At 70.2% G+C, this 114,329-nt stretch carries 104 protein-coding genes, 1 tRNA gene and 1 pseudogene (2 of these 106 running past the window's edge); 44 read left to right on the top strand and 62 right to left on the bottom strand.

Translation table 11 applies throughout. The annotated features are described in order from the left end of the window. Together ACA514_RS27810 and ACA514_RS27805 are read right to left on the bottom strand one after the other, a co-directional pair. Window positions 1-1,755, bottom strand: the 5' portion of a protein-coding gene (locus tag ACA514_RS27810; RefSeq protein ID WP_375044180.1) for a sodium-translocating pyrophosphatase. The gene continues 756 nt to the left of window position 1, outside the view; 1,755 of the gene's 2,511 nt are visible here — the first part of the coding sequence; the start codon lies at window positions 1,753-1,755; its stop codon lies off the left edge, out of view. Between the two features lie 429 nt (window positions 1,756-2,184). Beyond that, the gene (locus ACA514_RS27805) at window positions 2,185-3,099 is read right to left on the bottom strand and encodes an AraC family transcriptional regulator (RefSeq protein WP_375044179.1); all 915 of its coding nucleotides are present in this window, start codon (window positions 3,097-3,099) and stop codon (window positions 2,185-2,187) included. Window positions 3,100-3,222: 123 nt separating this feature from the next. On the opposite strand from ACA514_RS27805, the gene ACA514_RS27800 reads away from it, so the two are divergent. Then, a complete protein-coding gene (locus ACA514_RS27800; protein ID WP_375044178.1) occupies window positions 3,223-4,155 on the top strand; it encodes an NADP-dependent oxidoreductase in 933 nt (310 codons plus the stop codon). A gap of 129 nt (window positions 4,156-4,284) precedes the next feature. On the opposite strand, the gene ACA514_RS27795 is transcribed toward ACA514_RS27800, so the two are convergent. Both ACA514_RS27795 and ACA514_RS27790 read right to left on the bottom strand, forming a co-directional pair. Next, a complete protein-coding gene (locus tag ACA514_RS27795) occupies window positions 4,285-4,725 on the bottom strand; it encodes an ATP-binding protein (protein ID WP_344272916.1) in 441 nt (146 codons plus the stop codon). 16 nt (window positions 4,726-4,741) lie between these two features. Continuing rightward, window positions 4,742-5,095 carry an STAS domain-containing protein gene (locus tag ACA514_RS27790; RefSeq protein ID WP_021597910.1) on the bottom strand — a complete coding sequence of 118 codons (354 nt, stop codon included), beginning with the start codon at window positions 5,093-5,095 and terminating at the stop codon, window positions 4,742-4,744. Between the two features lie 247 nt (window positions 5,096-5,342). Between ACA514_RS27790 and ACA514_RS27785 the strand changes: the two genes are divergently transcribed. Beyond that, complete coding sequence (locus ACA514_RS27785; RefSeq protein ID WP_375044177.1) at window positions 5,343-7,649, top strand: DEAD/DEAH box helicase; 2,307 nt, start codon at window positions 5,343-5,345, stop codon at window positions 7,647-7,649. Here the strand turns inward: ACA514_RS27785 and ACA514_RS27780 are convergent. From ACA514_RS27780 to ACA514_RS27725, 12 genes and pseudogenes are all read right to left on the bottom strand, one after another. Beyond that, window positions 7,646-8,017, bottom strand: coding sequence for a hypothetical protein (locus ACA514_RS27780; RefSeq protein WP_375044176.1), 372 nt, complete (start codon window positions 8,015-8,017; stop codon window positions 7,646-7,648). The genes ACA514_RS27785 and ACA514_RS27780 overlap by 4 nt on opposite strands. A 702-nt stretch (window positions 8,018-8,719) precedes the next feature. Continuing rightward, window positions 8,720-8,842: pseudogene (locus ACA514_RS27775) on the bottom strand (6-phosphogluconate dehydrogenase); the annotation flags it as partial. 76 nt (window positions 8,843-8,918) lie between these two features. Beyond that, window positions 8,919-10,166 (bottom strand): hypothetical protein, encoded by a 1,248-nt coding sequence (locus ACA514_RS27770; protein ID WP_375044175.1) that lies wholly within the window; start codon window positions 10,164-10,166, stop codon window positions 8,919-8,921. A 260-nt stretch (window positions 10,167-10,426) separates the two neighbouring features. Then, complete coding sequence (locus ACA514_RS27765) at window positions 10,427-10,825, bottom strand: Rv3654c family TadE-like protein (RefSeq protein WP_375044223.1); 399 nt, start codon at window positions 10,823-10,825, stop codon at window positions 10,427-10,429. 305 nt (window positions 10,826-11,130) lie between these two features. Continuing rightward, window positions 11,131-11,472 (bottom strand): TadE family type IV pilus minor pilin, encoded by a 342-nt coding sequence (locus ACA514_RS27760; protein WP_375044174.1) that lies wholly within the window; start codon window positions 11,470-11,472, stop codon window positions 11,131-11,133. 14 nt (window positions 11,473-11,486) lie between these two features. Then, window positions 11,487-11,681: a DUF4244 domain-containing protein gene (locus tag ACA514_RS27755; RefSeq protein WP_375044173.1), complete on the bottom strand. Its 195-nt coding sequence runs from the start codon at window positions 11,679-11,681 to the stop codon at window positions 11,487-11,489. Window positions 11,682-12,401: 720 nt separating this feature from the next. After that, window positions 12,402-12,995: a type II secretion system F family protein gene (locus tag ACA514_RS27750; protein WP_375044172.1), complete on the bottom strand. Its 594-nt coding sequence runs from the start codon at window positions 12,993-12,995 to the stop codon at window positions 12,402-12,404. A 1,257-nt stretch (window positions 12,996-14,252) separates the two neighbouring features. Then, the gene (locus ACA514_RS27745; protein ID WP_375044171.1) at window positions 14,253-14,969 is read right to left on the bottom strand and encodes a type II secretion system F family protein; all 717 of its coding nucleotides are present in this window, start codon (window positions 14,967-14,969) and stop codon (window positions 14,253-14,255) included. Continuing rightward, on the bottom strand, window positions 14,966-16,123 hold the full coding sequence (locus tag ACA514_RS27740; RefSeq protein WP_375044170.1) for a TadA family conjugal transfer-associated ATPase: 1,158 nt from the start codon (window positions 16,121-16,123) through the stop codon (window positions 14,966-14,968). The genes ACA514_RS27745 and ACA514_RS27740 overlap by 4 nt, the downstream gene beginning before the upstream one ends. Continuing rightward, window positions 16,120-17,196, bottom strand: a complete 1,077-nt coding sequence (gene ssd, locus ACA514_RS27735) for a septum site-determining protein Ssd (protein WP_375044169.1) — start codon at window positions 17,194-17,196, stop codon at window positions 16,120-16,122. The genes ACA514_RS27740 and ssd overlap by 4 nt, the downstream gene beginning before the upstream one ends. 961 nt (window positions 17,197-18,157) lie before the next feature. Next, window positions 18,158-18,778 carry a pentapeptide repeat-containing protein gene (locus ACA514_RS27730; protein WP_375044168.1) on the bottom strand — a complete coding sequence of 207 codons (621 nt, stop codon included), beginning with the start codon at window positions 18,776-18,778 and terminating at the stop codon, window positions 18,158-18,160. A gap of 46 nt (window positions 18,779-18,824) precedes the next feature. Next, on the bottom strand, window positions 18,825-19,616 hold the full coding sequence (locus ACA514_RS27725) for a Fic family protein (protein WP_375044167.1): 792 nt from the start codon (window positions 19,614-19,616) through the stop codon (window positions 18,825-18,827). Between the two features lie 246 nt (window positions 19,617-19,862). Between ACA514_RS27725 and acs the strand changes: the two genes are divergently transcribed. From acs to ACA514_RS27700, 5 genes are all read left to right on the top strand, one after another. Then, on the top strand, window positions 19,863-21,830 hold the full coding sequence (gene acs, locus ACA514_RS27720) for an acetate--CoA ligase (RefSeq protein WP_375044166.1): 1,968 nt from the start codon (window positions 19,863-19,865) through the stop codon (window positions 21,828-21,830). Window positions 21,831-22,091: 261 nt separating this feature from the next. Next, entirely contained in the window at window positions 22,092-23,336 is a 1,245-nt protein-coding gene (nhaA, locus tag ACA514_RS27715) for a Na+/H+ antiporter NhaA (RefSeq protein ID WP_375044165.1), read from the top strand. Between the two features lie 28 nt (window positions 23,337-23,364). Further along, on the top strand, window positions 23,365-23,796 hold the full coding sequence (locus tag ACA514_RS27710; protein ID WP_375044164.1) for a phage holin family protein: 432 nt from the start codon (window positions 23,365-23,367) through the stop codon (window positions 23,794-23,796). An 8-nt stretch (window positions 23,797-23,804) separates the two neighbouring features. After that, complete coding sequence (locus ACA514_RS27705) at window positions 23,805-24,728, top strand: alpha/beta fold hydrolase (protein WP_375044163.1); 924 nt, start codon at window positions 23,805-23,807, stop codon at window positions 24,726-24,728. Window positions 24,729-24,886: 158 nt separating this feature from the next. Next, window positions 24,887-25,243: a DUF309 domain-containing protein gene (locus ACA514_RS27700; protein ID WP_375044162.1), complete on the top strand. Its 357-nt coding sequence runs from the start codon at window positions 24,887-24,889 to the stop codon at window positions 25,241-25,243. A gap of 29 nt (window positions 25,244-25,272) precedes the next feature. Here ACA514_RS27700 and ACA514_RS27695 read toward each other — a convergent pair whose 3' ends face one another. The 3 genes from ACA514_RS27695 to nth form a co-directional block, all read right to left on the bottom strand. Continuing rightward, window positions 25,273-26,469 carry a MarP family serine protease gene (locus ACA514_RS27695; RefSeq protein WP_375044161.1) on the bottom strand — a complete coding sequence of 399 codons (1,197 nt, stop codon included), beginning with the start codon at window positions 26,467-26,469 and terminating at the stop codon, window positions 25,273-25,275. A gap of 182 nt (window positions 26,470-26,651) precedes the next feature. Next, complete coding sequence (locus ACA514_RS27690) at window positions 26,652-27,311, bottom strand: NUDIX hydrolase (RefSeq protein ID WP_375044160.1); 660 nt, start codon at window positions 27,309-27,311, stop codon at window positions 26,652-26,654. An 82-nt stretch (window positions 27,312-27,393) separates the two neighbouring features. Further along, window positions 27,394-28,050: an endonuclease III gene (gene nth / locus ACA514_RS27685; protein WP_375044222.1), complete on the bottom strand. Its 657-nt coding sequence runs from the start codon at window positions 28,048-28,050 to the stop codon at window positions 27,394-27,396. Between the two features lie 262 nt (window positions 28,051-28,312). On the opposite strand from nth, the gene ACA514_RS27680 reads away from it, so the two are divergent. Further along, window positions 28,313-29,584, top strand: a complete 1,272-nt coding sequence (locus ACA514_RS27680) for a PucR family transcriptional regulator (RefSeq protein ID WP_375044159.1) — start codon at window positions 28,313-28,315, stop codon at window positions 29,582-29,584. Window positions 29,585-29,602: 18 nt separating this feature from the next. On the opposite strand, the gene ACA514_RS27675 is transcribed toward ACA514_RS27680, so the two are convergent. After that, window positions 29,603-31,051 (bottom strand): sigma-70 family RNA polymerase sigma factor, encoded by a 1,449-nt coding sequence (locus tag ACA514_RS27675; protein ID WP_375044158.1) that lies wholly within the window; start codon window positions 31,049-31,051, stop codon window positions 29,603-29,605. 182 nt (window positions 31,052-31,233) lie between these two features. On the opposite strand from ACA514_RS27675, the gene ACA514_RS27670 reads away from it, so the two are divergent. The 3 genes from ACA514_RS27670 to ACA514_RS27660 are packed head-to-tail and all read left to right on the top strand — an operon-like array spanning window position 31,234 to window position 34,065. Next, complete coding sequence (locus ACA514_RS27670; protein ID WP_375044157.1) at window positions 31,234-32,112, top strand: SDR family NAD(P)-dependent oxidoreductase; 879 nt, start codon at window positions 31,234-31,236, stop codon at window positions 32,110-32,112. Then, on the top strand, window positions 32,109-32,669 hold the full coding sequence (locus ACA514_RS27665; RefSeq protein ID WP_375044156.1) for a carboxymuconolactone decarboxylase family protein: 561 nt from the start codon (window positions 32,109-32,111) through the stop codon (window positions 32,667-32,669). Before ACA514_RS27670 ends, ACA514_RS27665 begins: the two co-directional genes overlap by 4 nt. A 25-nt stretch (window positions 32,670-32,694) precedes the next feature. Beyond that, a complete protein-coding gene (locus ACA514_RS27660; RefSeq protein ID WP_375044155.1) occupies window positions 32,695-34,065 on the top strand; it encodes an alpha/beta hydrolase in 1,371 nt (456 codons plus the stop codon). Here ACA514_RS27660 and ACA514_RS27655 read toward each other — a convergent pair. Continuing rightward, the gene (locus tag ACA514_RS27655; protein WP_375044154.1) at window positions 34,062-34,688 is read right to left on the bottom strand and encodes a TetR/AcrR family transcriptional regulator; all 627 of its coding nucleotides are present in this window, start codon (window positions 34,686-34,688) and stop codon (window positions 34,062-34,064) included. The two genes, ACA514_RS27660 and ACA514_RS27655, sit on opposite strands and share 4 nt — an antisense overlap. A gap of 210 nt (window positions 34,689-34,898) precedes the next feature. Here ACA514_RS27655 and ACA514_RS27650 point away from each other — a divergent pair, with 210 nt between their 5' ends. Then, a complete protein-coding gene (locus tag ACA514_RS27650; RefSeq protein ID WP_067483689.1) occupies window positions 34,899-35,585 on the top strand; it encodes a Crp/Fnr family transcriptional regulator in 687 nt (228 codons plus the stop codon). Between the two features lie 57 nt (window positions 35,586-35,642). Here ACA514_RS27650 and ACA514_RS27645 read toward each other — a convergent pair whose 3' ends face one another. The 5 genes from ACA514_RS27645 to ACA514_RS27625 form a co-directional block, all read right to left on the bottom strand. Further along, on the bottom strand, window positions 35,643-36,590 hold the full coding sequence (locus ACA514_RS27645; protein ID WP_375044153.1) for an MBL fold metallo-hydrolase: 948 nt from the start codon (window positions 36,588-36,590) through the stop codon (window positions 35,643-35,645). After that, window positions 36,587-37,408 carry an NUDIX hydrolase gene (locus tag ACA514_RS27640; RefSeq protein ID WP_375044221.1) on the bottom strand — a complete coding sequence of 274 codons (822 nt, stop codon included), beginning with the start codon at window positions 37,406-37,408 and terminating at the stop codon, window positions 36,587-36,589. Before ACA514_RS27640 ends, ACA514_RS27645 begins: the two co-directional genes overlap by 4 nt. A 116-nt stretch (window positions 37,409-37,524) precedes the next feature. Then, window positions 37,525-37,986, bottom strand: a complete 462-nt coding sequence (locus ACA514_RS27635) for a RidA family protein (RefSeq protein ID WP_375044152.1) — start codon at window positions 37,984-37,986, stop codon at window positions 37,525-37,527. Then, entirely contained in the window at window positions 37,986-38,144 is a 159-nt protein-coding gene (locus ACA514_RS27630; protein WP_151540233.1) for a DUF4177 domain-containing protein, read from the bottom strand. Before ACA514_RS27630 ends, ACA514_RS27635 begins: the two co-directional genes overlap by 1 nt. An 81-nt stretch (window positions 38,145-38,225) precedes the next feature. After that, complete coding sequence (locus ACA514_RS27625; protein WP_375044151.1) at window positions 38,226-38,627, bottom strand: winged helix-turn-helix transcriptional regulator; 402 nt, start codon at window positions 38,625-38,627, stop codon at window positions 38,226-38,228. Between the two features lie 151 nt (window positions 38,628-38,778). Here ACA514_RS27625 and ACA514_RS27620 point away from each other — a divergent pair, with 151 nt between their 5' ends. Then, a complete protein-coding gene (locus tag ACA514_RS27620; protein ID WP_375044150.1) occupies window positions 38,779-39,735 on the top strand; it encodes an NADP-dependent oxidoreductase in 957 nt (318 codons plus the stop codon). A 34-nt stretch (window positions 39,736-39,769) separates the two neighbouring features. On the opposite strand, the gene ACA514_RS27615 is transcribed toward ACA514_RS27620, so the two are convergent. Then, window positions 39,770-40,285 (bottom strand): MarR family winged helix-turn-helix transcriptional regulator, encoded by a 516-nt coding sequence (locus ACA514_RS27615; RefSeq protein WP_375044149.1) that lies wholly within the window; start codon window positions 40,283-40,285, stop codon window positions 39,770-39,772. A gap of 81 nt (window positions 40,286-40,366) precedes the next feature. Here ACA514_RS27615 and ACA514_RS27610 point away from each other — a divergent pair, with 81 nt between their 5' ends. Next, on the top strand, window positions 40,367-41,599 hold the full coding sequence (locus ACA514_RS27610) for an MFS transporter (protein ID WP_375044148.1): 1,233 nt from the start codon (window positions 40,367-40,369) through the stop codon (window positions 41,597-41,599). 45 nt (window positions 41,600-41,644) lie between these two features. On the opposite strand, the gene ACA514_RS27605 is transcribed toward ACA514_RS27610, so the two are convergent. Then, window positions 41,645-42,721 (bottom strand): SPFH domain-containing protein, encoded by a 1,077-nt coding sequence (locus tag ACA514_RS27605; RefSeq protein WP_375044147.1) that lies wholly within the window; start codon window positions 42,719-42,721, stop codon window positions 41,645-41,647. A 220-nt stretch (window positions 42,722-42,941) separates the two neighbouring features. On the opposite strand from ACA514_RS27605, the gene ACA514_RS27600 reads away from it, so the two are divergent. Further along, complete coding sequence (locus ACA514_RS27600; RefSeq protein ID WP_375044146.1) at window positions 42,942-43,937, top strand: ArsA-related P-loop ATPase; 996 nt, start codon at window positions 42,942-42,944, stop codon at window positions 43,935-43,937. A 20-nt stretch (window positions 43,938-43,957) separates the two neighbouring features. Beyond that, window positions 43,958-45,118 carry an ArsA family ATPase gene (locus ACA514_RS27595; RefSeq protein WP_375044145.1) on the top strand — a complete coding sequence of 387 codons (1,161 nt, stop codon included), beginning with the start codon at window positions 43,958-43,960 and terminating at the stop codon, window positions 45,116-45,118. A 34-nt stretch (window positions 45,119-45,152) separates the two neighbouring features. On the opposite strand, the gene ACA514_RS27590 is transcribed toward ACA514_RS27595, so the two are convergent. Continuing rightward, on the bottom strand, window positions 45,153-45,983 hold the full coding sequence (locus ACA514_RS27590; RefSeq protein WP_375044144.1) for a MerR family transcriptional regulator: 831 nt from the start codon (window positions 45,981-45,983) through the stop codon (window positions 45,153-45,155). A 126-nt stretch (window positions 45,984-46,109) separates the two neighbouring features. Between ACA514_RS27590 and ACA514_RS27585 the strand changes: the two genes are divergently transcribed. Further along, a complete protein-coding gene (locus tag ACA514_RS27585) occupies window positions 46,110-46,514 on the top strand; it encodes a nuclear transport factor 2 family protein (RefSeq protein WP_375044143.1) in 405 nt (134 codons plus the stop codon). A gap of 254 nt (window positions 46,515-46,768) precedes the next feature. Here ACA514_RS27585 and ACA514_RS27580 read toward each other — a convergent pair whose 3' ends face one another. Continuing rightward, the gene (locus ACA514_RS27580) at window positions 46,769-47,080 is read right to left on the bottom strand and encodes a WhiB family transcriptional regulator (protein ID WP_285915495.1); all 312 of its coding nucleotides are present in this window, start codon (window positions 47,078-47,080) and stop codon (window positions 46,769-46,771) included. Window positions 47,081-47,406: 326 nt separating this feature from the next. Here ACA514_RS27580 and ACA514_RS27575 point away from each other — a divergent pair, with 326 nt between their 5' ends. Further along, window positions 47,407-49,773, top strand: a complete 2,367-nt coding sequence (locus tag ACA514_RS27575; RefSeq protein ID WP_375044142.1) for a penicillin-binding protein — start codon at window positions 47,407-47,409, stop codon at window positions 49,771-49,773. Here ACA514_RS27575 and ACA514_RS27570 read toward each other — a convergent pair. Next, window positions 49,751-50,206 (bottom strand): GatB/YqeY domain-containing protein, encoded by a 456-nt coding sequence (locus tag ACA514_RS27570; protein ID WP_375044141.1) that lies wholly within the window; start codon window positions 50,204-50,206, stop codon window positions 49,751-49,753. The genes ACA514_RS27575 and ACA514_RS27570 overlap by 23 nt on opposite strands. 93 nt (window positions 50,207-50,299) lie before the next feature. Here ACA514_RS27570 and ACA514_RS27565 point away from each other — a divergent pair, with 93 nt between their 5' ends. The 4 genes from ACA514_RS27565 (at window position 50,300) to ACA514_RS27550 (ending at window position 52,806) form a co-directional block, all read left to right on the top strand. Then, window positions 50,300-51,196 carry a metallophosphoesterase gene (locus tag ACA514_RS27565; protein ID WP_375044140.1) on the top strand — a complete coding sequence of 299 codons (897 nt, stop codon included), beginning with the start codon at window positions 50,300-50,302 and terminating at the stop codon, window positions 51,194-51,196. A 94-nt stretch (window positions 51,197-51,290) separates the two neighbouring features. Then, window positions 51,291-51,364: transfer RNA gene (locus ACA514_RS27560), tRNA-Pro, on the top strand. A gap of 430 nt (window positions 51,365-51,794) precedes the next feature. Further along, on the top strand, window positions 51,795-52,511 hold the full coding sequence (locus ACA514_RS27555) for a class I SAM-dependent methyltransferase (RefSeq protein ID WP_375044139.1): 717 nt from the start codon (window positions 51,795-51,797) through the stop codon (window positions 52,509-52,511). Beyond that, window positions 52,501-52,806, top strand: coding sequence for a hypothetical protein (locus ACA514_RS27550; RefSeq protein WP_375044138.1), 306 nt, complete (start codon window positions 52,501-52,503; stop codon window positions 52,804-52,806). Before ACA514_RS27555 ends, ACA514_RS27550 begins: the two co-directional genes overlap by 11 nt. Here ACA514_RS27550 and ACA514_RS27545 read toward each other — a convergent pair whose 3' ends face one another. Together ACA514_RS27545 and ACA514_RS27540 are read right to left on the bottom strand one after the other, a co-directional pair. After that, window positions 52,807-53,979, bottom strand: coding sequence for a DNA cytosine methyltransferase (locus ACA514_RS27545; protein WP_375044137.1), 1,173 nt, complete (start codon window positions 53,977-53,979; stop codon window positions 52,807-52,809). Between the two features lie 204 nt (window positions 53,980-54,183). Continuing rightward, complete coding sequence (locus ACA514_RS27540; protein WP_375044136.1) at window positions 54,184-55,155, bottom strand: HNH endonuclease; 972 nt, start codon at window positions 55,153-55,155, stop codon at window positions 54,184-54,186. 521 nt (window positions 55,156-55,676) lie between these two features. Between ACA514_RS27540 and ACA514_RS27535 the strand changes: the two genes are divergently transcribed. The 3 genes from ACA514_RS27535 to ACA514_RS27525 all read left to right on the top strand — a co-directional run bounded on the left by ACA514_RS27535 (window position 55,677) and on the right by ACA514_RS27525 (window position 57,881). Next, the gene (locus ACA514_RS27535; protein ID WP_375044135.1) at window positions 55,677-56,102 is read left to right on the top strand and encodes a very short patch repair endonuclease; all 426 of its coding nucleotides are present in this window, start codon (window positions 55,677-55,679) and stop codon (window positions 56,100-56,102) included. A 107-nt stretch (window positions 56,103-56,209) separates the two neighbouring features. Further along, window positions 56,210-57,025, top strand: a complete 816-nt coding sequence (locus tag ACA514_RS27530; protein ID WP_375044134.1) for a hypothetical protein — start codon at window positions 56,210-56,212, stop codon at window positions 57,023-57,025. A 181-nt stretch (window positions 57,026-57,206) separates the two neighbouring features. Beyond that, on the top strand, window positions 57,207-57,881 hold the full coding sequence (locus ACA514_RS27525; protein ID WP_375044133.1) for a hypothetical protein: 675 nt from the start codon (window positions 57,207-57,209) through the stop codon (window positions 57,879-57,881). Between the two features lie 143 nt (window positions 57,882-58,024). Here ACA514_RS27525 and drmB read toward each other — a convergent pair whose 3' ends face one another. From drmB to ACA514_RS27480, 9 genes are all read right to left on the bottom strand, one after another. After that, window positions 58,025-59,812, bottom strand: a complete 1,788-nt coding sequence (gene drmB / locus ACA514_RS27520) for a DrmB family protein (RefSeq protein WP_375044132.1) — start codon at window positions 59,810-59,812, stop codon at window positions 58,025-58,027. A gap of 13 nt (window positions 59,813-59,825) precedes the next feature. Then, window positions 59,826-62,996 (bottom strand): helicase-related protein, encoded by a 3,171-nt coding sequence (locus ACA514_RS27515; protein ID WP_375044131.1) that lies wholly within the window; start codon window positions 62,994-62,996, stop codon window positions 59,826-59,828. After that, window positions 62,993-64,510, bottom strand: a complete 1,518-nt coding sequence (locus tag ACA514_RS27510) for an NERD domain-containing protein (protein ID WP_375044130.1) — start codon at window positions 64,508-64,510, stop codon at window positions 62,993-62,995. The genes ACA514_RS27515 and ACA514_RS27510 overlap by 4 nt, the downstream gene beginning before the upstream one ends. Continuing rightward, window positions 64,507-69,228 carry a sacsin N-terminal ATP-binding-like domain-containing protein gene (locus ACA514_RS27505; RefSeq protein WP_375044129.1) on the bottom strand — a complete coding sequence of 1,574 codons (4,722 nt, stop codon included), beginning with the start codon at window positions 69,226-69,228 and terminating at the stop codon, window positions 64,507-64,509. The genes ACA514_RS27510 and ACA514_RS27505 overlap by 4 nt, the downstream gene beginning before the upstream one ends. 1,949 nt (window positions 69,229-71,177) lie before the next feature. Beyond that, window positions 71,178-71,378: a helix-turn-helix domain-containing protein gene (locus ACA514_RS27500; RefSeq protein ID WP_375044128.1), complete on the bottom strand. Its 201-nt coding sequence runs from the start codon at window positions 71,376-71,378 to the stop codon at window positions 71,178-71,180. 11 nt (window positions 71,379-71,389) lie between these two features. After that, window positions 71,390-71,956, bottom strand: a complete 567-nt coding sequence (locus tag ACA514_RS27495; protein ID WP_375044127.1) for a hypothetical protein — start codon at window positions 71,954-71,956, stop codon at window positions 71,390-71,392. A 224-nt stretch (window positions 71,957-72,180) separates the two neighbouring features. After that, window positions 72,181-73,722, bottom strand: a complete 1,542-nt coding sequence (locus ACA514_RS27490; protein WP_375044126.1) for a hypothetical protein — start codon at window positions 73,720-73,722, stop codon at window positions 72,181-72,183. Continuing rightward, window positions 73,719-74,159, bottom strand: a complete 441-nt coding sequence (locus tag ACA514_RS27485) for a MobC family plasmid mobilization relaxosome protein (RefSeq protein ID WP_375044125.1) — start codon at window positions 74,157-74,159, stop codon at window positions 73,719-73,721. The genes ACA514_RS27490 and ACA514_RS27485 overlap by 4 nt, the downstream gene beginning before the upstream one ends. A gap of 1,097 nt (window positions 74,160-75,256) precedes the next feature. Beyond that, window positions 75,257-75,643: an ATP-binding protein gene (locus ACA514_RS27480; RefSeq protein WP_375044124.1), complete on the bottom strand. Its 387-nt coding sequence runs from the start codon at window positions 75,641-75,643 to the stop codon at window positions 75,257-75,259. A 399-nt stretch (window positions 75,644-76,042) separates the two neighbouring features. On the opposite strand from ACA514_RS27480, the gene ACA514_RS27475 reads away from it, so the two are divergent. Then, window positions 76,043-76,804, top strand: coding sequence for a Scr1 family TA system antitoxin-like transcriptional regulator (locus ACA514_RS27475; protein ID WP_375044123.1), 762 nt, complete (start codon window positions 76,043-76,045; stop codon window positions 76,802-76,804). A gap of 43 nt (window positions 76,805-76,847) precedes the next feature. Beyond that, on the top strand, window positions 76,848-77,054 hold the full coding sequence (locus ACA514_RS27470; protein WP_375044122.1) for a DUF397 domain-containing protein: 207 nt from the start codon (window positions 76,848-76,850) through the stop codon (window positions 77,052-77,054). Between the two features lie 227 nt (window positions 77,055-77,281). On the opposite strand, the gene ACA514_RS27465 is transcribed toward ACA514_RS27470, so the two are convergent. The 9 genes from ACA514_RS27465 to ACA514_RS27425 all read right to left on the bottom strand — a co-directional run bounded on the left by ACA514_RS27465 (window position 77,282) and on the right by ACA514_RS27425 (window position 84,549). Beyond that, window positions 77,282-77,986, bottom strand: a complete 705-nt coding sequence (locus tag ACA514_RS27465; protein ID WP_375044121.1) for a hypothetical protein — start codon at window positions 77,984-77,986, stop codon at window positions 77,282-77,284. Beyond that, window positions 77,983-78,453: a hypothetical protein gene (locus ACA514_RS27460; RefSeq protein ID WP_375044120.1), complete on the bottom strand. Its 471-nt coding sequence runs from the start codon at window positions 78,451-78,453 to the stop codon at window positions 77,983-77,985. The genes ACA514_RS27465 and ACA514_RS27460 overlap by 4 nt, the downstream gene beginning before the upstream one ends. Window positions 78,454-79,237: 784 nt before the next feature. Next, the gene (locus ACA514_RS27455) at window positions 79,238-79,471 is read right to left on the bottom strand and encodes a DUF397 domain-containing protein (protein ID WP_375044119.1); all 234 of its coding nucleotides are present in this window, start codon (window positions 79,469-79,471) and stop codon (window positions 79,238-79,240) included. A gap of 192 nt (window positions 79,472-79,663) precedes the next feature. Beyond that, complete coding sequence (locus tag ACA514_RS27450; protein ID WP_375044118.1) at window positions 79,664-80,230, bottom strand: hypothetical protein; 567 nt, start codon at window positions 80,228-80,230, stop codon at window positions 79,664-79,666. 386 nt (window positions 80,231-80,616) lie between these two features. Next, window positions 80,617-81,192, bottom strand: coding sequence for an RNA polymerase sigma factor (locus ACA514_RS27445; protein ID WP_375044117.1), 576 nt, complete (start codon window positions 81,190-81,192; stop codon window positions 80,617-80,619). Window positions 81,193-81,868: 676 nt separating this feature from the next. Next, complete coding sequence (locus ACA514_RS27440; RefSeq protein ID WP_375044116.1) at window positions 81,869-82,912, bottom strand: tyrosine-type recombinase/integrase; 1,044 nt, start codon at window positions 82,910-82,912, stop codon at window positions 81,869-81,871. 514 nt (window positions 82,913-83,426) lie between these two features. Next, window positions 83,427-83,564, bottom strand: coding sequence for a hypothetical protein (locus ACA514_RS27435; protein WP_375044115.1), 138 nt, complete (start codon window positions 83,562-83,564; stop codon window positions 83,427-83,429). 59 nt (window positions 83,565-83,623) lie between these two features. Continuing rightward, window positions 83,624-84,256 (bottom strand): hypothetical protein, encoded by a 633-nt coding sequence (locus tag ACA514_RS27430; RefSeq protein WP_375044114.1) that lies wholly within the window; start codon window positions 84,254-84,256, stop codon window positions 83,624-83,626. Between the two features lie 86 nt (window positions 84,257-84,342). After that, entirely contained in the window at window positions 84,343-84,549 is a 207-nt protein-coding gene (locus tag ACA514_RS27425) for a hypothetical protein (protein ID WP_375044113.1), read from the bottom strand. Between the two features lie 683 nt (window positions 84,550-85,232). Between ACA514_RS27425 and ACA514_RS27420 the strand changes: the two genes are divergently transcribed. The 4 genes from ACA514_RS27420 to galK are packed head-to-tail and all read left to right on the top strand — an operon-like array spanning window position 85,233 to window position 89,224. Next, a complete protein-coding gene (locus ACA514_RS27420; RefSeq protein ID WP_375044112.1) occupies window positions 85,233-86,171 on the top strand; it encodes a carbohydrate ABC transporter permease in 939 nt (312 codons plus the stop codon). A 22-nt stretch (window positions 86,172-86,193) separates the two neighbouring features. Beyond that, window positions 86,194-87,057, top strand: coding sequence for a carbohydrate ABC transporter permease (locus ACA514_RS27415; RefSeq protein ID WP_375044111.1), 864 nt, complete (start codon window positions 86,194-86,196; stop codon window positions 87,055-87,057). A gap of 5 nt (window positions 87,058-87,062) precedes the next feature. Continuing rightward, entirely contained in the window at window positions 87,063-88,124 is a 1,062-nt protein-coding gene (gene galT / locus ACA514_RS27410) for a galactose-1-phosphate uridylyltransferase (RefSeq protein ID WP_375044110.1), read from the top strand. Continuing rightward, window positions 88,121-89,224, top strand: a complete 1,104-nt coding sequence (galK, locus tag ACA514_RS27405; RefSeq protein ID WP_375044109.1) for a galactokinase — start codon at window positions 88,121-88,123, stop codon at window positions 89,222-89,224. The genes galT and galK overlap by 4 nt, the downstream gene beginning before the upstream one ends. Window positions 89,225-89,231: 7 nt before the next feature. On the opposite strand, the gene ACA514_RS27400 is transcribed toward galK, so the two are convergent. From ACA514_RS27400 to ACA514_RS27390, 3 genes are all read right to left on the bottom strand, one after another. Beyond that, the gene (locus ACA514_RS27400) at window positions 89,232-90,395 is read right to left on the bottom strand and encodes an ROK family protein (protein ID WP_375044108.1); all 1,164 of its coding nucleotides are present in this window, start codon (window positions 90,393-90,395) and stop codon (window positions 89,232-89,234) included. A 47-nt stretch (window positions 90,396-90,442) separates the two neighbouring features. Then, on the bottom strand, window positions 90,443-91,936 hold the full coding sequence (locus ACA514_RS27395) for a glycoside hydrolase family 36 protein (RefSeq protein ID WP_375044107.1): 1,494 nt from the start codon (window positions 91,934-91,936) through the stop codon (window positions 90,443-90,445). Between the two features lie 132 nt (window positions 91,937-92,068). Next, entirely contained in the window at window positions 92,069-93,424 is a 1,356-nt protein-coding gene (locus tag ACA514_RS27390; RefSeq protein ID WP_375044106.1) for an ABC transporter substrate-binding protein, read from the bottom strand. A 146-nt stretch (window positions 93,425-93,570) separates the two neighbouring features. Between ACA514_RS27390 and ACA514_RS27385 the strand changes: the two genes are divergently transcribed. The 3 genes from ACA514_RS27385 (at window position 93,571) to ACA514_RS27375 (ending at window position 98,271) form a co-directional block, all read left to right on the top strand. Further along, a complete protein-coding gene (locus ACA514_RS27385; RefSeq protein WP_375044105.1) occupies window positions 93,571-94,995 on the top strand; it encodes a hypothetical protein in 1,425 nt (474 codons plus the stop codon). A 62-nt stretch (window positions 94,996-95,057) separates the two neighbouring features. Continuing rightward, window positions 95,058-97,022: a DUF4832 domain-containing protein gene (locus tag ACA514_RS27380; protein WP_375044104.1), complete on the top strand. Its 1,965-nt coding sequence runs from the start codon at window positions 95,058-95,060 to the stop codon at window positions 97,020-97,022. A 61-nt stretch (window positions 97,023-97,083) separates the two neighbouring features. Next, window positions 97,084-98,271, top strand: coding sequence for a Gfo/Idh/MocA family protein (locus ACA514_RS27375; protein WP_375044103.1), 1,188 nt, complete (start codon window positions 97,084-97,086; stop codon window positions 98,269-98,271). 7 nt (window positions 98,272-98,278) lie between these two features. Here ACA514_RS27375 and ACA514_RS27370 read toward each other — a convergent pair whose 3' ends face one another. Together ACA514_RS27370 and ACA514_RS27365 are read right to left on the bottom strand one after the other, a co-directional pair. Continuing rightward, entirely contained in the window at window positions 98,279-98,950 is a 672-nt protein-coding gene (locus ACA514_RS27370) for a nuclear transport factor 2 family protein (protein WP_375044102.1), read from the bottom strand. Continuing rightward, a complete protein-coding gene (locus tag ACA514_RS27365; protein WP_375044101.1) occupies window positions 98,947-100,326 on the bottom strand; it encodes an MDR family MFS transporter in 1,380 nt (459 codons plus the stop codon). The genes ACA514_RS27370 and ACA514_RS27365 overlap by 4 nt, the downstream gene beginning before the upstream one ends. A gap of 127 nt (window positions 100,327-100,453) precedes the next feature. Here ACA514_RS27365 and ACA514_RS27360 point away from each other — a divergent pair, with 127 nt between their 5' ends. After that, window positions 100,454-101,059 carry a TetR/AcrR family transcriptional regulator gene (locus tag ACA514_RS27360; protein WP_375044100.1) on the top strand — a complete coding sequence of 202 codons (606 nt, stop codon included), beginning with the start codon at window positions 100,454-100,456 and terminating at the stop codon, window positions 101,057-101,059. Then, window positions 101,016-101,393 (top strand): response regulator transcription factor, encoded by a 378-nt coding sequence (locus ACA514_RS27355; RefSeq protein ID WP_375044099.1) that lies wholly within the window; start codon window positions 101,016-101,018, stop codon window positions 101,391-101,393. The genes ACA514_RS27360 and ACA514_RS27355 overlap by 44 nt, the downstream gene beginning before the upstream one ends. 48 nt (window positions 101,394-101,441) lie before the next feature. Here ACA514_RS27355 and ACA514_RS27350 read toward each other — a convergent pair whose 3' ends face one another. Continuing rightward, complete coding sequence (locus ACA514_RS27350) at window positions 101,442-102,167, bottom strand: hypothetical protein (RefSeq protein WP_375044098.1); 726 nt, start codon at window positions 102,165-102,167, stop codon at window positions 101,442-101,444. Beyond that, window positions 102,164-102,463, bottom strand: coding sequence for a PadR family transcriptional regulator (locus tag ACA514_RS27345; RefSeq protein WP_375044097.1), 300 nt, complete (start codon window positions 102,461-102,463; stop codon window positions 102,164-102,166). Before ACA514_RS27345 ends, ACA514_RS27350 begins: the two co-directional genes overlap by 4 nt. A gap of 67 nt (window positions 102,464-102,530) precedes the next feature. Here ACA514_RS27345 and ACA514_RS27340 point away from each other — a divergent pair, with 67 nt between their 5' ends. Next, entirely contained in the window at window positions 102,531-103,469 is a 939-nt protein-coding gene (locus ACA514_RS27340) for an ABC transporter ATP-binding protein (protein ID WP_375044096.1), read from the top strand. After that, on the top strand, window positions 103,456-104,253 hold the full coding sequence (locus ACA514_RS27335; protein ID WP_375044095.1) for an ABC transporter permease subunit: 798 nt from the start codon (window positions 103,456-103,458) through the stop codon (window positions 104,251-104,253). The genes ACA514_RS27340 and ACA514_RS27335 overlap by 14 nt, the downstream gene beginning before the upstream one ends. A gap of 15 nt (window positions 104,254-104,268) precedes the next feature. On the opposite strand, the gene ACA514_RS27330 is transcribed toward ACA514_RS27335, so the two are convergent. Then, the gene (locus ACA514_RS27330; RefSeq protein ID WP_375044094.1) at window positions 104,269-105,030 is read right to left on the bottom strand and encodes an SDR family oxidoreductase; all 762 of its coding nucleotides are present in this window, start codon (window positions 105,028-105,030) and stop codon (window positions 104,269-104,271) included. A gap of 89 nt (window positions 105,031-105,119) precedes the next feature. Next, on the bottom strand, window positions 105,120-105,668 hold the full coding sequence (locus ACA514_RS27325) for a hypothetical protein (protein WP_375044093.1): 549 nt from the start codon (window positions 105,666-105,668) through the stop codon (window positions 105,120-105,122). Window positions 105,669-105,767: 99 nt separating this feature from the next. Between ACA514_RS27325 and ACA514_RS27320 the strand changes: the two genes are divergently transcribed. The 6 genes from ACA514_RS27320 (at window position 105,768) to ACA514_RS27295 (ending at window position 113,057) form a co-directional block, all read left to right on the top strand. Continuing rightward, window positions 105,768-106,451: a response regulator transcription factor gene (locus ACA514_RS27320; RefSeq protein WP_375044092.1), complete on the top strand. Its 684-nt coding sequence runs from the start codon at window positions 105,768-105,770 to the stop codon at window positions 106,449-106,451. After that, the gene (locus ACA514_RS27315; RefSeq protein ID WP_375044091.1) at window positions 106,448-107,734 is read left to right on the top strand and encodes a sensor histidine kinase; all 1,287 of its coding nucleotides are present in this window, start codon (window positions 106,448-106,450) and stop codon (window positions 107,732-107,734) included. Before ACA514_RS27320 ends, ACA514_RS27315 begins: the two co-directional genes overlap by 4 nt. Window positions 107,735-107,807: 73 nt before the next feature. Further along, a complete protein-coding gene (locus ACA514_RS27310) occupies window positions 107,808-108,947 on the top strand; it encodes a hypothetical protein (protein ID WP_375044090.1) in 1,140 nt (379 codons plus the stop codon). Next, window positions 108,944-109,762 carry a hypothetical protein gene (locus ACA514_RS27305; RefSeq protein WP_375044089.1) on the top strand — a complete coding sequence of 273 codons (819 nt, stop codon included), beginning with the start codon at window positions 108,944-108,946 and terminating at the stop codon, window positions 109,760-109,762. Before ACA514_RS27310 ends, ACA514_RS27305 begins: the two co-directional genes overlap by 4 nt. Further along, window positions 109,759-111,237, top strand: a complete 1,479-nt coding sequence (locus tag ACA514_RS27300) for an NADH-ubiquinone oxidoreductase-F iron-sulfur binding region domain-containing protein (protein ID WP_375044088.1) — start codon at window positions 109,759-109,761, stop codon at window positions 111,235-111,237. Before ACA514_RS27305 ends, ACA514_RS27300 begins: the two co-directional genes overlap by 4 nt. A 158-nt stretch (window positions 111,238-111,395) precedes the next feature. Further along, window positions 111,396-113,057: a catalase gene (locus ACA514_RS27295; protein WP_375044087.1), complete on the top strand. Its 1,662-nt coding sequence runs from the start codon at window positions 111,396-111,398 to the stop codon at window positions 113,055-113,057. 48 nt (window positions 113,058-113,105) lie between these two features. Here ACA514_RS27295 and ACA514_RS27290 read toward each other — a convergent pair whose 3' ends face one another. Next, window positions 113,106-113,573, bottom strand: coding sequence for a hypothetical protein (locus tag ACA514_RS27290; protein WP_375044086.1), 468 nt, complete (start codon window positions 113,571-113,573; stop codon window positions 113,106-113,108). Between the two features lie 122 nt (window positions 113,574-113,695). Beyond that, window positions 113,696-114,329: the 3' portion of a GlxA family transcriptional regulator gene (locus ACA514_RS27285; protein WP_375044085.1), read on the bottom strand. Its footprint extends 344 nt past the window's final position; 634 of the gene's 978 nt are visible here — the last part of the coding sequence; its start codon lies off the right edge, out of view — the gene reads right to left on this strand; the stop codon is at window positions 113,696-113,698.

Genomic DNA, 114,329 nt, shown 5'->3' with positions numbered 1-114,329 from the left:
CTCCACCACGACGCGTCCGGCCGCCCGGCCCACCGCCATGATCGCCAGGCCGGAGAACAGGAACACCACGGCCGCGCCGATGATCAGCCCGATCAGCACGTTCGGGTTGTCGATCGACAGGTTGACGCCGTGGTTGAACTGCGAGCCGATCGCGTCCTTGGCGGAATCGGACGCGTCCGCGAGGGCGGAGTTGACCGCCGTCCCGAACGAGCCGAACAGCGCGGTCGCCGCGAGCACCGCCGTCGCGATCGCGATGCCCTTGGTGATGGCCTTGGTCGTGTTGCCGACGCCGTCCAGCCGCTCCAGGACCTTCGCGGCCTCGCCCTGGACGTCGCCGGACATCTCCGCGATGCCCTGGGCGTTGTCGGAGACGGGCCCGAAGGTGTCCATGGACACGATCACGCCGACGGTGGTGAGCAGCCCGGTGCCGGCCATCGCCACCGCGAAGAGCGCGACGGTGGTGTTGCCGAAGCCGAGCAGGAACGCGCCGTAGACGGCGGCGGCGATGACGAGCGCGGTGTAGACGGCCGACTCCAGGCCCAGCGAGATGCCGGACAGGATGACGGTCGCCGGCCCGGTCCGCGAGCTTTCGGTCACTTCCCGCACCGGCTTGCGGTTGGTCTCGGTGAAGTAGCCGGTGAGCAGCTGGATCGCGCTCGCCAGCACGATGCCGATGATCACCGAGCCGAGCGCCACCCAGCGCGGGTCGGCGTCCACGTTGTGGATGCCGCCGTCCAGGTCCGCGAACGACGACGGCAGGTAGGTGAACGCGGCGATCGCGACGAGCACCGCGGAGATGATCGCGGAGATGAAGAAGCCGCGGTTGATCGCCGTCATCCCGGACCGGTCGCCGTCCCGCGGCATCACCGCGAAGATGCCGATCACCGCGGTGATGACGCCGATCATCGGCACCAGCAGCGGGAACACCAGGCCCTGCGTGCCGAACGCCGCGGTGCCCAGGATGAGCGCGGCGACCAGCATCACCGAGTACGACTCGAACAGGTCCGCGGCCATGCCGGCGCAGTCGCCGACGTTGTCGCCCACGTTGTCGGCGATCGTCGCCGCGTTGCGCGGGTCGTCCTCGGGGATGCCCTGCTCGACCTTGCCGACCAGGTCGGCGCCGACGTCGGCGGCCTTGGTGAAGATGCCGCCGCCGACCCGCATGAACATCGCGAGCAGCGCGGCGCCGAAGCCGAAGCCCTCCAGCACCTTCGGCGCGTCGCCCTGGTAGGCCAGCACGACGACCGCCGCGCCGAACAGGCCGAGGCCGACGGTGAACATGCCGGCGACGCCGCCGGTGCGGAAGGCGATCCGCATCGCGGTCTTCTCGCCGCCCTCCTCGCGGGCGGCCGCCGCGACCCGGACGTTGCCGCGGACCGCGAGCCACATGCCGGTGAAGCCGGTGACGGCGGAGAACACCGCCCCGATGACGAAGAACACCGACCGCCCGATGCGTTCGCTCCACGAGTCGGCGGGCAGGAGCAGCAGCACCAGCGGAATGAGCACCACGAAGACGCCGACCGTGCGGAACTGGCGTTTCAGGTAGGCGCTCGCGCCGACCTGGACCGCGAGCGCGATCTCCTGCATCTTCGCGGTGCCCTGACCCGCGGCCAGTACATCGCGTACCAGGCCCGCGGCGACGGCCAGTGCCAGCAACGCGACCACGGCGACGACGACGACCAGTGACAGGTCGCCGCCGCCGAGATCCACGTCCGCTGCTGCAGTGGCCGGGCTTGACAGGGAAAGCCCAGACATCCGTCCTCCTCGACAGGGGTGTTGCGACTCGACCGTCAAAAGACGATCTTTACCGCCTACCCCGCGAGTCCTGATTTCGAACGCCTCGCACGGCAGCGCGGGTGCCGGGAGTCTACGCAGGCGAACGGCGAATGAGAAGGCCGCCAGACCCTTAATGAGGATGTCATGGAAAAGCAATCCGCATTACGCCGTAATTTGACCTTTGCGGCTGGTCGCCAGCTATTTCCGCAGGTCGGTCCCGGTAAGCACGGTCTTACCCCGCGGCCACCTTGACAGGGTCGCGGCGGGCACCGGCGGACGGCACCGGGTACGGCGTCCGGTAATTAAGCTAGGCATTAACACGGAATATGTCCAGACCCAAATCCGGCAATCCAAGATCAATCCGGGAGAGAATCTCACACGCCGGTCAGCCGTTCCGCCCCAGGGGTCTCAGGAACCCCAGGACTTGCGGTAGCCGCCGGGCGGCACGCCGAACTCGCGCTTGAACGCCTTGGCGAACGCGAACTCCGACGCGTACCCGGTCCGCTCCGCCACCACGCTCAGCGGATCGCCGGTCTCCCGCAGCAGGCGGCCCGCCGCCGTCATCCGCCAGCGCGTCAGGTACGCCAGCGGCGGCTCCCCGACCAGCGCCGCGAACCGGCGCGCGAACGCCGCCCGCGACAGCCCCGCGCGGCGGCCGAGCGCCTCCACCGTCCAGCGCCGCCCCGGCTCCTCGTGGATGGCCCGCAGGGCCCGCGAGATCCCCGGGTCCGCCAGCGCCGCGGCCCAGCCGTCCGGCGCGTCCGCCTCGTCCAGCCAGGCCCGCAGGATGTGGAACAGCAGCACGTCGATCATCGGCGGGACGATCCCGTCCGCGCCCTGCCGCCGCCCCGACAGCTCCGCGCCGAGCAGCGCCACCGCCGCGCGCAGCTCCGGATGGCGGCCGTGCCTCGCCGACAGGTGGATCACCGGCGGCAGCCCGCGCAGCAGCGGATGCGGGCGCGCCTGGTCCAGGTCGTACGCCCCGCACAGCATGACCGTCCGCGGCCCGGGACCGTCGATCGTCAGCTCGCCGAAGCCGCCGCCGTCCGCCCCGGTGTGGACCCGGACCGACCGCGTGGACGGGTCGTCCGCGAGGACGTGCTCCCGCCCCGACCGCAGGAACACCACGTCCCCCGCCGCCAGCTCGAAGGGCTCGCCGGCCCCCTCCGGCGGGACGAGCCAGCAGGAGCCCTCCAGGATCACGTGGAACCCGGCGCCCGCGACCGGGCGGAGCCGCAGCGCCCAGGGCGCCCGCGCGTCGGTGCGCGTCGCCGCCGGACGGCCGGTCCGCATCGAGGCGATCACTTCGCTGAGCACGTCCATGCCGAGGATGCTACGCCGGATGAGACGCTCGGACATGAATCGGCGACTGCGTGACATTCAACGTCTCCGGCCCCCTCCGTACGGTGATCGGTACCAGGTCCCCGCGAACACCAGGAGAAGATCATGCGTGCGGTCACTCAGAAGGCCTTCGGCGGCCCGGAGGTCCTCGAGGTCGTCGACACCGAACGTCCCGTGCCCCTGCCGGCCGAGGTCCTCGTCCGCGTCCGCGCGACGGCGGTCAACCCGGTCGACGCCTACATCCGCTCGGGCTCGTTCCCGCTCCTCGGCGACCCGCCGTTCACCCTCGGCTGGGACGTGTCCGGGATCGTGGAGGAGGTCGTGCCGGGCGTCACGCGGTTCGAGCCCGGCGACGAGGTCTACGGGATGCCGCTGTTCCCGCGCGCCGCGAACGCCTACGCCGAGTACGTCGTCGCGCCGTCCCGGCAGATCGCGCGCAAGCCCGCCTCCCTCAGCCACGTGGAGGCCGCCGCGCTGCCGCTCGTCGGCCTCACCGCCTGGCAGGGCCTCGTGGACGCCGCGGGAGTGCGGGAGGGCGACCGGGTCCTCGTGCACGGGGCGGGCGGCGGCCTCGGCCACGTCGCCGTGCAGATCGCCAAGGCGCGCGGCGCGCACGTCGTCGCGACGGCGAGCGCCGGCAAGCACGCCTTCGTCCGGTCGCTCGGCGCCGACGAGGTGATCGACTACCGGGCGGCCGACTTCACCGAGGCGACCGGCGGCCTCGACGTCGTCTACGACGCCGTCGGCGGCGGGTACGGCGAGCGGTCGCTGCGCGTCCTGCGGCCCGGCGGCTTCCTCGTCACCGCCGTCGACCGCGAGGACACCGCCCTCGCGGCGGCCGCCGCCGCGGCCGGGCGCCGCTTCACCGGCATCACGGTCGAGCCCGACCACACGGCCCTCGAAGCGCTGACGGCGCTCGTCGAGGAGGGCCTGCTCCGCCCGCACGTCAGCCAGGTCCTGCCGCTCGACGCCGCCGCGAAGGCGCACGAGCTCGTCGAGTCGGGCCGCACCCAGGGCAAGATCGTCCTCACCCCCTGACCCTGCGGCCGGATCGTGCCGCGGGCCCGGACACGGCGAAGGCCCCGCCGGAGCGGGGCCTTCACCTGCGGTCTGGGGGACGGGCCGGTCAATGCGCCTCGACGGACCTCCGGCCCGGCTCTGCCGGGCTCAGATGGTCGCCTCCGCCTCCGCCGGCCAGCTCATCCGGATCTGGACGCCCTTCGGCGTGGTCGCGATCTCCACGTCGTCGGCGAGGCCGGCGATCACGGCCAGCCCGAGCTCGGCGGTGCCCTCGCCCAGCCCGAACTCCAGATCGTCCTCGTCCGGGGGCGCCGGTGGTCCGCCCGCCGCGTCGTCCCCGGGAACGGTGTCGCTCACGGTGACCTCGAAGCGGCGGCCGGCGCCGGTCAGCTCGAGCCGGACCGGTTCGTCCGGGCAGTGCAGGCGGTGCGCCTCCACGGCCCGCGAGCACGCCTCGCCCACTGCCAGCCGGACCTCGTCGAGCAGCGCCTCGGCGACGCCGCTGCGGCGGGCCACCGCGGTCACGATCAGCCGGGCGGTCCGGACATGGACGGGCAGCGCACTGAAGGACAGTTCAACGGTCGCCATCGTGGTGTCAGGCCGCCTATTTCGCGCCCTTGCGCTTCTCCTCGGCCTCGGCGATCGAGTCGTGGATGCCGAAGACCTTGGTCAGCCCCGTGATCCGGAAGATCTTGAGGATGCGCTCCTGGGTGCAGACCAGCTCCAGCGAGCCGTCGTGCGCGCGGACCCGCTTCAGCCCGCCGACCAGGACGCCGAGGCCGGTCGAGTCCAGGAACTCCACCTTCTCCATGTCCACGAGCAGGTGGAACTTGCCCTTGTTGACCAGGTCGATGAGCTTCTCGCGAAGCTTCGGCGCCGTGTAGACGTCGATCTCGCCCTCCACGTTGATGACGGTGAGGCCATCGTCGGTGGTGTAGTCGTTCACCTTCAGGTCCACAAATCCTCCAGCGCCGTGCAGCACAATCCGATCACGCCTCCGGGCTCCGCGGCGGCGGCCCGGGCGGCGAGACATCGCCGTGATTCAACCACGCTCCGGCGCGGCGCACGCACGTTATCGACCAGTCGGGCGAAAGTTCGCGCCGTCCCGTCTGACCTGCTGATCCACAGATGAGCACAGGGGGAGCGGGCCCACCGGCGCCGGGGCGTTCCCGTAGTTTTGCCCCGGCTGGCAAACTGAAAACCTGATGGCCGTCCAAAGATCTTCAACCCCTCTCGACCGGCTGCTCGCCGACCCGTCCCGGCGGGACCGCATCACCCACGTGGAGCGCGTTCCCGCACGTGAGGGCCGCCGCGCGCCGTGGCCGGCGTGGTCGCCCCCGCTTCTGGTGGACCGGCTGGCCGCCGCCGGCATCGAGGCGCCGTGGGAGCACCAGGCGGCCGCGGCGGAGCACGCCCGCGCCGGCCGGTCTGTGATCATCGCCACAGGCACCGCGTCCGGAAAGTCCCTCGCCTACCTGCTGCCCGCCGTCGAGGCGATCTATGCGGGCGAGGAGGACCACCACCGCGAGGGGACGATCCTCTACCTGTCGCCGACCAAGGCGCTCGCCGCCGACCAGCTCCGCGCGCTGCGGGCCCTGCGCCTCACCCGGGTCCGCGCCGCGACCTACGACGGCGACACCCCCCGGGACGAGCGGTCCTGGGTCCGCCAGCATGCCAACTATGTGCTGACGAATCCCGACATGCTGCACCGGTCGATCCTGCCCGGGCACTCCCGCTGGTCGTCGTTCCTGCGCCGCCTCCGCTACGTCGTCGTGGACGAGGCGCACGGATACCGGGGCGTCTTCGGCTCGCACGTCGCGCATGTCCTGCGCCGCCTCCGCCGCGTCTGCGCCCGCTACCACGCCTCGCCCACCTTCATCCTGGCGTCCGCCACCACGTCCGAACCGGCGTCCACCGCGTCCCGCCTCACCGGCCTCGACGTCGTCGCCGTGGACTCCGACGCCTCGCCCCGCGGACCCGCCACCTTCGCGCTCTGGGAACCGCCCCTCACCGACCTGCGCGGCGAGCAGGGCGCGCCGGTCCGCCGCACCGCCACCGCCGAGGCCGGCGACCTCCTCGCCGACCTCGTCGTCGAAGGCGTCCAGACCCTCGCGTTCGTCCGGTCGCGGCGCGGCGCCGAATCCGTCGCGCTCGGCGCGAAACGCGCCCTGCACGAGGTGGCCCCCGCCCTCGCCGACCAGGTCGCCGCGTACCGCGCCGGCTACCTGCCCGAGGAGCGCCGCGCCCTCGAAGCCGCACTCCGCTCCCGCTCCATCGTGGGCCTGGCCAGCACCAACGCCCTCGAACTCGGGGTGGACGTGTCCGGGCTCGACGCCGTCCTCGTCTGCGGCTGGCCCGGCACCCGCGCGTCCCTCTGGCAGCAGGCCGGACGCGCCGGACGGTCCGGGCAGGCCGCCCTGTCCGTCCTCGTCGCCCGCGACGACCCCCTCGACACCTTCCTCGTCCACCACCCCGAGGCGATCTTCGGGACGCCCGTCGAGGCGACCGTCCTGGACCCCGACAACCCCTACGTCCTCGAACCGCACCTGTGCGCCGCCGCGTCCGAACTCCCCCTCACCGAGGACGACGCCGCGCTGTTCGGGCCGTCCACCGCCGACCTGCTGCCCGACCTCGTCCGCCGCGGGTTCCTGCGCCGCCGCCCCGCCGGCTGGTTCTGGACGCGCCGCGACAAGGCCTGCGACCTCGCCGACATCCGCGGCGCCGGCGGCGCGCCCGTCCAGGTCGTCGAGGCCGCGACCGGACGCCTGCTCGGCACCGTCGACGAGGCGTCCGCGCACACCACCGTCCACGACGGCGCCGTCTACATCCACCAGGGCGACTCGTTCGTCGTCCAGACCCTCGACCTGGACGACTCCGTCGCCCTCGTCGAGGCCGCCGACCCCGACTACTCCACGACCGCCCGCGACGTCACCGACATCACCATCGCCGAACGGCTCCGCTCCACCTCATGGGGCGACGCGACCCTCTGCTACGGCACCGTGGACGTCACCAGCCAGGTCGTCGCCTACCAGATGCGCCGCGTCCAGACCGGCGAGATGCTCGGCGAGAAACCCCTCGACCTCCCACCCCGCACCCTGCGCACCCGCGCCGTGTGGTGGACGCTGTCGGAATCCCAGGTGGAGGGGCTCGGCGACCTCGACCTCGCGGGCGCCGCGCACGCCGCCGAGCACGCCTCCATCGGCCTGCTCCCCCTCTACGCCACCTGCGACCGCTGGGACATCGGCGGCGTCTCCACCGCCGTCCACCCCGACACCGGGCTGCTCACCGTCTTCGTCTACGACGGCCACGAGGGCGGCGCCGGCTTCGCCGAACGCGGCTTTGCCGACGCGTCCGCCTGGCTGCGCGCCACCCGCGACGCGATCGCGTCCTGCGAATGCGAGTCGGGCTGCCCGTCCTGCATCCAGTCCCCGAAATGCGGCAACGGCAACGAACCCCTCGACAAGCAGGGTGCACTCACCCTCCTGGCCGTCCTGCTGGAGGCCGCTTCCTAGTTCGGGGCGACGCGCTGGGCGGGAACGGGCGGCGGGTCGTCCAGGCCGCGCCGGGCCTGCGCCAGCGCCTGCTGCAGCTTGCGGCGCTCCATCTCCAGCGTCTGCAGCGACTCCTCGTGCTCCTCCCGCAGATCCCTCAACTCCCTGCGCATGCCCATCGCGCGCCGGAACCCCAGTGCGGCGACCCCGGCGCCCGCCAGGAAGACGATGGCGACGACGGCGCCGGCCAGGAACAGGTGCCACTCCTGCGTGATGCCGGGCACCTCGTGCCCGAACGCGGTCACGTGCACCTCACCGGTGTTGCCCAGGATGACGGCCACACCCGCGACGATGGCGGCGAGCGTGACGACCAACCCCAAGATGATCATGCGGAGGGTCTCCTCTTCCGTGCCGGGGAAACTGGCAAGGCAGCCTAGACCCCCCGCCAAATCAGTCGCCACCCCCACAACCACCCCAAACCCCAAACACCCCACAAGGCCACGCAGTGCCGGACGCGGCGGTGGGCGCAGCCGCCTGCACCCACAGCCGCGCAGCACAGCGAACACCGACGCCCCGCTACACCACATGGCCAGAGCACCAACCACGTCGCCCACGTCGAGACGCGGTCACCTCTCTGCGCCGCCGCTGAGCCAGCGCGATCACCCTGATGAACACAACACAAAACGAAAAGCCCCGTGGACAGCGCGCGCGACGCTCCTCATCGACCAGGGCACCACGTCACCGCCCGCCCCAAGGCGCGGCCCCCACTGACCGCGGCACCCTCCTTACCGCGGCGCCCCATACCCCGACGTCCACTGACCGCGGCCGCCCTTACCGCGACGTCCCTCACCGCGACGCCCACTTACCGCAGCGCCCTCCTTGCCGTGGCCCCCCTCACCGCGACGTCCGCGGGCGCGGGGACCTTCGACAGAGCGCCCCGGCCGTAGCCGCGCCACTTACCGCGGCGCCCCTTCGCTTACCGCGGCGTCCACCTACCACGATGTCCGGGGGCGAGGACCCTCGACAGAGCGCCCCGACCGTACCCGTTCACTTACCGCGGCGCCCCTTCGCGACGACTGCGGGGAACGACCCTCGCCGAGCGGACGGTTCAGCAGGTCCAGCAGCCAGGATCGGATGACCGTGCCTTCCTGCCAGCTGAGGAACGTCTGCGGCACCTTCGTGACGAGGGGGCTGGCCTCGATCAGCTCGTAGCCGGCAGAGCGCCCGACCGTGCCCGGCCGTTGCGTGCGGCGGCAAGGGCCTGGCCACACCGGGCGCCAGCCCGTTCGCCTACTTGCGGCGGCGGCCTCGGGTGGTGGAGCGGTGCTTGGTTCCGGACTTGGCGGACGCCGGCCTGCCGATCTGGACGTCCACGCCGCCGCGGGGCTTGTTGCCGACGGTCGCCGGACGCCGGCCGGTCCGGCTCTTCGGCTTCGCCTTCTTCGCCGGGCCGATCACCATCGTGTCGCCGGTGCGCGCGCCCTTGCCGGCCGCGCTCTTACCGGCCGGCTTCACCGGACCTGTCTTCGCGATGGCCTCCGCGCGCGCGATCTGGGCGCGCGCGTTCTTGACGCGCCTGCGTCCGGTTCCGCCGCGCGCGATCCGGGCCGCGGTGCCGAGGCTGCTCGCCCCCACCTGGGTGACTCGCAACCGCCGCGTCCACATGCCGAGGTGGCCCGCGACGATCAGCAGGATCAGCGCGATCCCGACGCTCTTGCCCCACTGCAGCCGATCGGTCGACGCGACGTTAACCGCCTTCGGCGCGTCCGTCGCGATCTTCGGTGCGGGGTAGGTGAAGCCCGGCGTTGCGCCGTCGGGTTGGACGGACGGCAGCGTGACCGGCGACTCGTTGTTGAACGGCGTCAGCGGGGTGGACGTGCCCGGCGCGGACGTGCCGGACGGCAGCGACGGCGCGCTGCCGGAGGGCAGGCTTCCCGTGCCGCTCCCCGCCACAGCACTGGCCGTCGACGTGGACGAGTACAGCGAACCGCCCGTGCCGGTGGACCGCCTGGCCCGCACTCCGACCGAGACCGTTCCGCTCGACTTCGTCAGCGACAGGCTGGCGCGGCACTCCGTGCCGGAGCAGAGCGAGGCCAAGGACCCGGACTTGGAAGCGACACCGGAACCCGACAGGGCGTAGCCGAGGAGGTCGTCCTCATAGCCGCGGTTCCACTTCACCACCGCCTTGCCGCCCGACACGCTCGCGGACACACCGGTCGGCGCGGCGGGCGCGATCCGCACGGTGAAGGTGTTGGAGTCGTAGATCTGGCCGGTGAGCGAGCCCTTGAGATACGCCTTGTACTTGCCGTTCCGGCGGAGCTCGAGCGGGGCCGACAGGTCGCCCGCCCAGCTGCTCTCCTTGAGGAACGTGTCGCCGATCCCGGGACCGTCGACCCGCAGCTGCATCTTGAGCGCGAAGTCGTAGTGCGCCTTGATCGTCACACTCGACCCGCTGGTGATGACCGCGCCGTTCGCCGGGCTGATCACGGCCGTCGTGGCGGCGCCCGCGGGCACCGCGCCAAGGACCGGGATGCTCATCGCAAGGGGCGCCGCTAGCGCGACTGCACCGATCCTGCGAATGATGGTCACGGCCTCAATCCCTTCGACAGCGTCCTGCATCTCCACCCGCCGAGAACGACGCTCGCGGGGCGCACTGTGCCGAGTGATGACTATGGGCTCAGGGCAGCGTAACGTACCGGACGGTAGGAAAAGTCACAGGAAGATGACAAAGCGGTAGCAGGAACCGGCCCCACTCAGCCACCTCCCTATTGACATTCAGTGCAACGAGTCGCACCGCGTCAGGTTACGCCGTCCCGCCCCGCGGGGCCAGCCCTGGCCCTGGACTCGATACGGACGGCACCGCCCCCGACCGGCGCCCGCAGCGCGACCGTCACGCAGACATCGACGATCTCGCCGCGCACCACGCACCCCGCCATCCGCGCACCGGACCGGCGTGCGATCTCCCGCGCCTCCCTGCACGCGGCGACGGACCCGTCGGCCACGCGCGCCGCTCCCGCCAGCGCGGCGAGGTCCGCCGCGGCATCGCCCCGATGGCGTGCCGCCCGAATCCCGCCCACTCCCACGGCCACCACACCGCCGACCCAGATGACGGCCATGAAGGCCACCACCCAGACCGTCCCCGACCCCCGATCGCTCCGCCACCGCTGGCCCCATCGCCCCAAACACCCCTCGCGCATCCGCACCTCACCTCCTTCCGCTTTCACCTCAGCCCCCAATGGCCCGTATCCGCAGCGGCCTGCGGCTTTCCATGCCTGCCTCCCACCCACCCCTCGACCATCCCCCGAGGCCCCCCAACACCGCCCCTTTGGCCAATGACTCGCTCCCACTCCCCACGCCCAACCCATCCACCTCCCCCGACGCCAACGTCCCCTCCAATCACTCTTCGCCCCCTCTGCCTGCCCGCTCCCTCCTGCCGCCGTTCCCGTGCGCCTTCCAAAGCGCGCGTCGCGTGACGTCCGGCCGGCACTCGTGGCCTGGCATGTCAGCCGTTGCTTGCGACTCCTGGTTCTGTCGCGGCGGCGACGTGGGCGTGGACGGTCAGGGCCGGGAGCCGGGACGCCGCCGGAGCTTCGACGGGAACGGAGACATCGACCTGCACGGTCGCGGCGTCGCGTTGAACCTTCACGATCGCGCCGGCCGGTACCGCCTTGACCACCAGCTCCCGTACGGCGGTCAGGGACTCTCCTCGTGCCGCCGCCCGCGCACCGGTCCGCGCGGCGTCGGTGCAGTTGAGCTGCGCCGACGCGACCGCCACGCCCCACAGCGCGATGGCGGTGACCAGCACCAGGCTCGGCAGTGCCACCGCGATCTCGGCCGTGACCATGCCCCGGTCTCCGCTCAGCCGGCCTGTTGCAGAGCCTTCTTGATGATCCCTTGCAGCATCGTGTGCACCTCCGGACTCTGGACGATCTTGAAGAGCAGGGCCGCGAACGCCGCTGCGGCGATGGTGCCGACGGCGTATTCGGCGGTCGACATCCCGCGGTCTCCGGAAAGGGCGCGCCATCTCCGCACCACCATCTGTATCGCCCGCATGGGGCCTCCTCGTTCTCCTCGTGGACGCCCGATCGCGTCCGTTCCCAGGCTCGGGCGCACCGCGTCCTGCCACCAGGCGAACCGCGTTCTGTGGATAACTCCGCCGGCGGATCACCGCCCGTGCCCTACAGGGCCGCCCGTCGTCCCAGGCCCAAGGGTCGAGACGGCGACCGATCCCGATCCGGCGGCCTTGCGCGCGACGCTTATTCCATGAGGGCGCGGAGATCGACATGAACCCCTGGATCGACCGCCCCGGCGAGCCTGGTGGCCACGGACGACGAGGGCCTCGTGGGCCTGCTCACGCCGATGCCATCTGCCGGTCGAACCCGTCGGCCGAGCCCACGTCAGCCGTGCTGCCATCGCCGCGTACCGACGGAAGACGCCTCAGACGCGGGAGCACCTCGCCCCTCGGTTCGGCCCGCCCGTCGTGCAGGACGATCGCGCGACGGTCGAGTGGTGGGCGGCCATGCGCGACGACGATTGGTACGCGGCCCGGGGCCCGTCCGAAGGCGTGACCTTGCCGGGCTGCCTGCTCTTGGCCTTCGCGCCCGACGGCCCGTGCTCCGAACTGCGCAAGTACGACAACCCGGACTTCGAGCCGCTTCAGGGCGCACCAGGCGGCTGGGGCGGTCGAAGCCGCCGGGTGCGTCCGGCCCCGGCACGCTCATCTGCACATGGCCAGGCACTTAGTAGTCGTACACGCGCCAACGGGCCGCGGCACTACGGCAGGAGGATCGTCGAGGCGATTCCGGCGATCGCGGGCACTACTCCGAGCAGGACGAACGCGGGCAGGAAGCACAGTCCGAGCGGAGCGAGCACACGGATGCCCGCGACCCGGGCGCGTTCGGCCGCCGCCGTGCGGGCGACCCGCCGCTGGTCGCGGGCGAGGCGCCCGAGGGACGGGGCCAGGGCCGCACCGCTGGAGACGGCGCGAACGGCCGTGCGAGCCAGCGGCGCCAGGCTCGGCTCGGCGGTGAGCGCGAGCCATGCCTCCACGGGATCGGCGCCGAGGCGGATCTGGACGGCCACGCCCCGCAACTCGTCCCCGAGGGGACCGGCCACCGCGTCCGCGACCGCCTCGACCGCGTCATGCCATGGGGCGCCGCCGCGCAGGCACGCGGCCAGAAGGTCCACCGCGACCGGAAGGTCCGCGATGAGGCGGGCCCGGCGCCGCCTTCGGTCGGCGTTGCCGAGCCGACCGAAGGCGTACCAGAGGGCCGCCGCGACCAGGGCACCGAGCACCCCGCCGACGAGGCCGCCGAAGGTGACCCAGCACATCACTCCGGCCAGCAGGGACGCGGCGCGCCGGAGCACCTTCTCCCGACGTCCGCTCTCCGTTTCTCCCTTGCCGCCCTCAGCCGCCCGCCCGGCGGCCCGCTTGTGCAAAGGAGGTGAGCCACCTGAGTGGAACTGCCGATCGAGTGCGCGTCCGGGGCTCGTGTCGTGGAGCGATTGCACGGCTCCGGCCGCTTGCAGGGCGTCTCTCCGGTCCGCTCGTGGCCGAGCCGGTTGTCCCCGTGGCGCGGCATGCCTCGGTGATGCCTTGGAGAACTGGTCGTTCAGCCTGCGTCCGACCGGGTTCGCGCCCCTCGGCAAGAGAAAGGCCGCCACCGCCGCGCAGAGCACCGCCATTGACGTCACCATCATTCCTCCATGTCTCTTCGGGGCACTTCAGCCCGTCGTCGCCATCCCAGTTGCGCAACTCCCCTCGCCCCGCCTGCATGGGCCCGGGAGAGACCGTCGCCCGTGTTGGACCAGGTAGAGCCGACGCAAAGCCGCTGGCCTCCGCGCCGCGACGAAACGCACCACAGGAATCGGCGGCCCAGCCTGTTGGCCTCCGCGCCGTGCCGGAACGCACCGCGGGAACCGGCGGAGCAGCCTGCTGGTTTCCGCGCCGCGACGGACAAGCCGTGGGCTCGCCTCCCGCCAAACAACAGCCAGCCGGGCGGCCTGCCGTCTTCGGCGGGGCGCCCGGACGGAGCCCGTAGTCCGTAACTCCGACCGGCACGAACGGCGAGGCGCCTGCCGCTTCCAGGGCCGCGCCAGGACGGGCCCGCGAACCTGTGCTCCGTCACGTGCGGCCGTTGAGAGGGCCCGCTGTTCCCGCGCTGCGGGACAGATCGCTGTCTCGTCTTCCGTCAGTCAACATCCAGCGGAGTGGCCTGCCGCTCTGCACAGCACGCCAGGACGGTTCCGTAAGCCCGTAGGCGGTGAGGCGGCCTGCCGCTTCTTGGCTGCGGCAGGAGAGACCTACAAGCACGTGCTCCGTCAAGGCGCCGGTACCACCCGAATCGGGTCCGGGCCCGGAGGCCCGTGCTCCGTTACAGCTGATTGCGCGGCCTTGCCGGATTCAGGGGCACGCTGGACGGCCCGGCCCGGCTTCCGCCAAGGGCGGGTTGTGGAGCTGGGTTCCGCCTTGTGCGCTGGTTTGGACGGGTGTCGCGGGGCTGTGTTGTCGCGGGCGGGTGGTGGGTCGGGTTGCCGCCTTGCGTGCCGAGTTGGGGCGGGTGTCGGGGGCTGGGTCTGCCGAGGGTGGGCGGGGCGATCGGGGCATTGTGATCGTGGGGTCGGTCAGGGTGGGGTCTTGGCGGATTCGGCTAGGCGGTGGGTCCAGTAGAGGCCGGTGGCGTTCAGGGCGACACCGGTGGTGAGGCAGGCCAGCCCTGGGAGGGAGCCGAAGAGGAAAGCGAGGGGGTGGGCGCCCAGGGCGGCGGCCATGCCGGTGCCGAGCAGTGGCAGCGCGGCGAGCAGGCGGGCGGTCGCGCGGGGGCCGGCGAGCTGGACCGCGACGTCCTGGCGTTGGGCCTCCTCGTCGCGGAGCGCGCCGGCCAGGCCGTCCAGGACGGTGGCGAGGGTGCCGCCGCGTTCGCTGCCGATGCGCCAGCAGGCCGCGAGGAGGCGCAGGCCCTCGGCGCCCGGCTTGCTCGCCAGGTCGGCGAGATGGGCGGGGAACGGCGGGGGTGGTCGCTTCGGGTCGAGGATTTCCGCGGACACGTGCGGGTCGAGAACGGCGGCGGAGAGCGCGAACGCCTCCTCCGGCGTCCGGCCGGCGGCCAGTTCCGCGGCCATCCCGTCGCAGAGTTCGATGACGGAGGTGCGGCGGCGGCCGGGGCGCCCCCTGCGCTCCTTGATGGCCTCGACGCGGGATCTGAGGGCGGGAAGCGGGCCGCCGGGTGCGGGCTCGGGGCCGAGCAGGCGGTCCAGCCGACGGCCGGCGGGAGACGGCCCGAGCAGCAGCCAGGCGGAGGCGGCGCAGCAGAGGGCGGCGGCTGCGATGGCGCTGATCACGGCGTCCACCGATTCTGAAGCCGGGCCGCGAGGGCACCGGCTCCCTCGGCGGCGATCATCCGTCCCGTCGTGGTGAAGGTGACGGCGGGCAGGACGCCCACCAGGCCGTCTGCGGCGCGGCGCAGCAGGCAGACCTCGGCGACGCGGCGGCGCCCGCCGCCCGGTTCGCGGACCAGGTGGACGACGACGTCGAGGGCGGCGGCGAGCTGGCTGTGGACCGCCTCGCGGGACAGGCCCGCCGCGCAGGCGAGTGCCTCCAGGCGGGCCGGGACGTCCGCGGCGGCGTTCGCGTGCAGGGTGCCGCATCCGCCTTCGTGTCCCGTGTTGAGGGCTTGGAGGAGCACCACGACTTCCGGGCCCCTGACCTCGCCGACGACGAGGCGGTCGGGGCGCATGCGGAGGGCTTGGCGGACGAGGTCGTTCAGCGTGACGCCGCCCGCGCCCTCCACGTTGGGCGGGCGGGCTTCGAGGCGGACGACGTGGGGGTGCGCCGGACGCAGCTCGGCCGAGTCCTCGACGAGGAGGAGCCGTTCCCCCGGATCGGCGAGCGAGAGAAGACCGCTCAGAAGCGTGGTCTTGCCGGTGCCGGTTCCGCCGGTGATCAAGAAGGCGGCGCGGGTCTCGATGAGGGCGGAGAGCAGGGCGGCGCCCTCGGGCGGGACGGCTTCGGCCGCGACGAGTTCGTCGAGGGTGAAGGCGCGGCGGCGGGGAAGGCGGAGCGAGAGGCAGGTGCCGTTCGCGGCGACCGGCGGGAGGATGGCGTGCAGCCGGACGCCGCCGGGGAGCCGCGCGTCCGCGCAGGGGGACGCGTCGTCGAGGCGGCGGCCCGCGGCGGCGGTGAGGCGCTGCGCCAGGCGGCGCACGGCGGCCTCGTCCGGGAACCGCAGCTCGGTGCGGACGAGACCGGAGCCGGCGTCGACCCAGACCTCGCCGGGGCCGTTCACCAGGACGTCGGTGACGTCGGGTGACCGCAGCAGCGGCTCGAGAGGGCCCGCGCCCACGAACTCGGCGCGCAGCTCGTCGGCGAGCGCGAGGACCTCGCGGTCGCCGAGCAGCCTGCCCTCGGCGCGCAGCGCCGCCGCGACGCGTCCCGCGGTCGCCTCCCCGCCCGCGTCCGCCAGCCTGTCGCGAACGGCCGACGACAGCCGGGTCATGCCGCTTCCTCGCGGTGGGCGTAGGGCTGGAGGGAGAGGTCCGCGAGGAGGCGGGAGCAGAAGTCGGCGAGGGGACCGCGGCGGCAGGCGCGGGCGAGGGCGCCCTCCTCGACCGCGGCGGGGAGGCGGCGGTCGCGTTCGAAGACGCCGGCGACGGGGAGGCCGAGGGCCTGCGTGACCGCCCCGGGCGTCAGGCCGCCCGGGGACGGGCCCTGCACGATCAGGCGCAGGTCGCCGGTCTCGCGGCGCAGGGCGGCGGCGAGGCCGTCGGCGGCGACGGTGGCGCGGACCTCGGCGGGGACGAGCAGGAACGTGACGTCGGCGGCGCGCAGCGCCGCGCGGCCGATGTCGCCGGGGAAGCGCGGCACGTCGGTGATCACCAGGTCGTAGCCGCGGGCGGCGGCGTCGAACAGCGACTGCACCGCCGCGCCGGCGATGGGCGCCGACTCGCCGCGCCGCCAGGACAGGACCGACAGGTCGCCGGTGCACGGGAGGGTGTCGCGGAGCGTGGCGGCGTTCAGCCGGCCGTGCCGCTCGGCCAGGTCGGGCCAGCGCGCGCCCTCATGCCCCTCCAGGCCCAGCATGAGGTCGACGCCGCCGCCGAGCGGGTCGGCGTCGACGAGGAGGGTGCGCAGGCCGCTCGCGGCGGCGGTGAGGCCGAGCGCGGCGGCCAGGACGCTGGCGCCCACGCCGCCGCGCGACCCGGCGACGCAGATCGCGGTGGCCCGCCCGCCGTCGGGTTCGCCGGCGGCGGCGAACGCGTCGATCAGCCACTGCTCGTGGTCGGGCAGCACGGCGACGTCCTGCGCGCCGATCCGGACCGCCGTGCGGTACGCCTCGGCGGAGGCCGCGCCGGCGACCAGGACGACGCCGCCCCGGCGAGGCAGCCCGGCTGCCGTGACGTCCGCGGCGGCGTCCTCGCCGACCAGGACGAGGGCGGGCCAGGCCCAGGCGGTGCGGGCCTCGTCGGGGCCGGACGCGACCTCGGCGTGCGCGTCGGCGGCCGCGGCGAGGCGGAGCAGGCCGTCGGCGACGGCCGGGTCGGCCGTGATGATCAGTGCCGCGATGTTCATGGGTCCTCCCGTGCGTTCGGAGGACTCCAGCCTGCGGCGCCGCCCGGCCGGGCGAAAGCGTTCCGTGAATTGTGGATAACTCTCCGCGCTCCCGGGCCGGGGAGGAATGCGAGGCGCGGGGAACAGCACGGCGGGCGGACGGTTCTGTCGTGTCACCGTCCGCCCGCCGCATGCTTGGGCGACCCCCGCCGGGGGGGAGAGCGGGGGTCGCCGAACGGTCCGGCTCCGGGGGGGTAGAGCCGGTCCGTTTTCCCAGGAAAGTCTCGGGGAGATCGGCTGAGCCGTTACCAAGGCCGGTCTATAGGAGAGGCAAACTCGCTGTCTCCAGTCTAAGCAGATACAACTTATGCTGCCCGGCCGCCGCAAGTTCGGTCGAGCCGTAAACTCGCCCGGAGGACGGCGTTTATCCTCATCTGTCGAAGGCGTACCGCTCCGGATCCCCGCGCCGCAGGGCGGAGCGGGGGCCGCGAGGGCCGTCCCGCCCCATACGGGCTGCAACGGGACGGAAGTGGGAGCGTACCGGAGAACCAAAGATTTTTCCGGTCGAGCGCCCGATCGGCGGCCAAAAAGAAACGATCACACTGCGTGATCGTTTGGCGGCCGGAGGTCCGGTTACGGATAGCCCGAAATTGCGCATTTCATCCCCTATTGGGCGTAGAAGGGGCGGCGCCCGGGGCGCGCGGCGCCGGCCCGAGGCCGCCCGGGTTTCCGTTCCAGGGCTTGTCAACTGGGCAAATGAGGCGTAGACAGGATTTACGGACCACAGGTCCGGGCACGGCACCCGGGCACCCACGCGCGACCAGCCGCGGGAGGCGCGTCGAGACGGGCTTGACCCGGTCCGACGATAGTGAGGTGCACGCTTGGTAACCCGGTGTGACGTGATCGGCGGCGGCGCTCCCCAGCGGGCGCCGTTCGCCATGTCCGCCGCCGCACCGGCGCCGCCACGAAATCCCGCTCTACGTCAGTCGCCGCGGACCTCCAGCCCGAGCGCGGTCGCGAGCACGACCGCCTGGTAGGGGTCGATCACCGCGCCCCGCAGCTCCACGGTGTGCGGGTCGATCGAGGAGATGTCGCTTCCGCGCAGGTCGCAGCGGGACAGGTCGGCCTTGTGCAGCGAGGCGCCCGACAGGTCGAGGCCGCGCAGCGTCGCGCCCGCGCACCGCGCGCCCGTGAGGTCGGCCTCGCGCAGGCGGACGTCGGTGAACGACGCGCGGCGCAGGTCGGCGCCGGGCAGCCCGGTGAAGGACCAGTCGCCTCCGGCGACCTTCATCAGGTCGTAGGTGCAGCCGTCGAACATCCCGCCGACGACCTTGCAGCCGGTGAAGGTCGCGTCGAAGAAGCCGCAGCGGACGAACGTGCAGTTCAGGAACGCCGCGTCGGTGTGCGTGGAGGCGTTGAAGCGGACGCCGCGGAAGGTGCACCCGGTGAACACCGCGCCGGTGCCGGCGGCCTCGGTCATGTCGACGTCCACGAACAGGACGCGCTCGTGCCGCTCGCCGCTCAGATCGCGCGAGTCCCAGTCGGCGGACGCGATGGTGGTCTCGGTGGGCGCCGCCGGACGCCCGTCCTTCCGTTCGGCCATGCCGACAGCATGGCCTGCCCCACCGACAGACCGGCGCAGCGGTGTGTCAGCCGCGCATGAAGGCTTCGCAGATGGCCTGCGAGTCGCGGGCCGCGGCGGCCACGGCGGCCGAGCAGTGCCCGACCCACTGGGCGACGCCCTCGGGCGTCCCGGACGCATAGGCGCGCAGTGCCTCGGCGTAGTCGCCGGCCAGTTCCGCATGGCCGACCTCAGGCGCGACCAGCGATTTCGGGTCGAGGCCGCGGGCGATGAGGGTGAGGCGCTGCGCGGCGCGCGCGATGATGCCGTCTCCCCAGCCGAACGTCCGCAGCGTCAGCAGCTCGCCGTGGACGATGGCGGCCACTACGAGTGCAGGGGCCTTGGTGGGCTGGGTGAGGAGCCCGCTGAGGGCGTCCAGGCGTGCCGCCACCTCGGCAGCGGACGGCGGTTCGCCCAGCCCCAGCACGTCCTTCACCGGGCGGTCGTCGCTACGGGGACGTCCGAGATCGGCGCTGTCGACGGCGTCGGCCGCGGCCAGTACGTGCAGGCGCGCGAGGACCTGGCGGGGCGCCTGCCGCCACGTCTCGGCGAGGGTGCCGAGCTCCGCCGACACCCGCAGCGCCCCCTGGACGACCGGGTCCGTGGGGTTCTCGGTGGTACGCAGGTCCTCCAGCGTGACCGATGCGCCTTCCAGCACGGCGGACGCGCGCGCGCCGCGCAGCGCCGACTCGGTGGACACCTCGGCGCTGCGGCGCCGCAGGATGCGGTGGCCGAGCAGCCGGTCCACGGCGGACCGCGCATCGGCGACGGCGTCCGGGACGCCGGGCAGGTTCGCAATCTGTGCAAGGGCATCCGTCACGCGCCCGACCTTATGCGGTCGCCGGTATCGCTCGCGCACACGCCCCGCGCGCGCGTGGAACGGAGGCGGTTCCCGAGACGCGGCATTGGGAAGGCACTGTGTGTCGGGCATCACACCTTCATCCGGAGCCTCGGGCGCCGGTCGCGCTCTTCCCCGACACTCGGGAAGGCGGCCTTGTGGGGACGGGACCTTCCTGGTGGAGTGGGGATACCGGGCGACCCCCGTTCAGCTAGCAAGGAGTACGCGTTGAGCCAGAGCCAAGAGACACTGTCGAACCTTCTGCAGGAGACGCGGAGCTTCCCCCCGCCCGCCGAGCTCGCCGCAGCGGCGAACGTCACGGCCGAGGCGTACGACGAGGCCGCCGCGGACCGCCTGGGCTACTGGGCGAAGCAGGCCGAACGGCTGGCCTGGTCCAAGCGCTGGGACGAGGTCCTGGACTGGAGCAACCCGCCGTTCGCCAAGTGGTTCGTGGGGGGCGAGCTGAACGCCGCCTACAACTGCGTCGACCGGCACGTCGAGGCCGGCCTCGGCGCGAAGATCGCCTACCACTGGGAGGGCGAGCCCGGGGACACCCGCACCATCACCTACGCCGACCTGCAGCGGGAGGTGAACAAGGCGGCCAACGCGCTGCTGGAGCTCGGCGTCCGCAAGGGCGACCGGGTCGCGATCTACCTCCCGATGATCCCGGAGCTGCCGATCTCGATGCTGGCGTGCGCGCGGATCGGCGCCACCCACTCGGTGGTGTTCGGCGGCTTCTCCGCCGAGGCGCTGCGCACCCGCATCGACGACGCGCAGGCCAAGCTGGTCATCACCGCCGACGGCGGGTACCGGCGCGGCAAGCCGTCCGCGCTGAAGCCGACCGTGGACGAGGCGGTCGCGCAGACGCCGACGATCGAGCACGTCCTGGTCGTCCGCCGCACCGGCGAGGACGTCGCGGAGAACGAGCGGGACGTCTGGTGGCAGGACCTGGTGGAGCGGCAGAGCGACGAGCACACCGCCGAGCCGATGGACGCCGAGCACCCCCTGTACATCCTGTACACGTCGGGGACGACGGGTAAGCCGAAGGGCATCCTGCACACCACGGGCGGATACCTGACCCAGGTCGCCTACACGCACAACGCGGTGTTCGACCTCAAGCCGGAGACGGACGTGTACTGGTGCTCGGCCGACATCGGCTGGGTGACGGGCCACTCCTACATCGTGTACGGGCCGCTCGCCAATGGCGCCACCAGCGTCATGTACGAGGGCACGCCGGACACGCCCAACAAGGGCCGCTGGTGGGACATCATCCAGAAGTACAAGGTGTCCATCTTCTACACGGCGCCCACCGCGATCCGCACGTTCATGAAGTGGGGCGACGACATCCCCGCGCAGTACGACCTGTCGTCCCTGCGCGTACTGGGGTCCGTGGGCGAGCCCATCAACCCCGAGGCCTACATCTGGTACCGCGAGAACATCGGCGCCAGCAAGACGCCGGTGGTCGACACGTGGTGGCAGACGGAGACCGGCGGCATCATGATCAGCCCGCTGCCGGGCGTGACGGCCGGGAAGCCGGGCGCGGCGATGCGCCCGCTGCCGGGCGTCTCCGCCGAGGTGGTGGACGACCAGGGGCAGCCGGTGCCGAACGGCGGCGGCGGGTTCCTGGTGCTCACCGAGCCGTGGCCCGGGATGCTGCGGACGATCTGGGGCGACGACGAGCGGTACCTCAAGACGTACTGGTCGCGCTTCGAGGGCAAGTACTTCGCCGGCGACGGCGCGAAGAAGGACGACGACGGCGACATCTGGCTGCTCGGCCGGGTGGACGACGTGATGCTGGTGTCCGGGCACAACATCTCCACCACGGAGGTCGAGTCGGCGCTGGTCTCGCACCCGAAGGTGGCCGAGGCGGCGGTCGTCGGCGCGACCGACCCGGTGACCGGGCAGGCGATCGTGTCGTTCGTGATCCCGCGCGGCAGCGCCGGCGAGGAGGTCGAGGGCGCCGAGTTCCTGGCCGAGCTGCGCGACCACGTGTCCAAGGCGCTCGGCCCGATCGCGAAGCCGCGGCAGATCATGATGGTGCCGGAGCTGCCGAAGACCCGGTCCGGCAAGATCATGCGGCGGCTGCTGCGGGACGTGGCGGAGAACCGCAGCATCGGCGACGTCTCGACGCTCGCCGACAGCACGGTGATGGACCTGATCTCCGAGAAGCTGCCGAGCACCAAGTCCGAGGACTGATCGGCGCGAGGCCGGGACGGCCCGTGCGGGAGCGTCGTCCGGCGCTCCGGCGCGGGCCGTCGCCCTTGGCGGCGCGGGACGTCGCCGTTCGCGGCGCGGGACGTCGCCGTTCGCGGTGCGGGCGGGCGGGTAGCCTGGTGATCAGGTGCGCCGGGAAGTCTGGTCGGCAGGGGACGCCCCATTCCCGCTGGTAGGTCGGGGCCCGCGAGGTGCGGGCGGGGCTCCGCGTCCGACCGTCCGCCGCCTTCCCGGGGGTATCGCATGCCGCGCCCGTCCACCGCGCCCGAGAGGCGCCGCATCGCTCATGTCTGGCCGTTCCGTCCGACGGTCCGGTACAGCGGTCAGGTCGCCGCGGCGCTGCGCACCGAGACGGTCGGCGGCGTGGTCATGCTGTTGGCGACGGTGGCGGCGCTGGTCTGGGCGAACACCCCGTGGGCCGACGCCTACGAGAGCCTCCGGGCGCACGAGCTGAGCCCGCACTGGCTGCGGCTCGGGCACATGGACGTCCAGCACTGGGCGTCCGGCGGGCTGCTCGCGGTCTTCTTCTTCATCGCGGGCCTGGAGTTGCGCGAGGAGCTTGCGCACGGCGAACTGCGCGATCCGCGGGACGCGGCGCTGCCGGTGATCGCGGCGGCGGCGGGCGTGGCGATGCCGGCGCTCATCTTCGTCGTCGTGAGCGCGGGCGAGCCCGGGGCGCTGCGCGGCTGGGCCGTGCCGACGGCGACCGACATCGCGTTCGCCCTGGCCGTGCTGGCGGTGACCTTCTCGGCGTGCCCGCCGTCCTTGCGCGCGTTCCTGCTGACGCTCGCTGTGGTGGACGATCTGATCGCCATCACCATCATCGCGTTGTTCTACACCGAGACACTGCACTGGACATGGCTCGGCATCGGAGTCGCGCTGATCGTGGTGTACGGGCTGCTCCAGTCCAGAAATGTCCGGTCACCGTTGCTCTACGTGCCGATCGCCGTGCTCGCCTGGTACTGCGTACAGCGCAGCGGGATCCACGCGACCGTCGCCGGTGTGGCCCTGGGGATGCTGACCAGTTCCAAGGAGACGGCGGACGACCGGCCCACGAACGCCGAGCGGGCCGACCACGTGCTGCGGCCGCTGTCGGCGGGGTTCTGCGTGCCGGTGTTCGCGTTCCTGTCGGCGGGCGTCGCGCTCAGCGGGCCCGCGCTCGGCGCCGCTCTCGGCGACCGGGTGGCCCTCGGTGTGATCTGCGGGCTGGTGATCGGTAAGTTCGTGGGAGTCTTCGGCGGCGCCTGGACGGCCGTGCGGGTCGGCCTGGCGACGCTCGGGGAGGACCTGCGCTGGCGGGAGATCGCGGGGGTCGCGATGCTCGCCGGGGTGGGTTTCACCGTTTCCCTGCTGATCGGCGGTTTGGCCTATACCGACCCGTCCCGATTCGAGAGAGTGACGACAGCGGTCCTGATCGCGAGCATCATCGCCTCGGCGGCCGCCGCCGTCGTCTTCCGGAGAAGGGCGCGCCCGCGCCCGGCGGAGTGACGGCTGACTCTGGAAGGAGAGGAGCGCTATGTCCGAGGCACTACCGGGGGAGAGTGTCGAGGAGAAATCCCTCGGCGAGCTCGTCGCACTGGCGTCGAGCAACGTCTCCGCGCTGGTCAGGGCGGAGATGGACCTGGCCAAGCTGGAGCTGAAGGCGGACGCGAAGAAGGCCGCCTACGGCAGCGTGATGTTCACCATCGCCGCGCTCATCGGCGGGCTGATCGTCATCCTGCTGTCGATCGCGCTGGCCTACGGGCTCGTCGCGGCCGGGCTCTACCACTGGGCCGCGTTCCTGGTCGTGTCCGGCATCTACCTGGTCCTCGCGGTCGGCCTGATCGGCTTCGGCTACCTGCGGATGCGCAAGATCGAGGGGGCGAAGCGCACGCGCCGGACGCTGAAGGACGACTTCGCCGCGCTGCGGCACCGCGGCGACTCGGACACCCCCGCCCTGACGGACTGACGCCCGCCATGCCGGGGCACGAGGCGTCCCTGATCGAGCTCGACGGGCCGTGGACGCACCGCGCCGTCAGCGCGGGCGGGACCCGGTTCCACGTCGCCGAGGCCGGCGAGGGGCCGCTGGTCCTGCTGCTGCACGGCTTCCCGGAGTTCTGGTGGGCGTGGCACCACCAGCTGGTGTCGCTGGCCGGCGCCGGATACCGGGCGGTCGCGGTGGACCTGCGCGGGTACGGCGGCAGCGACAAGCCCCCGCGCGGCTACGACCTGATCACGCTGGCCGGCGACGCCGCCGGGCTGGTCCGGGCGCTCGGCGAGGCGAACGCCGTGGTGTGCGGGCACGACTGGGGCGGGCTGCTGGCGTGGACGATGGCGGTCTACCACCCGAAGGTCGTCCAGCGGCTCGCGGTGGTCGGCGCGCCTCATCCGCTGCGGCTGCGGCGGTCGGTGCTGGGCGATCCGCGCGGGCAGGGGTGGGCGGCGCGCCACACGTTCGGCTTCCAGGTCCCGATGTGGCCGGAGCGGCGGCTCGTCCGCGACGACGCGGAGCTGGCGGGCCGGCTGCTGCACGACTGGTCCGGCCCGGACTGGCCGGATGAGCGCACGGAGCGGTTCGTCCGGAAGGCGGTGCAGATCCCCGGGACGGCGCACTGCGCGCTGGAGTACCACCGGTGGCTCATCAGGTCGCAGGCCCGTCCGGACGGCATCCGCTACGCGCACCGTATGCGCGCCCCGATCCAGGCGCCCACGCTCCAGTTGCACGGTGCCCTCGACACCTGCATCCTTCCGGCCAGTGCACGAGGCTCGGGACGCTATGTGGCGGCCCCCTACCGGTGGAAGGTCATCGAAGGGGCGGGGCACTTCCCCCACGAGGAGCGTCCGCGCGCATTCGACGCGCAGCTCCTCGGATGGCTGGCCGACCCGGAACCCGACAGCTGACCCCACGGGCCCGGCCGGGGCCGTCTCCCCTCAAGAAATGCTGCGGCGCGTACCGTAGAGGGATGCGGGATCGGGACGAGTCGGGACGCCCACGCAACTCACGGCCACGTGACGCGTACGGTCGTCCGCTGCCTCATGGCGCCACCGGCATACCCACGATGCCGGACGACCTCGACATGCCCGTCGCGGAGGCATTGCTGGAAGCGCAGCGTCTCCTGGACGAGGACCGTCCCTTCCATGCGCACGAGGTGCTCGAAGCCGTCTGGAAGGCCGCTCCGGAGGCGGAACGGGAGCTGTGGAGAGGTCTCGCCCAGGTCGCCGTAGGCATCACCCACCTGCGGCGGGGAAACCAGCGCGGTGCGACAGCGCTCCTCAGCCGGGCCGCCGATCGCATCGAGCCCTACGGCGAGGCTCCCCCGCACCGCGTCGACGTGCTCGGCATCGTGGAGCGGGCGCGCGCGCTGGCCGAACACCCGGAGGACACCCCGGTGAAGCTCCGCCTCACCGCGCCTTAGGCGCGAGGGGCAGTCCGAGAGCGCGGGGGTCAGTCCGAGCAGCTCTGGGTGTAGACCGCCTTGGTGAGCTCGACGCCCGCCTTGGCGTCCGGCGCGACCTCCTCGGCGGTCAGCGCGTACCCGGTGGAGGGCGTGTCGAGCGCCGCCGCGAAGATGACCCCGTAGACGCGCCCGTCGGTGGACAGCAGCGGCCCGCCGGAGTTGCCCGGCTCGACCTTCCCGCGGATCGCGTAGATCTCCCGGCTGACCTGGCCGGAGTGGTAGATGTCCGGGCCCCGCGCGGTCTGCCGCGCGCGGATCCGGGCGGCGCCCGGCGTGAACGGCTGGTTCTTCGGGAACCCGGCGATGATCGCGCTGTCGCGGACCCGCGCCTCCCCGGCGAACTTCAGCGGCCGCGCCTCCAGCTCCGGCACGTACAGCACCGCGATGTCGCGCTTCGGGTCGTACAGCACGACCCGGCCGCGGGTCTTGCCGCCGGTGCGGGTCTCGACGACCGACGATCCCCGGGCGCCCGCGACGACGTGCGCGTTCGTCATGATGTGGTGCGGCGCGAACACGAACCCGGTGCCCTCGATGCGGCGCTGGCACTGCGGCGCCGTGCTGACGACCTTGACGATGCTGTTCTTGGCGTCCTGCAGCCCCGCGGTGTTGAGCACCGACTCGTCCGGCGGCGGCACCTGCACCACCGACTCGCCGCCGAGCCCGTTGAACACCTGCGGGAACTCGCTGTTCTTCACGAACCCCTGGAACGAGGTGAACCAGGTCTGCGCCTGCGCGGGCATCACCCCGTTGATGCCCTTGATGACCGTGGAGCCCTTGACCTGCGTGCGCACCGGCTGGAACTCCGAGTTCGCCACCAGGTTCCCGAAGAACCAGGCGACGACCAGCAGCGACAGCGCGCTGACGACGGTGCCGCCGACCGCGTCCGCGGTGCGCGCGTTCAGCCCGGTCACCCGGTTGCGCAGCACCGCGCCGACCGACGAGGCGATCAGCTGCCCGAGGGTGGCGGCCAGGAACGCGACCACGATGGCCAGCAGCGCCTGCTGCGCGGCCCCGTTCACGGTGGCCTCCGCGATCGGCGGCGCGATGACCACCCCGATCACCCCGCCGCCGACGAAGCCGACGAAGCTCAGCAGGCTGACGATGAACCCCTGCCGGTACCCCGAGACTCCGAACAGCACGACGAGCACGAGCAGGATGAGATCGAGAACGTGGTCGTGCAGCACCGCTTCACCGTATAGTGCGCCGGGGCCGCTTCACGTCCCCTCGACGGACCAGTTTGGCCTCGCGCGAGTGACCGTGCAGTGCGACGACGGGCGGCGCGGCTCCGCGCTCAGGATGACGCCGCGGCCGTGACCTGCGCCGTTCCGGGAGGCCCCGGCGGGCCGGGCGCGAGTCGCCCGGCGGGTCAGCCGCGGGCGGCCAGGGTCAGCACGTCCGGCGGCAGGTCCTCGACGTGACCGGTGTCCCACGGACGGTCCCAGCCGCCCGCGACCAGCACCCGCGTCAGCACCGCCGCGGTGAACCCCCACACCAGCATGCCGCCGACCCGGAACGCCGGGCCCATCCTCATCCCGGACGGGTGCTTGACGGTCAGCCGGTTCGCCGGGTCGGCCAGGTCGCGGATCGGCACCCGCGCGACCGTGGCGACCTCGCCCGGATGGCCCGGCGCGATCTCCGACGGCTCCCGCCACCAGCCCGCGACCGGCGTGACGCGGTGCCGGCTGTGCGACAGGTGCAGCTCGGGCAGCGTGCAGAGCACGTCCACGCCGGACGGCTCGACGCCGGCCTCCTCCCACGCCTCCCGCAGCGCCGCCCCGACCGGCCCGTCGTCGCCGGCGTCGATGCGGCCGCCCGGGAAGGCGGGCTGCCCGGCGTGGTTGGACAGCGTCGCGGCCCGCTCGGTGAGCAGGACGTCCGGGCCGTCCGGGCCCTCGCCGAACAGGATCAGCACGGCGGCCGCGCGGGCGCCGGGCGCCGGCTCGAACATCGGCGGCACCGGCATCCGCGGCGCCTCGGCGCGGAAGCGGTCGAGCCACGGCGGGCAGGTGGATGCGGTGTCGGTCACGCCACTCCCAACTCCGGAACGCCCGCGTTCCTTCCCGATGGGAACCGTTCCAGTCCCCGGCGGTTCCCCGGGTCCGGGCGGATCATGAGAACGGGCCGGGCTTGACGAGCTTGCCTGCCGCCTCGGCGTCGACGGGCCCGGTGCCGTAGGACGGGCAGTCCCTGGCGAGCGGGCACGCCCCGCAGGCGGGACGGCGCGCGTGGCAGATCCGGCGGCCGTGCCAGATCAGCCGATGCGACAGCATCGTCCAGTCCTTGCGGGGGAACAGCTCGCCGATTTCCTTCTCGATCTTGACCGGGTCGTCCTCGGCGGTCCAGCCGAACCGGTTGACCAGGCGCCCGAAGTGGGTGTCGACGGTGATGCCCGGCACGTCGAACGCGTTGCCGAGCACGACGTTCGCGGTCTTGCGGCCGACGCCCGGCAGGGTGACGAGGTCCTCCAGCCGTCCGGGGACCTCGCCGCCGAACCGGTCGCGCAGCGCGGCCGACAGGCCCATCACGGACTTGGTCTTGGCCCGGAAGAACCCGGTCGGCTTCAGCAGCGTCTCGACGTCCTCGGGGTCGGCGGCGGCCAGGTCCTCCGGGGTGGGGTACTTGGCGAACAGCGCCGGGGTCGTCAGGTTCACCCGCTTGTCGGTGGTCTGCGCCGACAGGACGGTCGCGACCAGCAGCTGGAACGGGGTGCCGAAGTCCAGTTCGCAGTGCGCGTCGGGGTAGGTCTCGGCCAGTACCCGGTTCATCCTGCGCGCGCGCCGCACCAGCCCGGTCCTGGTCTCGTCGCGGAACCTGCGCGCCCGTGCCGCCCCGCCCGGCTGCGCGCGCGCCTTCTCGCCCCGGGTCTTGCCGTCCGCCTCCGCGGTCATGCCGGCTCCGTCGTCATACGCCAAGCCTAGAACCTCGCCGGCAGCGGTACCGGCGCGGCGAAATCTCCGGAGAAAGTCCGTAATCGAGGGCGGTTCCGGCCGTCTCCTGTGTACCTCGTCCCCCGCGAAGGAGATCTCATTGTCTGACTTCAGCCAGGTGGTTCCCCTTCCCGTGCGCCGCATCGAGCTCGGCCTGTCCTTCGACGGCTCCGCCGGGCTGGCCCGGGAGCTGCGCGGGCAGGTGCCCGCCGTCGCCGGGGAGGCGACGCGCCGGATCGAGAAGCGGCTGCCGGAGTTCGTCCGGCCCCACGACCCCAAGTACACCCGGGGGCTGGAGGCCGCGGTCGAGTGCGCGATCGGCCACTTCCTGGACCTGCTGGCCGATCCGGGCGCCTCCTCCGCCGACGTCCTGGACTTCTGGCGGCGGGTCGGGGCCGGCGAGGCCGGCGAGGGGCGCACGCTGGAGTCCTGGCACGCGGCGACCCGGATCGGCGCCGGCGTGGCGGTCGAGCAGCTCACCGAGCGGGCGGGACGGCTCGGCTACCGGGCCGGCGCCTCCACCATGGCGGGGATCGCCAACGCGGTGTTCGACTACATGAACCAGCTCGCCGAGGCGGTCGCCGAGGGCCACGCCGACGCCGCCGCGCGGGCGGCCGGGGCGCAGCAGGACCACCGGCGCCGGCTGCTCGACCTGCTGCTGGACGAGCCCGCTCCGGCCCCGCGGCACCTGCGGGAGGTGGCCGGCGAGGCGTCCTGGCCGCTGCCCCGGACGGTCGCGGCCGTGGCGCTGCGCGAGCGCGGCCCCGAGACCCGGCGGCCGTCGCTGCCGCCCGACGTGCTGCTCGGCCTGCACCGCGCCGAGCCCTGCCTGATCGTCGCGGACCCGGAGGGCCCCGGCCGCGCCCGGCTGCTGGAGCGCCGGCTGGACGGCTGGACCGCCGCGATCGGCCCGGCGGTCGAGCCGACCGGCGCGGCGCGGTCGCTGCGCTGGGCGCGGGACGCGCTGGACCTGGCCGACCAGGGCCTGATCGACGAGGACCCGGCCGCGCGGGACACCCCCATCGCCGCCGAGATGCACATGCCGATCATCGTGATGATGCGGGAGCGGGAGCTGGTCGAGAAGGTGATCGAGCGGCGGCTGGCGCCGCTGCTGGCCGCCCGCCCGGCGCAGCGGCACCGGCTCGCCGAGACCCTGCTGGCGTCGCTGGAGTGCGGGTTCAACGCCACGGCGGTCTCCGGCCACCTGCACGTGCACCCGCAGACCGTCCGGTACCGGTTCCGGCAGCTCGAGGACCTGTTCGGCGACACGATCCACGCGAAGTCGGACCGGCTGGAGCTGCACATGGCGCTGCGGGCGTGGCTCGCGCTCAACCCCGAGCCGTCCGCGCGCGACCAGCTCCGGTACGGCTGACCCGGTGAGCGGGGAAGGTCAGCTCACGGCCCAGCCCTGGGCGGCCATCCCCGCGTAGGAGGACGGCTTCAGCGTCACCGGTACCAGGCCCGACCAGCTGGCCTGGAGGAACCAGCCGTCGCCGTTGGCCAGCCGGTAGACGCCGCCGAACTGCACCAGCTTCCATACCTGGTGGGATCCGCCGCAGGGCGCCATGACGACGGAGTACTGCTGGCCGCCCTCCCACATGGGCCCGGCCGACAGCTGTCCGCGGGACATGCATTTCCCGGTGGAGGCGCTGGTCAGGGTGAAGCCGCCGGAGGTGTTCTTGCGCCGCCACTCCGTCGAGGAGTCGCTGCAGGACCGCTGCACGACGTCGGTACCGGAGGGGGCCAGGCAGGACTGCAAGGTGGTGTTGCGCACGCGGTTGGCGCCGCCCGCCCCCGAGCCGCCGCCGCTTGCGGGCCCGCCGTTCGAACCGCCGGGCGCTCCCGGCCCGCCGCGCTTCTGGCCGCGGGCGTGGTCGGGCCGGTCGGGCGCCGCCGGCTCCTTCGCCGGCGCGGCCGTGCTCGCCGGCGGCGCCGGCGCGACGGTGGGCGGGGCGGCGTGCGTCGTGCCGGGCGGGTCGTCGCCGCCCGCGGCGAACAGGACGCCGAGGACCGCCGCCGTCGCCGCCGCGACCCCCGCCGGGAGGGCCCAGCCGGGCAGGGACGCGGCCGGGGCGAGGCTCCCGAACGGGGCGGCCGGCGCGCTCAGCAGCACGGCGCCGATCGGAAGGGCGCGCCGCAGCCGCCCGTTGAGGTCGGCCATCTCCTCGGCCGTGCGGCGGCACCGCGGGCAGGACTCCAGGTGCCGGCGCAGCGCGCGGCTGCGGCGCCGGCCGGGGCGGCGGACGGACGCGGCGAGCTGCGCGGTGAACTCCGCGCAGTCGGGGTGCCCTTCGCAGCTCGCGGCGAGGAACGCCTGCCGGAGCCCCTCGCGGGCCCGGAACGCCAGCTGGGCGACGGCGCCCGCCTCCATCCCGAGGATCTCCGCGACCCGCTGGACGGGCTCGTCCTCGATGACGGTGTGCCACAGGACGGTCTGCCAGCGCTCCGGCAGCGACCGGAACGCGCGGACGAGCGCGTCCAGCTCGTCGACGTCCGGGAGCTCGTCCGGCGTGCGCGCGGCCCACTCGGCGACCTGGTCGGTGACGACGGTGCGGCGGTCGCCGCGCGCCCAGTCGACCGCCGCGTTGCGCACGACCGTGTAGAGGTAGGGCCGGCACGCCTCGCGGGGCCCGCCGCCCTGGCGCAGCGCCGCGAGGGTCCGGGCGAACGCCTCGCTGGCCAGGTCCTCCGCGAGGTGCTGGTCGCGGACGAGGCCGCGGGCATAGCCGAGGACCGCCGCATGGTGCCGCCGGTACAGCTCGTCGGACGCGCGCTCGTCGCCCGCGCCGGCGGCGGCCGCCAGATCGGCGTCCGGCTCGATCCCCGCGCCTGTCACCACGACGACATCCAACCCAGAGCACGCATCTGATCACAACCCTCGTAGGTCGCCATCCGCTGCCGCATAAGACGCCGGAATGCTCACTTGATTACGAGGTTTCGCCGACATTCCGGACCGGCCGGGTGACGGGACCCGTGTCCACTTAAAAAGACGAGTGTGTTTTTTTATGCTACGGTCCCGGCATGATCTACGACTCCGCACGCTGGACGGCCACCCTGGCGGGCCGGCGCGTGCTGATCACCGGGGCGGCGCGCGGCATCGGCGCGGCGCTGGCCGCCCGGCTGCACGAGCGCGGCGCGCGGGTCGCCCTGGCCGGCCTCGAACCCGGCCTGCTCGCCTCCGCCGCCGCCGGCAGCGGCGACGCCCCCTGGTGGACCTGCGACGTCACCGACCGCGAGCGCGTCCGCACCGTCGTGGACGAGGCGGCCGCCGCGCTCGGCGGCCTCGACGTCGTCGTCGCCAACGCGGGCGTCGCCGCGCAGATGCCGGTGATCGGCGGCGACCCGGCGGTGCTGGAACAGAGCCTGCGGGTGAACGTCCTCGGCGTCCACAACACGCTGTCGGCCGCCGGCCCGCACATCAGCCACCCGCGCGGCTACGCGCTGACCATCGCGTCGCTGGCCGTCGCCGTCCACCTGCCGCTGCTCGGCGCCTACAGCGCGTCCAAGGCGGCGGCCGAGGCGCTCGGCGACACGCTCCGCGTCGAGCTGCGGCCGTGGGGCGCCCGGGCCGGCGTCGCCTACTTCGCCGAGCTCGACACCGACATGACCAGCCGCGGCTTCGGCACCGAGGCCGCGGCCACGCTGTCCAAGGGCACGCGGGGCGGCGCGATGTCGCGCGTCGCGCCGCTGAAGGCCGGGATCGACGCCCTCGAACGCGGCATCGCCCGCCGGTCCCGCCGCATCGTGGCGCCCTGGTGGGTGGCCGGGGCGATGCCCGCGCGCGCCGCGCTCCAGCCGGTGCTGGAGCGGCTCGTCCAGCCGAGCATGCGCCGCGCGCTGGAGATCGCGCGCGACGAGCACGCCGCCCTGACCACGGCGCAGCCGGGCAGCGGCCTATGAGCGCCCCGCCGGACGCGCCGCGGGTGGCGCCGGGCGGCATCCGCGACGTCGGGCTCGTCAACTGGCTGATCTGCGCGGCCTCCGGACGCGTCGCAGGGACCGGGCCGCCCAACCTGTTCCTGACCCTCGCGCGGCAGCGCGGCCTGTTCCGCGGCTGGCTGTGGTTCGGCGGACGCCTCATGCCGGGCGGGAAGCTGGCGCGCCGCGAGACCGAACTGGTCATCCTGCGCGTCGCCCACCTGCGCGACTGCCGCTACGAGTTCGACCACCACGTGCGGCTCGGCCGCCGCGCCGGAGTCCGCCCGGCGGACGTCGAACGCGTCAAGGAGGGCCCGGACGCCGATGGCTGGAGCCCGCGCGAGCAGGTCATGCTCGCCGCCGCCGACGAGCTGCACCGCCGCCAGGACCTGACCGACGCGACCTGGGCGCGGCTGCGCACCCGCCTCACCCAGCCCGAATGCGTCGAGCTTTGCATGCTCGCCGGCCACTACGAGATGCTCGCGACCGTGATCGACGCGCTGCGCGTGCGCCCCGACTCGCCCCGTCCCCGACGCTGACTCCGCTCCCCGGGAGGTCCCCCGAATGCGCGCACGACGGTTCATCGCGACGACGTTGATGCTGGCAGGAGCCCCGGTCCTGCTCGCGGCGCTGCCCGCCGAGGCCGCCCCGCGCACGCCGGTGGGGTTCGCCGACGGCGCCGGGATCCATGTGGAGCGGGTCCAGCGGATCGACGACCGGCAGTACGCGGTCCGGGTCGGCACCGCCGCCCTGGGGCGGGCCGTGGACGTCCGCATCCTGCTGCCGACCGGCTACGAACGCCGGCCCCACTCGTCGCGAAACACCGCCCGGTATCCCGTCCTGTACCTGTTCCACGGGACGAACGGGCGGGCGGCCGACTGGGTCGAGAAGGGCGACGCGGAGGCCACGACCGCCGGGAAACCGCTCATCACGGTCATGCCGGACGCCGGATTCGACGGGGACGGCGGCGGCTGGTTCACCGACTGGGCCGACCCGAAGACCAAGCTGGGGCCGTCGAAGTGGGAGACGTTCCACGTCGGGCAGCTCGTCCCGTGGATCGACCGCAACCTGCGGACCGTGGCGGCGCGGCGCGGCAGGGCGATCGCCGGGCTGTCCCAGGGCGGGTTCGGCGCGATGAGCTACGCCGCCCGCCACCCCGACATGTTCGCCTCCGCGACGTCGTTCTCCGGCGCTCCCGACATCGCGCACGACCCGGTCACCGCCGTCGGCGCGTACGGGATCATCTCCTTCGTCGCCGCCGCCTACGACGGCGTCCCGCCCGACTCGATCTTCGGCTCGCGGTTCACCGACGAGATCAACTGGCGCGGCCACGACCCGGCCACCCTCGCGTCCAACCTGCGCGGGACGCGGCTCTCGCTCTCCACCGCGACCGGCCTCCCCGGGCCGCTCGACCACGGGATCCCCGACCCGGCGGCGATCGGCATCGAGGCCCTCACCCACCAGTCCACGCTGAGCTTCCACCGCCGCCTCCAGCAGTTGAAGATCCCGAGCCGGTTCGACGACTACACCTTCGGCACGCACACCTTCCCGTACTGGGCGCGCGACCTGCGCCAGGAGACCGGGCCGCTGATGCGCGCGTTCGCGGCGCCGTCCCGTCCGCCGGCGCGCGTGTCCTACGCGTCGATCGACCGGACGTGGACGCAGTGGGGCTGGACGATCTCGCTCGCGCGCCGCGCACCCCGGGAGTTCAGCAACCTCAGCGACGCCACGTCCAAGGGCTTCACGCTCAAGGCGAGCGGCACCGCGACCGTCACGACACCGCCGTCCTACCGTCCGGGAACCCGCTACACCGTCACGGTCTCCGGGCACCGCATCACCACGGAGGCCAGCGCGTCCGGACGCCTGGCGTTCACCCTCCCGCCGACGCCCAACGGCAAGGTGACCACCGTCCGCGCCACGATCGGGCGGGCCTAACCCTCCAGGACGCCGGAGCGGACGAGCGTCCGGACGTGGTCGACGATCGGAGGCCCGACGGCGCGCAGCGCGGCCACATCGCCGGACGCGACGGCGGGCGTCACCATCGTGCCGACCGCCGCGACGACGACCTGGCACGCGAACCGCGCGGACTCCCCGGTCGCGCCCATCAGGTCGGCGAGCGCCGCCGCCAGGTCGCGCTGCACCGCCGAGCGGCGGGCGACGGCCTCGGGACCGGCGGCGAACACCTCCACCAGGAACAGCCGCGCGTAGCCGGGCTCGGACGCCAGCGCGTCCAGGTACACGGCGATGGCCCGCTCGAACCGGTCGACGGGGTCGGCGCCGTCCCGCGCCGCCTGCGCGAGCCGCTCCCGCACCAGCTCGCCGGCCTGGTCGAACGCCGCCATGAAGCAGTCGAGCTTGGAGGAGAACAGCCGGTAGAAGCTCTGCCGCGACACCCGGGCCCGCTTCAGCACGTCCTCGACGGACGTGCTCGCGTACCCCTTCTCGGTCATCGCCTCGGCCATGGCCGCCAGCAGGCGCCCGCGGTGGACGCGGTCGACCTCCGCGCGGGACAGCGCGTGGCGTCCCCGTGGGAGCCGGGGCGGCGAGGACTGCGGCACCCGATCACGATAGAGCACCCGCCTCGCGGCGCAGGCCCGTCCGGAAAACGGGGATGAGACCGGTGTGATGGCTTTCACCGGATGGTCCGTACACTGGGCGAACGGGATCGTGGAGGCGGTCCTGCGTTTCGGCGCGCCGTGACCCTACCTTCACGTACGCGGTGGGACGTACGTCACACTATGCATGTAGGTGTTTCGAGGAGGAGAAGCGTGACCGACCGCGACGTGGACGTTCTGAGCAGAGCACCGCTCTTCGAGGCCCTCGACGAGCAGGGCGCCAAGGCGCTGCGCGCCAACGTGACGGAGGTGCGCCTGGCACGCGGTCAGACGCTCTTCAACGAGGGGGAGACGGGCGACCGGCTGTACGTCGTCCTGGAGGGCAAGATCAAGCTGACCCGGACGGCGCCGGACGGCCGGGAGAACCTGCTGAGCGTGCTCGGCCCGTCCGAGATGTTCGGCGAGCTGTCGCTGTTCGACCCGCGGCCCCGCACCGCCAGCGCGATCGCGGTGACCGAGTGCCGGCTCGCCGGGCTCGGCCACGACGACCTGCGGCCGTGGCTGACCGGGCACCCCGAGGTCGCCGTGCAGCTGCTGCGCGCGCTCGCCCAGCGGCTCCGCAAGACCAACGACGTGATGGCCGACCTGGTCTTCACCGACGTGCCGGGCCGCGTCGCCAAGGCGCTGCTGGACCTCGCCGAGCGGTTCGGGCAGCCGTCCGAGGCGGGCCTGCACGTGCACCACGACCTCACCCAGGAGGAGCTGGCGCAGCTCGTCGGCGCGTCCCGGGAGACGGTCAACAAGGCCCTCGCCGACTTCGCGCAGCGCAACTGGCTGCGGATCGAGGCGCGCGCCGTGGTGATCCTCGACATCGAGCGGCTGCGCAAGCGGTCCAAGTGAGCGGGCGCCCCGGGTGAGACCGGGCGGTCCCCGCTCCGCGCAGTGCCGCGCGGAGCGTCAGGGGCGTTCGTTCAGGTAGTCCAGCTGCGACTGGACGGACCACTCGGCCGCCGGCCACAGCGACTCGTCGACGTCCGCGTAGACGATCTCGACGACCTCGCGGGCCGTGCGGGCACCGCCCGCCACGGCGGCCTCGACCTGCGCGAGGCGCTCGCGGCGGTGGTCGATGTAGTGGTCGAGGGCGGCCAGCGGGTCGTCCAGCTTCGGGCCGTGGCCGGGGAGGATCACGGCCGCGTCCTGGTCGGCGGAGAAGGAGCGCAGCCGGTCCAGGGAGCCCAGGTAGTCGCCGAGTTTCCCCTCCAGGACGGTCGTGCCGTAGCCGAGGACGGTGTCCCCGGTGAGGACGGCGCGGTCCGCCGGAAGCCAGAACGTGAGCGAGTCGTCGCTGTGGCCCGGGGTCTCCATGATCCGCAGTTCCAGGCCGCCGGTGGTGACGACGTCGCCCTCGCCGAGCCCCTCGTCGCCGAGCCGGTGCCGCGGGTCGAGCGCCCGCACCTTGACGCCGCCGCCCTTGGCGCCGCCGCCCGCGAGTTCGGCGAACTTCACGGCGCCCGCCGAGTGGTCGGGGTGGCCGTGGGTGAGCAGGACGAGCCCGACGCGCCGGCCCTGGCCCGCGATCAGGTCGGCGACGCGGCGCAGGTGCTTGCCGTCCTTGGGCCCGGGGTCGACGACGACGACCTCCTCGGCGCCCGGCTCCCCGATGATCCAGGTGTTGGTGCCGTCCAGGGTCATCGCCGACGGGTTCGGCGCGAGCACGCAGGTCGCCCGTTCCGTGCCCATCCCATCGATCTCGCTCATGTCGCCCATCCTGCCCGAGGCCCGATCGGGGTGCCGGACCGGGTTCCAGCCCAGCCGTTCGAGGTGCCGCAGCGCCGACGTGCCGGCGAGCCGCCACATCACGGCCCGCGACCAGTTGCCATAAGCAGGCACCCCGCGGCGCGTCACGCCCCGCTCGGGTAGTACTGGGCGGCCTTCTCGGGCAGCACCAGCCACGCCTCGCCGTCGATGATCTCCGCGGTGGGCTCGTGCACGATGATCTCGCGCGGCGCGGCGAGCACGTCCGCGACGGTGTCGAACGCGGCCAGTTCGCTCAGCGTCGCCAGGGTCGGCGGCAGCATGGACCACTCGCCGGCCTTCGCGCGCTCGACGGCGTCCGCCGGGCGCACCCACGCGACCCGGTCGGCCTCGGTGCTGACGTCGCGGGCGCGCTGCCCGGCGGGCATCGCCGCGACGAAGAACCGGGTGTCGTAGCGCTTCGGCTCGACGATCGGGGTGATCCAGTGCGCCCACGGGCGCAGCAGGTCCGCGCGCAGCACCAGGCCGCGCCGGTCGAGGAACCCGCCGAACGACTGGGAACGGTCCAGCAGCGCCTGCCGGTCGGCCTCCCAGTCGTCGCCGCGGGTGTCGTCCACGACCGTGCCGGCGGTGGGGCCGGCCAGCAGGACGAGCGTCTCCTCGAAGGTCTCCCGGACCGCCGCGCAGACCAGCTCGCGCGCGGTCTTCTCGTCGGCCTTGAACGCCGCGCCCCACTCCGCCGGGGACGGCCCGGACCAGGCGAGGTCGGCCTCGCCGTCGCGCGGGTCGACCGAGCCGCCGGGGAAGACGTACGCGCCGGGCGCGAACGCCATGGACCGCACCCGCCGCAGCAGGAACGCCTGCAGCCCGTGCTCCTCGTGGTCGCGGAGCACGACGACGGTGGCGGCGTGCCGGGCGGGGGCCGGCCGGGCCCGGCCGGCCAGGATGTCATCGATCTGTTCCCGCATCGATTCCGGCAACTTCAGCCCGTTCACCATCGCCCCGCCCAACTCGTCGCACTCATGGCGGTTCATTCGGACATACCGAATGGCGTTCCGTCAACCCCGGGGTCCCGGCGCCGGGATCAGGAGACCTCGGCGATCAGCTCGACCTCGACGGGCACGTTCCGCGGGAGCACGGCGACGCCCACGGCGCTGCGCGCGTGCTTGCCCGCGTCGCCGAACACCTCGCCCAGCAGGTCGCTGGCGCCGTTGATCACCTGCGGCTGGCCGTGGAAGTCCGGGGCGGACGCGACGAACCCGACCACCTTGACGATCCGCACCACCCGCGACAGCTCGCCGAGCTCGGCCTTGAGCGCCGCGATGCAGTTCAGCGCGCAGATCCGCGCCTGCTCTGCGGCCACGTCCGGGGAGACCTCGGCGCCGACCTTCCCGGTCACCTTGAGCTCGCCCTTCACCAGCGGGACCTGGCCGGAGGTGTAGACGAGCGAGCCCGTCCGCGCCGTGGGCACGTACGACGCCAGCGGCGCGACGACCTCCGGCAGCTCCAGGCCCAGCTCGGTGATGCGTTCTTCGGGCGTGCCCATCAGGACTGGATCTCCCGCTTGAAGTAGGCCACCAGGTTCTCCGGGTTCGGGCCCGGCAGGACCGTGACGAGCTCCCACCCGTCCTGGCCCCAGTTGTCGAGGATCTGCTTGGTCGCGTGCACCAGCAGCGGAACGGTCGCGTACTCCCACTTCTTCATGGGTTTCACCCTAGCGATCAGTTCTCCCCGCCCCGCCCGAACCCGCTCTTCACAGCGCGTCCGGCCGCTCCGGCCGCCCGCTCACACCGAGGAGGCGTCGTAGTGGTCGCGGGACGCCCGGATCTCGTCGATGTTGTGCTCGGCGAAGTGCTGGACGGCGTCGAGCAGCGGGACGAGGCGCTCGCCCAGCAGCGTCAGCGCGTATTCGACCTGGACCGGCACGGACGGGGTCACCGCGCGCGCCAGGAAACCGTCGCGTTCGAGGGAGCGCAGGGTCTGCGTGAGCATCTTGGCGCTGACGCCGGGCAGGGCGCGGGCGAGCTCGGCGTACCGGCGCGGCCCGCGCGTCAGCTGGTACAGCACCATCGACGTCCACTTGTTGCCGATGACGCCCAGGAGATCGTGCGTCGGGCACTGCTCCATATAGGCGTCGAAGGCGACCTTCTCGTCCTGCCGCCGTTCGGCGGCGGTCTGCGTCGTCATGTCGTTCTCACAGTCCCCATGCTGCGGGCTCACCTCCGGGTGCCGATCGCACCTTGAGGTAACCCCTTCCGATGCCGCGCTGTTCCGGGCGACAGTGGCCGTGCGGCGGGTGTTCTCGCCGCCCCCTCCCACGTCAGGAACGGAGTCCAGTATGCGCGCGATCATCGTGGAGAAGCCCGGCGGGCCCGAGGCCCTGAAGAACGCCGAGGTCGGTGAGCCCGAACCCGGCCCCGGGCAGGTGCGGATCCGCACCGCGGCGGCCGGGGTGAACCCCGTGGACGCGGCGACCCGCTCGGGCGCGCTCGCCGACGCGGGACTGATGCCGCCCTTCGGCTCCCGCGGCCCGATCGGCATCGGCTGGGACGTGGCCGGCACCGTCGAAGCGGTCGGCCCGGACGTCACCCGGTTCGCGGCCGGGGACCCGGTCATCGGCCTGCGGGACCGGCTGGACGTCCCGCTCGGCGCCTACGCGGAGGCCGTCGTCCTGGACGCCGCCGCCGTCGCGCGCGCGCCGCGCTCCGCGTCCGCCGTCGAGGCCGCGACGCTCCCGCTGAACGGGCTCACCGCGTCGCAGGCCCTCGACCTGCTGGACCTTCCGCCCGGGAGCACGCTGCTGGTCACGGGCGCGGCCGGGGCGGTCGGCGGCTTCGCGGTCGAACTGGCCGTCCAGCGCGGGCTGCGGGTCGTGGCGTCGGCCTCGGCGGCGGACGAGGCGCTGGTCCGCGACCTCGGCGCCGAGTGGTTCGTCCCGCGCGGCGCGCACCTCGGCGACGCCGTGCGCGCGCTCGTCCCCGGCGGCGCGGACGGCGCGCTGGACGCGGCGCTCCTGTCGGTCGCGGCGCTCGACGCGGTCCGGGGCGGCGGCGTGTTCGTCGCGGTCAGCGGCGGCCCGGCCGCCCCGACGCCGCTGCGCGGGATCACCGTCCACAACGTGTGGATACGCGCCGACGGCACGCAACTGGAGCAGCTGTCCGCGCTGGTCGACGCCGGGCGCCTCACGCTCCGGGTCGCCGAGACCTTCCCGCTGGCGGACGCCGTCAAGGCGCACGAGCGGCTGGAGGCGGGCGGCCTGCGCGGCCGGCTCGTCCTGACCGTCGCCGAGGACTGATCGCGCCGCGTTCCGGGGACGCGCGGAGGCGGCGTCAGGGGTTCCGGGGCTCCTGCTCGGCGCGGACCATCACGCGCCGCAGGAGGTCCGACAGGGTCCGGCGCTCGTCCTCGGTCAGGCCGCCGAGCAGCCGGTACTCCTCGTGCCCGACGCCGCCCATCGCGCCGAGCCAGGCGGCGCGGCCCTCGTCGGTCAGCTCGACCCGCACCCGCCGCCGGTCGGTCTCGGACGGCGTCCGGCGGACGAACCCGCGCCGCTCCAGCGCGTCCAGCCGCCCGGTCACCGAGTTCGGCGGCATGCCGAGGTCGGCCGCCAGCTCCGACGGGGCGGCGCTGCCGTGCCGGCCGCCGAGCGCCTGCAGCGTGTCGTACTCGTGCCGGTGCAGGTCGTACTCGACCAGCGAGCGGTCCTTCACCCGCTTGATGTGCTCCACGAAGCGCACCATCCGGGTGACGGCCCCCTCGATGTCGGGGTCGAGGTCGGACAGGATCCCCGTCCATCGCTTGACGTGGTCGTCCGTCCGGTCGTGGAGTTCCTCCGTTCCGCCCATGCACGGATCGTACGGGCCCTGCCGATTCGGCAGCGAATATTTCGTTGACGAATAATTCGCTACCGAATTAGATTGCCCGGCATGCCCTCACCGCTGCGCGGCCGGGACTTCCGGCTGCTGTTCACCGCCCGCGTGCTGTCCCTGACCGGCGACGCCGCCGTGCCCGCCGCGCTGACCCTCGCCGTGCTGCGCGCGACCGGCTCCACGTCCGCGCTCGCCCTGGTGCTGGGCTGCGCCATGGTGCCGCGCCTGCTGCTGCTCCCCGTCGGCGGCGTCCTCGCCGACCGGCTCAACGCCCGCACCGTCGCCGTCGCCACCGACCTCGCCGGCTGCGCCGCACAACTGTTCGCCGCGCTGGAGCTGCTCGGCGGCCACCCCCGGCTCTGGCACCTCGCCGCCGCCCAGGTGGTCGGCGGCGCCGCCTCGGCGTTCCAGACCCCGACGATCTCCCCGATGATCACGGGCACGGTCGACGCCGCCGGCCTGCACAAGGCGAACGCGCTGATCGGCACCGCCAACGGCGCCACCCGGCTGGCCGGGCCCGCCCTCGCCGGCACGCTCGTCCTCACCGCCGGCCCCGGCTGGACGTTCCTGCTCGACTCCGCCTCGTTCGCCGCCAGCGCCGCGCTCCTCGCCCTGACCCGCGTCCGGCGCGCCGCCGCCGCGACGCCCGCCCCGGACGGCGGATCCGGCCGGCGGCTGCTCCGCGACCTCGCCGAAGGCTGGCACGAGGTGCGCTCCCGCGACTGGTACTGGACGAGCCTCATCGCGCACGCCGCCTGGAACGGCGCGTCCGCCGTGCTGCTCACCCTCGGCCCCGCCATCGCGATCGAGCGGCTCGGCGGCGAGGGCACCTGGGTCGCGATCGTGCAGATCGGCGCGGTCGGCCTGGTCGCCGGGGCGCTGCTGGCCGGGCGCATCCGGCCGCGCCGCCCGGTGCTGGTCGCCAACCTCGGCCTCGCCGCGTTCGCGATCCCGCTCGCGCTGCTGGCCGCCGCCGCGCCCGCGCCGCTGATCATCGTCTCGTACGGGGTGGCGCTCACCGGGCTCGGCGTGCTCAACCCCACCTGGGAGACCGTCGTGCAGCTGACCGTCCCGCGGCGGTCGCTGGCCCGGGTCACCTCCTACGACTGGCTGCTCTCCCTCGGCGCCGCGCCGCTCGGCTACGCCCTCGCGCCGTGGGCCGCGTCCGCGTGGGGCACGTCCGTCCCGCTCATGGTCAGCGCCGTCCTGGTCGGCGGGAGCTGCCTGGCGACGGCCGCGGTCCCGGGCGTCCGCGCCCTCACCATGCCGGAGGCCCCCGCCGCCCTCTGACGGGCGCCGGGGGCCTCCGGACGGACATCGCGTCTCGCCGGGCCGTCAGAAGCCGGCGGGCGGCTCCTGCTCGGGCGCGCCGCCCCCGGCCGGGCGGTCGCCGCCCGCGATGCCGGGCCGCTCGCCCTCGCGGGGGCCGTCCACCTCCTCGGGCCGCTCGGCCCCGGACACCCCGTGGTGCGGCTTCGGCTCGTCCAGCCCGATGACCGGCGGGACGTCCTCGGCCGACCCCAGCGTCGAGGGCTGCTCGGCGGCCTTCGCCAGGTCCGCCTCGGCCTTGGCGAGCCGCTCCCGCAGGTCCATCCGCTCGGCGCCGTCGCCGGACCGCTCGGGCCCGCCGCCGCCCATCTTGTCGAAGAACCGCAGGATCTCCACCGGAAGCGGCATGACGAGCGTGCTGTTCTTCTCCGCCGACACCTCCACGACCGTCTGCAGCAGCCGCAGCTGGAGGGCCGCCGGGTCCTGCGACATGATCTCCGCCGCCGCGGCGAGCCGCTTGGACGCCTGGAACTCGCCGTCCGCGGTGATGATGCGGGCGCGCCGCTCCCGCTCCGCCTCGGCCTGCCGCGCCATGGAGCGCTTCATGCCCTCCGGCAGCGACACGTCCTTGATCTCGACCCGCTCGATCAGGATCCCCCACGGATCCTGGGTGATCTCGTCGATGATCGAGCGCAGCCGGACGTTGATCTTCTCGCGCTCGCCGAGCAGCTCCTGCATGTCCGCCTGGCCGATCGCCGAGCGCAGCGACGTCTGCGCCACCTGGGAGATCGCGTATCCGTAGTTCTGCACGTTCACGATCGCCTTCACCGGGTCGACCACCCGGAAGTAGACGACCGCGTCCACGCGGACGCTCACGTTGTCCTGGGTGATGCCGTCCTGCGCCGGCACCCCCATCGTGACCGTCTGCTGGTTGACCTTCTGCATTCGCTCCGCGAACGGGATGATCGCCGTCAGGCCGGGCCGGCGGACGGCGCCGGGGCGGAGCTGCCCGCCCCGCTGCACCTGGCCGAACCGGAACACGATGCCGTGCTCGAACTGCTGCACGACCCGCAGTGACGAGGCGAGCGTGATCAAGCCGCCCACCACGAGGATCAGAACAATGATCAGGGCTACCGCTGCCATCACGGGCCACCTTTCCGATGTGGACTGTCCGTACCCGCTCGGGGCCCGGACGTACCGGCCCGCGGACCGGTCTCACGTTTCCCAGCTAACCGCGCGGGCACGCCCGTAGCAACGCCCCAGCGAACGATCTACGAGCGCGGACGGCACCGTGTCAGGGATCACTTGCATCGGGGCGGGCGGCCTCTAAAGTCCTTGCCGAGTGAACGATATGGTCGATCGGGTGAGCGCGAGAGACACCGACTGGGACGGCGTACGCCTCCACGTCGTCACCGGGAAGGGCGGCACGGGCAAGACGACCGTCGCCGCCGCACTCGCCCTGGCGCTGGCCGCGGGCGGCCGCAAGGTCCTGCTCGTCGAGGTCGAGGGGCGCCAGGGCATCGCCCAGCTCTTCGACTGCCCGCCGTTGCCCTACGAGGAGCGCCGCGTCGCCGTCGCGCCGGACGGCGGGGACGTCTACGCGCTCGCCGTCGACACCGAAGAGGCGCTCATCGAGTACCTCGAGATGTTCTACAGCCTCAAGCGCGCCGGGAAGGCGATGACCAAGCTCGGCATCGTCGACTTCGTCACCACCATCGCCCCCGGCCTGCGCGACGTGATCCTCACCGGCAAGACGTCGGAGTCGGTGCGCCGCCGGAAGAAGGACGGCTCGTTCATCTACGACGCCGTCGTCATGGACGCCCCGCCCACCGGCCGCATCACCAAGTTCCTCAACGTCAACGACGAGGTCTCCGGGCTCGCCAAGGTCGGGCCGGTCCGCAACCACGCCGACACCGTGATGAAGGTCGTGCGCAACCCCGAGACCGCCGTCCACTTCGTCACGCTGCTGGAGGAGATGCCGGTCCAGGAGACGATGGACGGCATCCACGAGCTCACCGGGGTGGGGCTGCCGGTCGGCGGCGTCATCGTCAACATGGAGCACCAGCCCGTCCTGTCGGAGGACGACCTCGCGGCGGCCGCCGCCGGCAACCTGGACACCGACGAGATCCTGCGCGGCGTGAAGGCCGCCGGGCTGGAGCACGACGCCGAGTCCATCGCCGCGGTGCTGGCCGCCGAGGCCGGCGAGCACGCCCGCCGCACCGCGCTGCAGCGCCGCGAGAAGGAGCGGCTGGAGTCCGTCGACCGGCCCCGCTACACGCTGCCGATGCTGTCCGACGGCATGGACCTCGCCGGCCTGTACGACCTGGCCGCGGCCTTGCGCGCGCAGGGCGCCGCGTAATCCCCGGGGGAGAGGACGTTATGAGCCCCACCAAGAACCCGCCGGCGCTGGACGTCGACGCGCTGCTCGACGACCCGCGCACCAAGATCATCGTGTGCTGCGGGTCCGGCGGCGTGGGCAAGACCACGACGGCCGCGGCCCTCGGCGTGCGGGCCGCCGAGCGCGGCCGCGACGTCGTCGTGCTCACCGTCGACCCGGCGCGCCGCCTCGCCCAGTCGATGGGGCTGTCCGAGCTGGACAACAACCCGCGCAAGATCGAGGTCGGCGGCGACGGCGAGCTGCACGCCATGATGCTCGACATGAAGCGGACCTTCGACGAGATCGTCGAGGCGCACGCCGACCCGGACCGGGCCAAGCAGATCCTCGCCAACCCCTTCTACCAGTCGCTCTCCTCGTCGCTGTCGGGCACGCAGGAGTACATGGCGATGGAGAAGCTCGGGCAGCTGCACCGCTCCGGCGCCTGGGACCTGATCATCGTCGACACCCCGCCGTCCCGGAACGCCCTGGACTTCCTGGACGCCCCCGAGCGGATGGGCCGCTTCCTCGACGGCCGCTTCATGAAGATCCTCGCCGCCCCCGCCAAGACCGGCGGGCGGTTCGGCGTGAAGGTGATCAGCGCCGGGTTCGGCATGTTCACCGGCGCCATCAACAAGGTCCTCGGCGTCCAGCTGCTGCGCGACGTGCAGACGTTCGTCGCCGCGTTCGACACGATGTTCGGCGGGTTCCGCGAGCGCGCCGAGAAGACGTTCAAGCTGCTCCAGACCCCCGGCACCGCGTTCCTCGTCGTCGCCGCGCCGGAGCCGGACGCGCTGCGCGAGGCGTCCTACTTCGTCGAGCGGCTCGCCGAGGAGCGGATGCCGCTGGCCGGGCTCGTCGTCAACCGCGTGCACGAGTCCGCCGCCGACGGGCTGTCGGCGGCGCGCAGCCAGGCCGCCGCCGAGACGCTGGAGGAGCGCGGCGAGCACACGCTGACCGCCGCGCTGCTGCGCCTGCACACCGACCGCATGCAGCTCGCCGCCCGCGAGGAGCGGCTGCGCGACCACTTCGCCTCGACGCACCCGACCGTCCCGGTCACCGCCGTCCCCGCGCAGGCCGAGGACGTCCACGACCTCGAAGGCCTCCGCCAGGTCGGCGAGGACCTCTCGCTCCTCCCGGAAACCCGCGCGAAGCGCCCCGCCTGACGGCACTGAGGCCGCCCCCGGGCGGCGGAGGGGGTCAGCCGGGGGTCGGCGCGGTCTGGAAGACGGGCCAGCCGATCTCGGTGCGCCACTCCGACGTGTCAGGGGTGTCGCGGCGGCCGACGAGGTAGTACTCGCGCATGGGGCCGTCCACCGCGAGCGCGTGCCGCGAGACGTACGCGGCCAGCGTGCCGTAGGAGCGGTCCACGCCGGCGGGCGAACCGTGGTGCGTGATGACGGCGAGCTCCGCCGCGGAAACCTCCCGGGGCGCGACGCGGCCCGTCGGGCGGACGGTCCCGGCGCACGGCACGAAGATGGTCGCCTCGCCGCGATGCCGGGTGTACAGCTCGTCGGCGAAGACCCCGCCGGCGTGGCCGGTCTCGGGAAGGTCCTGCGCCGCGATCGTCCCGTACAGCTCGCCGAGCGCGCCCTGGAACCACGCGGCCATGTCGGCGACGTCGACGACCTCGGTGACCGCCGCCGCCCGGATGGCCGGCACGCTGCGCAGACCGACGTTCGCGGACGCGTCCGCCGGGGGAGGAGCGAGCAGGTCGCGCAGCGCGGCGACGGCGCACCGCGTCCGGCCGAGGTCGTCCTCCAGCCGGCGCAGGTGCGCGACGATCCGCTCGTTGCGGGCGTGCACGTCGGGGGCCGCGAGTACCGCCTCGATGTCGTCGAGCGGCATACCGAGGTCACGGAAGCGCCGGATGACCTGCGCGGTCGGGATCTGCTCGGCGGTGTAGCGCCGGTAGCCCGTGGCCGGGTCCACGTGGGCGGGTTCGAGCAGCCCGACGCGGTGGTAGTGCCGCAGCGTCTTCACGGTCATGTGGGTGGCGCGCGAGAAGTCCCCGATGGACAGGTACGTCATGCCGCCCATTCTGGGGTCTCCCCTCGGGGGAGGGTCTGCACCGTCCGCCCGGCTTGACCCTGCCCGTGCGGCAGCCGCGAGCGTCGTACCCGACGGCCCGCCGGGCCGGACGAGAGGAGACCGACGATGACGCAGGCGACCGACCACGAGCTGCGGCCCGCCACGATCGAGGACATCGCCCGCCGCTACGTCGCGGTGTGGAGCGAACCCGACGCCGGACGCCGCCGCGCCGCCATCGCCGCGCTGTGGGCGGAGGACGGCGTCGAGCTCGTTGAGACCGCGCGGTTCCGCGGCCACGACGAGCTGGAGGCGAGGATCGCCGAGGCGTACGACGCGTTCGCGGGCAGCGGCAGGTACACCGTGGAGTCGGCGGGCGACGTGTTCGGCAACCACAACGCGGTCACGTTCACCGTCCGGCTCGTGACGGGCGGCGGGGACGTCGCATGGGCCGCGCGGGTGTTCCTCGTCCTCGGCGAGGACGACCTCATCCGCTACGACTACCAGTTCACCGTGCAGCCCCTGGAGGCATGACCACCGAGCGCACCTGCGCACCTCACGCACGCGCAAACGTGCCCGGCGCCGCGTACGCGGTGCGCCGGGGCGGGTGCGCGGCGTGAGCACGGGCAGGCGCGGCGGCAGGCCCGCACCTCATCGGTACGGGCCCGCAGCCGCGCTTCAGTGGACCTTGCGGTCACCTGCCGTCGACCGATCCCAGCGGACCGGCCGTGCCCATGACCGCCCGCAGGCGGCCGCCGGGCGTACTGCCAACCGGCGCCGAGCTCCGCTCAGCTCGCGACGAGCTCTTCCTCGTCGGCCTCGACCGATCGCTCGTACTCCTCCTTGGCGGTCTCCAGCAGCTCGCGCCACGACCGCACATCCGGCCGCCGCCGCAAGAGCGCGCGACGCTCCCGCTCCGTCATGCCGCCCCAGACGCCGAACTCGATCCTGTTGTCGAGGGCGTCGGCGAGACATTCCGTGCGCACCGGGCAGCCGCGGCAGATGAGCTTGGCCCGGTTCTGCGCCGCTCCCTGAACGAACAGGGCGTCCGGATCCGCGTTACGGCAGGCGGCGCGGGCGGTCCAATCCGTGATCCACATCTTGGCCCCACTCCCCTAGGGTCTGTGTCGATTTGCGCTCCTTGGCCGGACGGGCGCGGACGTCAGGCCGCCAAACGAAAGCCGTGGGGAAGAACTTACGGAAGCGAGGGACGATTCAACAGACCCCGATGGGCCCATTCTCGATATAGCCCACCGGGGCCATACCGCCGGAACGGACTAGTTACCTGTAGTTGACGCGCCAGACACGGCGCAGGTTGTCACGAGGGGTACATACCGGGCGAACATCCGGCGCCGCGCGCCCCGCTGCGCCCGAGCCCGGGGGACCTGTCCCGTATGCACTGGTCGTCCCGCGTACCCTAGAGCGCGTGCGCGCTGCGAAGCTAGATCGGGGTAAGGCCTTCTCCACGCTGTTCAAGCTGCTGGGAGCGGGCGTCGTCGCGGGTGTCCTGGTCGCGTTCATCGCGCTGCCCGGCGTCGGCAGCGCGGGGCTGACCGCGCGCGACGCCGCGAACAACTTCGAGGACATGGACAGCAACCTCAAGACGACGCCGCCGTCGGAGAAGACGGTGATGTACGACGCCAACGGCAAGCAGATCGCCACGTTCTTCGACAAGTACCGCGAGTCGGTCCGGCTCGACCAGGTCGCCCCCATCATGCGGCAGGCGATGGTCGACATCGAGGACTCGCGCTTCTACAAGCACGGCGCTCTCGACCTGAAGGGCACCATCCGCGCGCTGGCGTCCAACGTCGAGTCCGAGCAGACGCAGGGCGGCTCCACCCTCACGCAGCAGTACGTGAAGAACCTGCTCGTCGACCAGGCGACGACCCAGGAGGAGTACAAGGACGTCACGGCCCCGACCGTGGGCCGCAAGCTCCGCGAGCTGCGCTACGCGCTCGACATCGAGCAGCACATGACCAAGGACCAGATCCTCGAGGGCTACCTCAACGTCGCGTACTTCAGCGCCGGCGCCTACGGCATCCAGGCCGCCGCCAAGCGCTACTTCAGCGTCCCCGCGTCCAAGGTGACCCTCGGGCAGGCCGCCCTCCTGGCCGGCATCACGCAGAACCCCACCCTGTACGACCCGATCCGCAACCCGAAGGAGGCCCGCAAGCGGCGCGACACCGTCCTCTACCGGATGGCGCAGCTCGGGGACATCTCCAAGGCGCAGGCGGACGCCGAGGCCGCCAAGCCGATCCAGCTGAACCGCACCGACCCGGTCGGCGGCTGCGAGTCCAGCAAGGCGCCCTACTTCTGCGAGTACGTCAAGTACGACATGCTCGACATCCTCTCCCACGGCAAGTACTGGCAGATGACGCCGAAGGAGCAGCAGAACGTCGTCAACAAGCTGAACCGCGGCGGCTACACCATCCGCACCACCCTCGACATGAAGTCGCAGAACGCCGTCGACCGGGCGCTGCGCAGCCACGTCGCCCCGGCCGGCAACCGCGTCGGCGCCGAGGCGATGGTCGAGCCCGGCACCGGCAGGATCAAGGCGATCGGGCTGAGCAAGCGGTTCGGCGCGGGCAAGGGCCGCACCACCATCAACCTGCCCGCCGACTCCCACCACGGCGGCGGCACCGGCGTGTCCGCCGGCTCCACCTTCAAGACCTTCACCCTCGCCGCCGCCCTGGACGAGGGCATCCCGGTCAGCACCAGCATCAACTCGCCGCAGACCACGACCGTCGGCGGGTTCCAGCCCTGCAAGTACACCGGCACCATCAACGGCACCAAGTACAAGAACCAGATGGCCGGCGGCGGGACCTGGACGCTGCACAACGCCGGTGACAGCGAGGCCGGCAACTTCAACCTGAAGACCGCGACCTGGCACTCGGTCAACACCTTCTACGCCCAGCTGGAGAAGCGCGTCGGCGTCTGCGACTCCGTCGACATGGCCAAGGCGTTCGGCATGAAGCGGGGCAACGGGGAGGACATCGCGCCGGTCCCGTCCCAGGTCCTCGGCAGCAACGACATCGACATGGTGCACCTCGCCGCCGCCTACGCCGGCTTCGGCGCCCGCGGCAAGTACTGCGAGCCCCTGTCCGTCACGCAGGTCATCGACTCCGACGGCAAGCAGCTGAAGCTGCCCAAGCAGGACTGCCACCAGGCCGTCGACCAGGCCGTCGCCGACAAGGTCAACTCGATCCTCAGCGGCGTCCTCATCAAGGGCACCGCCGCCGGGCGCGGCATCGGCCGTCCCGCCGCCGGCAAGACCGGCACCTGCGAGGAGTTCACCTGCGCGGTGTTCGCCGGCTTCACCCCGAACATGGCCGCCGCCACCGCCTACTGGGACTACCGCGGCCCCTGGCAGTACAAGGTCTACGGCGTCTACGGCGCGGACACCCCCGGCGCGATGTGGCAGCAGAGCATGCAGGACGCCCTCGCCGGCAAGCCCGCGCCCGGCTTCAGCACCCCGTCCCGCGACTTCGGCGACACCACCCGCGTCCCGCAGGTGAAGGGCATGAAGCTCGCCGCCGCCAAGGCCAAGATCGCGGGCGCCGACCTGCGGGTGCAGGTCGCGTCCGGGTCCGTGGACTCCGACCAGCCGAAGGGCACGGTCGTGTCGACCTCGCCGGACGCGGGCTCCGAGGTCCCGCCCGGCACCACCGTCATCCTCTACATCAGCAACGGCAAGAAGAAGGGCGACGGCGGGAACGACCACGGGAACGGCGACGAGGGCTTCCCCGGCTGGCCGCCGCCGGGCCCTTCGCTCACTCCGCGAGCTGCCGCTTGACCTCCGCGGCGACGCGCCCGCCCTCGGCGCGCCCGGCGACCTTCGGGTTCACGACCTTCATGACCTGCCCCATCGCCCGCGGGCCCGCCGCCCCCGTCGCGGCGATCGCGTCCGCCACCAGCGCGGTCAGCTCCTCGTCCGCCAGCTGCGCGGGCAGGTACTCCTCCAGCACCGCGCCCTCGTCCCGCTCGGCCTGCGCCTGCTCCGCGCGGCCCGCGTCCCCGAACGCCGTCGCCGCCTCCCGCCGCTTCTTCGCCTCCCGGGTGAGCACCTTCACCACGTCGTCGTCCGAGAGCTCGCGCGCCTGCTTCCCGGCGACCTCCTCGTTCTTCACCGCCGTCAGCGCCATCCGCAGCGTCCGCGTGCGCACCTCGTCGCGCGCCTTCATCGCCACCGACAGGTCGGTCTCCAGCTTCACCTTCAGGTCGCTCATGGTCACATCATGCCCGCACGAACCCGGCCGCCTCATCAGGATTACCGCGAGGTGCCCATGTCTGGAACCATGGACGCCAGAGAAGGGAGAACCGTGCGAAAGATCTACGCCGCGTCCCTCGGCCTCCTGGGCGCGGGCGCCGCGACCTTCGGGTACGCCTCGGTGATCGAGCGGAACTGGTTCCGGCTCCGCCGCTTCGACGTGCCGGTGCTGGCGCCCGGCCGTCCTCCGGTCAAGATCCTGCACCTCTCCGACGCGCACCTGACGCCCGGCCGGTCCCGCCTCATCCACTGGGTCCGCTCCCTGGACGCCCTGGAGCCCGACCTCGTCGTCAACACCGGCGACACCCTCTCCCACCGGGACGCCATCGGCCCCTTCCTGGACGCCCTCGGCCCCCTCCTGGACCGTCCGGGCGTCTTCGTCTACGGGTCCAACGACCTGTACTCCCCGGTCTTCAAGAACCCGCTGCGCTACATCTGGCGCACCAGCAAGTCCGACTACGGCCGCCGCCGCCGCGAGCCCGACCTGCCCTACCGCGAGCTCGGCTCGTCCCTCCAGGCCGCCGGCTGGCTCGACCTCAACAACCGCATCGGCCGCCTCAAGGTCGGCGAGCTCGACGTCGAGTTCGGCGGCATCGACGACTCGCACATCAACCGGGACCGCTACGACAAGATCGCCGGCCCCGTCGACCCGCAGGCCGACGTCCACCTCGGCGTCATGCACTCCCCCGAGCCCCGCAACCTCGACCGCTTCGCCGCCGACGGCTACGACCTCCTCCTCGCCGGCCACACCCACGGCGGCCAGGTCTGCGTCCCCTTCTACGGCGCCCTCGCCACCAACTGCGGCATCGACCGGCCCCGCGTCAAGGGCCTGCACGAGCACCGCGGCTCCTGGCTCCACGTCTCCGCCGGCCTCGGCACGTCCCCCACGGCCCCCGTCCGCTTCTGCTGCCCGCCCGAGGCCTCCCTCCTCACCCTCGTCCCCCGATGACCCCGCCGCCCCAAATCGGGTACGCACCACTCCCCGACATCCGCTAAAGTGGTCAAGGCGCCGGGAGCACGTACGACTCCCGGGCAGCCACCACCGGGGTGTAGCGCAGCTTGGCAGCGCGCTTCGTTCGGGACGAAGAGGTCGTGGGTTCAAATCCCGCCACCCCGACAGAAACCGCCAGGTCAGAGGCCGGTTCCCAAACAGGGAATCCGGCCTCTTGATCGTTTGACCCTCATCTGACCCCACCCCTGAACGAGACCCCGCAACACCCAGGGTCACGCACCATCACCCCGCGGCCACATCTCAGCCCCTCCGACACCCCATCTGAACCGTGGCCCCGACACCCCTGCAGCGCAGGACCGTCGTCTACTGGACGGCTGCATCGCGAGCCGAGCTGCCCGACGCGCTCCATCACAAGCTCATGCCCCCGCACAGCCTCAACGGCCAGCACGGCTGCGCAAGGGGCCTGCTCTGCCGTACGGAGCATCTCAGCAGCCAACTCTCAGCCGGACTCACACCATCCGACGGACGGCCGGCACCTCGCGAAACTACGGTGGCACCGGGCTCCGCCATCCCACGCCTGTGAGGAACCGCCGACATGCCGCCCACCATCACGGACCAGACGACCTACAGGGACCACTGCGCGGAAGGCGTCACAGACCAACCCCTCGACGAAGCCCTCAAGAACGCGTTCGGCTGGACCCAGTACCCCGGCCACGGCCCCGGCGGCGAACTACTCGGCAACCCCGCGACGGCCCTGGAGCTCGGCTCGGGCCGAGGCGACGCCATAGCGGCCCTGGCAAGCAAGGGCATCACTGCGACCGGCCTGGACATCTCCCCAACCCAGTGTCAGAAGGCCCGTGCCCGTTGGTCCCACCTCCCCAAAGCGCACTTCGAACACGGCGACGTCCTCGACTACCTCGCCAGCGCCGATGGCCACTGGGACGCCATCTACTCGATCTGGGGAGCGGTCTGGTTCACCAACCCGGAAGTCCTGCTCCCGCTTATCCACGACCGCCTGACCCCAGACGGCGGGCTCGTCTTCTCCCACGCCCCACCCGTCCCAGGCGCCTACGGCGTCCAAGGCACCTACGCCGCCGGTCTAACCGGCCGTCAGGTCTGGCTCTACCGCTGGTCCTACGAACCCGCCACCTGGGCAACTACCCTCGAGACTTATGGCTTCACCAAGGTCGACGCCACCATCGAACCGGCCCCCATCCCACGCCACGTAGGTACCTTGTTGGCCCGAGCATGCAAGGGGACAGAGTCGCCGTGCCGAAGACTAATCAAGGGTGAACATGGGGTTGAACACTGACGGGATCACACCCGAAATTCTCGTCACTGATAGCAAGTACATGCCCGGCACAGAAGTCATTGAAGTGCCGGGGCTCGGCTATTGGGCGACTCGCGAATCCGCGCAGGATGCACTTGATAAACTGGCTCGCGGAGTCTGCCCGATGACTCACGAGACCGAGACGGGGCTCGAACCCCAGAGATGCCGCATCTGCGGCAAGATAGAACGAATAACGAGTTCCGAGATCACTGAATCGACAAACCAGGAAACCGAAAATACGCAACACATTCAAATTTGCAGGAATTCGGATTTCTGACTAGAATAGCGCGTCCTCGACGCTGACGCCGGCCGTATCCACGCGTGGGCGACCATCATGGCGAGGTTCCGCCACCTCGGTGGGCAACACAGCCTCGACCGGAGAATCGTCCGGATCTCTGGGTTCCGGCAGCTCTTCGGTCCTCCAATGCTCAAGTCGCCGCAGCATCATTTCGGTGGGTGCAGGCCAACCGAACGCAGCACAGAGGACGTGCATCGCAAGGCGAGGCGGAACAGCGTTGCCAATCTGCTGGCCGACATCGCGACCCGACCAAGGGTAGTCTGCAGGGAACGTCTGGAGACGTCCAGCTTCGGAGAAGGAGAAACGATCCAACTCTACACCACTTGGGGAAACGACTCTATTGCGCGATACTTTGCCGGTGACCGTAGCCGATGGCTCAGAAGACGCACGACGGCCACGAGCCTTTGGGTCCCCACCCGTACCGTAGTTCGAAACGACGTAAAACGATGACTCTCGATCAATGACGTCTGCCATCGTTCTCCATGCCAGGAGCTTTTCATCCCCTTCATCCCGAGGAACCCCCTTCCGATAGGGGCGGTGCGTTGGCTTAGGAAAATTTACTCCAGCACCATCTGAACGGGCGATGAGCACCGCTCTCTTACGGGTCTGCGGAACTCCAAACTGCTCCGTTCGAAGAAGTTTGCAATCTGCGGAATAGCCCTGAGCCTCCAGCGCTTTCGCATAGGCCTCCCAGACGGGGAGCACCGCTGGGACTTGCTCAAGTATTATCGCCTCGTAAGGTTCACACGGACCGTCAATCGCTTCGAGCACCCATCGGAGCGGCTCCAATACAAGACCAGTCCGCTCATCTTCCAACTTCGCTAGATCCCGTTCGATCTCATCGCGATCGTCCCTTTCCACCAGACGATCGACAAACCTCAGGACGTCGTCGAGTGCCCTCCGACCGGCTCCGGTGCCTGCGACGGTGAAAGTCTGACAAGGCGGTCCTCCGGCAAGCACATTCGCTTGAGGGAAGTCACGCGGACCGTAGTGACGTACGTCACCGGAGATGGTCTCCAGGCCAGCGGCTCGGCGCGTCGCACAGGCGCCGTCGTCCCACTCCACACCGACGGTCGCGACCTCGAGCTTCTCGGCTGCCACGTCCAGTCCGCCAGGACCGGCGAAGAGGTCAACGATCTTGACGGGCTCCACTTGATCTCCAGGAAGTCGTCTGATGCCTGATACGGCCGCCAGCGTCGCTTGTCCAGTTGCCCCAGCCGCAACAGACAACTCGGCGACCCCACAGCGTACCGCGAGCCACCGACGGTCCACCTGGAGGTCACCTGCATGGCTTTGCCCGCACCACACATGCGACGGCCAGGACACTGGAGACGTCCACGATCACCACGCAGCCCGCTACCGACCACTCAGCTCTTCATTCGAAAGATCGAATTCCTGATCAGGGTTAAGGAGTTCATCTTTTGGCGATCCGCCCATTAGCGCGTGCCGGCCCCCATGACAATCCGAGCACAGCGTCACAAGGTTGGCCTCGTCGTTGGTGCCTCCTTTGCGAACGGGCAGGATATGATGCACTTGAAGTGTCACCCCTTGACCGGGTTTGGCACCACAGTCACGGCAACTCTTTTTGTCCCGTTCAAGTATTCGATAGCGCAACTTGATGGCTTGACGGACACGCGCAGGATGCTTCGTCATAGTGGGAAGCCGATATGATCCCGGCGCAAGTGATGGATCATCTACGTTTGACGTGATCCGCCATCCCTCTTCTTCGAGTTCACGTAAACGACGTGGCCACTCGTGGATCCTTGCAACATAAGCGAGTTGTTCCTTATCCGCAGAACGTGGCGAAATTTGCTGCAAATAGTACAAAAGTCGATCTCTGCCAGAGGTGCTTCCTCCCTCCGGCTTCTTGAGATTTCGAGCTTCTTTGGCTACACGCCACCGCTCAGCCAAATCGACATCGGGCTCAGAGGTCGTAAGCCTATAGTGATCATGGGGCATGTCGTCCCGTGTAATGCCGGACTCGATCGGCCAGCCGAATTCGACCCGGAGTTCCCGGACTCGCCGCGCCCACTCGGTTATACCCGACACGCCAGTGAGAGCATCCGCGGGTACAGACTTTCCGACATGCATCTGCAGATAGTACAGAATAGCGTCGCGACCGGATTTAATATCAAAAGTGCGATTGACCTCGGAAAGACTTTCTCGAAGCTCAGCCGAGATCCGGCCGAGTTCACCTGCAAAATTCAACCAGGCCCGTCGGTCGAGCGTCTCTGCTTCGATTTTATTGACTGCATCCGAATACTTTGCGACAACGGATTTGAGGTTCTCGAACGCTCGCGCACGTTCTGTATCGCGCTCCTCGGCCACCTTACCTCCCTAAGGGTTGCCGCCTGATCATATGCCCATTTTACGCAGATTGCGATCTTTGGCGGGTTCCAATAGTGTCCGTACCGATACGCGACTTCGCATTGTGATCACCGTGGCACCCGTCGTCAACGAGGCGGTCATCCTCCGTGACGAGGCAGACGCCGATGAGGCGGTCCGCCGCTTCGCTGGTACTCAGCTGGCCTCAGGGGGTGTGTTCCGTCCCCAATCCGACGCACGTAGTCGCAGCCAGATGTCAACCTGATCCGCGATCAAGCGGGCAACCTGGCCGGGAAGGTGACCCCTCTTCGCCGGCCGCGCGATGTCGCAACTGCATGGCTGGCGCCGCTCAGCATCTAACGACGCTGATTACGTGGTTGTCGTCCCACGCGCCAGCAGGACACACGGATGACGATCCACGGCTGCCGCGCAAAGTTGATGTCGGAGAGGAGCGTCGTGACCGAAGCGTCGCTCGTTGCTTGATCGTCGGGCGCGTTACGCCGATGCCTCGTACCGTGGGTCACATGTCCGTTCCTCGGCCCGCAAAGGCCTCCAGCCTTGGCGTACGTAAGAGCATGCAGAGCAACAAGAGCCGGGACACCAAGCCCGAACTGGCCCTGCGTCGAGCCGTGCATGCACTCGGGCTGCGTTACCGCGTTTCGATCCGCCCCCTGCCCAGCGTGCGACGTACGGCCGACCTGGTCTTCACGAGGGCCCGTGTGGCCGTCTTCATGGACGGCTGCTTCTGGCACGGCTGTCCCGTTCACCATACGAAGTCCGCCACGAACGCGGAGTACTGGGCCGAGAAGGTCCGCCGCAACCGAGAGCGAGATCAGCAGACCGATCGTTTGCTCCATGAGGCCGGCTGGCGAACGATTCGCGTCTGGGAGCACGAGGATCCTCGCGAGGCAGCGGAACGGGTCGCCGAGGAGGTGCGGGCAAGCACCTGAAGGCCCGGTCCGCGGGAGGCGGAGCGGCGAGCGGGAGATGTCGGGATTGGTCGTATATTCTGACTTTGAGTCGGTCTTGACCTCTCTTGTCGATCGAGGTGTCCCGTGTGACCTCGCTACTGACCACCGCCGAAGACGTCCTGTCCATGTTCAAGGTCACGCGCCGAGCACGAGTGGAGTACGAGACCTGGGCAAATAGCGACCGGCGCAAGCACACGGTCGTTCCACACGTCTTGGCTCACCGGACAAGGTTTCTCTACGAAGTTCGACCCGAGGACGTTGAACGCATCCGTGACCTCCACGATGATAAAGAGCATGCTCTTGGGCAGATTCAGCGCAGGGCCGGAGAGGCCGTGAAGGACATTGTCAATTGGGAGCCCGACTATGCGTTCGTGCACACGTTTCACTACATCCTGGAGAGTACTGGCCGCGTGCCAACGTGGCAGGAGTTCCGTTGGCAATGCTTTTCTGATCTCAGGGCCAAGGCCATGCTCTGGGATCCCGCTCAGGAGCTGCGTGACAAGCTGGGCCCGGAAGGATGGAGCCGAGACCAGACCTACGAGTCGATGCGGTGGCGGGTGGGCAACTACTACTATTCATTTCTTCGAGAACTTCACGTCATCGCCGTACTGAGGGAGCAGGGTATCGACGTTCGATTCCACCCTCTCGCGGATGCGTTGTTCAGGGTCGACGCCTGGTGGCAGCGCACCGCGATCAGTCTGTATGTCGGTAATCCAAAGTTCAAGATGTCCGGGGCCGCCGGACGAAAGCCGCTGGCAGAGGAAATACTTGGCGGCGCTTCGCCGCCCTTCAACTTCGAGACAATCGAGCTCCCTCCAGCAGAGCGGTACGGAATCGCGTACCTGATCTCCCGGGCCAACATCCACAAGATCGGAGAGAGGTTGCTCCGGTCACAGCGCTGAAAAAGGCTCCGCTCAGTCCCTAGAAGTCGAGGATCTCTTCCGGGTACGGATGGGCCACACGGTGGCCATTGGGTACCGGGCGAGTCGGAGGTTCTCTAGTATTCTCGAGCATCTCGGCGCAGGGTTGGTTCGTGCCACGGCGCCCTCCCGCACCTCCTCGAAGCAAGGAGTCTAGAGTCAAATGACCCCTGCCCCACGGTCTTATGAGACGGAGCTGCGCGACATCGAGCTGGCCCTGGAACGAGCGCTCGCGGTAGTGCGGAACACTCCGAGGGAGGGACTGACGGCGACGCGCTGGCTGGACTCGGCCGCAGAGCTGGGCGAGCGGCAGGCCGAGGCTCGTGAGGCAGCGGCCAGAGTGCGACAGGCTCTTCTGGGCTCAGCACGCTTGGCTCTGCTCGCCTACCTTCGTGCCCACGTCGGTGAGCCGGTCGCCGCCAACGCGCTCGAAGGCGTAGCCGCCATCCAGGCATGGACGCGCCGTATCCGGGAGCTTCGGGATCCCTTCGGCTGGGCGGTTGAGAGTGGCACCTCGTCCACCGAGATACAGAAGGACCAATACCGGCTGCTCAGTGACCGGCTTGACGAAGACGCCGCCCAGGACGACAAGGTCGCCGACGCCATCACGGGTCAGACTTCCAAGGAGCGGGTCCTCGAGTACCTGCTCCACCTCAGCCCATGGCCCGTCAGCCCGCAGCGCTTGGAGCAAGTGGCCGGCCAGCAGACGTGGCGCCAGGACATCCGAGAACTCATCGACGAAGGCTGGCTCATCCGCACTCACGAGGACGACCCCACCCTCTCGCCAGGCTTCTACAGACTGAAGCGTCCCGGGTCGGGTGGAGACTCGATTTTCTGAGAGAATCGAGTCATGGCACGTCTGCCTCTATCCACCTGGAGTTGCGCAGGTGAACGGTGCGCATGGAGTCGACCATCGGGCTGTACAAAATCGAGCTGATCGAACCTCACGACCCGTGGAAGATCAACGTCTTTCCGCTCCGGTCATCCTGCAGCGTTCGTCTGGCGGACCTCAGGCAGGACCGTCTCCAAGAGGCCGTGAACGTCGTTCCCTCCTCCGAGCACCAGCTGGCGGTCGAGCAGTCTGTTGCCAGCCTCACACGAGGTCTCGCTTATCAGCGAGCAGCCATGGCAAGCAGATAGGTTCAGATGAGATGAGCCCTGTCGGTCGCTCTCGATGCACACCGGGTCGTTGGAGCAGACATCGGCGTCATCGAGCGCCGAGATGATCAATGGCACCAGCTTCTGCGGCTGCCCAAGCCGAACGAGCCCGCCAAGGGTTCCTTGGGCATCCCCAGCCGCAGTGTAGATCAGGATCCCAGCGGTCTTGTCCTGCCGGTCGGAGTTCGCGTAGATCCGTTCCTGGAGTGAGGCCGACGCGTATCCGCTCGCGAACGCCAGTCGGCGGATGAGCAGGTGCGACAGCGTGTGCAGAGCGACGTAGCGCGGCTCGGGAACGTCGAGTCTGCTAGCCCAGGGGGAGTCCGCTCGTCGTTTCACGAGGATGCCCGCGCGCGCCTGAACGCTAGGTTGGGCTTCCCATTGTGCGAGTTCGTCCTCGGCAAACCTCAGGAAGATGCCCTCGCCGAAAAGCTCAATGGCCGGATAGACGGGGCGTCTCTCCCGATCGGGGCCGAGGTCGGCGCGGATCAGCGCGGACTCCGCGCTGCGGCGCCGGAATCCCCGCAAGGCGACCACTTCGCGTACCCGGCGTACCTGCCCGACTCCGGCGATCCGGCTGATGAGGCCTTCTGGTCCCGAGGCCGCATCCGGGCCCCACCCATCGACGACGAAGTCGCTACCCGTACGGTCTCGCCCGCCCTCGAGCTTCTTCAGGAAGGCGGCCCACTCTCCGTCCTTGAGGTCGAGCAACATGTCATCATCCGCGGTATGGTCCCCTGCCGCAACGGCAAGGACAGTCTCCTTGGTCACGCCGAGTTCGGCGGCCAGCCACTCCGCGACCATGTCCGCCTGGGGTCCACCGTTGTCGGCCACGATCTTTTCGAAGTAGACGTGGCCGCGAATTTTGTCCGCGACATCAACGGATTGTGGGCGTTCCTCCGGGATGTCGAGCGCGGAGATTCGAGCGGCGATGTAGTTCCCCGTCGCTCCTCGCTGGACCGCCACAAGCGGGTGGTCGCAAGGGTTTTTGACGGCGCCTTCCGGCTCCCATGGTTGCCGACCGGCACAGCGGATGCCGTCGCGATGCAGAGCGCCCTTCGTGACGAGTTCCGCCAGGGACCGCGCGTGCCCGCATCCGTAGCACTTGACCCGGAGAGAGGAGAGGCCCTCCCCCCGTTTGGACAGTATTTCGAACCGAAGCTCTTTGTAGGAACGGCAAAAGCGAACCGACTCGTCCGTGCTCGCCTCACGGCCTCGGTGGGTCCAGGCGAACCACGGGATATCCTGGGCGTGACTGCCTTCCTCGCAGATCGCTATGTAGCGCATCGGGACGAGGTGTCCTTCACACTCACAGGTGTTGCGCCACTTTCCCTTCTTCTTCCCGGTCAGTTGTGAGAGCTTGGAGCACCTTTCACAAAACCGCCAGGCGGGAAAGCGCCAGTAGAGCAGGGCAGCCGTGTCTTTGCCCGCGGTGCCGGCGTGAGTCGGCGCCTGCCTCAGGACACCGGCACCGAGTCGGGCGAGGAGACGCTCGCAGCTGATCTCAGGCGTGCGTTTCTTGTCCCACCACGAGGTGTCCGGCGCGATGAGCGACTCACCCCGGATGTCCACGATCGCTCCGACACCGAAGGGCGTGATCGTCTCGGACAACCGCAGGTCATGCCTAATCTTTTCCACGCTGCACCTCCTCCAGAGGTTCCTGGACTTGTACGGCCACGTTCGGCTCGATCGATCTCATCGAGTCGCCCACGAGCCAGCCCTCGCCGCCCTGTCCGAACCTCTTGAGCAGCGCCGCTTGATCCTTCCCCGCACGCTCGTAGCGCAACGCTTCGCCCGCTTCGCGCGCCGCTCGGGCTCGACGGTCCCAGTCACGTAGAAGACTCCAGGCCGCGTCCCGCGTCTCGTCCCCTTCGACGGAGTCGGCCCGTGTCACGTATCCGAGGAAGCGCCCAAGGAGGCTCGTTACCGCGTCATTGAGCTTCGTGTCCTCGAGGTCAAAGTGGCCGGCTGCATCGTTCTCGGCCAGTTCGCCGAACGACTGCCGCATCAGTGCCACGAGCGCGCCGGCCAGTGAGCGATCCCGTGATGCCAGCGACCAAGGCGTCACACTCGTCGGCTCGACACTGCGGTAGAGCGCCTCGTGGTATCCGCGAAAGGTCTCGAAGTGCGACCGGTCCCGTGCACGACCCGATCTGAAGAGCGTCACGATGATGCCCTTCGTATCGCCGCGGCCGACACGACTCGTCGCCTGGATGTACTCGGCGGTCGTCTTGGGTTGGCCGACCATGAGCATCAGGGCGAGCCTGGGGATGTCGATGCCGACTGAGAGCATGTTCGATGACAGGACGACATCGATCGCGTCCGAAGACTCCCCCACCCTGAGTCGGAGCGCCCGAAGATCGTTCGGGAGCTCCTCTGCTCCCCTCCGACTCGTCAACTCCAGCACACGCCCAGCCTCGATCGATCGCAACGGTAGCCCCAAGCGTTCCGCACGAGGCTCGAGCCGGCTTCGGACGTCGTCGACCACGAGCGTTTCAGTCCGGCCGAGCTCCCGAAGGGAGTTGTGGTACATGACCAGTGTCCAGTAGGCGTCTCTGTCCGCGACGGGTTCAGGTTCGGCGGACAGGACCTCTGGTACCTCGACGAGCGGGGTGACTGCGGCGATGACGGCCGAAGGTTGGGAAACAGACTGCGGCATGAGGCCGACGTAGAGCCGGCCTTCACCGCTCTTAACGGGTCGAGAGAAGAAGGTCTGGTCATCATCGAGGCCGGACGGCGGGTATAGGGCGACCTTGCGCCCGTACAGACCCCGAACCTGATCGTCCGAGGCACGGATGGTCGCGGTCGACGCCACGATCTTGGGGCTGGTGCCGGTCCGGCTTAGCAGAAGCTGGATCACCGCGTCGAATACGGCGACGGTGGTGCCCAGCGGCCCGGACAGCAGGTGCAGCTCGTCCTGAATCACCATGGAGGGCTGCTTGAACACCGTGTCGAGACCGAGAAGCCTGCCCGCCTGCGGCTTGAACTGTAGGCGAGCGAACTTGTCGACGGTCGCAAGCAGAATCGTGGGGGGCTCGTCGTACAGAACGTCGTCTACGACGGCGAGCGGCAGTTCATCGCTGAATCGGCACGAGTCGTCGACGCAGTGAAGGACGACGTCCTTGCCGAGCAGGCGCATGCCGTAGTCCCGCGGCTTCGCGCTCTTCAGCTTGGGGATCATCGGCGTGAGACACCATGGGCAGCTCTCGATCTGGAACTGGTTGGCCTCCTCAGGCCGCGCCGCCTTATGCAGGCGCTCTAGCGCCTGTTTCGCCTCCGTGCGCGTGCCGGGAGTGACCTCGTTTCCCACCCACAGACCGATCGTGAACGGGGGCATCCCCTTGACTCGAGGATCGGTGACCCGCAGCAGTTCCATGGCGCAGATCAGCGAAGCCGCCCGCTGGAACTGCTGAGAGGTCAAGAGCCGAAGGGTGTACCTGGTGATCACGGCGGTGCCTCCACCCGCCGTGCCGTGGTCCAGTCGTCGCCGGAAGATCTCGATCGCCGCGAGACCAAGGTACGCCTCGGTCTTCCCACCGCCCGTCGGGAACCAAATGAGGTCGACAAGGTCACGGTCTGTGTGCTTCTCGTCGACGGTGGAAGCAAGCGAGACGAGCAGGAACCCGAGCTGGAAGGGCCGCCACGCCGGTTCCTTCACATCGTTCTTAGGAGCTCCATGGTTGATCGATGCCTGACGCATCTGGAGGCGCATCGCCTCCATACCGAGTGAGAAGGCGGTACGGAGGTGCCCCTGCGACGGATCGCGCAACAGTGCCACGCCGGCCCGCATCCGCTTGAGCGCCACTTGAGAGCGGCTGGCAATGCCACGAGCGACTTCCTTCTCGTCAAGGATCTCTTCGGCCCGCTGTCGTTGTTCGTCCACCCACTCGGCGAACGCGTCGATGAAGGCATCCAGAGACCGGAGCACGGGCTCAGGGTCCGAGTCCATCTGCAGAAGGTGGGCAAGCGACAGCGCATCCGCTTCGGCGGTGCCTTCGTCGAAGCCGGTGGTCTCGATAGCAGGCACGATGAACGCAGGCATCGGATCGAGGAAGACCCTGGAACAGCTACCGTCCGAAAGGTCCCAGTCGGCGGCCATTCCGTGCCCGACCGCGTAGATTTTTCGGTTGCGAAATCGGAGACGGAGCTCGGCCGCCTCAGGATCGGCATCGAGCAGGCGCGTGGTGTCGTACTCGAGAATCCGTGCGCCGGCGACAGGTTTGACGGACAGCCGCACCTGGAAGAGCATCTGAGCGATGTCCAGACGATCGTCTCCGGCCGACTCCGACATCACTCGGACATGGACCGTGACAAGGGACATCCCCCGGAAGGCCCTCCACCGGGCCCCGACCTCGATGGGCACCTCACCTTCGGGCAAGGGAGGCGGCCCCTCTCCACTCGTGAGCGTGATCCCACTGAAGCCGAACGGACTCCGGCGCCACCTCGGAGGGCCGTCACCGGGCACCTGAGAGTACGTGCCGCATGAGAAGTCCACCTCGACGGAATCACCGTCTGTGACAAAGGAGATCGCCACCGAGGACGGGCGCCAGTCCTCGGCCAGCGGGACTGCGGCACCGTCCTCTTCGACGTCACGCTCGGGCACGTCCCCCGAGAGTTCCTCCCCTGAATCGATCGGATCCCGGCCGTCGTCCGCCGGATCTGCAGGAAACAACATCCCGACGGCGTACTGCCGGTGCGGAAGATTGCTCACCACCTCTTCGTGTCCGCCATCCGGTCCAACGTAGGCGTCCCGGATGTGCCCCAGAGCCTTCCGCTGCGCCTCGGTGAGGTTCACTTTCCGACCTGCTTCCGGATGAGCTCTTGAAGCCGTCGCTTGTCCTGCTTGGACGCGACGATATGAAGCGCGACGCGCGGTCTGGTGACGGCCACGTAGAAGGCGGCGAGCCCCTTCGCATCAAAGGCCTCGGGCAAGTCACAGACGATGACGTGCTCCGCCTCCAACCCCTTCGCGTAGCGCGGGCTGGTCACAATGAAACCTGCGGCGCTGCGAACGGGGGCCGCGTCGGACGTGGCTCTGATGATCCAGATGCTCTGGCGACGGGCGCCGTCACTGACGAGCTCGTGTGCAAGCCGCTCCGCGGCTGCGAGGTCGGCTTCGGCATCCGCCCAGCTCCACTGCACCCGCTCCCCGTTGACGATCCCCGGATCCCCAATGTCGGCACCCACGTACTCCTGAACGACGTGGACGATCGCCCTGGTGTTGCGAACGTTGCGGTCGAGGCTGAGCAATGTGGCCTCGTCGGACACGAGTTCATAGACATCCGGATCGAAAGAGCCGTCGATGTGCGCCTGGTTGTTGGGATCGAGGAACATCCGCCAGCGGCCGCTGGTACGCCCGCCAACGATGACGGCGTCCAGCGCGTCCATGCCCTCAGCGTTCATCAGGTCTTGGGCCTCGTCGACCAGCACAACGTCATACTGCTTCCCGCCGCCGAGCTTCGCGAAGGGGAGAAGGTCGATGGCCCGACCAGTGATGCGTGGGGTGAAGAACTCGACCAACGCAGGCGAGTGGAAGGTGATCAGAACGGACTTGCCCTCAGCGGCCTCCTGCTTCGCGGACTCGGCCAGGACAAGGGACTTCCCGGTGCCCGCCCCTCCGGTCACCAGCATGCGCTGGTTGCGGGCGAGCCCGGCCAGCACACGCGCCTGGCCGTCCGTCGCACGATTCTGTTCCTCAATGACGGCCCCGCGCTGGGCATCGATCACGGGCATCCGTGTGAACTCGCCGAACAGGCGGGCCCGCAGGTGGTCGGGACGCGCGACCTTCACTCCGTATGGCGCCTCCCTGCCTTCATCGGCGACCGCCTCGAAAGCCGCGGTCATGGCCGCGACACTCATTTCCTCCTTGGCCCACCAGTGGCTGCCCTTCCACTCGACCGCCGGCGGAGGAGCATCGATATCGGGCGTGATGACCACCGCCTCGCTCGCGAACCAACCGATGCCCTCCTCACGAAGGATCCTTCGCAACGCATGCATGGCCGACTGGGCCTGCTGCATCGGCGACTCGCGAAGCCTCTTCCAGTCGCCGCGGCGGTTGATGCTGTACCAGAGGCCGTCGTGCTTGCGCACTCCCCCACCCTTGACCTCGACCAGGACGACGACGTCGCCCCACAACACGACGAAGTCCGCCTCCGCCTGCTGTTTGGTGCCGTGAGTACGAAGCGCCACAGAGTGAAATGCGACGGCTCCGTATGGAGCGTCGATCCCACTCAGAACACGGGCCACACGGCGCTCGGCGTCGCTGGTGGCCGTCGTCTCGATGTCGGGGAGATCCGGGACGAGGATCATGCGCGCGGCTCCAGCCAGAGATCTTCATACTCGCGGTACCCAAGGAAGTCGTTGACCGCACCGAAGTTGTCGGCGACATCAACGATCAGGCACTCCCTTTTACCGCCGTTCTCCTCGCCGCGAAGACCACGACCGGCCATCTGGATGTAAGCGCTCGGACTGAACGTGGGGCGTGCAATATAGAGGGCCCGCACGCCAGGTGCGTCGAATCCTTGGATCAGAAGGTCGCAGTTCGCGAGCACACGGATATCTCCGGACTTGAAGCGCTCAATGACCTCCCGCCGCTCCTGCCGACCGGTATGCCCGCTCACTGCAGCCGCCTCGACCTTGCGATAACGCAGAGTTGCCGCGAGCACTTGGGCGGAAAGCACGTTCGGAGTAAAGACGAGGATAGGCCACTCCGGGTCCTGCCGCATGATGTGGTCGACGAGCGCCGCCATACGCGCCTGGTCTCGACCAATCCGATCCAGCACCCCCGGCTCAAGTTTCCGCAGCCGCGTGACCTGGTCCAACTCGGCCTTGTCCAGGGTGACCTCGATTCCCGGAAGCACCTCGTGCTGAACGCGGGCGAGCACTCCCATCTGAGACAGCTCCTGGTAGGCGTTGCCGTCCTTGAAGGCCCGGATCATGTGGTTTCCGAACCGCGCAGCCAGTTCCCTTGTCTGCGTTCCGTCGGCCACCGAGCCTTTGAACGGCGTCGCAGAGAGGCCGATGAGGGGCCGAGCCCAGCCTCGCCCGGCCACGCCGAGCCAGTCCAGAATCCTTCTGTACCTCGGGGAGCCCCCGGCACGGTGCGCTTCATCGACGATCACTGCAGCCGCGTTGCTCAACCACCGATAATCCGGATTCTCGATGACTACGTCCAGTTTCGCATCCGTGGCCACGATCACACTGAATTCGGTGTCCGGCTCATGGACTGAGTTGGTATCCCAAAGCCTTCCCACCGCCAACGGGCGCTCGTCCCCAAGGCCCCGCCAAACCATGCTCCAGGTCTGCACCGCCTGTTCGCACAGCTCCGCAGATTGCGCGATCCACAGCACCGGTCCGCGCAGAGAGCCATCGATGAACAGTCGCAGAACCGTCTCTGTGGCTACACGTGTCTTACCTGCACCCGTTGGAAGCTCAACCATGGCCTTGCGTGAGCCGCCCTCAGCTGCCTTGAGAATCAGTGCGTCCTTCAGCTCTTCACTGATTCTCTTCTGGAAGGCATGCAGAGGATTGAGCCTGGTGGCCCCGGGGACGATGAACTCATCGTCCTGACGCTGGTTTCGTCGACCAGCGTACTCGGCACCGAACCCCATCTTTCGGAGCCATGCAATGGTCGACGCTCCCCCGGCCCAGGTCGTGGGGACATCTGTATAGCCCTCGTCGCGAAACTGGTCCTCGAGCATCTTGACCGATTCGCTTCTGTAGACGGTGAGGAACAGCTCCGCGACCGAGGTCGAGTCGTTCACCAGCTTCTGCGCTTCGAGTGCGGACCAGAGTCCCTTGGGCAGCACCTCCCTAAGGGTGTCGTCCCCAAAGAACACTTCCAGGCGCTCCGCGTCTGTCATGGCTGCCTTCGCGGCCTGGCGCTGCTCCTCCAGTCGCTGATCCAGTCCCGCCTTCAGCACACCACTCAACTCTGCGTTGGACAGCCCCAGACCGTACGCCTCATTGACGATCTCCAAGACTCGCCGCTCACCGAGATCCGCCCGTACGACGAGCGCGGGTCCCTCGATGTGCCAGTCCCGCGAGCGGTCCTCCACACCGTCCTCAGTGGTCACACGCTTGGCGATATGCACCGCCCTCGCCACGGTGGCGTTCGCAACCTTGTCTGCCACCATGCTCTGGCGGAGCCCCGTGTACACGTCGATGAGCCGCTCTTCGTCCTGCTGTCCCTCGATCAGCATGGAGAAGGAGAAGCTGTCCTCGAACCGCCGGCATCCGATGGCCTCGACCAGGACGGAGACGTCCTGACCTTCTGCCCTGAGGTACGGCTTCTGCCGGTCTTTCAGGAAGCGCTGTTCCTCGTCAGTGGTCGCGAGGTAGACCGACTCCGGTCGTCGTGACTCCACCCCTTGCCCCACGCGGGCAGGGATCCGCATTGGACGACCCTGTGGGAATGCAATTTGGCTAGCCGCAAGAATGAATTTGGTCAAGGTGGAGTCCTTGACATGACGAGGGAACAGCTCCGCCTCGAAGGCTTCCCGAAGGACGTCCGCCGGCACTCCGGATAGTTCGTCGGGCAGGTCCAGGACGTCCTCAACCTGTCGAGGGCCTCGGTACAGCGGGAGCAGGTCTGCGAACTCCACAAGCGCGGCCGACACGGTTTCTTCCGGGGGCCGGAACCCCCTGGTCGACTTGAGCAGACCTGCCTGCTCAACCGACCATCGAAGCGGCGACACGACCCGATGGGTCTGGCCCGAATCGAGGTCCTCGACGCTCCATGCGTGATCGCCGAAACTGAGCAACTGCGTCGTCCACATCTCCCGCGTCTGCTCAAGCGCGTTGGCGTCCCGCAGCATGAGAAGAACCGAGAACGGGCCCGGGCCAGCGTGCTCGACGAAGTCGATCCGCTCGATCTCCCGTTCACCTGGCCCCCGCCGACTGTTGAGGGAGGCGACGATCCACCGGCGGTAATCTTCGAAGAAGATCTCGTCCTCAATCGAGTACTCCTTCAAAGGACCGTGAACGACACCGGCTGCGTGTGCTACCTGCGGGAGGCATCGGTGACGATCCAGGAGACGCTCGCCGAATCCGTCCGCGATTCCGTCGATGTCCAGGACCTGGTTCGGCCACGACCATTCGCCGTTACGCGTCGGGACCCTGACAAGTCCCGCCGACGCCTGCGACACCATCCTTTCTGCTTCTGGCATCGGGACGTTCATGACCGCGTCCCAGAACTTCGACAGCTCTTCGTCTCCAGAGGCCTGCGCGAGCTTGTTCAGCCGGGCCCGCAATATGGCCAGGGGGTCAAGGTCACGGAAACCCTGAGCGCGCAGGATCTTGTCGATTCCCGGGATCGCAAGGAACTCCGCATCCACAAAACGTGCGCCTTCGATGTCCACGTCGTCGACCCGCGCCAGGAAGACGTCATTACGGTCCTTAAGCGTACATATTCCAGACTGAGTCGGAATCACCCGCGCGCCCTCGATACCCTCAATCTGGGAGTGGTGGATGACGAAGGCCAACGCTCTCGCCGCTGAGCCGAGGTCCGGGCCTTCGGCCCACTCGCGCAGCCAGGTCAGAACGCCACGCTTCGGCATTCTCTCGAGCGCGCGCTTCTCGTCCCGGGCACTAACCTCGAGTTCGTCAGAGCCAATGCTGAAGACACAGAGCTGCCGTAGCCGAGTCCTTCGCTGTGGGGTCGCATAGCACCGCCAGTGCGGAACGTCGTCGCCCGTGTTCGGAGAGTCGATCCACTGCTTGTGGTCCTGCTCCGAGACACCACTGATCAGGAAGTCGAGTGGGCGAAGGGCTTCGGCGCGCTGCAGTTCGCCCGTCGCATCAGGAACGATTTTGAGCTTTGCGGCAATCCCCGGTACATGTGAGCAGAGGATGTCGTCGCCGAACGAGAGCGTCTCTCGGCCACGAGCGGGCATGTAATCCAGATGAGCGGCGGGATCATCTGTAGACGCGACCCTGGGAAGCATCGCCACGAACATCTTGGAGAGCTCTGTCAGGATCTCTTGGTTGTACCTGTTCTTCAGCAGAGTCGTCCGGTCGTCATTGACGCTCCACGGGGCATTGAACAGGGCCGAAGCCGAGGTCTCGTCCCGCAGGGGGAAGTATGACCAGAACTCACCGACCCTGTGGCGGGTGTTGCGGGCCGGCATCGCGACTGTGACCTTCACCTGATCACGAGAGACTGCTTCACCGACCTCCAGTCGGGCCTCGGGGGTCGGAGAGTGCATTCGGTGGTCCACCAACCACTCATCCCCAGTCCCGTCTGGACGGTCGATCTTGAATCGACCGCCGCCGAGGTCCCGCGAGATATGGCTCGTGTTGAACGTCTCTCCTTCGTCACCGATCACCCGGAGCCGGATCTCCCGCACGTCGGTGACGAACAGCAGGAACTCCGACCGGAACTCCTCGATCTCCTTCTGCAAACGGGCCAGGTTCGACGCTCGGGGCAGCTTGACGATCGTCACCGCCCACTCGGCCAGCTCCGCGAGCACCGGATCTTGCTCGAACGCGGCTGTGGGATCGACCAGCGTGGCGGTCCGCAGCACGGGGAGACGTTTGGTCGGCGCACCTACAGCCGCGATCGCCGCCCTTGCCTCGGCCGAGTTGAACTCGAACGAGACTGACCGGCTGAACACCTGAGGACGATCGGTCACCGCGAGAACCGACTTGAAACCCAGCCCGAAGCGTCCGATCTCATCGCCGCGCTTGCCGCTGAGGTGCGCGTGAGTGATCGCCGTCAGGCCGGACTTCGAGAAGGGACGCCCGGCATTGGCGCAGTACAACGTCGCCGACCTCGCGTCGAGGACGATCTCTACTCGACCGGCCCCTACCTGGTCAGAGCCCGCGCCGGACATCGCATCCGCCGAGTTCTGCACCAGCTCCAGGAGAGTCCGATTGGCGTACCCACCGACCCGGATCGACTCCTCGTGATTTGCATGCTCGGTGACGAGGTTGGAGTTCGCCCGGTACGACGCGATTGCTCGTTCGAACTGGTCTTCGATTTCTTGCGCGAGCCCGAAGTTCGGTGCCCAGTCCTGCCACGCCGCCATTATCACCCCAACACTTCTTCACTCCGCACCCGAGGACGGCCACTCCGTGCAGCCCAAAGGCTCTGCCGTGAGCATCGCCACCCCGGACAGTCCGACACACAACCCCCGGTCAACGCAAAGGTGCCCTCACCAGGGGCGATGCAATTGACACTCCCCCAACCACTTCCCGGTTGGGAATATGATAGGGCTTTCACCGCCCCGCTACCAGCGGTCTGTGTTAACTCAGTGCACCCGAGACCTCGACCATGTGATCACCGGCAACGCCATCGGTCTGCGAGCACCTGGCGACCACGCTCGAGACCATCGCCCAGGACTCCGCACCTCGCGTCCTCCACCTTGGGGGTTAGAAGTAGTCATGCCCCCGGTTTGTTCGCTTTAGCACGAAACATCCCGGCAGCAGTCCGCCGGGCTGAGCTTCGTTGACAGGGCACTCGGGCATGGCCCGCATACCTACTAGTGCGGCGGTGGTGGTCGCCGTACAGGTCGAAGGCCTGGCACGTCGCGTTCAGTGATCTCGCTTCCCAATTAGTCCATGCAGGGCGGCTGCTACTGAGAGCCAAACGAGTGCGTACGTCGCGAGGCCGACACCGAGGCCCACCGCTATGGCGGTCGTTGACCCCACGCTGGCGGCGATACTGAGAGCAGCCTTCACTCCTGCGGCAACGGCGGGGACCAGGCCGATCAGGGACGCCGTCGCCATGATGAGAAAGGCCCGGGGGCTCAGTAACGCTTTCTCCTCGGCGGTACTTTCCCCGCGACTCCCATGTCTTTCAGTCCGCTCGTTGTCACCCACAGACGTCATGATCGTCACCTTCCTCGCCACTAAGGGCGACAGCTTCCCACGAGAACTGCCACCCACCTTTACCTTCCTCGCAAGACCTATGGCGGTTCGCCGCGGAGAAGGACTTGTAGGGCCGATTTGAGGAATGTATCGAATGTCGGGCCATCCAACAAGACGCCCATTGCAGCAATGACGCATATTTTTCGGGCCATGGAATCAATTTCGGTCTAACATACCTTGGATCGCGAAGGCCAGAAGAGCGTACTTTTCGATGTCACTTGCCGCAAATAGGACAATGACGACATGACATCAAAGCGGCTCACTGAACACCACAAAGAATGATCCCGTTGGACCATTGCCTGATCCCATGCCGTATACTAATTGCCCCTTCGATCGAGGTGCGATCGGCGTACCGCTAGGACTGATAATGAGCTTAAAAAGACCGAAAATAGTCAAGAATGTTGGTCGCGCGTCCTGGAGGTGGTCTTCTGACCATGCTTGGCGGCCGACGTGCCGGCGGTGTCGGGTGTGAAGGCACATCTAGGTCAATTGAGCGACGGTGAAGGCCTGCACCCGCTGGCGGATGGAGAACGGCGGGCTGAACGCACGCGATCTGGCCGAACTGTTGTGGTGGTGGGCGCGGGCGGCCCACGGACGTGAGTGGATCGCGTCGCGGCCTGCGCGGAGTCTCAAGTGGTGCACAAGGCAGCGTTCGCCTTGTTGTGGCGCGACGCGCCGTCCTGGGCCCATGCGCGGACAGGCTGTCTCGGTGATGCCTCGGACTGCGGCTTGATGTGGCCCCGTGCGCGAGATCGATGACGGCGATGGCCAGCGGCTACTGGGGGTCAATCTCCCTACTGGAGGACGTCATCGCTGAACTGCTGCGCGTTCACGATGGTCTCTGGGCGGCCCCCTGGCTTTTGCCCCATCACCGCCAGGCGGGCGGCACGTGACCGTCCCATCATCTGAAGGGGCCATGCGCGGACTCCCTCTTTGGTTGCAGCGTGAGAAGACCTTGCGGCCGACCTCTGGCGCTCTTTGGGCGCGTTGTCGACCGCACCAGGTGTTCGCAGGCCGTTCATTTTTGCGTCCACGCGAGCAGATCTCCAGAAACGTCGCATCGTTACCGACGTTGTGAACCAAGGGCGAACGCGGCGACGCCCTCAAATCAGGAGCCGTTACTACCCGTCACGAGGCGTTGGAGGTCGGCGGTAACCACGCGATAGGTCGTGCCTATGCGGATGACCTTGCAGGGGAAGCGGTTCTCGCGGGCTAGCTGGTAGGCGCGGGTTCGGCCGAGGCCGAGGGCTCGGGCAGCGGTCTCGATGGTCGTTGTGGTGGGGAGGGCGGCGAGCTCCTCATGGGTCATCGGCTCCACGCTCAGGCCTCCGGAGTGTTCATGGGACGAAGGTGGATGAAGCGGTTTCGTTCGCCGGTGGGAGGGGGCACGAGGAGCGTCGGATCGGTGATCGGTCTGGGGAAGTCGTTGGCCGCTGCTGCTACGCCGACGTCGTCCACGCGCGTTTTGCCGTCGATGGTTGGGGGCGCTTCGCGTCCATGGGGAGCGCGAGAGTGGACGGCGTTGATGGCCGATTGGGCATCGCCGAGGGCCACGCAGAGGGCTCGGGCGTGCTGTCTGGCTTCGGCTAGAGCTTGGCCGTGGCGGCTCAGAACGTCGGCGAGGTCTTCGGCCTGGTCGTGGGCGAGACGGTCGGCTTGCAGCTCCCGGAGGAAGAAGCGGTTGATCTGGTCGAGGAGCTGATCGAGGCCGTAGGTGGCTGCGCTGAGGTTGCCGAGGATGGTGTACGCGGTGCCGGGGAGGGTGAGGCTCGGAGGGCCGGTCGTGGCGTCGTTGAGCTGGCGGACGTGTTCGTAGAGGTTGCTCGCGAGGTCGGCTGTTTGGTCGTCGTTACGAACGGTAGCGGGAGCCTGCCTGTGGTCGCTCATGTGAATGTGTCCTTGGTGATACGGGGCCCGCCTGGGGGCTGTGATCGGTCATGGCTTCGCCTCTCTTGCGTGGTGGTCGTGTGGTTGTGCTGCTCTGTCGGCGCGGATGCCGCGCCGATGCACTGCTTGCACATCGTTGGCACTGTTTACGCTCCGTAGTATGCAGGGGCGCTGATCTTTGTGCCAGGACAAGGACGGCGTGGCGCCGGAGTTGCGTGGTCGGGTCACCGTGCTGGGCCTCGGCGGCGGTGAGGGCTGGTGTGCGTCGGTGTGGGACCGCTGGATCGGTACGGGCTGCCTGCGAGCTGGTCGCTAAGGGGGACGGGGAAGGCTGTGGCAGCGAGGCGGGCCGCGTTCTGCTCCGCCGTGTAGTTCGGTGGTGTCCGTGGCAGCGTGGGGGCAGGTGGCCGCGGAGTTGGTCGGCTGAGTTTGCTGAGTTGGGTAGCAGCCTTGCGGGCCGCAGCTGCCTGGGCAGCGCGTTGCTGCAGCTGCCGGTACTCCGCGATCGCCTCGATCAGGGCGACGAGTTGCACGACCAGGTGGGCTAGGACGCCGGCGAGGCTTGGACGGTTACTACGTTGTCCCCGGATACCGGATAGAGCCAGTGCTCTGGCAGCTCTGCGGAGGTTCGTGCCGTAGGGAGTCAGGGGTGGTTGGCGTCCGCAGGGTTCGCGAGCTGCGCGGTCGTAGAAGTCGGCGGCGCGGGCGAGTTCCCGGTTGCCTGTGAGGGCTGCGGTCACGTGTAAGACGTCGGAGGTTGCGGCTGCTACGTCGGCGCGGACAGCCGGGTCCTGGATGTGGCGCATTTGCCAGGTGGCCGTCGCAGTGGCGCGGGCGGCCTGCTGGTAAGCAGCGGATCGTTCCTCGTGGGTCAGCTCCACCCCGCCGAAGGGAGGAGGGTCGAAGCGGTTGCCTTCGTGCGGGGCCGACCAGCGTTCGCGAAGTTTGGGGAGCGTCAGGTTGGGCGCGAGCTTTTTGCCGGAGAACCAGACTGGCTGGTTCTCCTTGTTGTTGTGATGTGGGAGCGCAACGGCGTAACCGGTGATCTGCTCGGGTGTGCGGGCGCTGTGGCGGATCTTGACCAGCACTCCGGCATGTTCGAGGGCGGTGAAGAAGTCGTCCTCGTTCTCGGCTCCGGCAGCTGCGGTGGCTACGTGCCGACGGAGGGTGGCGCGGGGCGGCTCGGGCCAGTTCTTGCGGTGGGCAAGTTCTGTCTCGGCTCGGGTTGGTCGTGGGGCTGCTGTCCGGTCTGTGGGCGCGGTCCGGGTGAGTTCGTAACGCGTCTCGACGATATGGCAGGCGTCGGCGGCCTTGAAGTAGTCGCGGTGGACGTTGGGGTTGCGCCCGTCCTCGCGCGCCAGGACGGCGACGAGGTGGATGTGGTCCTCGGCATGTCGCACTGCGATCCAGCGGCATGCTTCGTCGTCGCCTCGCGGCGCGAACCCGGTCTGGTGCATCACCTCCTCGGCGATGTCGGCCCATTCGTCGTCCGACAGGGGTCGGTCCGCGGGGGCGGCGCGGACCGAGCACTGCCAGATCGGCGAGGCCAGCGGGGTGTGTCGGAGGGTGTCGAGTGGGGAGGTCAGGACTCCGACCAGGTGCCGGAAGTCCCGATCGCCTCGGGCGTCCAGTCCGGGTTCCAGGGCCATGGGGAGTCGAAAGCCTGCGACAAGGTGGGGATTGACGTGTTCGTTGCGCCGGCCGGGGCCGTAGAGGTAGGACAGCAACCGGGCGACGCTTTCGCCTCGGGTCACTTTGCCGATCAACGCTGGAGCCGACCGAGTTCGACGGACGAGGCGTCCACTCTTCGAAGAACGTTCTGCAGGTACGCCAACGCAGCGGGCAGTTCGTGGGGTACCTGTCCCGTCGCATTCGCGACGCGGGCCAGCTGATTGAGGTTCACGCCAATCCGGTTCAGCTGTCGCGCGATGCCGCGTAGTTCCTCGCAGATATCCGGCGTCAGTTCGTATCCGGATCTGTGTTGGCGATTGGCCGCTTGTACGGTGTGGACGATGAATGTCCCGTAGGCAGCTCCCGCTCGGTGCGCTGCTTCGGAGATCTCCTTGTATTCCTCGTCGCTGACTCGGAACCTCATCTCCCGGTCCCGCCGGCGCCCCTCGCCGAGCTGCGAGCGTCGTTGCATCTTGCGCGATGTGCTGACCTGCTCGTCTTCCGTAGCTCCGCCTCCGACCACATCGATCACGACCGCGCCCGGTCGACCCGACCGGGTGTGCACGTGATGGACCGCTGCCGGTCCATTACGTGTCGCGACACGGTCCTACCTTGCAGCCGCTTAGTAGGGTCATCGGCGACTCTGCCGGCCGATTCTTCGTTCGGTCGCAGAGCGTTTATCCGTGCCGAACCGTGTCGTTGAATATCAGGCAGTTCAGATCTTCAATTGACAGGAGCCACGCTATAGAACTTCGCGTGCAGAGAGTCTTCGCGACACTTACCTCCCTCGAGATTTCTTTGGAGGTCGACCGGTCGCTCACGGCAGGTTCGAGCGGCGAACCGACGCCGGTCTCGCGGCGGCGATTGGGTGCGAGGGTGGCTCGCGTACAAGATGCCGCCGATGATGGGCCGCACTGGGCAACTCTTCGTCGGAGGCGTCGATGCTGCACCAACGATCGCCGAGCCCTGTCCCGCCTTCGTCCGCTGTGCGGCGGACGGTCCGTCCGTAACTCGTCCGCCGCCGTCCGCCCGCCGTCCGCCGTCCGCCCCGGCGGACGGCAGGCGGACGACAGTCCGTCCGCGCGGACAAACGGCGGGCAAGCACGGATAGACCGGGGACAAGTGCAGACGAGTGCAGGACAAGCCCGGGACCAACGCGGACGAGCACGGGACCGCGTCGGACGAGCGGTGGACAAGCGAGCATCCCTCACTGTCGACGGCGGCACTTGAAATCCCTCCCCATCACGAGGCGGAGCTCAAGTCTTGTGATGTTCTCGCAGCCGTCGAATCCAAAGTCATGGGCATCGGCTGACAGCCTCGCGAGACGATGTCCGCAGCAACGGGTACAGGTGGAGGCTGCGGGCGTCATGGATCACGATGTCGGGAGGCTCTTCGCTGATGAGCGGGGTGCCCCTGCCAGGGCGCCCGGTGGCGTTGTCGACGGGCCGACGGCGAGGCTCGTCGTGATCTCATGACCGCTGCCCGGGTCACATGGGCAGACAGTCACGTTCTGGCGTAACTCCATCTGATGGCCGCCACGCCGTCTCCTCTCAAGCAGCCGTGCGGCTGCCCGCACCATTCGCGTTTTGAGACTCATGCCGGCGGAAGCGTTGGTGCGGGGCGGGAACGTCAGGTGAGTTCGAACCAGGTGGTCAGTCGTCCAGAGCTGTCCGTGTCGTAGCCGGAGCGGGCGGCGAGGGCCTCGATGAGGACGAGACCGTGACCACGGTCGCGGAGTTCGGTGCCCTTGCGGCGAGTCGGGGTGATGGTGGCGCCTCCGTCGATGACCTCGCAGCGCAGGCAGCCGCCACAGTCGTACAGCGTGATATTGAACGAGCCGCCGTGGCGGGAGTCGGAGTGCTTCACGCTGTTGGTGCAGGCTTCGGAGATCAGCAGTTGTGCCGTGGCCGTGTGCTCGCTGCCGCCCAGTACCGCGGCGGCGAACCGGCGGGCTTCGCCGACGCTCTTGGGAATCGCGGGCAGGGTCGTGCGGCCGAGGATGATCCACGTCGTCATCGGGTCACCGCCTTTGCGATCGCTGGGACGGCGCGGGGGTCGGTGACCAAGGCCCAGTCGAAGGACCACACCCACGCCCACGTGCCAGCCTGAGGTGCGGGGATGCACGCGACGAAGTGGATCCTTTGCGTGCGGTGGTTCGTGACGCGCAGGACGGCCTTCTCGCCGGCACCGAGGACTTCAGGGTGCACTTCGTGGTGCGGCAATTGGTCCGCCAGCCAGGTCAGGAGGTGATGACGCCGCCTTAGATGCAGTTCTTGTTCCAAATTGTCCGGCATATGCCGATTCCCCGTTCCGCTGCTCTGACCTCGCAGTTCTCGCGACAAGCGTGCTCCTAGAGAGTTACTGTGTCGCCGTTCCCTGGAATGTCTGGGAATTCAACCGACGGACGGACACTTCATGCACATCAACGAGGCCCCCGACCCGCGATCGTCGATGTGGGCGTGGATGGCCTACCACCTGCGGTTTCAGCGCATGCAGCACGGCATGTCAGGCCATGCCCTGGCCGAGCTTCTCAACTGCTCTCGTTCCTCGATTTCCAGACTGGAGAACTGTGAGGCGAAGCTGACCGACGCACAGGCGTCCGTCCTCGACACGGAGTGGAACACCGGCGGCATGTTCACGATCATGCTCTGGTACGCGCGACTCGGGCACGATCCGAACTGGTTCAAGACCTTCACCGACTCCGAGGGACGCGCGACCGTCCTGAGGATCTACAGCGGCCAACTGATCCCCGCGCTCTTGCAGACGCCCGCCTACGCGCGCGCTCTCCTAGTCGAGGGGCGGGAGCCGGGGATCGATGCCCTGGTAGAGGCACGGATGGCGCGGCAGCAGATCCTCACCAAGGAAAGCCCAGCTGACCTGTGGGTACTGCTGGCGGAGACGGCCATGGCTTGCCTGGTGGGGGGCAAGACGGTCATGCGAGAGCAGCTCGCGAAGCTCCTTGAGGTGTCCGAGCTGCCGAACGTGATGTTGCGGATCGTCCCGAACACGGCGGGCGCGAACGCCGGCCTCGACGGGCCGTTCAAAGTCATCAAGGTCAAGGAGGGCCAGGTCGGCTACGTCGAGGCGCCCACCGGAGGCCGGCTCGTCCCGGAAGCCGACGAAGTCGAAGGCTGCTGGACAGGTTCGACCGTATTGGGGCGGTTGCTCTCCCCGTAGACTCCAGTCGGAGCCTGATCAAGCAACTGATGGAGACCATGACGTGACTTCCCCCCAATGGCGCAAGAGCAGCCGGTCCAGCGATGGGACGAGCGGCCAGTGCGTGGAGGTCGCCCAGCTCGACGACACCATCGGCCTACGAGACAGCAAGGCCTCGGACAGCGAGTACCTCTCGCTCTCCATCGAGAGCTTCACCGGCCTCGTCACCAGGGCGAAGAGGAACGAGCTCGACTTCATCGCTCAGCGATAGCGCAGAGTGACTCGACATTCAGAAGGGCCAGATCCGTCCCTTCTGGGTTATCTCGCGCCCCAAGGCGTGCGCAGCTTCCTCTACTTGGCGGCATACGAGGGCGTGAGCAACGTCGGTTCCGCAGCTGTGCATGACTCCAATGATCTGGACAGGCTCGAACTCGTTCAAGCCACCTGAGTTTCTGTCAACGACAGAGTGCCAGCCCGAAGACTAGGCGACATAGAAACCTACGACTGGAGCCTCAGACGAGCTTCCATGAGATCCAGGAAGGCAGGGTCGTAAGGATCATCCACGTGCTCGCTATTCCATAGGCCGGATCTGCAAACATTATCGTTTCTCGCGTCCAGGCCGAGCCAGCCGGGGCTGATCGGGTGGGTTCCGCCATTGCAACGGGAGAGGAGGGCGATCGAGTTGGCTCGTATGGATATGCGGTGTTCGCGATCGGGCACTTCAAGCCAAAGTAGCGGCAGAGCGCCGATGCGCTCGCTTACAGCTCGCTCAAGCGGATACTCGGCTTCGCGCTGCGCAGGGCTCACCTTCCTCTGGCCCCAGGACATCTGCACCTCGGCCGACCATCGCCCTGTCTGCAGCAACGCGCTGCCGACGTGCTGCCGGAAGATTGAGCCGCGGTGATTGCCTACCCCTGCTTTGCTTCCGCTCACTGGACCTCGGTGTTGGGCGAGCCTAGTCCAGAAGGTGGCCTGCGATGTGGCCCCCAACGCATGGCTGCCCACCCGCACGACCCGAAGCCGGTTCTCCCCTGCTCGAACCTGGCCGTCTTCGAGGAAGAACTCCACACCGTACTGAGGCCACCCGTCAGCCTGGGTGCAATTCTTGAGCAGCCTCGGTCCACCGAGCCGCTCGGTCAGCTCATCAAGTATGGCGTAGAACCGGTCAGTAGCCAGTCGACGCTCTTCCTGCATGACGCTCACCCCAGACGCTCCACTGACGTACCTTCCGGATATCCATCGGCAGGCCGTCCCTCCCAGAAACAGGTAAAAGCCTGTCCGAGCCGACGCGGCACCTTACCCGATGCTCCCTTCCCTGCGTCCTTGATGGTCACCAGGAATGCGTCGGCTCCTGCTTGTTCCCAGGACGTGCGTCGTACGAGCTTCGCGTAGTCAGAGCTACTGGCTGCAAAAGCTACGATCGACGACACGTTGCGGCGTCTCGCTTCACCGATCAGCAGGTCTTCGAGAAGGCCGGCTGGCCAGTCCGACATGCGCATGACCTTGTTGTAATCACCAATTGGTTCCTCCGGGCGCAATAGCCCGTACCCACCGCTGAGAATGAGCAGGGGTGCATCCCGAGCCACAGCTTCGAGCAGTCCGTCTCCAGCGGTTGCGTAGAAGCCGCCATCGTAGCGACGCCAGGCGGGCATCAACCGTCGTTCGTCCACGTTCGCTATTGCACGATTCTGCCGCCGCGCCGCGAGAAGCGCGGAAGGCCACGGCACCGATTCCCAGCGCTCAGAGGATCCGCCGGTTCTCTTTGTTTTCGAGCAGGGAATCAACAGAAGCGTCTCGCTGCCGATGAGCCTCTGTAGCATTCGCACAGTGCCATTCGGTGATAATACGTTCTCCCGCCGACGAGCGCTGTCACGATTCGTCGAGTCGCTGGTTCCCGTTCGTCGAAAGGTTACCGACCGCCGGGGCTGAATCTCGGTCGCTGTGTAACCTGCCTCCCGCCATGCGCGGACGTGTGACCGATCACCATGCCACCATTGCGGATAATGCCGTGCCGCCGAGTCAGGGATGCCTCCCACGATCTGCGACAGATCGGCCCATGATAGGCCGACGGCAGCCTCGTTCTCTGGGCGAGCGGTCAGGAACTCCCTGAGACGGGCCCAGTCCGCCCGTCCGCTGTTCTTGCTCGGCACGATGCCCCCCAGACGTGACGGCACTCCAGATCAGTACGCATTCCATTCGACGTAGTGCCAAGGTGCCATGATTTCGTCGGCTGCGCTACCGAAGGAGGGTGACAGCAGCGCTCCGTGTGCCTCGACGGGACTGGTGTATGGGGCCGGTGTATCGGCGGCGTGGTGGCCAGGCCGGGTCGAAAATTGCTATAGGCAGTATGCAGACGCGCGCTTCAGCGGTGGGTCGTATGTCCCCCAGATCGCCGTGGCGTATCGGCACCCTGGCTGAAGGCTCCGCCGAGACGAAGCCTTCAGCCGGCTTCGCTCAAGCGACCGGGGCGCGGCGGCCTCCCTTCGCCGCGTTCAAGAAGGCCCGGCACTCATCGATGGTTAGGGCCAAACGGTCACCGTCAGGTGCCTTGCTGTCGCGGACGAAGATGGTCCCCGTTGGCAGCAGGCGGAGCTCGACACAGCAGCTCTCACCACCCGAGTAGCTACTCTTCCGCCACTCGGAGTGCGGGCGCTGTCGGGGGCCGATGCGGCGCTCTAGACTATTCATCTTGTGGGCGGCCTTCCTCTGTCTAGATCGTCATCTGGGTTGGTGGGCCGCTCCGGGGACCGGCCACCCTGTCGACAGCAGGGTGACCGACCGCGGTGGAGCCGGCTCCTGGCTGAGGACACCGGCTCCACCGATACGGCCGTATCTGGTGGCGTGAGTATCCGATGGGGTGTAGTCAGCCGGACGGCGCGATCACGAGGCGACTGGTGTAGGGCTGGGCGAGGCGGATGGCGGCGGCGTGGTCGGCACCAGTGACCCTGGGTCGCCAGTCTGCGGCGACTCCGGCCGGAGCCGGTCGGGTCCGCTCCGCTGCACGGCAGGGTCGAAGTGGAGATGGGTCGCGATACAAGTGCCGGCTCCCTGCTTTCGCCTGACTCCCACGGTCACCGAATCGGTCTCCTGAGCGATCTTGAAACCGATTTTCATATTTCCTGTCTTGACCGGCTGCTGCGTTGTTCCGTTGACCGCCGCCGTCCATTCACAGTGCACCGAACCCTTCTTCGGCCCGATCTCGGCTTTGAGGATGCCGGTCGCGATCTTCTCGCTCAGCTTGATCTCCACCTGGGCCACCGGCAGATTACTCTCGATGGTCCAGGATGGTCCGGCCGAGGAATCCTCCCTGCCGCGTGACTTCGTGATATGGACAGGGAAAGCGCGGATTCCGCCTTTCGCCTGGTGTCTCACCTTGCTCTCGTTGGCCATCTTGGAGTCGTTGCGTTCGGTGTACTCTTGTGGGCTGACATTGGCGATGTAAGCCACGCCGCGGCCCCCCTGCTTTGGGGGACTACCGCTTCGTACGCTCGGCCCCGCAGTCGCGGGCCGCCCTATGTCAGTTCCCATTCCAGTCAGGACCCAGGTCAGGACTGTGGCGCAGCCCAGAACTGCGAAGAGAGCGACACCTCCCGTAACGGCGATCCTGGGGTGTACAAGAAGAACGCAGCCAGCAGCACGAAGTTTGGAGCGCGCTAGCCGGGCGTTCACCACCGGGCGCTTCACGGCGACGCCGGGATCGTCTGCGAAGAGTTCCTGGACCAGGGCCAGATTCCGCGCCTCCGAAAGACGGATACTGTTTTTGTAGTATTCGCGGTACGCCTCTACCAGGTGATCGAACTGCTCGTCTCGCGAGTCAGAGTGCCTTTTCCGCTTCATGCCGTACGTCCTCCGTCCTTCTCGTTCTCTGGGAAGATTATGTCCTTCATGCGCTGCCTCGCTTTCGCATTGCGCCTTCGCACGGAAGAAGGGCTGATTCCAAGCACTTCCGCCGTCTGCCTTTCCGTCATCCTCTGCAGGGATCGACAGGAGAAGACCTCACGCTGCTCCTGCGGCAGCTTGTCCAGTGCCTGCTTGAAGGCGAGGAGAAAGGGCACTTGGTCAGGCGTCACCAAGCCCGATTCGTCATCAGCGATTTTTGTCAGATCGAAGCCGTCACAGCGATCCCGATTTTCCTTCTTGTTAGCTATTCTCTTCGCCGTCCGATACGCCATTCGTCTGACATATAGATCGATGTTGGCGATTGATTCCGACTTGCCCGTTTCCAGCTGCCTCTTAAGGTTCTTCGCGACCACATCGCAGACCTCGTCTGCCGCCGCGGCGCCCAAAAAGTAGCAGTGGGCGGCCTCCATAGCGATCTTGGTGACTTTCTCAGCGAACTTTTGATATTCGAACGTTGTCGCATTTTGTGCGGTCTTCTTCGATTTGAATCGTTGTTCGATTATGCCCACCTTGTCTCCCGAGGTAGATCGTGTCCGCCGAGCCGATCCGGCCGCAACCATCACTGGTCACGCCCTCACCTCTTAAGAAGCATTTCGAGGTCGACATGCACCTGCCGCATGCATTACGGATCAGCAAAAATTCCTCAACGCGGGCCGCCTGATTTGGTTTTAATGCGACAAATACGGTATTCGTAGTCAATAGCACAGCGATCGGAGAAGGCACTGCCGAAGCGGAACCGCCTACAGAACCCCCGGGAGACTCGGGTGTGCCAGTAGTTCAGCACTCTCCGCATGCACAGGCCAGCGGTGAGCAGGCCGAGCCGTCGCGGGGACGCTGCACTACCTGGCGCCGGGAGTTCACCGTCGGCGGTGTCGTTGGGATGGGTGCATGCCGCACCGCGCACCCCGACATCCGCTTCTCCGGACAGGCAGCCACCACCATCACCGAGCCCCTGCAGCGGCCAGCACCTAGGGACCTCTCATGCTGACGCGACTTGTGACCAGAGACTCGCCGGAGCTTGCCATCGGCACCGAAGTTGGCTCTGTCTGCGAACGCCTCGTTCGCCGAATCAGTAAGACTCCTGCCGGCGCGACGCATGACAGGTCGACCTCTGGTCGTTGATACACAGGAGTCTTGGCCTGCGGGAGGGCAGGTGTGGCCGACCCTCCCTACAGATAGGCCCCTCTAGTGGGTGGTTGCGCGATTGCGGGTTTTGGCTAGGGCTTCTAGGGCTGTTTCGTTGGCGTCGGGGAGGGTGTGTAGGTAGCGCTCGGTGGTGGCGATGGAGGCATGGCCTAGGCGTTCCTTCACCACCTGGAGGTCGGCGCCGCCGTTGAGGAGCCAGGAAGCGTGGGCGTGGCGTAGGTCGCGCATGGTGGGTCTGAAGTTGAGGCCGGCGGCGGCCAGGGCGGGGTACCAGATCTTGCGACGGAACCAGTCGTTGGGGATGTGACCGTCGGTCTCGCGGACGCGTCGGGGGCGCGGGTTGTCCTTGCCGTTCGCGCGGCGGGCGGCTCGGTAGAGGGTGAAGGCACCTCGGCAGTAGTCGCAGCGGCAGCGGCCGGCGGTGTAGCCGCTGAGGGTGCCGTGGTTGTAGGTGCGGCCCTTCTCGTTCGGTTCCGTGCGGCCGAGGGTGGCAGGGTCTGGGATCTCGGTGATGCGGGCTCGGGGCTTGTCTTGGGGTGGCATCTGGAAGAGGAGGTCGTCTTGGGTAAGGTTCGCTGATCTGATGTGGGCTTCCAGCTTCTCGGTGATCTGGGTGCTGAGCTTGAAGCGGCGATACTCCTTGTCCTTCGGGTAGTCCTTGACGAGGAAGTGGCGGCCTTCCGGGTGGAACTTCGGGTTCAGCTCGACGACGGTGCGGCTGACCGTGAGGATGCGGGACCTGAGGTTGAGGTCCTTCACGCGCAGCTCGCTGAGCTCGCCCCAGCGGAGGCCGCTCTCAATCTCGGTTTCGGCGAGGAGCCGGAAGGCGCCCTCGGGGAGTGCGTGGTAGACGTCGTCGAACTGCTCGAGGGGCTTGCGGACGACCGGAGGCGTGCGTACTCCGCGGCAGGGGTGGATGAAGGTGACCTGGTCGTCCATGGCCGTGGTGAAGATGGCACTGAGAATGATCTTGTTGTGGCGGATGCTCACTGGCTTCATGCCCTGGTTCTTGAGGGCCGTGATCCATGCGCGGACGTGCTCGGGGAGGATGTCGATCATCCGCATCGAGCCGAACGTCGGCATGATGTTCCTGTAGATCGCGTACGTGTAGCCCTCGCGGGTGTGGCCTCGACCTGGTGGTTCGGGAGCCAGGTCTCCTCCACGTAGTCCTTGAAGCGTTGCCTTCCTCGGCCGGGGTCTCCCGTGCGGCCTCTGGAGACTTCGACCTCTGCTCGTTGCCAGGCTTTGTCGGCGTCCTTTTTGTTGGAGTATGTCCCGGCCGACCGCAGTCGACCCCTGATGTCGACATAGCAGGCCGTGTAGCGGTACTTTCCGTTGTTGCCCTTGCGCTTCTTCGCGTATCCCAAGGCGCCGATCCTCCATGATTATCCGTCCGTGATTTGTCCGTGGACGGTGGCGGACGGGCCATCCTTGTCCGTGAATGGATGACACCGCCACAGGCCGTCTACCTGGGATTTTAACGCGGATCGCCTTCACTTGCATGACCCCCAAATGGGCATTACTTGGGGTTCGGGACAAAGAGGTCGTGGGTTCAGATCTCGCCATCCAAGCAGGGAATGCTAGGCCAGAGGTCGATTCATATATAGGGAAGTCTTCCTTTTAGCGTTTGCCCTTCATCGATCATCTCTGCGGCCGACTTCGGGTCGGTGTTCCGTATCGATTCGATGAGCTCGGCTGCGACGGTGTGCGGGGCGCGGTCTTGGACGTCGATCACGAGGCCGAACTGTAGGGAGGGGTCCTCAAAGGAGCCTCTGCGTGCCGGATGGTCGAGCGTCAGGCGGGCGGTGTCGAACTCCCGGAGCCAGGCGGTGAACCGTCCGGGCGCGCAGTCCCATCGGCCGAGGATCGTCGGGGCGGCGCGCGAGCTGGCCATTCCCAGCCGTGGTCGTGGGCTGCGCGGGCGAGCTCCCGGTCGTATTCGGCCGCATCGAACCGCACGTCCTGTGGTGGATCGCCGGGCATGGAGGACCGCCAGTCCTTCCAGACGACCTCGGCTTTCTCGCGGACGATCGTGGTGTAGAGCCCACCGGAGCATCCCTCGGCGCAGTGCGCCTTGGCGAGCATGACCTCTCTGGGATCGCTCGTCGCTTTGAGCCGCCCGCTGTGGACCAGGTCCTCGGGGCTTTTGGCGGGTCCTTTGTCGAACGCGGTCACGACGACCGGCGTCCCGTCCACCATGACCCTGGCTTCGACGCGGACCAGGTTCGGGTCGGGCACCACGACCCGGATCGCGTACCTTCCTTCGGGGACGTCGTCGCGCGCGGCCTCATCGAGGACCCAGGTGGCGCGCCTGGCCTCGATCGGGTCGCTGGAACGCGCACCGCGGTGCAGCATCTCGCTCCACGGCTCAGAGCGCAGCACACGGTTGATCGTGTCGATGAGACCTCGGCGCAGCGGGCGGGCCATCGGGGCCGCCGGGCCGGTGCACAGGTCCTGGACGGCCGTGGTCAGCAGGGAGGCTCGCTCCAGTGTCGCCGGTCCGCGAGATCGGCTCAGCGCCGATAGACGATCACGGCGTCCCGATATCTGCTGATCTCGGGCTGGTGGCCATCGGTGCCGGTCATCGCGAGGAGCAGGTTTCCGGCCCCCCAGACGGCGTCGTCCACTGCCGGCCCGTCAAGCGTCTCGGGCAGCCCGTGGGCCTCGGCGAGCTTCCGTGCGAGGTCGCCGGGCAGCAGGTATCCGGGTGTGGAGAGCACCCCCTGGCGCACCGCCGGATGCGCGTGGCCGGCGAGCGCCTCGACGGAGCGGACCCGTGGATGGCGTCGTGATCGCTCTGCGAGCCAGATCCTGCACCAGGACCTCCACGGCGAGCCGGTCGGCGAAGGGCAGCAGCCCGACGGTCCTGATGAACGGGACGTCGCGCTCTTCGGCCTGATCGCGCGACAGACCCAGCCCGACGAGGATTGCGCGGCGGTCCCGGCCTCATCTGGCAGTTTTGGTGAGGCGCTGCGTGGGTTCTGGGGGGAGGGCGCGCAGGACGTTGTGTGGTCCTGGGCGGTGAGCGTTAGGCGGGTGCATTGATCGTGAAGGTCTGCGGCCGACGACGACGGGTCGTCGATGAACTTGGAGTACGGCGGTCAGGGCGCGTTTGCGCTCGCGTGTCTGGGCTTGAGGGGGTTCGCCGCCGTTGGGCAGCGGCCCCCGCAGCGCGTGTCGTACGGGGAGACCGGGCGGGCGAGCGCGCCTGCGCTCGTGGACCACGCTCACCGGAAGGACGCCGTGGCGTCATGTCCGGAACGGTACACCGGGGGATGGGTGATGCCGACGGGTCAGCCTGAGCGTATTTACGATTCGCTCTTGACAAATATTCGCTTGCCCGCATCATTATTGCCTGGGTGGGCGGTTGGATCGTCCCGGGGAATCCCGAGGAGGGGCGCGGATGCAAGCGGTTGGAACGCAGCTCGATGCCGGGGCGAGGCCGGGGGTGAAGCCGGCAGGTCGGCGCAGGCGGCGGGACGATCGGCGGGTCGGGTGGCTGTTCCTCCTGCCTGTCCTCGTCGGCTTCCTGGTCTTCTACGCCTATCCGACGGTCCGGGGCATCTGGTACTCGCTCACCGACTACAGCCTGCTCAACGACCCGGCCTACGTCGGTGCCGACAACTACCGGCACCTCGTCGACGACATGCAGTTCTGGAACGCTCTCAAGGTCACCGCCTACTACGTGGTCGTCAACATCGCATCCCAGACGGTCCTGGCGCTGGGTCTCGCCGCGTTGATGCACCGGCTCACCCGGTCGGTCGTGCTCCGGGCGGCGCTCCTTGTCCCGTGGCTGGTGCCCAACGTGACGGTGGGGCTGTTGTGGGCCTGGCTGCTGGATCCGGATCTTGGGTTCGTCAACCACCTTCTCGGTGGTGCCGGGATCGACACGACCCTGTCGTTCAACTCGCCGACCTGGGCGATGCCGCTGGTCGCGCTGGTGAACAGCTGGGCTTACACCGGTTACACCGCGCTGCTGCTGTATGCGGGGATGCTTCAGATTCCGCAGCACCTGTACGAGAGCGCCGCGATCGACGGGGCAGGGGAGGCGCGCATGTTCCGGTCGATCACGCTGCCGCTGCTGCGCCCGATCCTGGCGCTCGTGCTGGTGGTGTCCCTGATCGGTTCGTTCCAGATCTTCGACACCGTCGCGGTCGCCTACGGGGGGAAGGCCCCGATCCCCGAGACCCGCGTCATCTACTACTACATCTACCAGCAGGCTTTCACGTATTTCCACATGGGCTACGCCGCTGCCGTGGCGATGGTCCTCGTCGTCCTCCTGGGCCTGCTGACGGCCCTGCAGATGCGGTTGCTGCGCGCCTCCCGCTCGGACCTCGGTTAGGAGCCCCCGATTGTTCTCCCGTATGGGCCGAGGCACCTCCTGGGCCGTCCTCGCCCTCGCGATCGCCGTCACTGTTTTTCCGTTCTACTGGATGGTCAGGACGGCGCTCACGCCGGCGGCCGATCTGTATCGGGACTCGACGTCCCTGTGGCCGCAGCATCCGACACTGATCAACTTCAGGCGCGTGCTGGGGCTGGTCGACGCCCGGCGGGCGCGGTCCGCGGGCGGCTCGGGCGCGCAGATCGACTTCCTGCGGTACACGCTGAACTCGATGATCTACAGCGGTCTCATCGCGGTGGTGCAGACCTTCTGCTGCGCGATGGCCGGGTACGCCTTCGCCCGGCTGCGCTTCCCGGGCCGCGACCTGGCGTTCGGGGTCATCGTCGCGGCGCTGATGGTCCCGCCGATCTTCACGCTGCTGCCGAACTTCGTCCTGGTCAAGCAGCTCGGGATGCTCAACAGCATGCAGGGCATGGCGCTGCCCAGCCTGCTGATGACGCCCTTCGCCGTCTTCTTCCTGCGGCAGTTCTTCCTGTCGATCCCGAGGGACGTCGAGGAGGCCGCGACGCTGGAGGGGATCGGGCCCTGGGGGATGTTCTGGCGGATCATCCTCCCGATGAGCCGCGGCCCGCTGATCACCGTCGGGCTGACGACCGTCGTGTGGAGCTGGAAGGACTACCTGTGGCCGCTGCTGGTCGGCAAGGGTGAGGGCAGCCGCGTCCTCACGGTCGGCCTGGGCGTGTTCCTCCAGCAGTCCCCGAACACGGCGCCGGACTGGACGGGGCTGATGGCCGGATCGGTCATCTCGGTCCTCCCCGTGCTGGTCCTGCTCCTCTTCCTCGGCAAGCGCCTGGTCCAGTCCCTCAACTTCTCCGGCATGAAGTGACCGGCATGATCGAAGGGCTGCGGGCGGTGGATCGGACGTCCGTCGTCCTGGCCGACGGGCGGCGGTTGTTCTACTTCGACGACGGCCCCGGTCATGACCGGACGGCGCCCGACACGCGTTCGCTGCACGCGTTCGCGGCCGGCGCGGAGCTGCGGCATGACAGGTTGACCGGCGAGCCGGTCCTGGTCGCCGCCCATCGCCAGACGCGGACGGTGAGCTCGGCGGGCGGTGACTGTCCGCTGTGTCCGAGCCGGCCCGGCCACCCCACCGAGATTCCCGCCGGTGATTATCATGTCGCGGTCTTCGAGAACCGCTTTCCCTCGCTGGGCGGTCCGGTCGGTGGCCGGTGCGAGGTGGTCTCGTTCTCCAGCGACCACGACCGTTCTTTCGCGGGTCTCTCAGATGCGCGTCGGTTCACCATTGGCCGAGCCTGGGCCGACCGCACCGCTGCGCTGTCCGCGCTGCCCGGTGTGGAGCAGGTGTTCGTCTTCGAGAACCGGGGTGCGCAGGTGGGGGCGACGCTCACCCATCCGCACGGGCAGATCTACGCCTATCCCTACCTCCCGCCCGTCCAGACGTCGGTCCTGCGGACGGCGCGGGCGCACCGCGCCGCGGGCGGCGGCTGCTTGCTGTGCTCGATCGTCGCGGACCAGGCGGCCGGCCCGCTCGTCGTCGCCGAGACGGAGGGCTTCGTGGCGTTCGTGCCTGAGGCGGCGCGGTGGCCGTATGAGGTGCATATTGCGCCGCGCGGGTGCGTTCCGTACCTGACCGGCCTGGACGATGATGGTCTCGCCGAGTTGATGTGGTTGTACGGCGACGTGCTGCGCAAGTTCGAAGACCTCTTCGGCGACGGCGAGACCGCCTACATGGCGTGCTGGCACCAGCCTCCGCTGAACCAGACCGACCTCGCCCATTTCTACGTTCAGGTCTTCACCACCCGCAGGTCCGCGGACCGGTGGAAGTTCCTGGCGTCCAGCGAGTCGGGCGCGGGGGCGTTCATCAACGACGTTCGCCCGGAGACCGCCGCCGAGCGGCTGCGGAACGTCCCGCAGCGGGAACGGGCGTGAGGCTTCTGCGATCCCGGCGACGCCGGCCGGTCGGGTCGTGGCGTGCGCCCGGCCGGGTCAACCTGATCGGCGAGCACACCGACTACAACGACGGTCTGGTCCTGCCCTACGCGCTGCCTCAGGGCATCACGGTCACCGGCTGCCGCCGCGACGACGACGTCCTGGAGATGCACTCCCTGGGGCGCACGGAACGCGTCGACCTGGCGGCGCTGGTCCCCGGCGCGGTCACCGGATGGTCGGCCTATGTCGCCGGTGTCGCGGCCTGCCTGCGCGATGCCGGGCATCCGGTCGGCGGCGCCGCGCTGCGGTTCACCTCGGACCTTCCGCAGGGCGCGGGCGTGTCGTCCAGTGCGGCTCTGGAATGCGCCACCGCTGTGGCGCTCGCTGGCCTCTACGAGCTCGACGCCGGTGGCGAGGAGCTCGCGAGGATCGCGCAGCGGGCCGAGCACGAGTACGCCGGGGTGCCGTGCGGGATCCTCGACCAGTCGGCTGCGCTGCTGTGCCGCGCCGACCATGCGCTCCTGCTGGACTGCCGCAGTGGTGCCGCCACCCACGTGCCGCTACGGCTGGGTGACCATCGCGTTCTCGTGGTCGACACGCGTGCCGGGCACCGGCTCGGGGACGGTGAATATGCGAGCCGCCGGTCCTGCTGTGAAGAGGCGGCGCGTGCGCTGGGGGTCGGGTCGCTCCGGGACGTCGTGGATCCGGAGGCGGCCGGATCGCTGAAGGATCCGGTGATGCGCCGCCGGGTCAGGCACGTCGTCGAGGAGAACCGCCGCGTCGAGGCGGCCGTCGGCCTCCTGTCCAGGGGCGAGATCGCCGAGCTTGGGCCGTTGCTGACCGCGAGCCACGCTTCTCTGCGCGACAACTACGAGGTCTCCTGGCCGCAGGCGGACGTCGCCGTGGACGCCGCGCTGGCGGCGCAGGCGTGCGGCGCCCGCATGTTCGGTGGTGGTTTCGGCGGCTCTGTCCTCGTCCTCGCGCACCGGGACGCCCTGGCCGATGTCCGGGCCTCCGTCGACACGGCCTTCTCCCGACGCGGCTGGATGGCGCCGAGCTATCTGGAGACGACGGCCGCGTCCGGCGCGGGCCCTGTGTGAAGGCGCCTCAGGACGACAGGACGAGCGGGGCGGGCATCCCGTCGGTGAACAACTCGGCGTCGATGTGGTCCAGGGCGACGCGGAGGGCGCCGAGGGCGACGCTGTCGGCGCCGAGCGTGGACGCCCGGATCTCCGGAACGCGCAGGCACAGCCGGCCCAGCTCCCGGGCGAGCGGGTCGATGATCAGGTCCGCGGAGCGGGAGTAACCGCCACCGAGGACGACGACCTGCGGATCGAGGGCCAGGACGAGCGCGGCCGCTCCGACGGCGAGGTCCTTGACGTACTTGCGGAGCGCGGTCCTGGCGCCGCGGTCGCCCGTGCGGGCGTGCTCGAAGACCCAGGCGGCCCTGTCGTTGGGGTGGACGTCCGAGGGGATGCCGCGGCAGTTCTCCAGGTGCGACGGGGCGGTGAGCCAGCGGACCGCCTTGAGCGCCCCTATCTCGCCGGCGGCGCCGCCGTAGCCGCGCCGCAGCGTGCCGTCGAGGATGAGGCCGGCGCCGGTGCGCATGCCCGCGAGCACGTAGACGATGTCGTCGGCGTCCTGCGCGGCGCCCTGCCAGCGTTCGGCGACGGCGCCGAGCTTGCAGTCGTTCTCGACGAGGACCGGGCAGGCGAACCGGGCGGCCAGGTGCTCGGCCGGCGAGACGCTCGACCAGCCCGGAAGCGGGGTGAACAGGGTCGTGCGGCCGGTGGCGTCGACCGGGCCGGTCACCCCGACCGTCACCGCCCAGACCTGGTCGGGACGCATGCCCGCCCCGGCCAGGCACTGGGTGATGGCGGTGTCGACGGCGCCGAGCCGCGCGACCGGGTCGGCCTCCGGCTCCACGGGCAGCCGGTGGCTGTGCAGGACCCTGCCCTCCAGGTCCGCGAGCAGCACGAGGATCTTGTGGCCGCCGACGTCGACGCCGAGCACGTGCCCGGCGCCGGCGTTGAAGCGGTAGCGGCGGGCGGGGCGCCCGACGCTGCTGCCGTCGGGTTCGACGACCTTGACCCACCCGTCGGAGACGAGCCCGCGGACGACGACGTCGGTGCCGGGCCGGGACAGGCCGGTGCGGCCGGCGAGTTCGGTGACCGTCGCGGGCGGCTGGCCCCGCATCGCCTTGACGACGCTGAGCGAGTTGAGCTCGCGGAGCTTGCTGACATCGGCCCCTGACGCGGCCCCGTCGGTCACCACGACCCCCTTTTACGCTTCGGTGAAGACAAATTCTAGCCGTCAGATCAGGAGATCGGGTACAGCCGGCCGGGATCCAGGGCGGCTCCGAAGTCGACGGGACGGCCGTCGATGACGAAACGGTAGCGGCCCTCCCGCCTCACGTCGGGGCGTTCCGCCAGGTAGTCCGCCAGCTGCTTCAGCTCCCCGGCGCCGAGCCAGGACGGCGGGTCCGAGACCGCCTTGAACCCGCAGATCGCGGCGAGGTCGCGCAGCCAGCCCATCTGGGTGTCGGTGAGCAGGTTGAGGCGGCTGCGGAAGTAGACGACGTCGGGGTCGACCTGCGCGAGCGGCGCCTGCCACAGCCGGTGCAGGGTGTTGACCAGGGCGTTGTAGGCCATCGCGTCGGACGGGTCGTCGGTGGCGTAGTTGGCCCACATGGGCGCGACGTCGGGGCCGCTGCGCAGCCCGTCGAGCAGGCCGAGGGAGGGGAGCAGCAGGCTGCCGCTGCCGAGCAGGTAGGCGTCCGGGCCGGCGACCTGCCGGATCAGCGTCAGCGCCTCGCGGTAGGCCAGCTCCCGGTGCGCCCCCGAGTGCCGGACCCCCGGCACGGCTCCGGCATTGATGAAGTCGAGCTTGAGGTAGGTGAACCCCCACTCGTGGACGACGCGGCGGATCAACTCGGTGAGGTGCTCGCGGACGTCCGGGTGCGTGGTGTCGAGCGCGTGGTAGCCCGTCCCCCAGTTGTGACCGGCGATCACCGGCTCGCCCCGCTCGTCCGAGAGCAGCCATTCGGGATGCTCGCGGGCGACCCCGGAGCCCGGCAGGGCGATGAAGGGAGCGATCCAAAGACCGGCCCGCATGCCGGCGCCCGTGATGCGCTCGGCGAGGGCGGCCATGCCGGAGGGGAACTTGCCGTTGGCGTGCCAGTCGCCCACCGCCCGCTCCCAGCCGTCGTCGATCTGGACGACGTCGAACGGCAGCTCGGCGAGGGCCGCGAAGTCCTTGGTGAGCTGCTGCTCGGTGATGCCCTCGTAGTAGGCGTACCAGGTGCACCACACGTTGCCCGCGACGCGGTCGCTGCTGCCGAGCCGCGCCGCCAGCAGCTCGGCGTAGCGGGCGAAGACCTCCTGCTCGTCGCCGTAGGCGAGGAACCAGGGCGCGCCGTCCTCCTCGCACCAGCCGGCGAGGGTGTCCCGGTCGGCGGACAGCCGCGGGGTGCCGAGGCCGAGCGAGCCGAGGAGCAGCACCCGGCCGTCCTCGCCCTGGAGCGCGGCGACGGCCGAGGAGTGGTGCCGGGCCGGGTCGTCCCAGACGGTGTCGTCGGCGGTCAGGCGCCGCTCGGGGGAGGCGATCCGGAGCGGTGCCTCGCTGAGCCGCCGCCACCCGCACGGGCTCCAGGAGTTCTGGCCGTGCCGGTAGAAGAGGGCGTCACCGAGACCGTGCAGGACCGCGATCCGGCCGGGCGGCAGGATCAGTCCGCCGCCGGCGGGCTCGGGGGGCCGCACTCCGGCCGTCTCGACCGCGAAGAGGCGGCCGGCCAGGTCGACGAGCAGGGGCATGGGACTCCTTAGAGGCGATCAAACGGTTCGGCGGGACGCCCCCTGGGCCGGGTCCGCCCGGCCGGCACCGGATCGCGGCCGGCCGGGGGACTTCCCAGCGGTACGCCCCGCCGAGGGGAGCGGGTCGGACGGTCAGCCGAACAGGGCGTTGACCTGCTGGTTGGCCTTCTTCAGCGCCGACGCGGGATCGGCCTGGCCGAGGACGACCGACTGCAGCGAGTCCTGGACGATCTGGCTGACCTCGGTGCCGTGGTCGGTGACCGGCAGCGGGAAGGTGGCGCCGGGGGTCTTGGTGTAGTCGACGTAGACCTGCACGTCGCGCCCCTTGGCCTTGTGGGCCGCGAGCGCCTTGTCCGTCGCCGTCTTGATCGCCGGGAAGACGGCCGCGTTGGCGGCCACGATGTCCTGGCACTGGGAGGAGCCGAGGAACTTGACCCACTTCCAGGCTTCGTCCTTGTGCTTCGTGCCGGCCCAGATCGCGTCCGACAGCCCGTTGATCGCGGACTTGCGGGCGCCGACGGGGCCGACCGGCAGCGGCGCGAGCGCGAACTTCTGCTTGGCGCCGTCGCCCAGGTAGGTGTTGATGGTCCAGGAGCCGGCGATCGTCAGCGCGGCCTTGCCGGCGTTCATGATGCCGTCGATGCCGAGCGTCGACTGCTTGTCGAACCTGGTCGCGTACCCCTTGTCCGTGACCGCCTTGTACCAGGCGATGGTCTGGACGAGCTTGGGGTCGTCGTACTGGAACCTGGTGCCCTTGGCATTGCGGTCCAGGTAGGTGAAGCCGTTGGCGGCGGCGAGTTCGCCCCACCCGTTCTGGCCCTGGGATCCGTCGTTCCACTCCGGCTGGTAGCCGTGGACCTTCACGTGGTTCTTGTCGAAGCCCGGGTCGAGGCCGTTGCGGCCCTTGTCGTCGATCGTGAGCTTGGCGATGGTCTGCTCGAACGTGCCGCCGTCGGTGGGGTTCCAGGTGAGGTTCGCCAGGTCGGCGGGCTTGATGCCGGCCTTGCTCAGCATGTCGGCGTTGTAGACGACGGCCTCGGTGTCCCAGTCCTTCGGCAGGCCGTAGCGCTTGCCGTCCTTGGTCCACACCTCGGCGAGGCCGTTCTGGTACTGGGAGAGGTCGACCTTGTCCCGCTCGACGTAGGGCTGGATGTCGAGGATCTGCTGGCTGGCGACGAACTGCGGGTAGTACGACGCCTGGTCGGTCCAGACGTCGGGGGCGTCGCCGGCGGCCAGTTGCGTGGTGAGGTTCTGCCAGTACTGCGCCCACGCCGTCTGGGTCATCTTGACGGTGATGTTCGGGTTCGCGGTGTGGAAGGCGTCCGCGCACTGCTGGTAGGACGCCTGCTGGTTGTCGTCCCACAGCCAGTAGTTCAGCGTGACCGGGCCGTCGCCCTTGCCGTCGCCGGAGCCACCGCACGCGGTGAGCGCCGTTCCGGCCAGCAGTCCGCACAGCAGCGCCGCGCCGACCCGCCTTGTGTTGATCATGGGTGCCTCAGCTCGGGGTGGGGGCGAGGGTTTCCGAAGGTTCCCTCTTGCCTGGTTGGCTCTCGCCAATAATGATGTGGCTCATCGGAAAATTGTCAAGGGCTCCTCATAACCCTTGGCCGGTGCGTCCCCCTGGAGGGCTTGCGATGGTCCACTTCCCGATCCCCGGACCGGCCCGGTGGGCGGCCGCCGCCGCGCTGACCTCGGTCGTCGCGGCCGCGATGGCGCCGACCGCGGCCGCCGGCCCCCGGCCGGGCTGGCGTACGCCGGCCGCGGGCGAGGCCCCGGACGCCAACCCGCTGTCCGGGTTCATCCCCTACGCCGGAAGCCACTCGACCTTCCCCCACTCGATGGAGTGGTTCTACCTGCCGGTCAACGCGGTGATGAAGGGCCCGCACCGGTTCGACTGGAAGGCACTGGAGGACCAGCTCGACGCCATCGCCGCGCGCGGGCACCAGGCGGCGTTCCGGTTCTACCTGGACTACCCCGGGCAGCCCAGCGGAGTGCCGCAATACCTGCTGGACGAGGGCCTGGCCACCCACGCCTACGACGACTTCGGCAACAACGGGACGAGCGTGTCCCCCGACTACGACGACCCGCGGCTGGCATCCGCACTCGACCGGTTCATCGCCGCCCTCGGCCACCGCTACGACGGCGACCCCCGCATCGGATTCCTCCAACTCGGCCTGCTGGGCTTCTGGGGCGAGTGGCACACCTGGCCGCACAACGGCGACCCGGGCACCGAGAACTGGTTCGCCTCCCAGGCCGAGCAGGTCAGAGTCCTGCGCGCCTACGACAAGGCGTTCGACGAGACCCGGCTCATGGTCCGCTACCCGAGCACCGACAACGCCGCCCTCGACATGGGCTACCACGACGACTCGTTCGCCTACTCCACCCTGCCGGGGACCGGCTGGAACTTCATGGACCTGATGCTCCAGGCCGGGACGGGCGACAAGTGGAAGGACGAGCCGGTCGCCGGCGAGCTACGGCCCGAGCTGCAGGGATGCATCTTCGACGTGCCGAACGACTGCGTCACCGACGGCGACAACGACTTCGCCGGTGGCGTGGCACAGACCCACGCCACCTGGCTGCTGAACCAGTACGCCTTCAGCCCCGGCTACACCGGCGCCGCCTATGGCAAGGCGCTGCAGAGCGCCAAGTCCCTCGGCTACCGGTTCCGCGTCACCGGAGTTCAGACCGTCGCCGGAGTGAAGACCGGCACCGACCGGCGCGGCCTCAGGCTCTCCGTCCGCATGCAGGACGACGGCGTCGCCCCCTTCTACTACGACTGGCCGATCCAGATCGCCGCCGTCGGCCCCGACCGGAAGATCGCCCGCACCTGGACGACGTCCTGGAAACTGACCGGCGTCAAGCCCGGCGCCCCGGTCGAACTCACCGCCACGCTGCCCACCGCCGGCCTGCCACGGACGGGCCGGTCCGGTGGCGGCTACACGCTCGTCCTGCGGGCCGCCAACCCGATGCGCGGCGGCATGCCGCTGCGCTTCGCCAACGCCGGCCAGGACACCACCCTTCCCGGCTGGCTCACGCTCGGCGACGCCCGCATCTCCTGAGCGCTCCGCTCCGCGCACTTTCGGGGGACCCTGCCCACCCCGACCGAGGAGGTCACCGTCCCATGCACCAGCCCCTGGCGCGGTCATACCGCGCTGTCGCCGCACTCGCCGCGCTCGCCGCAGGCGTGCTGCTGACGTTGCCGCCGGCGTCCGCCACCGCCGCGTCCCCGCAAGGCCCGCCGCCCCGGCCCGCCGCACCCGCGACGCCCGATCCGTCCCTGACCGTCCATTCGCTCACGGCCGCCGCGGGCCCCGTCGACAACCCGCTCAAGGGATTCGCCCGCTTCTACAACCCCGGCGCCGACCAGAACCAGGGCTACCCGCACTCCCTCACCTGGAGCTACTTCGGCCTCTCCGAAATCATGACCGACGCGGCCGACTGCAACTCCTACGACTGGTCGAAGGTCGACGCCGCCCTCAACGAGAGCGCGCGCTACGGCAACCAGGTCGCGCTCCGGTTCTACATGGAGTACCCCGACGGCTCCGGCACCCATCCGGCGAACGCGATCCCGCACTGCTTCGACGGGCACGTCCCCTACCGCACCAACACCCGCTGGAACACCACCAGCCCCGACTACGACAACGCCTACCTGCTCACCGGCCTGAAGAACTTCATCGCCGCATTCGGCGCCCGCTACGACGGCGACCCGCGCCTCGGCTTCGTCCACCTCGGCCTCATCGGGCTGTGGGGCGAATGGCACACCTGGCCCTACGACAGCGACACCAGCGACGGCTACCCCGACTACATGCCGACCAACGCGCACCTCGCCGACATCCTCCAGGCCTACGACAGCGCCTTCAGCAAGACCAAGCTGGAGGTCCGCTACCCCGACGCCGGCGGAGGCGCGGCCAACACCCGCGACGTCGGCTACCACGACGACTCCTTCTGCTACCGCGAAGGCAGCCCGCTCGCCGGCGTCACCCTGCCCGGATCGCTCGGCGGCGCCGGCTACGCCCAGCTCCAGCGGGCCCTCGACCAGGGCGTCGAGAACAAGTGGATCACCGACTCGATGGGCGGCGAGGTGCGGCCCGAGATCCAGGCCCAGGCCTTCTCCTCCTGGCCCGGCGGGTCGGGCGCGGTCGACGACATGAAGGCGTGCATCGAGCTGGAGCACACCACCTGGAAGATCAACGAAGGGAGCTCCGGATACAGCCCGTCCGACGCGAACGTAGGCGCCGCGGTGCGGCTCATGGGGTACGACCTGGGCGTCACCAACGCCTACTACCGCAACTCCGTTAGCGGCACCGCGAGGATCGGCGTCCAGATCACCAACGACGGTGTCGCCCCGTTCTACTACCCGTGGACGGTCACGCTCGGGCTGAAGAACAGCTCCGGCACCGTGGTGAAGACCTGGGACACCCCCTGGGACCTGCGGACCGTCATGCCCCAAAAGATCCGGGCGTTCCCCGACTGGGGCGTCGGCTCCGACCCGACCTACCGCGACTTCGGCTACCCGCAGTATTTCCAGGCCGACGTCGGCCTCTCCGGCATCACGAACGGGAACTACCAGCTCGTCATGCGGGTGAAGAACCCGCTGGAGGCCGTGAGCGCCAACGCCAAGAAGCTGCGCTTCGCCAACGCCGCCCAGAACGCCGACGGCTGGCTCGGCCTCGGCGCCATGACGGTCGGGACCGGCTCGTCGTCCTCCACCACGGTCGAGGCCGAGGACCCGGGCAACACGCTCTCCGGCGGGGCCGTCGTCGCGTCCTGCACCGGATGCTCGGGCGGCGCGAAGGTCGGCTACCTCGGCAACGGCGGCACGCTCACCTTCAACCACGTCACCACCGGCGTCGCCGGAAGCCACACCCTGACGATCTCCTACGCCTCGGCTGAGGCGCGCTCGGCGACCGTCAGGGTCGGCAACGGAACCGCGACCACGGTCGGCCTCCCGTCCAGCGGCGGCTGGGACACCGTCGCGACCACCACCCTGCCGGTCACCCTGACCGGCGGCGACAACACGATCACCATCGCCGGCCCCGGCGGCTGGGCCCCCGACATCGACAAGATCACGGTCGCGTCGGGCTGACCACCGCCTTCCGCCCCGGGCCGGTACCGGCCCGGGGCTCCGGCCCGTAGTGAGGAGCACCATGACCGACGACCTGCGCCTCGGCGTGATCGGAGCCGGAGGGCAGCGCGGCGTGCTCGCCGCGCCCGCCCACCGCCCCGGCCGGGGGTCGCGCGTCACCGCCCTGTGCGACACCGACCCCGCGCGGCTGCGGGAGAGCGCACGGCGGCTCGGCGCGGACGGTGCCGCCCTCGTCACCGACCACCGCCGTCTCCTGGAACGGGACGACGTCGACGCCGTGCTCATCGCCACACCCGACGACACGCACGCCGCGGTCGCCATCGACGCCCTGCATGCGGGCAAGGCCGTCTACCTGGAGAAACCCCTTGCGATCACCATCGAGGACTGCGACGAGGTGCTGCGCGTCGCCGCGAAGACCGGAACGCGCCTGTACCTCGGCCACAACATGCGGCACATGGGCGTCATCCGGCTGATGCGCGACGTCATCCAGCGCGGCGACATCGGCGAGCCCAAAACCGTATGGGTGCGGCACTTCGTGGGACGCGGCGGCCAGTACTACTTCAAAGACTGGCACGCCGAACGCCGGCGAACGACCGGGCTGCTCGTGCAGAAGGCCGCCCACGACATCGACGTCATCCACTGGCTGGCGGGCGGGTACACCGAGCGCGTGAACGCCCTCGGCGACCTCATGGTCTACGGCTCGCTGCCCCGCCGCCCCGCCGGCACGCCACCCTCCGACGGCTGGCTCACCGCCTCGCCCTGGCCGCCGTCCTCCTCCACCGGTTTCCACCACCGCATCGACGTCGAAGACGTCTCGGTCATGAACATGCGGTTGGACAACGGCGTCATCGCCGCCTACCAGCAGTGCCATTTCAGCCCCGACTACTGGCGCAACTACACCGTCATCGGCACTCACGGACGGATGGAGAACTTCGGCGACGAGGAGGGCGCCGTCGTCAAGGTGTGGAACAGCCGCCAGTCCGGCTACCGGGCCACCCCCGACATCGCCTACACCGTCCCGCCTGCCACGGGAGACCACGGCGGGGCCGACGGCGCCGTCATCGAGGAGTTCCTCCGCTTCGCCCGCGACGGCGGGCCCACCGACACCTCCCCCGTCGCGGCCCGAATGAGCGTCGCCGCCGGCTACCTGGCCACCCTCTCGCTCCGCGAGGGCGGCACGCCCTACACGGTGCCCCGCCTGGACCCCGACCTGGCCGACTACTTCACACGCCACCAGGCCCGCGGTTGAGGGGATCTCAGGGTTCTAGGGGGAGGGCTGCGGTGGACCAGGCTTCTATGCCTTCGGTGTAGAGGCGAAGGTTCTGGTAGCCGAGGGTTGTCAGGGCGTTGGCCAGGTCGGGGGCTCGGGTGCAGGTGGGGTCGGTGGAGTAGATGACGATGGGGGCCGTGCGGTCGGGGAGGAGGGTGGCGGCCTTGGCGGGGGCGTCTTCGGCGGTGAGGTTGATGGCGGTCGGGAGGTGGCGGCGCTCGTAGGCGGGGGCGGGCAGGGCGTCGACGATGGTGACCTTGCCGATGGCGGCCTGGAGTTCGGCGCGGGAGATCGTGGCGGGGCGGAGCGGGCCGCTCAGCTGGAGGTTCGCGATGGTCCAGCCGTCGGTGGAGCGGACGAGGAGGAGGGTCAGGCGGAAGGAGCCGCTGGCGTCGTGGCCGCGGGCGGTGGTGCGCTGGTTCTGGACGGCGGTGACGATGGCGGCGTCGCCGTAGCGGCGGGTGCTGGGGTCGAGGATCTCGAAGTGGTGGTTGGTCAGGTCGCTGTGGCGGGCGGCCCACTGATGTTTGGTCAGGGTGAAGCCGGCCGGGCCGATGCCGGTGAAGTCGGGGGTGAGGAGGGAGTCGTAGGCGGACGTGTCGCCGGTGCGTTCGGCGTCGGCCCAGCGGGTGACGACGTCGAGGATTTCGGTGGTCATCGGACTGGTTCCTTTCGTGGGGCCGGGGTGGTCTGCGGGGTGGTGCGGGGTAGGAGGGCGGCCGGCAGGGTCGCCAGTGCGGTGAGGGCGAGGGGCCACCAGAAGGTGTGGGCGAAGGCGGTGGCCGGGGTCGTGGTGCTGAGGTTGTGTTCGAGGACGACGGCGTACAGGGCGGTGCCGAGTGCGCCGCCGACGCGTTGGGTGATGTTCGGCAGGGCGGTCGCGCGGGGGATGGCGGCGCGGTCGATGTGGCGGTACGCCATGGACATGGCGGGGGCCATGAGGCAGCCGGCGCCGAGGCCCGTGATCAGGAGCGCGGCCGTCACCAGGGCGTAGCCGGCGGACGGGACGGTGTACGCCAGGAGTCCGGCGGCCAGGAGGGGGAGGCCGGTCAGGATGGTCGGCCTGCCCAGGCCGCGGTCGGCGAGCCGTCCGGTGACGGTCAGGGCCACGGCGGCGCCGGCGCCCTGCGGGAGCAGGAGGAGGCCGGTGGCCAGCGCGGACGCGTGGTGGACGACCTGGTAGTACAGCGGCAGCAGGAGCATGGAGCCCTGCAGGACGGCGCCGATCAGGATCTGGATCGCGGCGGCGGAGGAGAACGTCCGGTCGGCGAGGTGGCGCAGGTCCAGCAGTGGATGGCGGGCGCGCAGCGCATGCCTCGCGAAGAGGGCGAGCAGGATCGTTCCCGCGAGGGCGGCGGTCTCGGTTCTCAGGGTGAAGGCGGAGGTGGAGACGGCGTAGACGATCGCGGTGAGGGCTGGAGAGAGCAGGAGGAGGCCGGGGACGTCGAGGTGCTCGGCCCGGCGGCCGGGGGTGTTGTCCAGCAGCCGCCATGACAGGAGCAGGGCGAGCAGGCCGACCGGGACGTTGACCAGGAAGATCCACTGCCAGGCGGCGGCGGAGACCAGCAGGCCGCCGAGGACGGGCCCGAGCATGGGGCCCAGCATCATCGGGACGCCGATCAGGCCCATCGCACGGCCCATCCGGTGCGGCCCGGCGGCCTGCGCGACGAGGGTCATGCCGACGGGGACGACCATGCCGCCGCCGAGGCCCTGGACGACCCGGAAGGCGATGAGGCTCGGCGCCGACCAGGCGAGGGCGCACAGCAGCGAGCCGAGGATGAACAGGGCGAGCGACGCCGTCCACACGCTCTTGCCGCCGAAGCGGTCGGCGGCCCAGCCGGTGAGCGGGATGACGGCGGTGAGGGCCAGCGCGTAGCCGGTGATCACCCACTGGATCGCGGGCAGCGGCGCCGCGAGGTCGCGCGCCAGGGTGTCGATCGCGACGCTGACGATCGTCGCGTCGAGCACGGTGAGGATCGCGCCCGTCACCACGATCGCGGCGGTGGCCGCCAGGCGGGGTGTCGGATCCGTCATGGCCCCTCCCTCAATAAGCGGGGAATATCTCTCCACTTGACTGTGGCACGGCCGGCGGCGGTCGGCAAGAGTAAGCGGGGAGATTTTCCCCGTTTCTGCTATCGTGGGCCGCGAGAGGCGGTGGACGATGCGGGCCGATGCGCGGCGCAATCTCGAGCGGATCCTGGTGGCGGCGCGGGACGTGATCGTCGAGCGCGGTCCGGACGTCCCGCTCGACGACGTCGCGCGGCGGGCGGAGGTCGGCAGCGGCACGCTGTACCGGCGCTTCCCCGATCGCGGCACGCTGCTGCACGCCGTCGCACTGGACGCGCTGACCGGAACCCTGGACGCGGTTCGGGACGCCTGCGAGCAGGAGTCCGACCCGTTCGACGCACTGGCCAGGTACCTGCGGCGGACGCTCGACCTGCGCGTCTCCGCCGTGCTGCCGGCGCTGCTCGGCCGGGTCGACCTGGAGGGCGATCCCGAGCTGGCGCCGCTGCGGAAGGAGGCCGTCCGGCTCCTCGAAGGGCTGGTCTCCGCCGCGCACGAGGCCGGAACGCTGCCGGGCGACGTCACGTTCGGCGACATCGGGATGATGGCCGTCCGCATCGCGCGTCCCCTGCCCGGGCCGTTGCCGGAGGAGGAGAACCACGCCCTCGCCCGGCGGCATCTGGACCTGTTCATCGAGGGACTCCGTGCACGGGCCGCGCATGACCGATCACGGTCGGCGCCGGGCCGGAGGGCGCCACGCTGACCGTGCGCAACGACGGCGCGGCCGGTTCCGAGGCCGATCCGCGCAGTTCGGGGCTGCGGGCCTGGCCGACCGGCTCGCCAAGTCCGGCGGGCGGGTGTCGTTCCGCCGGGACGGGCCGCGCTACGCGCTGGCCGCTCCGGACTGCCCGCTCAGCGACCGGGAGCTCGACGTGCTGCGGCTGGCCGCCCTCGGCCTGCCGGCCGCGGCCATCGCCCGGCGTGCCGGTCTCACCGCGGGCACCGTCCGCAACTACCTGTCCGCGGCCCAGGCCAAGCTCGGCGTCCGCAACCGGGCCGAGGCCGTCGCGCTCGCCGAGCGGCACGGCTGGCTCTGACGCGCGGCGGCCGCCGGGGCCGTGCTCGCGGTCGCGCGTCCTGAGCGTTCAGGCGAGGTCGCGTGCGGCGGTCAGGGCGGCGCCTGCGAGGACGGCCAGCGCGAGGGCCACGGGGACGGCGGCCGCCGTCTGCGCGAGGGCGCTCTGCGTCGCCGCCGCGCCCAGGCCGGCGCCTACCAGGGTCAGGGCCGTGACCAGCCGTCCTGTGGACGGGAGCGTCGCGGTCCGGGAAGCGCGGGCGACGAGGGTGCACAGCCGGTGGGCGGTGAAGGCGAGCGCGGCCCAGTAGTAGACGAGCAGGGCGGCGGCGAGGAGGGCGGGCGGGTGGCTCGGCGCGCCGGTCCGAGCGGCGAGGAGCAGGGCCAGGAGGGCCAGGCCAGGGGCCGTCAGGGTGCGGACGCTCTGGACGGCCAGGTGGCGGAGCGCGTCCCGGCGGAGGGACGGGAGCGGAGCGGCGAGGACGGCGCCGAGGAGGATCGGGGCGAGCCAGAGGCTGGTCGCGGGGTGGCCCGTGTCGGCGGTCAGGGTGCTCGACGGCTCGACGGCGCGCAGCGGCAGTGCCGACAGGGCGAGGATCGCGAAGAGGGCGACGGCGACGGTCCGGCGGGTCTGTCCCGCATGGATCTCGGGCCAGTCGGCGGGGTGGAGCCAGAGGCTGACGGCCCCGGCGACGGTGTCGGCCCAGGCGTGGACGCCCGATCCGGCGACCGCGTCGTCGATCTCGACGCCCCAGCGGTCGCGGACCGGCGGCGGGTAGAGCGCGGACGCCCTCATGCCGGGCCCAGGGCGCGGAGGCCGGCCTGGGAGACGCGGGCCATCCGCTCCAGCTCGACGCGGAGCGCGGCGCGGCCCGCGTCGGTGATGCGCATGGTGCGGTGGCGCGCGCCGGAAGGCTCGTCCGAGGCCTCGATCAGTGCGCGGGACTCGAGCCGGGACAGGGCGCCGTAGAGGCTGCCGGGGCCGAGCCTGCGGCCGGCGAGCTCCTCGATCGCGGTGTTGATGGCGTAGCCGTGCAGGGGCCCGTCGGCGAGGACGGTCAGGACGAGCATCTGGGCGTCGTTGCTGTGCACGCCCCCGAGTGTAGTACGCGACGCGATGCTACTTGCCACGTAGTACGAGACGCGTACTATGACGGCCATGGAACCGACGGAACGGCCGCGGGCCGTGATCAGCGCGGACGGGCTGTCGAAGCGGTACGGGCGGCGGCAGGCCGTGAGCGGTCTCGGGTTCGCGGTCGATGCGGGGCAGGTCTGCGCGCTCCTCGGCCCGAACGGGGCCGGAAAAACCTCGACGATGCGGATGCTGGTCGGGCTGTCCAGGCCCGACGCGGGAACGGCCCGGATCCTGGACGAACCGGTCGGGCTCGGGGCCCGGGTGCTGCGGCGGGTGGGCGTCCTGATCGATGGTCCGGCGTTCATCCCGCACCTGTCCGGCATGGCCAACCTGAAGCTGCTGTGGGCGGCGACCGGGCGCGCGTGGCCGCCGCCCGCACTGGACGACGCGCTGGATCTCGCCGGCCTCGGCGCGGCGATCGGGCGGAAGGCCAAGGGCTACTCGGCGGGGATGAAGCAGCGGCTGATGCTGGCGCAGGCGCTGATGCGCGCGCCGGACGTGCTGGTCCTGGACGAGCCGGCGAACGGCCTGGACCCGGTCGAGGTGCGGGCGCTGCGCGAGCGGCTCGGCGAGCTGGCGCGGCGCGGGGCGGCGGTGCTGGTGTCCAGCCATCAGCTGGCGGAGGTGCAGCAACTCGCGACGCACATCGTCGTGATGAACCACGGGCGGCTCGTCGCCTCCGGGCCGCTGGATCAGCTGCTCGGCGGCGAGGACGCCCACCGCGTCGAGGTGGACGACACCGCCCGGGCCGCCGCCGTCCTGCGCGAGACGCGATACGTCACGGCGGTCACCGTGCGGGACGGGACGGTCGTCGTGACCGCCCCCGGGCTGGCGCCGGACGGCCTCGTGCAGGCGCTGGTCGGGGCCGGGGTCGGCGTCCTGTCGGTGAACCGCGCGAGCCGGACGCTGGAAGAGGTGTTCCTGACCGTGACGGACGGGGAGGGCGAGCATGCTGCGCGTTGAACTGGCAGCCCAGCTTCTGCGGGTCCGCACCCTCGTCGCGCTGGCATGCCTGGCCGCCGTCCCGGTCGCGGCGGGGCTGGCGACCGCGTCGAGCGCCGGGCACCGCAACGGGAGCCAGGACGGGCTGTTCGGCGCGGCACCGTTCTCGGCGCTGAACCATGCGATGGCGAGCCTGGAGTTCATCGGCCCGCTCCTGCTACCCCTCGTGGTGGCCTTGCTGGCGAGTGCGATCGGCTCGTCCGACCGGGACTGGGGGACGCTGCGCTACCTGTACGTCGCGCCGGTCGGCCGGGGACGGCTGCTGGCGGGCAAGTTCGGGGCCGTGGCGGTCGCCACCGCCGCCGCGACGGCGTGCGTGCCGGTGGCGGGGCTCGTCATCGGAGTGCCGCTGTTCGGCTGGCATCCGTTCCATGTCATCGGCGGTTCGGAGCTGTCGGCCGGGGACGCCGCCGGTCGCGTGCTGGCGGCGTCCGGGTACACGCTGTTGTGCATGCTGAGCATCGGCTCCATCGCGTTCGCGCTGGGGCTGTGGCTGCCGCGCGGCGCCGAGGCGCTCGGGGCCGCCGTCGCGTTCGTCGTGGTGGCGAGCATCCTGGACGGGCAGTCCGCACTGCGTTGCGTCCAGGTCGTCCTGCCGGTGCACTACTGGCAGGACTGGACGCACCTGTTCGACGCCCACGGGACGGCCCATCTCGGCACCGGGGTCGTGTGCCAGCTCGCCGCGATCGTGCTGGCCGCCGGGGCGTCCGCGCTGGTCCTGCTGCGGCGCGACCCGGCGGCATGACCGGGACAAGGGCTGTCAGGCGACGCGGGCGGCGAGGAAGTCCTCCCAGGTCAGCTCGCCGGTGTCGGCGCCCTCCAGGGTCAGGTTCCGGGCGTCGCGGTAGGCGCGGCCGGCCTTGCCCGGCATCCGGACCGGCATCATCAGCCGGTGCTTCCCCGCCGCCTCCAGGTAGCCGCGGACGAGCTCGTCGATCCGGTACACCTTCGGGCCGACCAGGTCGGGCACCCGGCCCGCCGGGGCGCCGAGCGCCAGTTCGGCGAGGCGGGCCGCGACGTCCCGCGGGTCGACCGGCTGGAAGCGCAGGCCGCCCGGCGCCGGGACGACCGGCAGCTTCGCCATCTTCTCCGCCACGCCGAGCACCAGGTCGTGGAACTGGGCGGCGCGCAGGACGGTCCACGGCACGCCCGATTCGATCAGGGCCTCCTCGGCGCGCAGCTGCGTGCGCAGGTAGCCGAGCGGGACGCGGTCCGCGCCGACCACCGAGATCAGCACCATGTGCCGCACCCCGGCCCGTGCGGCGGCCCGGGCGAGGTTCCGGGTCGCCTCGTCGTCGCCCTTCGCGCCGCCGGCGAGGTGCAGGACGGTCTCGACGCCCTCGACGGCCCGTTCGACGCCCTCGTTCTTGAGCAGGTCGCCGGTCACGTACTCGACGCCGTCGGCGTCGTCGTGCGCGCGGCGGCTGAGCACGCGGACGTCGCGTCCGGCGTCCAGCAGCAGGGGGAGGACGTGCCGTCCGAGGGTGCCGGTGCCGCCGGTGAGCAGGATCTGCGCGGTCATGTCGTTCTCCTAGGCCGTTCTCGTTGCGATCACCCACCTAGACGGGGGCTCGCACCTGGAACGTGACATGCCGCGCCGAGTGATCCGCGTCACCGTCCAGAGGGACGGTGGTGCGGGTAGCGGTGGTGGCGGTCGTCGTCGCGGCGGTCCACGCGGACGGCGGCGGACGGGCGGTCCGCATGGCAGGTGACGGTCACCGTGAACAGCCGGCCGGCCGACTGGAACCGGACGAAGACGGCTCCGGGCGGCCTGCGGTTGCTGTCGCCGACGCTGAAGTTCTGCGCGGGCGTCCAGGAGACCAGGAAGGGCTGCCCGTGGTCGCAGCGGGCGACGACGTCGCCGGCCTCGGAGGCCAGGTTGGTGATGGAGGCGGTGACCTGCTGGGTGACGGTGACCGTCGGGGCCGGGCGGGGCGGCGCGTGCGGCGACGGCGGCGAGGCCGGCGCGGACGTGGGCGGCGGCCCCGGGGGCGTGGGCGGGACGGCGAGTGCGGCGTTCACCTGGTCCGGGGTCATCGGCTTCACGCCGCGCTCGGTGATGCCGGTGCCGACGGCGGAGATCGCCGCCATCCCGGCCGCGACCCCGACGACAGCGGCCGCCGACCAGACCGCGGCGGCGAGCACGCTGTGCTTGGACATGCACGAACTGTTCCAGAACGATGGCTAAGGTTCGGCTAAGGCGCGATTAAGCGGGTCATAGGGCCCTTATCGGCCGCGTCAGCGGTCTAGCGTGGCGCCGTGGCGCAACTGCTGCTGGTGGAAGACGACGCCGAGGTGCGCACCAGGCTCGTCCGCGCGCTGGGCGAGCGCGGGCACGCGGTCGCGTCGGCGCCCACGGGCATGGACGGCATCCGGCGGGCGGTCGGCGCCCCGCCGGACCTGGTCATCCTCGATCTCGGGCTGCCCGATCTGGACGGCGCCGAGGTGCTGCGGATGCTGCGCGCGGTCAGCTCCGTCCCGGTGATCGTGGCGACGGCCCGCGACGACGAGCGGGAGATCGAGCGGATCCTGAACGCGGGCGCCGACGACTACCTGGTGAAGCCGTTCGGCGCGGGGCAGCTCGACGCGCGGGTCCGGGCGGTGCTGCGCCGCGCGGAGGAGCCGGCCGGCGCGTCCCGGGCGGTGCGGGTCGGCGGGCTGCGGATGGACGCGGCGGCCCGGGAGGCGACGCTGGACGGGCGGCCGCTCGGGCTGTCGCCGAAGGAGTTCGACCTGCTGTTCTACCTGGCGTCGCGGCCCGGGCAGGTGGTGTCGAAGCGGGAGCTGCTCACCGAGGTGTGGCACGTGCCGCTCGGCGGGGCGAACAAGACGATCGACGTGCACGTGGCGTGGCTGCGGCGCAAGCTGGGCGAGTCGGCGTCGGCGCCGCGCTACCTGCGGTCGGTGCGCGGCTCCGGCATCAAGATCGTCGATCCGTCGTGAGGCGGCACATCACGCTGCTCGTGGCGGCGACCGTGGTGCTGGTGCTGGTGGCGTTCCTCGCCCCGCTGGCGCTGCTGGTGCGGGACGTCGCGCGGACGCGGACGCTGGCGGCGGCGAACGTGCGGGCGCAGTCGCTCGCGCCGGTGGTCGCGGCGGGCGACCGGGGGACGGTCGAGGTGGCGCTGCAGCAGACCGCCTCCAGCGGCTATCCGATGACGGTGCTGTGGCCGGACGGTCGGCTCAGCGGCGCGCCGGCCGCGCGGGACGCCGGGGTGCGGCTGGCCGAGCGGGGCCGCAGCCTGACCGTGGACACGCCGGGCGGCCGGGAGATCCTGGTGGCGGTGCTCGGCGGGCCCGGCGGGACTGCGGTGATCCGCGCCTTCGTCACCGACCGGCAGATGGTCGCCGGGGTGGGCCGGGCGTGGGCGATCCTGGCCGGGCTGGCGGCGGGGCTGCTGGCGGTGAGCGTGCTGGTGGCCGACCGGCTGGCGCGCTCGCTGGTGCGGCGGATCACCCGGCTGGCCGCGCTCGCCAAGGGCATCTCCACCGGGGACCTGGACGCGCGGATCGAGCCGGGCGGCCCGCCGGAGATCCGGGCCGTGACGGTCGGGCTGAACGAGCTCGCGGGGCAGATCGGCGCGCTGCTGTCGCGCGAGCGGGAGCAGGCCGCCGATCTGTCGCACCGGCTCCGCACGCCGCTGACCGTGCTGCGGCTGGAGGCGGAGACGCTGCGCGACCCGGCGGAGGCCGGCCGGATCGGCGAGCAGGTCGACGTGCTGGAGCGGACCGTCACCGAGCTGATCAACACCACCCGCAAGCCCGTCCGCGCGGAGGCGCCGTGCACCGACGCGACGGCGGTCGTGACGGAGCGGGTCCGGTTCTGGTCGGTGCTGGCCGACGAGCAGGACCGGCGGATGGAGATGCGCGTCCCGTCCACTCCGCTGCAGGTCAGGGTGCGTGCGGAGGATCTGTCGGCGTGCCTGGACGCGCTGCTCGGCAACGTCTTCGCGCACACTCCGGAGGGCGGCGCCATGGGGGTGGCGCTGGAGGCGCGCAGCGGCGCCGTCTACCTGACCGTGGACGACGCGGGCCCCGGTTTCGGCGGCCGGCACCTGCTGCGGCGCGGGGTCAGCACGGCCTCGTCCACCGGGCTGGGGCTGGACATCGTGCGGCGGACGGCGGAGGCCAGCCACGGCAGCCTGCAGCTCGGCGAGTCGCCTGCCGGGGGCGCGCGGGTGATGGTCCGGTTCGGCGTGCCGCCGCGCGACGGCTCGGCCGGCTGAGGATCACGCGCTTTAGCCGAGCCTTAACCCGGTCGCAGCGCCGTCTTATCGGGTGAGCCGCGAATCTGGCGGGGTGATGTCCCCTCCGCGGTCTGGCGGCGGCTCCATCCTGCCGTGGGCCAACCGCATCGTGCGGCTCGGCGGCGCCGGCGCGGGCGCCGTCGTGCTCGTGCTGTGCGCGGTCGTGGTGCAGGCGATGCAGCCGCCGCCGGGACGCACCGCGGCCGCACCGGAGCCCGCGACCAAGCGGACCCGGCCGGCGCACGCGTCCCGGGGCACGGCGCGGACGAAGCCGGCCGCGAAGACCACGCCGCTGGTCAAGACGGTGCGGGCGGCGGTCCTGCAGCAGCGCTCGACGATCGCGCGCCGCGAGTTCGGCGGGCGCACCCCGCAGCCGCCGACCGTCCTGCTGTCCCGGTCGGACGCGGCGAAGGGCTGGGCGTTCGGCTCGTCGGTGATCGCGCCGCCCGCCGGGGTGGACGCGCCGCCGGACGCCTCGCTGTTCATCGCCCGGCACGTCAAGACGGGATGGCAGGTGTCGGTGACCGGCGCCGCGAGCTTCGCGTCGTTCGCGCGGCACGCCCCGGCGGACGTCGTCCCGGACGCCGAACGCGCGCCGCTCGCCAAGTACGGCAAGGCCGCCGCGACCGGCAAGGCGACCGGGCTGCGACTCCCCTGGGGCGTCGGTAAGTCGTGGACGATGCGGCCCTCCGGCGACCCGAGGCTGATCGCGTTCGCCGGAGGGGACGGCCGGGTCCTCGCCCCCGGGCCCGGCCGCCTCTACCGGTTGTGCAGCCGGTCGTCCGGGCACGCGCTGCTGCTGCTCATCCACCCGAACGGGCTGGCCTCGACGTTCGCGCGGCTGACCGCGCCGACCCCGGTGAAGGACGGCGCCGCCGTCCGGACGGGCACCTACCTCGGGACGACCGGGCGCGGGTTACCGTGCTCCACCGGGCAGGCCGACGGCCCGGCGTCGGTGGTGTTCGGGCTGCTGTCGGGCGGGCGTCCCGCGGCGTTGAACGGCGTGCAGATCGGCGGCTGGACGTTGCAGGCCGCCGCGACCGGCAAGGCCGTCGCGGCGGCGCGTCCGGGCGTCCGCATCCAGGAGGGCGACCCGCTCCTCAATCTCGGCGACGGCGCCGCCCCCACCCCGGCGCCGTCGCCGGCGGTCACTACACCGCCGGTCGCGTCCCCTTCGGCGTCGCCGGAATGACGGGGAGGGAAGCGGCGTCCACGCCCGTCCGGGCCCCGGGCCGGCGGCGGGCGCTCAAGGTCGCGCTGTTGGCGGCCGGGCTCGCCGCCGCGGCGATGCTCGGGCGGACCGGTCAGGCGGCGGCCCCGCTCACCGCCGCGCACGCCTTCCTGGAGTTCTTCTCCGGCGTGTTCACGCTGGTCGGGCTGACCGGCGCCGTGGTGTTCGGGCTGCTGGCCGCGAGCCGCTTCACGCCGATCCGGCTGCGCGTCCTCGCCCAGTCCGGGCACCGCGCCGCCGCGACGCTGTCGCTGAGCTTCCTCGCCGTCCACATCGCCCTGAAGGTGCTGGAGAAGCACGCGACCGCGCTGGACGCCGTACTCCCGGCCGCCGGCCTGCACGGCCGCGGCCTGATGGTGAGCCTCGGCCCGGTCGCCGGCGACCTGATGATCCTCGCGGTGCTGACCGGCGTCGCGCGCGGCCGGTTCATCGGCGCCGGACGCGCCTGGACATGGCGGCTGCTGCACCTCGCCGTCTACCTGTGCTGGCCGGTCGCGCTCGTCCACGGGCTCCAGGCGGGACGGGCCGCCAAGAGCTGGGTGGTCTACAGCTACCTGTTGTGCGCCGCGGCGGTGGTGCTGCTCGTCCTGCTGCGGCTGGCCATCGCGTCCCGGCACCGCCGCGCGCGCGGGCCGCGTCCGGTGCGTCCCGCCGCGCCGCGTCCCCCGGCCCGGCGGCCCGCGCCAGCCCCCGCCGCGGACGCGCGCGTCCCGGACGAGCAGTTCTGGGCGGACCTCAAGGACGAGGCGCGCCGCTGGTCGAGGAGCCGCCCGTGAACCCCGGTTTCCGCCTCACCACGATCGGGCCGCCGCGCCTGCTCGCCGGCCTCGACCGGACGTCCCGGCTGGACGCGGCGGCGCACCGGCTCGTCCACCCGGTGCCGCGCGGGCTGTCGTTCCGCGACCTGGCGGCGCTCGCCGAGAGCGCCGACCTGCGCGGGCACGGCGGCGCCGCGTTCCCGTTCGCCCGCAAGCTCGCCGCCGTCCGCAGGTCGGCGCAGCGGACCGGCCGCGAGACGGTCGTGCTGATCAACGCCACCGAGGGCGAACCCGCCAGCTCCAAGGACAAGGCGCTCCTCGCGCACGTGCCGCATCTCGTGCTGAACGGGGCGGTGCTCGCCATGAGCGCGCTCGGCGCGCGGGAACTGGTCATCGGCGTCACCGACGACGGCCTGCCCGCCCGCTCGCTGCGGCTCGCCATCGCCGAGACCCGGCTGCGCGGCCGCGCCCGCGTCGTCCGGCTCCCCGAGCGGTTCATCACCGGGGAGGGCGGCGCGCTCGTCCGGGGCGTCAACGGCGAGACGCCGATCCCGCCGGGCGTCAAGACCAGGGCGGCCGACGGCGGCGTCGACCGGCTGCCGACCCTGCTGTCCAACGCGGAGACGTTCGCGCAGCTCGCGGTGCTCGCCGAGCTCGGCGCCGACGGCTACCGGTCCGCCGGGACGCCGCGGGAACCGGGGACCGTGCTGCTCACCGTCACCGCCCCGGACGGCGGGCACATCGTCGTCGAGGCGCCGGTCGGCGTGCCGCTCGCGGACGTCCTGCGGCACTGCGGCACCGACGCCGGGCAGGGCGTCATCGTCGGCGGCTACCACGGCGCGTGCCTCACTCCGGCGCAGGCCGCGCGGGTCAGGGTCTCGCGGGAGTCGATGGCCGCCGCCGGAGGCGCGCTCGGCGCCGGCATCGTCGTCCCGCTGCCCCGCGACACCTGCCCGCTCGGCGAGGTCGCGCGCGTCGCCGGCTACCTCGGCGCCGAGTCCGCCGGGCAGTGCGGCCCCTGCCACCTCGGCCTGCCCGCGATCGCCCGCTCCGTCGCCGCGCTCGCCGCCGGCACCGCCGGGGACGAGGCCGTCGCCGCCGTCCGCGCCGGCAGCGCGACCGTCCGGGGGCGCGGCGCCTGCAAGCACCCGGACGGCACGACCCGCTTCCTGCTGTCCGCGCTGCGGGCCTTCGGCGACGACGTCGCCGCGCACGTGGACAACGGCGGCTGCGGCCGCCCGACCCGCCGCTTCCTGCCGGTGCGCGGCGAGGAGGCCGCGGAGGCCGAGCGGTCCCCGCACCGGCTGGCCATCGACTGGTCGCGGTGCGCCGGCCACGGCCTGTGCCGCCACCTGCTCCCCGACCTGGTCCGCCTCGACGAGTTCGGCTACCCGGTCGTCGGCGACGGCGCCGTCCCCGCCCGCCTGCTGCGCGACGCCGTCCAGGCCGCCGAGATGTGCCCCGCCCTCGCGCTGTCGGTGCGGAGCGGCTGAATCCCCGGTCGTGAAGGCTGCTCGGTCATGAAGGCTGCTCGGTCATGAGGGCTTTACCGGCGGCGGACCATCCGCGGCGCGGCTTGCGGGTAGTGCCATTCCGCCGACCGGCCGCGAGCACACGAGCCGGCCACGAGCACACGAGGGGGAGAGCGGGCGTGACCGACGTTGCGAGTTTGGGTTCCGAGCCCGGGGACGACCGCCCGGTACTGACGAACCGGCAGGGCCATCCGGTCTACGACAACCAGAACCAGCGGACGGTCGGGGCGCGCGGCCCCGCGACGCTGGAGAACTACCAGTTCCTGGAGAAGATCAGCCACTTCGACCGGGAACGCATCCCGGAACGGGTCGTGCACGCCCGCGGCGCCACCGCGTTCGGCTACTTCGAGGCGTACGGGAAGTGGGGCGACGAGCCCGTCTCCCGGTACACGCGGGCGAAGCTGTTCCAGGAGGCGGGGAAGCGGACGCCGGTCGCGCTGCGGTTCTCCACGGTCATCGGCGGCCGGGACTCCGCCGAGACCGCCCGCGACCCGCGCGGGTTCGCGATCAAGTTCTACACCGAGGACGGCAACTGGGACCTGGTCGGCAACAACCTCGCGGTGTTCTTCATCCGGGACGCCATCAAGTTCCCCGACGTCATCCACGCGCTCAAGCCCGACCCGGTGACGTTCCGGCAGGAGCCCAACCGGATCTTCGACTTCATGTCGCAGACGCCCGAGGCGATGCACATGCTCGTCAACCTGTTCAGCCCGCGCGGCATCCCCGCCGACTACCGGCACCAGCAGGGCTTCGGCGTCAACACCTACAAGTGGGTGAACCAGACCGGCGACACCGTCCTGGTCAAGTACCACTGGATCCCGAAGCAGGGCGTCCGGAGCATGACCGGGGCGGACGCGGCGGCCGTGCAGGCCGACGACCTCGGGCACGCGACGCGGGACCTGCACGAGGCCATCGACCGCGGCGAGTACCCCGAGTGGGAGCTGGTCGTCCAGATGATGAGCGACGACGACCACCCGGAGCTGGACTTCGATCCGCTCGACGACACCAAGGTGTGGCCGGAGAACGACTTCCCGCCCAAGCCCGTCGGCCGGATCGTCCTCGACCAGAACGTCTCGAACAACTTCGCCGAGAACGAGCAGATCGCGTTCGGCACGGGCGTGCTGGTCGACGGCCTCGACTTCTCCGACGACAAGATGCTCGTCGGCCGCACGTTCTCCTACAGCGACACCCAGCGGCACCGGGTCGGGCCCAACTACCTGCAGCTGCCCGTGAACCAGGCCAAGGGCACCACGGTGCGGACCAACCAGCGCGACGGGCAGATGACCTACTACGTGGACGGCGCCGGGGAGAACCCGCACGTCAACTACGAGCCGTCCATCACCGGCGGGCTGCACGAGGCGCAGTACCCGACGCGCGACGACGAGGGCCCGGAGATCCGGGGCCGCGTGACGCGCAAGCGCATCCCGCGCGTCAACGACTACAAGCAGGCCGGCCAGCGCTACCTGCTGATGGAGGAATGGGAGCGCGACGACCTGGTGCACAACTTCGTCGACCAGCTGTCGCAGTGCGTGCGGCCCATCCAGGAGCGGATGGTGTGGCACTTCCTCCTGGTCGAGGACGACCTGGGCCTGCGCGTCGGGAAGGGCCTCGGGATCTCGCCGGAGGACGTCGCGCACCTGGAGCCCCTGAACGGGCAGGACCTCACCGACGAGGACAGGCAGCGCCTGGCCAACCTGGGCAAGAACGGGTCGCGTGACGTGTCCGGCCTCAAGATGACGCACTGCGTCCCGAACGAACGCGCCGCCCAGGTCTTCGGCTAGAACGCCCACGCGTCCGCGGGCGGCCGGCACCCCGCCCGCGGACGGGGGTCAGTTGGCGGAGTAGCGGTGGGAGCGGGGCACCAGGGGGTACAGGCGGGAGGCGGTGCGGGGACGGACGGCGTGGTGGTGGCCGTCCACCGCGGCCTCGATGATCTGGTCCTCGGCGCTGAACGCGCTCTCCATGACGGCGATGAACTCGGTGTTCGGCGGGTGGACGCGGGCGGCGGCGTTGGCCGTCCGGCGGATGAGGACGCGGGCCCCGCTGCGCAGCGCCGACTCCAGGTGCCGCACGTCCTGCCCGGCGCGGGCCTCGTGCGCGCCGAGGCGGCGGAAGTGGTCCAGCGCGGCGCGGCGGTCCTGCGCGCCGGTGTAGACGGTCAGCGCGTCCCGCACGAGCGTGAGGATCATGGCGGCGCTCAGGCCGGTGTAGGCGGGGACGCGGCCGACGATCTCGCCGACGACCTCGGCGGTGATCTCGTCGAGCCGCTCGGCGAGCAGTTCGGTCACGGGGTTCATGGGCGCGTCACCTCAGGGCTGCGGAGTCGCGGCCGGGCCCGGGCAGGCCGGGGGCGCCGGCCGCGAGTGATCCATCCCGCGCGTCCGCGGTACCGGTATGTTACTCGCGCGTAGACCCGCTGTCAGTGCACCCGGCGGTCGGAGCGCGCGGCGCGGAAGGTGTGCCGGTAGGCCGACGGCGGGACGCCGATCGAGGCGACCAGGTGCTGGCGCAGCGACGCCGAGGTGCCGAAGCCCGCCCGTTCCGCGATGCGGTCGACGGGCAGGTCGGTGGTCTCCAGCAGGCGGCGCGCCAGGTCGACGCGCTGCCGGGCCAGCCACTGGCCCGGCGTCATCCCGGTCTCCTCGCGGAACCTGCGGGAGAACGTGCGGACGCTCATCCGCGCGTGCCGGGCCATCTCGGCGAGCGGGATCGGCCGGTGCAGCTCGCCGAGCGCCCACGCGCGCGTCGCCGACGTGGCGGCGGCGTCCGGCTCGGGGACGGGACGCTCGATGAACTGGGCCTGGCCGCCCTCGCGCCAGGGCGGGACGACGCAGCGGCGGGCGACGCGGTTGGCGACCTCGCTGCCGTGGTCGCGGCGGACGATGTGCATGCACAGGTCGATCCCGGCGGCGACGCCGGCGGAGGTGAGCACGTCGCCGTCGTCCATGAACAGCACGTCGGCGTTGACGTCCACCTGGGGGAACAGCCGCTTGAAGCGCTCGGCCTCGGCCCAGTGGGTGGTGGCGGGCCGCCCGTCGAGCAGGCCGGCGGCG

The organism is Actinomadura sp. NTSP31, from assembly GCF_041951385.1.
GTDB lineage: Bacteria > Actinomycetota > Actinomycetes > Streptosporangiales > Streptosporangiaceae > Spirillospora > Spirillospora napierensis.
The sequence above is the reverse complement of the archived record's forward strand: the minus strand, read 5'-3'. Positions and strand labels throughout refer to the sequence as shown.

Excerpts from the sequence above, each read along its gene's own strand:
- ACA514_RS27360 (WP_375044100.1), top strand. The coding sequence starts at position 100,454 with ATGCGGGCCGATGCGCGGCGCAATCTCGAGCGGATCCTGGTGGCGGCG.
- ACA514_RS27395 (WP_375044107.1), bottom strand. The coding sequence starts at position 91,936 with ATGCCCCTGCTCGTCGACCTGGCCGGCCGCCTCTTCGCGGTCGAGACG.
- ACA514_RS27330 (WP_375044094.1), bottom strand. The coding sequence starts at position 105,030 with ATGACCGCGCAGATCCTGCTCACCGGCGGCACCGGCACCCTCGGACGG.
- ACA514_RS27610 (WP_375044148.1), top strand. The coding sequence starts at position 40,367 with ATGCCCTCACCGCTGCGCGGCCGGGACTTCCGGCTGCTGTTCACCGCC.
- ACA514_RS27365 (WP_375044101.1), bottom strand. The coding sequence starts at position 100,326 with ATGACGGATCCGACACCCCGCCTGGCGGCCACCGCCGCGATCGTGGTG.
- ACA514_RS27590 (WP_375044144.1), bottom strand. The coding sequence starts at position 45,983 with ATGACGTACCTGTCCATCGGGGACTTCTCGCGCGCCACCCACATGACC.
- ssd (WP_375044169.1), bottom strand. The coding sequence starts at position 17,196 with ATGAACATCGCGGCACTGATCATCACGGCCGACCCGGCCGTCGCCGAC.
- ACA514_RS27385 (WP_375044105.1), top strand. The coding sequence starts at position 93,571 with ATGGTCCACTTCCCGATCCCCGGACCGGCCCGGTGGGCGGCCGCCGCC.
- ACA514_RS27390 (WP_375044106.1), bottom strand. The coding sequence starts at position 93,424 with ATGATCAACACAAGGCGGGTCGGCGCGGCGCTGCTGTGCGGACTGCTG.
- ACA514_RS27785 (WP_375044177.1), top strand. The coding sequence starts at position 5,343 with ATGGCCGTCCAAAGATCTTCAACCCCTCTCGACCGGCTGCTCGCCGAC.
- galT (WP_375044110.1), top strand. The coding sequence starts at position 87,063 with ATGATCGAAGGGCTGCGGGCGGTGGATCGGACGTCCGTCGTCCTGGCC.
- ACA514_RS27305 (WP_375044089.1), top strand. The coding sequence starts at position 108,944 with ATGACGGGGAGGGAAGCGGCGTCCACGCCCGTCCGGGCCCCGGGCCGG.
- ACA514_RS27780 (WP_375044176.1), bottom strand. The coding sequence starts at position 8,017 with ATGATCATCTTGGGGTTGGTCGTCACGCTCGCCGCCATCGTCGCGGGT.
- ACA514_RS27500 (WP_375044128.1), bottom strand. The coding sequence starts at position 71,378 with ATGACCCATGAGGAGCTCGCCGCCCTCCCCACCACAACGACCATCGAG.
- ACA514_RS27355 (WP_375044099.1), top strand. The coding sequence starts at position 101,016 with ATGACCGATCACGGTCGGCGCCGGGCCGGAGGGCGCCACGCTGACCGT.
- ACA514_RS27730 (WP_375044168.1), bottom strand. The coding sequence starts at position 18,778 with ATGGCCGAACGGAAGGACGGGCGTCCGGCGGCGCCCACCGAGACCACC.
- ACA514_RS27670 (WP_375044157.1), top strand. The coding sequence starts at position 31,234 with ATGATCTACGACTCCGCACGCTGGACGGCCACCCTGGCGGGCCGGCGC.
- ACA514_RS27420 (WP_375044112.1), top strand. The coding sequence starts at position 85,233 with ATGCAAGCGGTTGGAACGCAGCTCGATGCCGGGGCGAGGCCGGGGGTG.
- ACA514_RS27340 (WP_375044096.1), top strand. The coding sequence starts at position 102,531 with ATGGAACCGACGGAACGGCCGCGGGCCGTGATCAGCGCGGACGGGCTG.
- ACA514_RS27290 (WP_375044086.1), bottom strand. The coding sequence starts at position 113,573 with ATGAACCCCGTGACCGAACTGCTCGCCGAGCGGCTCGACGAGATCACC.
- ACA514_RS27760 (WP_375044174.1), bottom strand. The coding sequence starts at position 11,472 with ATGGTCACGGCCGAGATCGCGGTGGCACTGCCGAGCCTGGTGCTGGTC.
- ACA514_RS27620 (WP_375044150.1), top strand. The coding sequence starts at position 38,779 with ATGCGCGCGATCATCGTGGAGAAGCCCGGCGGGCCCGAGGCCCTGAAG.
- ACA514_RS27585 (WP_375044143.1), top strand. The coding sequence starts at position 46,110 with ATGACGCAGGCGACCGACCACGAGCTGCGGCCCGCCACGATCGAGGAC.
- ACA514_RS27660 (WP_375044155.1), top strand. The coding sequence starts at position 32,695 with ATGCGCGCACGACGGTTCATCGCGACGACGTTGATGCTGGCAGGAGCC.
- ACA514_RS27795 (WP_344272916.1), bottom strand. The coding sequence starts at position 4,725 with ATGGCGACCGTTGAACTGTCCTTCAGTGCGCTGCCCGTCCATGTCCGG.
- ACA514_RS27375 (WP_375044103.1), top strand. The coding sequence starts at position 97,084 with ATGACCGACGACCTGCGCCTCGGCGTGATCGGAGCCGGAGGGCAGCGC.
- ACA514_RS27495 (WP_375044127.1), bottom strand. The coding sequence starts at position 71,956 with ATGAGCGACCACAGGCAGGCTCCCGCTACCGTTCGTAACGACGACCAA.
- ACA514_RS27605 (WP_375044147.1), bottom strand. The coding sequence starts at position 42,721 with ATGGCAGCGGTAGCCCTGATCATTGTTCTGATCCTCGTGGTGGGCGGC.
- ACA514_RS27580 (WP_285915495.1), bottom strand. The coding sequence starts at position 47,080 with ATGTGGATCACGGATTGGACCGCCCGCGCCGCCTGCCGTAACGCGGAT.
- ACA514_RS27475 (WP_375044123.1), top strand. The coding sequence starts at position 76,043 with ATGCACATCAACGAGGCCCCCGACCCGCGATCGTCGATGTGGGCGTGG.
- ACA514_RS27625 (WP_375044151.1), bottom strand. The coding sequence starts at position 38,627 with ATGACGACGCAGACCGCCGCCGAACGGCGGCAGGACGAGAAGGTCGCC.
- ACA514_RS27350 (WP_375044098.1), bottom strand. The coding sequence starts at position 102,167 with ATGAGGGCGTCCGCGCTCTACCCGCCGCCGGTCCGCGACCGCTGGGGC.
- nhaA (WP_375044165.1), top strand. The coding sequence starts at position 22,092 with ATGCCGCGCCCGTCCACCGCGCCCGAGAGGCGCCGCATCGCTCATGTC.
- ACA514_RS27480 (WP_375044124.1), bottom strand. The coding sequence starts at position 75,643 with ATGACGACGTGGATCATCCTCGGCCGCACGACCCTGCCCGCGATTCCC.
- ACA514_RS27570 (WP_375044141.1), bottom strand. The coding sequence starts at position 50,206 with ATGAGCGACCTGAAGGTGAAGCTGGAGACCGACCTGTCGGTGGCGATG.
- ACA514_RS27440 (WP_375044116.1), bottom strand. The coding sequence starts at position 82,912 with ATGCCGACGTTCGGCTCGATGCGGATGATCGACATCCTCCCCGAGCAC.
- ACA514_RS27595 (WP_375044145.1), top strand. The coding sequence starts at position 43,958 with ATGAGCCCCACCAAGAACCCGCCGGCGCTGGACGTCGACGCGCTGCTC.
- ACA514_RS27705 (WP_375044163.1), top strand. The coding sequence starts at position 23,805 with ATGCCGGGGCACGAGGCGTCCCTGATCGAGCTCGACGGGCCGTGGACG.
- ACA514_RS27510 (WP_375044130.1), bottom strand. The coding sequence starts at position 64,510 with ATGATCCTCGTCCCGGATCTCCCCGACATCGAGACGACGGCCACCAGC.
- ACA514_RS27665 (WP_375044156.1), top strand. The coding sequence starts at position 32,109 with ATGAGCGCCCCGCCGGACGCGCCGCGGGTGGCGCCGGGCGGCATCCGC.
- ACA514_RS27635 (WP_375044152.1), bottom strand. The coding sequence starts at position 37,986 with ATGGGCACGCCCGAAGAACGCATCACCGAGCTGGGCCTGGAGCTGCCG.
- ACA514_RS27535 (WP_375044135.1), top strand. The coding sequence starts at position 55,677 with ATGTCCGTTCCTCGGCCCGCAAAGGCCTCCAGCCTTGGCGTACGTAAG.
- ACA514_RS27710 (WP_375044164.1), top strand. The coding sequence starts at position 23,365 with ATGTCCGAGGCACTACCGGGGGAGAGTGTCGAGGAGAAATCCCTCGGC.
- ACA514_RS27700 (WP_375044162.1), top strand. The coding sequence starts at position 24,887 with ATGCCGGACGACCTCGACATGCCCGTCGCGGAGGCATTGCTGGAAGCG.
- ACA514_RS27415 (WP_375044111.1), top strand. The coding sequence starts at position 86,194 with ATGGGCCGAGGCACCTCCTGGGCCGTCCTCGCCCTCGCGATCGCCGTC.
- ACA514_RS27765 (WP_375044223.1), bottom strand. The coding sequence starts at position 10,825 with ATGCGCGAGGGGTGTTTGGGGCGATGGGGCCAGCGGTGGCGGAGCGAT.
- ACA514_RS27615 (WP_375044149.1), bottom strand. The coding sequence starts at position 40,285 with ATGGGCGGAACGGAGGAACTCCACGACCGGACGGACGACCACGTCAAG.
- ACA514_RS27325 (WP_375044093.1), bottom strand. The coding sequence starts at position 105,668 with ATGTCCAAGCACAGCGTGCTCGCCGCCGCGGTCTGGTCGGCGGCCGCT.
- ACA514_RS27630 (WP_151540233.1), bottom strand. The coding sequence starts at position 38,144 with ATGAAGAAGTGGGAGTACGCGACCGTTCCGCTGCTGGTGCACGCGACC.
- ACA514_RS27740 (WP_375044170.1), bottom strand. The coding sequence starts at position 16,123 with ATGACCCGGCTGTCGTCGGCCGTTCGCGACAGGCTGGCGGACGCGGGC.
- ACA514_RS27800 (WP_375044178.1), top strand. The coding sequence starts at position 3,223 with ATGCGTGCGGTCACTCAGAAGGCCTTCGGCGGCCCGGAGGTCCTCGAG.
- nth (WP_375044222.1), bottom strand. The coding sequence starts at position 28,050 with ATGAACCGGGTACTGGCCGAGACCTACCCCGACGCGCACTGCGAACTG.
- ACA514_RS27335 (WP_375044095.1), top strand. The coding sequence starts at position 103,456 with ATGCTGCGCGTTGAACTGGCAGCCCAGCTTCTGCGGGTCCGCACCCTC.
- ACA514_RS27430 (WP_375044114.1), bottom strand. The coding sequence starts at position 84,256 with ATGGCCCGCCCGCTGCGCCGAGGTCTCATCGACACGATCAACCGTGTG.
- ACA514_RS27755 (WP_375044173.1), bottom strand. The coding sequence starts at position 11,681 with ATGCGGGCGATACAGATGGTGGTGCGGAGATGGCGCGCCCTTTCCGGA.
- ACA514_RS27505 (WP_375044129.1), bottom strand. The coding sequence starts at position 69,228 with ATGGCGGCGTGGCAGGACTGGGCACCGAACTTCGGGCTCGCGCAAGAA.
- ACA514_RS27525 (WP_375044133.1), top strand. The coding sequence starts at position 57,207 with ATGACCCCTGCCCCACGGTCTTATGAGACGGAGCTGCGCGACATCGAG.
- ACA514_RS27380 (WP_375044104.1), top strand. The coding sequence starts at position 95,058 with ATGCACCAGCCCCTGGCGCGGTCATACCGCGCTGTCGCCGCACTCGCC.
- ACA514_RS27770 (WP_375044175.1), bottom strand. The coding sequence starts at position 10,166 with ATGAGCATCCCGGTCCTTGGCGCGGTGCCCGCGGGCGCCGCCACGACG.
- ACA514_RS27805 (WP_375044179.1), bottom strand. The coding sequence starts at position 3,099 with ATGGACGTGCTCAGCGAAGTGATCGCCTCGATGCGGACCGGCCGTCCG.
- ACA514_RS27640 (WP_375044221.1), bottom strand. The coding sequence starts at position 37,408 with ATGCGGGAACAGATCGATGACATCCTGGCCGGCCGGGCCCGGCCGGCC.
- ACA514_RS27455 (WP_375044119.1), bottom strand. The coding sequence starts at position 79,471 with ATGAATAGTCTAGAGCGCCGCATCGGCCCCCGACAGCGCCCGCACTCC.
- ACA514_RS27370 (WP_375044102.1), bottom strand. The coding sequence starts at position 98,950 with ATGACCACCGAAATCCTCGACGTCGTCACCCGCTGGGCCGACGCCGAA.
- ACA514_RS27555 (WP_375044139.1), top strand. The coding sequence starts at position 51,795 with ATGCCGCCCACCATCACGGACCAGACGACCTACAGGGACCACTGCGCG.